The sequence below is a fragment of the Mesorhizobium sp. M0207 genome, from assembly GCF_040321995.1.
GTDB lineage: Bacteria > Pseudomonadota > Alphaproteobacteria > Rhizobiales > Rhizobiaceae > Mesorhizobium.
Window position 1 is genome coordinate 1 of sequence record NZ_JAMYSQ010000002.1, and the last position, 113,113, is coordinate 113,113.

At 61.9% G+C, this 113,113-nt stretch carries 108 protein-coding genes (1 of these 108 cut by a window edge); 55 read left to right on the forward strand and 53 right to left on the reverse strand.

The features are described from left to right. Positions 1-115: 115 nt before the first annotated feature. The 3 genes from NKJ15_RS03795 to NKJ15_RS03805 are packed head-to-tail and all read left to right on the forward strand — an operon-like array spanning position 116 to position 1,673. Positions 116-571 (forward strand): GspH/FimT family pseudopilin, encoded by a 456-nt coding sequence (locus NKJ15_RS03795; protein ID WP_352814579.1) that lies wholly within the window; start codon positions 116-118, stop codon positions 569-571. Continuing rightward, a complete protein-coding gene (locus NKJ15_RS03800) occupies positions 568-951 on the forward strand; it encodes a prepilin-type N-terminal cleavage/methylation domain-containing protein (RefSeq protein ID WP_352814138.1) in 384 nt (127 codons plus the stop codon). Before NKJ15_RS03795 ends, NKJ15_RS03800 begins: the two co-directional genes overlap by 4 nt. Continuing rightward, complete coding sequence (locus tag NKJ15_RS03805) at positions 948-1,673, forward strand: PulJ/GspJ family protein (RefSeq protein ID WP_352814140.1); 726 nt, start codon at positions 948-950, stop codon at positions 1,671-1,673. The genes NKJ15_RS03800 and NKJ15_RS03805 overlap by 4 nt, the downstream gene beginning before the upstream one ends. Before the next feature lie 23 nt (positions 1,674-1,696). Here NKJ15_RS03805 and gspG read toward each other — a convergent pair whose 3' ends face one another. The 16 genes from gspG to NKJ15_RS03895 form a co-directional block, all read right to left on the reverse strand. Beyond that, the gene (gspG, locus tag NKJ15_RS03810; RefSeq protein ID WP_352814141.1) at positions 1,697-2,155 is read right to left on the reverse strand and encodes a type II secretion system major pseudopilin GspG; all 459 of its coding nucleotides are present in this window, start codon (positions 2,153-2,155) and stop codon (positions 1,697-1,699) included. Further along, positions 2,152-2,649, reverse strand: a complete 498-nt coding sequence (locus NKJ15_RS03815; protein WP_352542873.1) for a prepilin peptidase — start codon at positions 2,647-2,649, stop codon at positions 2,152-2,154. The genes gspG and NKJ15_RS03815 overlap by 4 nt, the downstream gene beginning before the upstream one ends. Beyond that, on the reverse strand, positions 2,649-4,775 hold the full coding sequence (gene gspD / locus NKJ15_RS03820) for a type II secretion system secretin GspD (RefSeq protein WP_352814143.1): 2,127 nt from the start codon (positions 4,773-4,775) through the stop codon (positions 2,649-2,651). The genes NKJ15_RS03815 and gspD overlap by 1 nt, the downstream gene beginning before the upstream one ends. Before the next feature lie 740 nt (positions 4,776-5,515). After that, on the reverse strand, positions 5,516-6,193 hold the full coding sequence (locus NKJ15_RS03825; RefSeq protein WP_352814145.1) for a hypothetical protein: 678 nt from the start codon (positions 6,191-6,193) through the stop codon (positions 5,516-5,518). A gap of 17 nt (positions 6,194-6,210) precedes the next feature. Continuing rightward, positions 6,211-8,769 (reverse strand): RHS repeat-associated core domain-containing protein, encoded by a 2,559-nt coding sequence (locus NKJ15_RS03830; protein WP_352814147.1) that lies wholly within the window; start codon positions 8,767-8,769, stop codon positions 6,211-6,213. A 223-nt stretch (positions 8,770-8,992) separates the two neighbouring features. After that, a complete protein-coding gene (locus tag NKJ15_RS03835; protein WP_352814148.1) occupies positions 8,993-9,415 on the reverse strand; it encodes a hypothetical protein in 423 nt (140 codons plus the stop codon). 13 nt (positions 9,416-9,428) lie between these two features. Next, the gene (locus NKJ15_RS03840; RefSeq protein ID WP_352814150.1) at positions 9,429-11,093 is read right to left on the reverse strand and encodes an RHS repeat-associated core domain-containing protein; all 1,665 of its coding nucleotides are present in this window, start codon (positions 11,091-11,093) and stop codon (positions 9,429-9,431) included. Between the two features lie 155 nt (positions 11,094-11,248). Next, positions 11,249-11,719 carry a hypothetical protein gene (locus NKJ15_RS03845; RefSeq protein WP_352814153.1) on the reverse strand — a complete coding sequence of 157 codons (471 nt, stop codon included), beginning with the start codon at positions 11,717-11,719 and terminating at the stop codon, positions 11,249-11,251. Continuing rightward, entirely contained in the window at positions 11,694-13,406 is a 1,713-nt protein-coding gene (locus NKJ15_RS03850; RefSeq protein WP_352814155.1) for an endonuclease toxin domain-containing protein, read from the reverse strand. Before NKJ15_RS03850 ends, NKJ15_RS03845 begins: the two co-directional genes overlap by 26 nt. Before the next feature lie 273 nt (positions 13,407-13,679). Next, the gene (locus NKJ15_RS03860) at positions 13,680-14,042 is read right to left on the reverse strand and encodes an Imm8 family immunity protein (protein ID WP_352814158.1); all 363 of its coding nucleotides are present in this window, start codon (positions 14,040-14,042) and stop codon (positions 13,680-13,682) included. Further along, positions 14,039-15,688: an RHS repeat domain-containing protein gene (locus NKJ15_RS03865; RefSeq protein WP_352814159.1), complete on the reverse strand. Its 1,650-nt coding sequence runs from the start codon at positions 15,686-15,688 to the stop codon at positions 14,039-14,041. The genes NKJ15_RS03860 and NKJ15_RS03865 overlap by 4 nt, the downstream gene beginning before the upstream one ends. Before the next feature lie 262 nt (positions 15,689-15,950). Further along, positions 15,951-16,286: a hypothetical protein gene (locus tag NKJ15_RS03875; protein ID WP_352814161.1), complete on the reverse strand. Its 336-nt coding sequence runs from the start codon at positions 16,284-16,286 to the stop codon at positions 15,951-15,953. Positions 16,287-16,418: 132 nt separating this feature from the next. Next, a complete protein-coding gene (locus NKJ15_RS03880; RefSeq protein ID WP_352814162.1) occupies positions 16,419-16,931 on the reverse strand; it encodes a hypothetical protein in 513 nt (170 codons plus the stop codon). Further along, complete coding sequence (locus tag NKJ15_RS03885) at positions 16,928-20,158, reverse strand: RHS repeat-associated core domain-containing protein (RefSeq protein ID WP_352814163.1); 3,231 nt, start codon at positions 20,156-20,158, stop codon at positions 16,928-16,930. Before NKJ15_RS03885 ends, NKJ15_RS03880 begins: the two co-directional genes overlap by 4 nt. Next, positions 20,155-22,896, reverse strand: coding sequence for an FG-GAP-like repeat-containing protein (locus NKJ15_RS03890; protein ID WP_352814165.1), 2,742 nt, complete (start codon positions 22,894-22,896; stop codon positions 20,155-20,157). The genes NKJ15_RS03885 and NKJ15_RS03890 overlap by 4 nt, the downstream gene beginning before the upstream one ends. A 339-nt stretch (positions 22,897-23,235) precedes the next feature. Beyond that, on the reverse strand, positions 23,236-23,385 hold the full coding sequence (locus NKJ15_RS03895; protein WP_352814167.1) for a hypothetical protein: 150 nt from the start codon (positions 23,383-23,385) through the stop codon (positions 23,236-23,238). Positions 23,386-23,482: 97 nt separating this feature from the next. Here NKJ15_RS03895 and nadA point away from each other — a divergent pair, with 97 nt between their 5' ends. After that, positions 23,483-24,037 (forward strand): quinolinate synthase NadA, encoded by a 555-nt coding sequence (nadA, locus tag NKJ15_RS03900; protein WP_352814168.1) that lies wholly within the window; start codon positions 23,483-23,485, stop codon positions 24,035-24,037. 107 nt (positions 24,038-24,144) lie between these two features. Here nadA and NKJ15_RS03905 read toward each other — a convergent pair whose 3' ends face one another. From NKJ15_RS03905 to NKJ15_RS03920, 4 genes are all read right to left on the reverse strand, one after another. After that, positions 24,145-24,867 carry a CE1759 family FMN reductase gene (locus NKJ15_RS03905; RefSeq protein WP_352814170.1) on the reverse strand — a complete coding sequence of 241 codons (723 nt, stop codon included), beginning with the start codon at positions 24,865-24,867 and terminating at the stop codon, positions 24,145-24,147. Positions 24,868-24,904: 37 nt separating this feature from the next. Continuing rightward, positions 24,905-26,143 (reverse strand): CE1758 family FMN-dependent luciferase-like monooxygenase, encoded by a 1,239-nt coding sequence (locus NKJ15_RS03910; protein WP_352814172.1) that lies wholly within the window; start codon positions 26,141-26,143, stop codon positions 24,905-24,907. Positions 26,144-26,241: 98 nt separating this feature from the next. Further along, positions 26,242-26,667 (reverse strand): DoxX family protein, encoded by a 426-nt coding sequence (locus NKJ15_RS03915; RefSeq protein WP_352767280.1) that lies wholly within the window; start codon positions 26,665-26,667, stop codon positions 26,242-26,244. Positions 26,668-26,812: 145 nt separating this feature from the next. Further along, entirely contained in the window at positions 26,813-27,433 is a 621-nt protein-coding gene (locus tag NKJ15_RS03920; protein WP_352767278.1) for an isochorismatase family protein, read from the reverse strand. A 126-nt stretch (positions 27,434-27,559) separates the two neighbouring features. On the opposite strand from NKJ15_RS03920, the gene NKJ15_RS03925 reads away from it, so the two are divergent. From NKJ15_RS03925 to NKJ15_RS03935, 3 genes are all read left to right on the forward strand, one after another. Next, positions 27,560-28,426 carry a LysR family transcriptional regulator gene (locus tag NKJ15_RS03925; RefSeq protein ID WP_352685390.1) on the forward strand — a complete coding sequence of 289 codons (867 nt, stop codon included), beginning with the start codon at positions 27,560-27,562 and terminating at the stop codon, positions 28,424-28,426. Between the two features lie 417 nt (positions 28,427-28,843). Next, a complete protein-coding gene (locus NKJ15_RS03930; protein WP_352685389.1) occupies positions 28,844-29,824 on the forward strand; it encodes an NADP-dependent oxidoreductase in 981 nt (326 codons plus the stop codon). A 32-nt stretch (positions 29,825-29,856) separates the two neighbouring features. Continuing rightward, the gene (locus tag NKJ15_RS03935; protein ID WP_352469672.1) at positions 29,857-30,918 is read left to right on the forward strand and encodes an alkene reductase; all 1,062 of its coding nucleotides are present in this window, start codon (positions 29,857-29,859) and stop codon (positions 30,916-30,918) included. A gap of 128 nt (positions 30,919-31,046) precedes the next feature. Here NKJ15_RS03935 and NKJ15_RS03940 read toward each other — a convergent pair whose 3' ends face one another. Then, the gene (locus tag NKJ15_RS03940; RefSeq protein WP_352814176.1) at positions 31,047-31,940 is read right to left on the reverse strand and encodes a LysR family transcriptional regulator; all 894 of its coding nucleotides are present in this window, start codon (positions 31,938-31,940) and stop codon (positions 31,047-31,049) included. Between the two features lie 101 nt (positions 31,941-32,041). Between NKJ15_RS03940 and NKJ15_RS03945 the strand changes: the two genes are divergently transcribed. Next, positions 32,042-32,911, forward strand: coding sequence for an NmrA/HSCARG family protein (locus NKJ15_RS03945; RefSeq protein ID WP_352469670.1), 870 nt, complete (start codon positions 32,042-32,044; stop codon positions 32,909-32,911). A gap of 138 nt (positions 32,912-33,049) precedes the next feature. After that, positions 33,050-33,424 carry a glutathione S-transferase N-terminal domain-containing protein gene (locus NKJ15_RS03950; RefSeq protein ID WP_352767487.1) on the forward strand — a complete coding sequence of 125 codons (375 nt, stop codon included), beginning with the start codon at positions 33,050-33,052 and terminating at the stop codon, positions 33,422-33,424. Between the two features lie 493 nt (positions 33,425-33,917). Here NKJ15_RS03950 and NKJ15_RS03955 read toward each other — a convergent pair whose 3' ends face one another. From NKJ15_RS03955 to NKJ15_RS03965, 3 genes are read right to left on the reverse strand one after another with little or no spacing between them, the layout of a single operon-like run. After that, entirely contained in the window at positions 33,918-34,691 is a 774-nt protein-coding gene (locus NKJ15_RS03955; protein WP_352814178.1) for an SDR family NAD(P)-dependent oxidoreductase, read from the reverse strand. Further along, positions 34,688-35,485: an SDR family oxidoreductase gene (locus tag NKJ15_RS03960; protein ID WP_352814180.1), complete on the reverse strand. Its 798-nt coding sequence runs from the start codon at positions 35,483-35,485 to the stop codon at positions 34,688-34,690. Before NKJ15_RS03960 ends, NKJ15_RS03955 begins: the two co-directional genes overlap by 4 nt. Before the next feature lie 3 nt (positions 35,486-35,488). After that, entirely contained in the window at positions 35,489-36,880 is a 1,392-nt protein-coding gene (locus NKJ15_RS03965; protein ID WP_352767491.1) for a transaminase, read from the reverse strand. Positions 36,881-37,036: 156 nt separating this feature from the next. Between NKJ15_RS03965 and NKJ15_RS03970 the strand changes: the two genes are divergently transcribed. Then, complete coding sequence (locus NKJ15_RS03970) at positions 37,037-37,783, forward strand: IclR family transcriptional regulator (RefSeq protein WP_352767493.1); 747 nt, start codon at positions 37,037-37,039, stop codon at positions 37,781-37,783. A gap of 293 nt (positions 37,784-38,076) precedes the next feature. On the opposite strand, the gene NKJ15_RS03975 is transcribed toward NKJ15_RS03970, so the two are convergent. Further along, complete coding sequence (locus tag NKJ15_RS03975) at positions 38,077-38,994, reverse strand: LysR family transcriptional regulator (protein ID WP_352469662.1); 918 nt, start codon at positions 38,992-38,994, stop codon at positions 38,077-38,079. Positions 38,995-39,497: 503 nt separating this feature from the next. On the opposite strand from NKJ15_RS03975, the gene NKJ15_RS03980 reads away from it, so the two are divergent. Together NKJ15_RS03980 and NKJ15_RS03985 are read left to right on the forward strand one after the other, a co-directional pair. Continuing rightward, positions 39,498-40,397 carry an MBL fold metallo-hydrolase gene (locus NKJ15_RS03980; protein WP_352814184.1) on the forward strand — a complete coding sequence of 300 codons (900 nt, stop codon included), beginning with the start codon at positions 39,498-39,500 and terminating at the stop codon, positions 40,395-40,397. Positions 40,398-40,853: 456 nt separating this feature from the next. Further along, positions 40,854-41,801 (forward strand): helix-turn-helix domain-containing protein, encoded by a 948-nt coding sequence (locus NKJ15_RS03985; RefSeq protein ID WP_352814187.1) that lies wholly within the window; start codon positions 40,854-40,856, stop codon positions 41,799-41,801. 37 nt (positions 41,802-41,838) lie between these two features. On the opposite strand, the gene NKJ15_RS03990 is transcribed toward NKJ15_RS03985, so the two are convergent. From NKJ15_RS03990 to NKJ15_RS04040, 11 genes are all read right to left on the reverse strand, one after another. After that, positions 41,839-42,825, reverse strand: a complete 987-nt coding sequence (locus NKJ15_RS03990; protein ID WP_352814189.1) for a branched-chain amino acid ABC transporter permease — start codon at positions 42,823-42,825, stop codon at positions 41,839-41,841. A 5-nt stretch (positions 42,826-42,830) separates the two neighbouring features. Further along, positions 42,831-43,415 carry a branched-chain amino acid ABC transporter permease gene (locus NKJ15_RS03995; RefSeq protein ID WP_352814191.1) on the reverse strand — a complete coding sequence of 195 codons (585 nt, stop codon included), beginning with the start codon at positions 43,413-43,415 and terminating at the stop codon, positions 42,831-42,833. Further along, positions 43,412-43,726: an ABC transporter permease subunit gene (locus NKJ15_RS04000; protein WP_352814193.1), complete on the reverse strand. Its 315-nt coding sequence runs from the start codon at positions 43,724-43,726 to the stop codon at positions 43,412-43,414. Before NKJ15_RS04000 ends, NKJ15_RS03995 begins: the two co-directional genes overlap by 4 nt. Further along, positions 43,723-44,451 carry an ABC transporter ATP-binding protein gene (locus NKJ15_RS04005; protein ID WP_502906860.1) on the reverse strand — a complete coding sequence of 243 codons (729 nt, stop codon included), beginning with the start codon at positions 44,449-44,451 and terminating at the stop codon, positions 43,723-43,725. The genes NKJ15_RS04000 and NKJ15_RS04005 overlap by 4 nt, the downstream gene beginning before the upstream one ends. After that, positions 44,432-45,169 (reverse strand): ABC transporter ATP-binding protein, encoded by a 738-nt coding sequence (locus tag NKJ15_RS04010; protein WP_027027454.1) that lies wholly within the window; start codon positions 45,167-45,169, stop codon positions 44,432-44,434. Before NKJ15_RS04010 ends, NKJ15_RS04005 begins: the two co-directional genes overlap by 20 nt. A 140-nt stretch (positions 45,170-45,309) precedes the next feature. Continuing rightward, positions 45,310-46,518 carry an amino acid ABC transporter substrate-binding protein gene (locus NKJ15_RS04015; protein WP_352539272.1) on the reverse strand — a complete coding sequence of 403 codons (1,209 nt, stop codon included), beginning with the start codon at positions 46,516-46,518 and terminating at the stop codon, positions 45,310-45,312. 55 nt (positions 46,519-46,573) lie between these two features. Continuing rightward, entirely contained in the window at positions 46,574-46,963 is a 390-nt protein-coding gene (locus NKJ15_RS04020) for a nuclear transport factor 2 family protein (RefSeq protein ID WP_352469655.1), read from the reverse strand. Between the two features lie 17 nt (positions 46,964-46,980). Then, the gene (locus NKJ15_RS04025; RefSeq protein WP_352469654.1) at positions 46,981-47,775 is read right to left on the reverse strand and encodes a MoaF C-terminal domain-containing protein; all 795 of its coding nucleotides are present in this window, start codon (positions 47,773-47,775) and stop codon (positions 46,981-46,983) included. 13 nt (positions 47,776-47,788) lie between these two features. Further along, positions 47,789-48,577 (reverse strand): SDR family NAD(P)-dependent oxidoreductase, encoded by a 789-nt coding sequence (locus NKJ15_RS04030; RefSeq protein WP_352469653.1) that lies wholly within the window; start codon positions 48,575-48,577, stop codon positions 47,789-47,791. Between the two features lie 175 nt (positions 48,578-48,752). Beyond that, the gene (locus tag NKJ15_RS04035; protein WP_352539477.1) at positions 48,753-49,334 is read right to left on the reverse strand and encodes a YceI family protein; all 582 of its coding nucleotides are present in this window, start codon (positions 49,332-49,334) and stop codon (positions 48,753-48,755) included. Positions 49,335-49,375: 41 nt separating this feature from the next. Next, positions 49,376-50,269 (reverse strand): hypothetical protein, encoded by an 894-nt coding sequence (locus tag NKJ15_RS04040; RefSeq protein ID WP_352814194.1) that lies wholly within the window; start codon positions 50,267-50,269, stop codon positions 49,376-49,378. A gap of 209 nt (positions 50,270-50,478) precedes the next feature. On the opposite strand from NKJ15_RS04040, the gene NKJ15_RS04045 reads away from it, so the two are divergent. Next, positions 50,479-51,981, forward strand: coding sequence for an aldehyde dehydrogenase family protein (locus NKJ15_RS04045; protein ID WP_352814195.1), 1,503 nt, complete (start codon positions 50,479-50,481; stop codon positions 51,979-51,981). Positions 51,982-51,985: 4 nt separating this feature from the next. Then, positions 51,986-53,575: a GMC family oxidoreductase gene (locus NKJ15_RS04050; RefSeq protein WP_352469649.1), complete on the forward strand. Its 1,590-nt coding sequence runs from the start codon at positions 51,986-51,988 to the stop codon at positions 53,573-53,575. A gap of 10 nt (positions 53,576-53,585) precedes the next feature. Here NKJ15_RS04050 and NKJ15_RS04055 read toward each other — a convergent pair whose 3' ends face one another. From NKJ15_RS04055 to NKJ15_RS04065, 3 genes are read right to left on the reverse strand one after another with little or no spacing between them, the layout of a single operon-like run. Then, positions 53,586-55,076 (reverse strand): aldehyde dehydrogenase, encoded by a 1,491-nt coding sequence (locus NKJ15_RS04055; protein ID WP_352814198.1) that lies wholly within the window; start codon positions 55,074-55,076, stop codon positions 53,586-53,588. Further along, on the reverse strand, positions 55,073-56,266 hold the full coding sequence (locus NKJ15_RS04060; protein ID WP_352469647.1) for a cytochrome P450: 1,194 nt from the start codon (positions 56,264-56,266) through the stop codon (positions 55,073-55,075). The genes NKJ15_RS04055 and NKJ15_RS04060 overlap by 4 nt, the downstream gene beginning before the upstream one ends. 58 nt (positions 56,267-56,324) lie before the next feature. Further along, positions 56,325-57,770: an APC family permease gene (locus NKJ15_RS04065; protein ID WP_352469646.1), complete on the reverse strand. Its 1,446-nt coding sequence runs from the start codon at positions 57,768-57,770 to the stop codon at positions 56,325-56,327. Between the two features lie 177 nt (positions 57,771-57,947). Between NKJ15_RS04065 and NKJ15_RS04070 the strand changes: the two genes are divergently transcribed. From NKJ15_RS04070 to NKJ15_RS04085, 4 genes are read left to right on the forward strand one after another with little or no spacing between them, the layout of a single operon-like run. Further along, positions 57,948-58,718 (forward strand): IclR family transcriptional regulator, encoded by a 771-nt coding sequence (locus NKJ15_RS04070; RefSeq protein WP_352685376.1) that lies wholly within the window; start codon positions 57,948-57,950, stop codon positions 58,716-58,718. Beyond that, entirely contained in the window at positions 58,715-60,010 is a 1,296-nt protein-coding gene (locus tag NKJ15_RS04075) for a Tm-1-like ATP-binding domain-containing protein (RefSeq protein WP_352814201.1), read from the forward strand. The genes NKJ15_RS04070 and NKJ15_RS04075 overlap by 4 nt, the downstream gene beginning before the upstream one ends. Next, positions 60,007-60,669, forward strand: a complete 663-nt coding sequence (locus NKJ15_RS04080; RefSeq protein ID WP_352814203.1) for an HAD family hydrolase — start codon at positions 60,007-60,009, stop codon at positions 60,667-60,669. Before NKJ15_RS04075 ends, NKJ15_RS04080 begins: the two co-directional genes overlap by 4 nt. Positions 60,670-60,695: 26 nt before the next feature. After that, positions 60,696-62,048: an aminotransferase class III-fold pyridoxal phosphate-dependent enzyme gene (locus tag NKJ15_RS04085; protein WP_352814206.1), complete on the forward strand. Its 1,353-nt coding sequence runs from the start codon at positions 60,696-60,698 to the stop codon at positions 62,046-62,048. A 13-nt stretch (positions 62,049-62,061) separates the two neighbouring features. Here NKJ15_RS04085 and NKJ15_RS04090 read toward each other — a convergent pair whose 3' ends face one another. Beyond that, the gene (locus NKJ15_RS04090; RefSeq protein ID WP_352469641.1) at positions 62,062-62,931 is read right to left on the reverse strand and encodes a helix-turn-helix domain-containing protein; all 870 of its coding nucleotides are present in this window, start codon (positions 62,929-62,931) and stop codon (positions 62,062-62,064) included. A gap of 91 nt (positions 62,932-63,022) precedes the next feature. Here NKJ15_RS04090 and NKJ15_RS04095 point away from each other — a divergent pair, with 91 nt between their 5' ends. Further along, positions 63,023-64,567: a 4-hydroxyphenylacetate 3-hydroxylase N-terminal domain-containing protein gene (locus NKJ15_RS04095; protein ID WP_352814583.1), complete on the forward strand. Its 1,545-nt coding sequence runs from the start codon at positions 63,023-63,025 to the stop codon at positions 64,565-64,567. A gap of 10 nt (positions 64,568-64,577) precedes the next feature. After that, entirely contained in the window at positions 64,578-65,087 is a 510-nt protein-coding gene (locus NKJ15_RS04100) for a flavin reductase (protein ID WP_027027471.1), read from the forward strand. Positions 65,088-65,093: 6 nt separating this feature from the next. On the opposite strand, the gene hpaR is transcribed toward NKJ15_RS04100, so the two are convergent. Beyond that, entirely contained in the window at positions 65,094-65,504 is a 411-nt protein-coding gene (hpaR, locus tag NKJ15_RS04105) for a homoprotocatechuate degradation operon regulator HpaR (RefSeq protein WP_352685406.1), read from the reverse strand. 224 nt (positions 65,505-65,728) lie between these two features. Between hpaR and NKJ15_RS04110 the strand changes: the two genes are divergently transcribed. Genes NKJ15_RS04110 through hpaH form a run of 5 tightly spaced genes read left to right on the forward strand, consistent with a single transcriptional unit; the run spans position 65,729 to position 70,347 of the window. Further along, the gene (locus NKJ15_RS04110; protein WP_352503132.1) at positions 65,729-66,115 is read left to right on the forward strand and encodes a 5-carboxymethyl-2-hydroxymuconate Delta-isomerase; all 387 of its coding nucleotides are present in this window, start codon (positions 65,729-65,731) and stop codon (positions 66,113-66,115) included. 14 nt (positions 66,116-66,129) lie between these two features. Further along, a complete protein-coding gene (gene hpaE / locus NKJ15_RS04115; RefSeq protein ID WP_352539281.1) occupies positions 66,130-67,647 on the forward strand; it encodes a 5-carboxymethyl-2-hydroxymuconate semialdehyde dehydrogenase in 1,518 nt (505 codons plus the stop codon). A gap of 15 nt (positions 67,648-67,662) precedes the next feature. After that, the gene (gene hpaD, locus NKJ15_RS04120) at positions 67,663-68,643 is read left to right on the forward strand and encodes a 3,4-dihydroxyphenylacetate 2,3-dioxygenase (protein WP_352469637.1); all 981 of its coding nucleotides are present in this window, start codon (positions 67,663-67,665) and stop codon (positions 68,641-68,643) included. Between the two features lie 25 nt (positions 68,644-68,668). After that, positions 68,669-69,544, forward strand: coding sequence for a fumarylacetoacetate hydrolase family protein (locus NKJ15_RS04125; protein WP_352814210.1), 876 nt, complete (start codon positions 68,669-68,671; stop codon positions 69,542-69,544). Beyond that, the gene (hpaH, locus tag NKJ15_RS04130) at positions 69,541-70,347 is read left to right on the forward strand and encodes a 2-oxo-hept-4-ene-1,7-dioate hydratase (RefSeq protein WP_352539282.1); all 807 of its coding nucleotides are present in this window, start codon (positions 69,541-69,543) and stop codon (positions 70,345-70,347) included. Before NKJ15_RS04125 ends, hpaH begins: the two co-directional genes overlap by 4 nt. Before the next feature lie 357 nt (positions 70,348-70,704). Here hpaH and NKJ15_RS04135 read toward each other — a convergent pair whose 3' ends face one another. Further along, positions 70,705-71,238, reverse strand: coding sequence for an ABC transporter permease (locus NKJ15_RS04135; RefSeq protein WP_352814213.1), 534 nt, complete (start codon positions 71,236-71,238; stop codon positions 70,705-70,707). Between NKJ15_RS04135 and NKJ15_RS04140 the strand changes: the two genes are divergently transcribed. The 8 genes from NKJ15_RS04140 to NKJ15_RS04175 all read left to right on the forward strand — a co-directional run bounded on the left by NKJ15_RS04140 (position 71,237) and on the right by NKJ15_RS04175 (position 79,157). Continuing rightward, a complete protein-coding gene (locus tag NKJ15_RS04140; protein WP_352814216.1) occupies positions 71,237-71,383 on the forward strand; it encodes a hypothetical protein in 147 nt (48 codons plus the stop codon). The genes NKJ15_RS04135 and NKJ15_RS04140 overlap by 2 nt on opposite strands. 296 nt (positions 71,384-71,679) lie before the next feature. Further along, positions 71,680-71,994, forward strand: a complete 315-nt coding sequence (locus tag NKJ15_RS04145) for a helix-turn-helix domain-containing protein (protein ID WP_023675522.1) — start codon at positions 71,680-71,682, stop codon at positions 71,992-71,994. Beyond that, positions 71,991-74,012: a hydrogenase 4 subunit B gene (gene hyfB, locus NKJ15_RS04150; protein ID WP_502906861.1), complete on the forward strand. Its 2,022-nt coding sequence runs from the start codon at positions 71,991-71,993 to the stop codon at positions 74,010-74,012. Before NKJ15_RS04145 ends, hyfB begins: the two co-directional genes overlap by 4 nt. Continuing rightward, positions 74,003-74,959, forward strand: a complete 957-nt coding sequence (locus NKJ15_RS04155; RefSeq protein WP_023675520.1) for a respiratory chain complex I subunit 1 family protein — start codon at positions 74,003-74,005, stop codon at positions 74,957-74,959. The genes hyfB and NKJ15_RS04155 overlap by 10 nt, the downstream gene beginning before the upstream one ends. Next, entirely contained in the window at positions 74,959-75,621 is a 663-nt protein-coding gene (locus NKJ15_RS04160; RefSeq protein WP_023675519.1) for a hydrogenase-4 component E, read from the forward strand. Before NKJ15_RS04155 ends, NKJ15_RS04160 begins: the two co-directional genes overlap by 1 nt. Next, a complete protein-coding gene (locus tag NKJ15_RS04165; RefSeq protein WP_352685371.1) occupies positions 75,618-77,069 on the forward strand; it encodes a hydrogenase 4 subunit F in 1,452 nt (483 codons plus the stop codon). Before NKJ15_RS04160 ends, NKJ15_RS04165 begins: the two co-directional genes overlap by 4 nt. 18 nt (positions 77,070-77,087) lie before the next feature. Continuing rightward, positions 77,088-78,605: a hydrogenase large subunit gene (locus tag NKJ15_RS04170; protein ID WP_352814218.1), complete on the forward strand. Its 1,518-nt coding sequence runs from the start codon at positions 77,088-77,090 to the stop codon at positions 78,603-78,605. Positions 78,606-78,617: 12 nt separating this feature from the next. Then, positions 78,618-79,157 carry an NADH-quinone oxidoreductase subunit B family protein gene (locus tag NKJ15_RS04175; protein WP_352452927.1) on the forward strand — a complete coding sequence of 180 codons (540 nt, stop codon included), beginning with the start codon at positions 78,618-78,620 and terminating at the stop codon, positions 79,155-79,157. On the opposite strand, the gene NKJ15_RS04180 is transcribed toward NKJ15_RS04175, so the two are convergent. From NKJ15_RS04180 to NKJ15_RS04200, 5 genes are all read right to left on the reverse strand, one after another. After that, positions 79,158-79,691, reverse strand: a complete 534-nt coding sequence (locus tag NKJ15_RS04180; protein ID WP_352814221.1) for a hypothetical protein — start codon at positions 79,689-79,691, stop codon at positions 79,158-79,160. It lies immediately after the preceding gene. Between the two features lie 232 nt (positions 79,692-79,923). Then, positions 79,924-81,228 carry an NAD(P)/FAD-dependent oxidoreductase gene (locus NKJ15_RS04185; protein ID WP_352814223.1) on the reverse strand — a complete coding sequence of 435 codons (1,305 nt, stop codon included), beginning with the start codon at positions 81,226-81,228 and terminating at the stop codon, positions 79,924-79,926. Next, positions 81,228-82,613 (reverse strand): glutamine synthetase family protein, encoded by a 1,386-nt coding sequence (locus NKJ15_RS04190; protein ID WP_352814225.1) that lies wholly within the window; start codon positions 82,611-82,613, stop codon positions 81,228-81,230. The genes NKJ15_RS04185 and NKJ15_RS04190 overlap by 1 nt, the downstream gene beginning before the upstream one ends. Further along, a complete protein-coding gene (locus NKJ15_RS04195) occupies positions 82,606-83,901 on the reverse strand; it encodes a nucleotide disphospho-sugar-binding domain-containing protein (protein ID WP_352767900.1) in 1,296 nt (431 codons plus the stop codon). Before NKJ15_RS04195 ends, NKJ15_RS04190 begins: the two co-directional genes overlap by 8 nt. Positions 83,902-83,906: 5 nt before the next feature. Continuing rightward, positions 83,907-84,845 carry a GntR family transcriptional regulator gene (locus NKJ15_RS04200; protein ID WP_352767542.1) on the reverse strand — a complete coding sequence of 313 codons (939 nt, stop codon included), beginning with the start codon at positions 84,843-84,845 and terminating at the stop codon, positions 83,907-83,909. 231 nt (positions 84,846-85,076) lie between these two features. Here NKJ15_RS04200 and NKJ15_RS04205 point away from each other — a divergent pair, with 231 nt between their 5' ends. From NKJ15_RS04205 to NKJ15_RS04240, 8 genes are all read left to right on the forward strand, one after another. Next, the gene (locus NKJ15_RS04205; RefSeq protein ID WP_352767544.1) at positions 85,077-86,141 is read left to right on the forward strand and encodes a polyamine ABC transporter substrate-binding protein; all 1,065 of its coding nucleotides are present in this window, start codon (positions 85,077-85,079) and stop codon (positions 86,139-86,141) included. A 106-nt stretch (positions 86,142-86,247) separates the two neighbouring features. Then, positions 86,248-87,090, forward strand: coding sequence for an ABC transporter permease (locus NKJ15_RS04210; protein ID WP_352767546.1), 843 nt, complete (start codon positions 86,248-86,250; stop codon positions 87,088-87,090). Then, the gene (locus tag NKJ15_RS04215) at positions 87,083-87,877 is read left to right on the forward strand and encodes an ABC transporter permease (protein ID WP_352452932.1); all 795 of its coding nucleotides are present in this window, start codon (positions 87,083-87,085) and stop codon (positions 87,875-87,877) included. Before NKJ15_RS04210 ends, NKJ15_RS04215 begins: the two co-directional genes overlap by 8 nt. Then, the gene (locus NKJ15_RS04220; RefSeq protein ID WP_352452933.1) at positions 87,874-88,947 is read left to right on the forward strand and encodes an ABC transporter ATP-binding protein; all 1,074 of its coding nucleotides are present in this window, start codon (positions 87,874-87,876) and stop codon (positions 88,945-88,947) included. The genes NKJ15_RS04215 and NKJ15_RS04220 overlap by 4 nt, the downstream gene beginning before the upstream one ends. Positions 88,948-88,964: 17 nt before the next feature. Beyond that, positions 88,965-90,239 (forward strand): glycosyltransferase, encoded by a 1,275-nt coding sequence (locus NKJ15_RS04225; RefSeq protein ID WP_352814230.1) that lies wholly within the window; start codon positions 88,965-88,967, stop codon positions 90,237-90,239. Next, positions 90,236-90,583 (forward strand): cupin domain-containing protein, encoded by a 348-nt coding sequence (locus NKJ15_RS04230; protein ID WP_352767552.1) that lies wholly within the window; start codon positions 90,236-90,238, stop codon positions 90,581-90,583. Before NKJ15_RS04225 ends, NKJ15_RS04230 begins: the two co-directional genes overlap by 4 nt. A gap of 23 nt (positions 90,584-90,606) precedes the next feature. Further along, entirely contained in the window at positions 90,607-90,951 is a 345-nt protein-coding gene (locus tag NKJ15_RS04235; protein ID WP_352469622.1) for a cupin domain-containing protein, read from the forward strand. 161 nt (positions 90,952-91,112) lie between these two features. Beyond that, positions 91,113-92,621 (forward strand): aldehyde dehydrogenase family protein, encoded by a 1,509-nt coding sequence (locus NKJ15_RS04240; RefSeq protein ID WP_352814231.1) that lies wholly within the window; start codon positions 91,113-91,115, stop codon positions 92,619-92,621. Positions 92,622-92,748: 127 nt separating this feature from the next. Here the strand turns inward: NKJ15_RS04240 and NKJ15_RS04245 are convergent, their stop codons facing one another. After that, positions 92,749-94,080 (reverse strand): PQQ-dependent sugar dehydrogenase, encoded by a 1,332-nt coding sequence (locus NKJ15_RS04245; RefSeq protein ID WP_352814234.1) that lies wholly within the window; start codon positions 94,078-94,080, stop codon positions 92,749-92,751. 399 nt (positions 94,081-94,479) lie between these two features. On the opposite strand from NKJ15_RS04245, the gene NKJ15_RS04250 reads away from it, so the two are divergent. Continuing rightward, entirely contained in the window at positions 94,480-95,439 is a 960-nt protein-coding gene (locus NKJ15_RS04250) for a DMT family transporter (protein ID WP_352814587.1), read from the forward strand. Between the two features lie 68 nt (positions 95,440-95,507). On the opposite strand, the gene NKJ15_RS04255 is transcribed toward NKJ15_RS04250, so the two are convergent. Beyond that, positions 95,508-96,746 (reverse strand): ROK family transcriptional regulator, encoded by a 1,239-nt coding sequence (locus NKJ15_RS04255; protein ID WP_352814236.1) that lies wholly within the window; start codon positions 96,744-96,746, stop codon positions 95,508-95,510. 101 nt (positions 96,747-96,847) lie between these two features. Between NKJ15_RS04255 and NKJ15_RS04260 the strand changes: the two genes are divergently transcribed. From NKJ15_RS04260 to NKJ15_RS04315, 12 genes are all read left to right on the forward strand, one after another. Then, a complete protein-coding gene (locus tag NKJ15_RS04260) occupies positions 96,848-98,113 on the forward strand; it encodes an ABC transporter substrate-binding protein (protein ID WP_023675509.1) in 1,266 nt (421 codons plus the stop codon). A 57-nt stretch (positions 98,114-98,170) separates the two neighbouring features. Further along, entirely contained in the window at positions 98,171-99,109 is a 939-nt protein-coding gene (locus NKJ15_RS04265; RefSeq protein ID WP_352466746.1) for a carbohydrate ABC transporter permease, read from the forward strand. Further along, a complete protein-coding gene (locus NKJ15_RS04270) occupies positions 99,102-100,004 on the forward strand; it encodes a carbohydrate ABC transporter permease (protein WP_292660005.1) in 903 nt (300 codons plus the stop codon). Before NKJ15_RS04265 ends, NKJ15_RS04270 begins: the two co-directional genes overlap by 8 nt. Before the next feature lie 10 nt (positions 100,005-100,014). Then, positions 100,015-101,112, forward strand: a complete 1,098-nt coding sequence (locus NKJ15_RS04275; RefSeq protein WP_352814239.1) for an ABC transporter ATP-binding protein — start codon at positions 100,015-100,017, stop codon at positions 101,110-101,112. Positions 101,113-101,116: 4 nt separating this feature from the next. Further along, positions 101,117-101,890 carry an SDR family NAD(P)-dependent oxidoreductase gene (locus NKJ15_RS04280; protein WP_352814241.1) on the forward strand — a complete coding sequence of 258 codons (774 nt, stop codon included), beginning with the start codon at positions 101,117-101,119 and terminating at the stop codon, positions 101,888-101,890. Positions 101,891-101,927: 37 nt separating this feature from the next. Then, the gene (locus NKJ15_RS04285; RefSeq protein WP_352814243.1) at positions 101,928-102,929 is read left to right on the forward strand and encodes a sugar phosphate isomerase/epimerase family protein; all 1,002 of its coding nucleotides are present in this window, start codon (positions 101,928-101,930) and stop codon (positions 102,927-102,929) included. Beyond that, entirely contained in the window at positions 102,926-103,738 is an 813-nt protein-coding gene (locus tag NKJ15_RS04290) for an SDR family NAD(P)-dependent oxidoreductase (protein WP_352448128.1), read from the forward strand. The genes NKJ15_RS04285 and NKJ15_RS04290 overlap by 4 nt, the downstream gene beginning before the upstream one ends. A 188-nt stretch (positions 103,739-103,926) precedes the next feature. Next, a complete protein-coding gene (locus NKJ15_RS04295; protein WP_352539302.1) occupies positions 103,927-105,174 on the forward strand; it encodes an ABC transporter substrate-binding protein in 1,248 nt (415 codons plus the stop codon). A 4-nt stretch (positions 105,175-105,178) separates the two neighbouring features. After that, positions 105,179-106,132 (forward strand): carbohydrate ABC transporter permease, encoded by a 954-nt coding sequence (locus NKJ15_RS04300; protein WP_023675501.1) that lies wholly within the window; start codon positions 105,179-105,181, stop codon positions 106,130-106,132. Positions 106,133-106,139: 7 nt separating this feature from the next. Beyond that, positions 106,140-106,955 carry a carbohydrate ABC transporter permease gene (locus tag NKJ15_RS04305; protein WP_352539303.1) on the forward strand — a complete coding sequence of 272 codons (816 nt, stop codon included), beginning with the start codon at positions 106,140-106,142 and terminating at the stop codon, positions 106,953-106,955. Positions 106,956-106,977: 22 nt separating this feature from the next. Further along, a complete protein-coding gene (locus NKJ15_RS04310; RefSeq protein ID WP_352814246.1) occupies positions 106,978-108,312 on the forward strand; it encodes a sulfatase family protein in 1,335 nt (444 codons plus the stop codon). A 68-nt stretch (positions 108,313-108,380) separates the two neighbouring features. Then, complete coding sequence (locus NKJ15_RS04315) at positions 108,381-109,376, forward strand: LacI family DNA-binding transcriptional regulator (protein ID WP_352682613.1); 996 nt, start codon at positions 108,381-108,383, stop codon at positions 109,374-109,376. 12 nt (positions 109,377-109,388) lie between these two features. Here the strand turns inward: NKJ15_RS04315 and NKJ15_RS04320 are convergent, their stop codons facing one another. Then, on the reverse strand, positions 109,389-109,829 hold the full coding sequence (locus NKJ15_RS04320; RefSeq protein WP_352448133.1) for a DUF2267 domain-containing protein: 441 nt from the start codon (positions 109,827-109,829) through the stop codon (positions 109,389-109,391). 692 nt (positions 109,830-110,521) lie between these two features. Here NKJ15_RS04320 and NKJ15_RS04325 point away from each other — a divergent pair. After that, on the forward strand, positions 110,522-110,947 hold the full coding sequence (locus tag NKJ15_RS04325; RefSeq protein ID WP_352814249.1) for a VOC family protein: 426 nt from the start codon (positions 110,522-110,524) through the stop codon (positions 110,945-110,947). A 76-nt stretch (positions 110,948-111,023) separates the two neighbouring features. On the opposite strand, the gene NKJ15_RS04330 is transcribed toward NKJ15_RS04325, so the two are convergent. The 3 genes in view from NKJ15_RS04330 to NKJ15_RS04340 are tightly spaced (at most 24 nt apart) and all read right to left on the reverse strand, a layout consistent with a single transcriptional unit that may run on beyond the window. Continuing rightward, a complete protein-coding gene (locus NKJ15_RS04330; protein ID WP_352814251.1) occupies positions 111,024-112,220 on the reverse strand; it encodes a glycoside hydrolase family 172 protein in 1,197 nt (398 codons plus the stop codon). Positions 112,221-112,244: 24 nt separating this feature from the next. Beyond that, complete coding sequence (locus NKJ15_RS04335; RefSeq protein WP_352814254.1) at positions 112,245-113,087, reverse strand: carbohydrate ABC transporter permease; 843 nt, start codon at positions 113,085-113,087, stop codon at positions 112,245-112,247. Further along, positions 113,080-113,113, reverse strand: partial view of a carbohydrate ABC transporter permease gene (locus NKJ15_RS04340; RefSeq protein ID WP_352767192.1) — the 3' end only. The gene runs 902 nt beyond the window's last position; the window shows 34 of its 936 coding nt (coding positions 903-936); its start codon lies beyond the right edge, outside the window; the stop codon is at positions 113,080-113,082. The genes NKJ15_RS04335 and NKJ15_RS04340 overlap by 8 nt, the downstream gene beginning before the upstream one ends.

The following is a 113,113-nucleotide window of genomic DNA, read 5'->3' on the forward strand; positions in this document are numbered from 1 at the left end:
ATATCATCGCGTCTCCCCAAAGAAAGCTTGACCCCAGCACTCCGGTGCTCAGGTTCTCCTGGCTGCCGGATGCGCACGTCTGCGGTCTTCACCGGATGCGTACGCCGCGCCTCCTATCTGTCAACGAGAGAACACGAGGGCCGGGTTCACTCTGGTCGAGATGCTGGTGGTGCTGGCGATCATGGCTGTCGTCGCGGCCATTGCAGCTCCGGGCATCGCCAGAAATTATCGAACCAGGAACCTGGAGACCTTGACGAGCGAGATCGCCACCCGACTGCGCCTGTCACGCACGTCTGCAATCGCCACCGCTCGGCCGAAACAGATCGTCATCAATCCTCGTGCCGGCACGATCCGTTTCGATGAGCGAGACACACTCGTCCTGCCCGAGGACATCGAGATGACTGTCACGACCGGGCTGGAAACTGTGGCTGCGGATCGGCAGGCGACTTTGACATTTCTCCCGGATGGCAGCGCGTCCGGGGTGGACATCGGTCTGCAGCGAAAAGGCCAGACGGTACGCATCGAGGTGAACTGGCTGACCGGGCTGGTGACTTGGCGAAAACTGCCATGATCTCGCAGCCAGCCCCCGTGTCTGAAGAAGATGGGTTTTCGATCCTGGAGATGATCGTCGCGATGACGATCCTGGCGCTTGTGCTTGGCATAGCGAGCCAGTCGATCGTGATGGCGAGCCGCAGCATCGCGGTTGCCAAAACGCAGGTCGAGGCTGCTCGGGCAGTACGCGCGATGCTGGCCGATTACCAAGCCAATGCCGGGTTGAACTCAATTCCCTCCGATGCCGCGCAGCCCGGTTGGAGCCTGAAAACCCGCACGATTGAGATATCGAACGCGAAACTAACAGCGATTATCATTGAGAGAACCGGCGCCGCTGGTGCCGGGCGCGGCGAGCCGTTTCTGACGTTTGTTCCCGTCCAGGATACGAACTCTCAATGAGCCGCCCCTCAGATGTTTGCGGGCAGTGGCTCCCAGAGTTTCCCGTCCTCAAGCCCAGCTTCGAATGGTTCCGCCTGGGTGGAACTCGCGCGCCATCGGCGTCGGTCGAGGGATTTGCACTGATCGACGTGCTGGTTGGGCTTGCCCTGGTCGGCGTGATTTCGTCGCTGATGATTGTCTTTCTCGGACAAGCCCGCACGATGATGCGCATCGAGAAGGCAACCGAGATGCAGATGGAGGTCGATGCTGCCTCGCGGTTTCTCGAAAGGGCAATCAGCCGTGCGGAACCGCTGCCGTTGTCAAAATCGTCGCCGGAGAGTGTGATCTATCTTAGCGGTGAGTCGGCCCGGATTGAATTCAGCGGCATTCAGGCGATCGGCTTCAGATCCTCGGCACTGCGGGAGATCACCGTTTTCCTTGGAAGCGACGACCAAGTTGAAGACATCCTGACCATCGACCAAAAACCACGCCGCGGCAGCGAAAACAGCAATTCATCCGACAGCCAATCAGTTCGACTGATTGCTGGTGTGACCGCCATAAAATTCGAATATCTCGATGGCTCGCCAGGAGCATCTCTGTGGTCGGACAGCTGGAGCGCCCAGCGGCGCCTGCCGGCCGCTGTGCGGTTCACAATCTCGGTCGATCGGGACGGCGCAGCCTACTCATCCGCAGGCTTTGCGCGCCTCGAGTTGGCAGATCGCCAAGCACAGCCCAGGAACTGACGATCTCCCATCCTAACGCTTGATCAGTTGGTAATGTCCTGATCTTCGCCGCTGCCGTCCGGCTTGCTGTCGCGGCCGAAGGTGCGGATCAACACACCGCTCGCATCGGCCTTCACCTCGTAGGCATAAGGTTTCCCCCAGGGATCGTTCAGCCCGGTGGTCTCCTTGAGGTACGGCCCGTTCCAGCGCTCTTCACCGGCAGGCGCCGTCACCAGCGCAGAGAGGCCTTCCTCCGAAGTCGGATACTTGGCGTTATCAACATAGTAGAGTTCGAGGGCGCTTTCGATGTTGCGAATTTGCGCCTTGGCCGCATTGGTCCTGGCCGAGCCGAGATAGCGCAGAACCTGCGGGGCAGCGAGCGTAGCGATCAGCGCGATGATGGCAAGCACGACCAGAAGCTCGACCAGCGTAAAGCCGCTTTCATGATTTTCGCTTTCACGGCGGTGTTTTCTGCTTGGTCGAATGAAACGGAGAGAAGTCATTGGAGTGATCCCATGTTCCAACCTGCAAATTGTTCCAGCACCCAGGTGCAGCCAAGGCCCGTTGCGATGAACGGACCGAAGGCGACGCGCGCCCGCGCGGCCGCCGGACCCACCGCGACCACCTGACCACCGATGAATAACAGCGCGCTTGCGCTTGCTATGAACAGCAAGACCGGCAGCAGCAGCGGGTTGATCCAGCATGCGGCGGCGCCAAGCATTTTGACGTCACCGAGCCCGAGACCGACCCGGCCGGTCATTGCGAAATGACCGCGACGGACGAGCCAGACAGCGGACAAGGTTCCAGCAGCGAACAGGATTTGGCTAGGGACCTGATCTAGTTGTGTCGCAGCTTGGAAGCCAAGGCCCGTGCCAGCCAACGCCAGATTGAGTTCATCGGGAATTATCAGCCTTCGGAAATCCGCAACTGAAATGGCGACAAGGATTGCCGCCAGCGCGATCGTCGCAATCAGCACGAGAGACAAGTGGGCGCCCATCAGTATTTCAGTCGTTTGAGATTCTGTTGCAGAGGGGTTCCGCCGCGGCGCTGCTGGATCGGCGTCTGCAGGCTGATCTTGCCGCGGAATTCATCGGTGACCTGCCGCGCCTCGCTGATGTCGCGGATAACGCGCGGACGAATGAAAATGATCAGCTCGGTCCGCCCGACGCTGTCGCTCTTGTGCTTGAAGGCGTTGCCGATGATCGGGATGTCGCCGAGGATCGGCACCTGGCCGCGATCGACATTGTTGCGTTCCTGGATAAGGCCGCCGAGCGCCAGGCTCTCGCCGTCATTGACCAGCACGCGCGTCTGGATCTTCCGCTGCTGGATGGTTGGCGAATCAATGCCGGAGCTGGTCGTCTTGGTAACGTTGCTGACCTCTTGGCTGATATCGAGCATGACACGGCCGGCGTTGTTGATGCGCGGCGTCACCGTGAGAATAACGCCTGTGTCCTTCATCTCGACCGAATTGACGATCGGCGCGTCAGCGGTCGATGTTCCCACAGCCTGCTGCGTGATGATCGGCACCTGGTCGCCAACCTGCAGGATCGCCTTTTGATTGTTGAGCGCCATGATGGTCGGCGCCGATATCACATTGACGTCGGTGATGCTGGCGAGTGCGTTCAGCGTAACCTGAATGTTGTCGGTCGCGTAGGTCCAGCCAAAACCGGGGAAGGTTGCGCCGGTGAAACCGCTGGCCACGTCGGACAGCGAGATCTTCATACCATTGTTTTCGAAGAACCAGCGAAGCCCGAACTTCAGTTCGTCGTTCAGCGTCACTTCGGCGATCACCGCCTCCAGCATGACTTGCGTCGGCAAGATGTCGAGCTTCGCCAATATGTGCTGGATGCGATCATAGTCCCGTGCCGTGGTCTGTATCAGCAGCGCATTGTTCTCGACATCAGCCACGACCTTGGCGTGGGTGGGTGACTGTTCGTCTGGCGCCAAGGCCAGCGACGGGGATGGGCCGGTCAATGGCACAGGCGTCACGCCATCGGATTGCAAGGCGATCGGCGTCATGTCGGGCGACACGTTCGCGCCGGCCATCTCGCCCTCGGTCTTGACCGAAGTGCCGAGCACGGAGCTCAGCACCGCAGCCAGTTCCTTGGCCGGGCGGTTCTGGATTTCATAAACGAAAAGCTGGTCCTCGTTGGTCTCGGCCAGCTTGTCGAGCTTGCCGATCCATACCGCGGCGCGGCTGAGATAGGCCGGCCGCGAGGTGATCACCAGCACCGAATTCAGCCTATCGTTGGGAATGAATTGGATGATCTTGGCGCCAGGGCCGTTCTTGGTGCCGAAGATCGAATCGAGTTCCGAGGCAACGGCCTCCGGCTTTGAGGTCTTCAGGGGATGAAGGGCGACCGACATGCCGCGCATCCAGTCGACGTCGAACACCGAAACCGCTTCGCGAATGGCGTCGAGGTCGCTGTTGTTGCCGGCGACCGTGATCAGGTTGCGGGTGGAATCGACCCTGAGCACCGATCCTTGCCGGGTGATCGGCTCGAGAATCGTCTTCATTTCGTCAGCCGCGATGTATTGCAGCTGCAGCACCTGCACCTTGATGCCAGGGCCGGAAGGCGAAACCGACGGCACGCTGACCGACGGGGTGCTGGACATGATGTCGGACAGCGGAACGATCTGGTAGGTGCCGGCGCGTTTGGTGATGCCGGCATTGTTTACGGCAAGTGCGGACTCCAGGATATCGACCAGCGCGTCCTGCGATACAGGTTGTGACGTTTGCAGCGTCACCGTCCCCTGCACGCGCGGGTCGACGATGTAGTTCAGGTGAAGCGCGTCGCCAAGCACGGCTTTCGCCGCTTGTGCGACAGGTGCGTTGACCAGATTGAGCTCGAATTGACCAGAACCATCGGCCGTCACTTGGGCGATTGGCGCGCCAGAGGAGACGAAATTACCGGAGCCCTGATACTGCGCACCGGAGAAGCGCTGGGCTTCACCTGCCGCAGTTAAGGGATGGGAAGCGTTATATCCCGCCCGCAGCGGCGAGTTCTTTGCATGCAGACTATCAACGGTTTCGGTGAAAAAATCCTTGCCCGACGGAGACGTGCAACCTGCGCATGCGAGCAGCATGCACAACACCACGCAATTACTCAGATTGATCGACATCCGCCCGATTCCCCTAAGGTTTTAGTCTAGGGGTTCTTGGGGATGGGCGCTGGAATTGCTGGCGTTATTTCGCGTCTGTCCACAGGTGGATAGAAGAGGGCAGTAAGCTGGCGTCAGGCGAAGACCGCGTGCGATTTTGGAGAGCAAAGGACGTTTGCTCCATGAGGAAGCGGTGCTGAAAGCGATAGCCGCGCGAACATGGCAAAAAGTGCACTGTCACCGCATTTGCCTGTCACCGCATTTCCCGCGCCTGTTACCACATCCTGAAGGAGGGCGGGCCGTTCGATGTGACGCGCGGCTTCGCCTGAAGGAAGACGGCGGTCCGGCAAGCCACGTGCGGTGACTGGGACACTGGGACTGCAACCAGCTGCACTGAATTGGATGCCGGATCGCCGTCGCCAGCGGTAATGTGAAGCGGATCGCCCGCGCCGGGAGCCAGGCGGAGATTGGCGTCGAGAACCCGACAGCCGTGGAAACTCAAAGACCCATTTGAACGCGGCGCGGAACCAACGTTCTTCTGTGGCTGAGCCGCCAGGGTTGAGAGCAAGCCGCAAGGCCTGACCAATACTTGATCCTCATAGGTGTCTGGCGCGATCCTTCTCGCAGCCAATCTTGAAGAAACGGGTGCGGTTCAAAACCCCAAGAGAGAAAAATAATTGGTTCAAATTTCCTGCTGACGCCGCCAAAATGTTCCGCGCGTCCTTGACGGGAGGCGAGCTACATGGGTGCCACGTACTTCATCATCTTTTGCCATTCTGTATAGCGCTCACGAGTTGTGTAGAAAACTCGATGATATCGAAGGTGAAACTATCCTCTCCTACCACGCTCCTTCTGATAAGTCCTATTTCCTCTCCGGAGCGGAAACGACGAACAATCTCAAGTCCACGGGATGCACGATTTTGGCTCGAGTTATTCCAAAATTCATTGCTTAGCGGGTCGGAGAATTCTGGCTTCAGTCCGCCAGCGCCGGACTCTACCCGCTTCGCGAAATCCTGAAATACTTTTTGAGGGGAACGGATCGCCCATTCTATGGTTGCCACCCGAACATAAAGGTCTAGGTCGAGAAGACATTTCGCTAGGGGTTGAGCAACCTCTTCATCGTAATAGCCGGACGTAGTCATGTACACAACAAAAGCGCGGCGGCATGCCGAAAGAGTGTCATTTGCAAGTTCTGTTGCAGCCGTCTTCAATACGTGAAATTTTTTACTAACCTCGTTAAGATAATAGGAACCAAGGATTCGATCGTTGGATCTTTCTGATTCAAGGAGTTTTACAAGAACTTCAAGTTCCTCCCCGTTCCTCCATCTTCGAATAGCCTGTCCTGTCGCCTTATAGCTTAGAGCATCGTCATTTTCTGCAACGCCTCGAGCCAATGCTATCAGTTCTTCTGTTGAGTACTTCGATAAGTCTTCACTCATTTATACACCTATCTGCTTTAATTTCCAGACCCGTCATCGCCTTGGCCGTCGCTACTGTCACCAGGTTCACCTTTTTCATTTTTCGCCTTTTCAGCCTTAGCCTTTTCGGCAGATCTCCGTTCACGCTCTGCAGTCAACATATCACGGTATTTTTTTTCTACATTTATTCTATCGGCGTGAACCTTCTGCGTATAGCGATCTTGCCTTTCATAAAGTTGATCCAGTTCACGTTGTTTTATGCTGCCGTTAGCTCTGTCGATTGTTTCATCCAACTTTTTGTCGTTTATGTGCGGACCGACGACATGGTCGAGGAGATCCTCGTCACGATCCTTCAGCCTTCCCTTTGGGTCGTACGGCTCCCCGAGGTGGCCATAATCCCATTCATCGTATGCTTTGTTTTCTAAAACAGCAGGAGCTTTTGTCGGCGAACTCTCCGCAACGGCAGGCTTGTTTAAGTCCCATAATTTCTGAGTATTTGTTATCGGAGAGTTGTTTACTTTACCATCATCGATAGTATCTGCGCTGACGTAGCTGAGTATAGCGGCCCCAATAGTCCAGCCAATTAGTGCCTCCCCGATGCAGGCGTCTTCGAGGCAATGTCCATTGTTATCAGCTTTGTTGACCGGATCGTTCTGAGCATAGGCATATCGGTTGGTGCCGACGCCTGGTTTAGTTGGATCCCAATCGTCGGGCGAGATGAACCTGCCCAGCACCGGATCCATATATCTGGCGTTGAGATACAGCAGCCCTGTCTCGGGATCGAAGCGTTCGCCGATGTAGCTCTTCTGCGTCTGGAAGCCGGTGTTGAGGCGTTCTCCGTAAGTGGCGTAGTTGGTGGCCTCGACGATGGCGCCGGCGGCGTCGGTGACCATGCGCACCGAGGCTAGGTGATCGCGGTGCAAGAAGGCTTTTGTGGTGCCGGTGACCTTGATGTCGGGATGGGGATAACGGGTGTAGATCTCCGCTCCGGGTGTCGCCGGATTGATCTCGACGGAGGCGTCGGGATAGAGCGTGGTGGCGACGGATGAGCTTTTTTTGCTGCGTGCGCCGTCGGGACCATAGAACAGCGAGACGGTGCTGGCGGCTTGCGTGACGGTCTTCAGCCGGTTGGCCTCGTCCCAGGCGAGCGTCCTGGTGCCGTCGGTGGTCATGTTGCCGTTGGCGTCATAGCTGAGCGTCTTGACGCCGACCGCGGTCGGCGCATGCGGACGCGGCGCTGTCGCCGCGGGATAGACGTACGTGCCTGCAACGCGCGTGCGCGAGGTCAGATTGTCGTTGGCGGCATAGACGAATGTTTCGTCGAGCGTGTTGGTGCCGAGATTGTCGCTCGAGGTCAGCCGGTCGGCCTTGTCGTAGCCATAGGTCCAGCTGTCGGAAGCGGTCAGCCCGGTCGTGCCGGTGATGCGGCCGAGGAGGTCGCGGGCATACTGGTCGTCGAGCAGGATCGTGGCGCCCTTGGCCGTGGTGACGCGAGTCAGCCAGCGGCGGGTCGGCGAATAGATGAAGCTTGTCGTGACCCCGTTCGCATAGGTGATCGACTTGGTCGAACCGTCGGCCTCGTAGATGGTGGAGGTGATGAAGCCGGAAGCCGAGAGTAGCTTGTTGCCGGCGGTATATTGCAGCGGTGCGGCAGAAGTGCCGAAGTCGAGCTGCACCGGCAGGTATTGCGTGCGCAGCGTCTGGCCGGAGGCATCGCGCACGCTGGTCGTGGTGTGGGTCAGCGTGCCGATGGTGACGTCCTGGCGGGCGGCCTTGCCAAAGCCGTCATATTTGTTGCCTTGAGTTGCGGCAGGGTTTGTCGAGGTGGTGAGCTGGCCGACATTGTAGTAGCCGGCCGCCGCCTGGTCGTAGGTGTTCTGGGTCAGCGTCACCGCACTGCCGCCGGACGCCGTCGCCGTCTTCAAGGTCAGCCGGTCCATCTGGTCGTAGGCCAGGCTGGTGACGGTGCCGCGGGCATCGGTCTGGCTGGTCAGCCGGTTGGCGCCGTCATAGACGTAGGACCAGCTGCCGAGATCGGGATCCGTTGCCGAAAGCCGGTTGCCGACCATGTCATAGGCGTAACTCCAGTTCGAGCCGCCGGGATCGCTGACCCCGATCAGCCGGCCAAGGACGTCGTAAGTACGGCCCTCCGTCAGAGCGAGGCCGCCGAGATCGCGCACGATCTGCACGACATCGCCGTGCGTCGAGGCCACGCTCTTCGACTGGCGCGTGGTCGTCGCATTGATCTGGTCGGTCTGGGTGACCGCGTAAAGCCGCGGATTGGTCCCGGTACCGCTATCGAGGCTGTGGGCGAAAATCGTCTGGCTGGCATCGGCATAGACGGTCTTCACCGGCCGGTCGTTCCAGTCGTAGGAATTGGTCGTCCACTGCGCGGTGTCGCCGACAAAGCGCGGGAAGGCGGTGCGCAGCACATTGCCGCGCAGATCAAAATCGGTGTCGGCAATGCGCTTTGCTCCCGCCGCCGTCTCGCCGGGCGTTTCCACCCGGTAGACCCGGCCGAGCCCGTCATAATAGGAGCGGACAAAATCCTCGCCGGCGCCATTGGGCAACGGCGTCAGGGCATGGGAAAGCCGCAAGGCCTGACCAATGCTTGATCCCTATGGGTGTCTGGCGCGATCGTTCATCGCAGCCAAGCGTGAAGAAACGGGTGCGGTTCAAAGCCTGCCGCTGAGGGAACGAAAAGAAAAGGATGCAAATTGGCGGCTGACACCGCCAAAAAAGTTCCGCGCGACCTTGACGAGAGGCCGGCTAATGGGTGTCACCGTAATTCGTAATTCACCGTAATTCCGCAATTCTAATTCAGATGAAGACGATCGGGTTACCTTCTTTAATTGCCGCCTTCACAAGGCTCCGCACCTGAGTAGAAAAATCTCTCACCTCTATAATTTCTGAATCGCGTAGCATATTTAGCTCTTCTAGAATTTTATCGAAATAAGAATTTTCAATCATATCGCCAAAATGGCCTCCAGAATACAAGAAAAGCTTCTCCAATATTGATTCTCTATCACCAAATTTCTCTGCGATTGTGTCACTAAGGAACTTGATATGGGCAATATTACCAAAATCCACGCGTATTGCGATCGAATCCGCATAGTCAAAATTTTGATTCAATGCTTTAGATGCAATTACCTCACCAGTGTCAGCGTCAATCTCGCAATCGGATAGATTGAACTGCTTCTCCAAAGACTTCTTACTTTTATAGACAGCTGCTGAGAGAGACATATTTTACCTTTTCCTAATATCTAACCAACCCATCTGCGATAGTTGATACTGTAACTCTTCCCTTAATATAATAACCTATATTACCCTCTACCCTCTGAATTTCATGAAGAACCCGAGATCTTGTTATTTCAGTTTTTCTTGCATCAACAAATACATTTCTATCACTCTGTTTGACGGCTTCTTGAATTCCATTTTTAAGTGTATTGTTGCCATTGACGGTAAGCTCTTTGAATTCTGTTTGAATACCATTAATCTTGAAATCCGGAGTCTTCATTGTTGCCCTAGGCACGGCTTCAACATCATTCCCCATGTCCAATTGTTCTTTTGCAAACGCCTTCTCCTCAGGCCGAAGCGAATTCCAATTTCCAGTGAACTTGCCGGCCTTTTTATTGCTGTCGACCTTTTTATTGCCATTGTCCGGATCATACGGATTCGGTGTTGCCGGATTCCCCGAAACATCCGGACCCGTCTTGTTAGCGCCGTCGCTACTTTCATTATCATCGGCAGACGAGTTGGCAACGTTGTGACCGAAGAGACCTCCGAAGAGACCTCCAAAAAAACTGTCGTCATCGTTGCTATTGTCCCCAGAATAGTCACATGACCGAGGACTTTGCACTTGATGCCCATTCTGATCACCCTTATTGACCGGATCGTTCTGGGCATAGGCGTATCGATTGGTCCCCACACCCGGCAGCGTCGGATCCCAGTCATCGGGCGAAATAAACCGCCCCAGCACCGGATCCATGTATCGCGCATTGAGGTATAGCAGTCCGGTCTCGGGATCGAAGCGCTCGCCGATGTAACCCTTTTGCGTCTGGAAGCCGGTGTTGAGCTGTTCGCCATAAGTGGCGTAGTTGGTAGCCTCAACAATGGCACCCGACATATCGGTGACCATGCGGACAGATGCCAGATGATCGCGGTGCAGGAAGGTTTTTGTCGTGCCCACCACCTTGATATCAGGGTGGGGATAGCGCGTGTAGATCTCCGCCCCCGGTATCGCCGGATTGATCTCGACGGAGGCGTCGGGATAGAGCGTGGTGGCGAAGCTTGAGGATTTCTTGGCTCGCGCGCCGTCCGGCCCGTAGAACAGCGACACGGTGCTCGCGGCCTGGGTGACTGTCTTCAGCCGGTTGGCCTCGTCCCAGACCAGTGTCCTGGTGCCGTCGGAGGTCATGTTGCCATTGGCGTCATAGCCAAGTGTCTTGACGCCGACCGCTGTTGGCGCGTGCGGACGAGCGGCACTCGCCGCGGGATAGACATAGGTGCCTGTAACTCGGCTACGCGAAGTCAGATTGTCGTTGGCGGCATAGACGAACGTCTCGTCGAGCGCGTTGTTGCCAAGATTGTCGCTCGATGTCAGCCGGTCGGCCTTGTCGTAGCCATAGGTCCAGCTGTCGGAAGTCGTCAGCCCCGTCGTGCCGGTGATGCGGCCGAGGAGATCGCGGGCATACTGATCGTCGAGCAGGGTCGTGGCGCCCTTTGCCGTGGTGACGCGGGTGACCCAGCGGCGGGTCGGCGAATAAATGAAGCTTGTCGTGACCCCGTTCGAATAGGTGATCGACTTGGTCTGGCCGTCGGCTTCATACACGGTCGAGGTTATGAAGCCTGAAGCCGAGAGCAGCTTGTTGCCGGCGGTATATTGCAGCGGGGCGGCCAGCGTGCCGAAGTCGAGCTGCACCGGCAGATACTGGGTGCGCAGCGTCTGGCCGGAGGCATCGCGTACGCTGGTCGTGGTATGGGTCAGCGTGCCCAGCGTGGCGTCCTGGCGGGCGGGTTTGCCAAAAAGCGCACTATCGCCGCAATTCGTAATTCCAGAGCAATGGATTTACGCCATTAGCGACAGTATGATATACATTTTCTAACGGCACAGCCTAACTCTTCGGGTTGTCCATTGGAAAATAGAATAGTGTCTAATTCTTCAGCTCCTACTGTTCCTTTGTTCTTAGACCGAGCATATGGAGTGAGTTTATATTTGTCTTCCGCCTCCTTCTCAACAGACATTTGTAGACATTTCTGAAAGAGAGAATTAACTGAATTCAGCCCATAGCGCGACACAGATCTTATAAGCAAATCCGGATTGATAACTCCATCCGGAACACCTTCGACGTGGGCCTCAACCATCTCGCGTGTAGCAATGCCAATTTCCAAATCTTTGGTGGACGACAATTCTCCGATCAAGGTCGCCGGCCCTACAAATTTCTCCCACCCTGTTTTGGTCGTAACCATAGGCACACCAAATATTTTTCCTTCAAAAATTAACAGAAAGCATCGTTTCATCTTATGGAACCACAGTTGTCTTGACATCAACGCCTGATGTTTTTCCCTCAGCCTTTATTGAATCGATGACTGCCTGCTGTGCCTTGGTCGGTGCTCCCGGAATGGCAATCTCGAGTTCCCTTTTCTTAATGGAGGAACTTGTAATTTGTACTGGTTCTCCTGCTCTTGTCTTTCCAACCGCGCCTTTGAAATTGGCAATGTCCCTCAAATAGCTTCTAAGAGTAGACCCTAGTTTCTTCGGATCTTGATATGTACGAGCTGTTAAATCAACAGATTTGATACTGCGAGCTATCCCCGCTAAGGGGTTCCAACCATCTATAGTAGGAAAATTCGGAGCAAGATTGGCACCTAATCTAGTTTCCATTATGAAGCCCCGGACAACCGGTTGTTCCATAACCCATACGCTAGCTCGTGAAGCTAGCCTACCAATCGTCGCTCCTGCAAACTTATTTACGGCCTCGCCAGGAATCGCTCCCAAGGCCATGTTGGCCACGGCCATAGATTCGCTTGTTTGTGTAACGTCGTCCGGCGTCTCAGGAGTGTTGGCTTCTGTGGTGCCGCTCAGAAGCGCCATACCTGCTTCGACAATGACTCCTATGCAGGTAGGACAGTGCCCATTCTGATCGCTTTTATTGACCGGATCGTTCTGGGCATACGCATACCGGTTTGTTCCGACGCCCGGCAGTGTCGGATCCCAGTCATCCGGCGAGATGAACCGTCCTAGCAGCGGGTCCATGTAGCGTGCATTGAGGTAGTACAGCCCCGTCTCGGGATCGAAGCGTTCGCCGATGTAGCTCTTCTGCGTCTGGAAACCGGTGTTGAGGCGCTCGCCGTAGGTTGCGTAGTTGGTCTGCTCGACGATGGCGCCTGTCGCATCGGTGACCATGCGCACCGAGGCCAGGTGATCGCGGTGCAGGAAGGCCTTTGTCGCGCCGGTCACCTTGACGTCGGGATGGGGGTAGCGGGTGTAGATCTCCGCCCCCGGGGTCGCCGGATCGATCTCGACGGAGGCGTCGGGATAGAGCGTGGTGGCAAAGGATGAGCTTTTTTTGGCTCGCGCGCCGTCCGGGCCGTAGGAGAGAGAAACGGTGTTGGCGGCGATTGTGACGGTCTTCAGCCGGTTGGCCTCGTCCCAGGTCAGCGTCCGGGTGCCGTCGGCGGTCATGTTGCCATTGGCATCATAGGTGAGCGCCTTGGCGCCGACCGCTGTTGGCGCATGCGGACGAGCAGCGTTCGCCGCGGGATAGACATAGGTGCCGGCAACACGGGTGCGCGAGGTCAGATTGTCATTGGCGGCATAGACAAACGTCTCGTCGAGCGTGTTGTTGCCGAGATTGTCGCTCGAGGTTAGCCGGTCGGCCTTGTCGTAGCCATAGGTCCAGCTGTCGGAAGCCGTCAGCCCGGTCGTGCCGGTGATGCGGCCGATGAGATCGCGGGCATACTGGTCATCGAGCAGGACTGTGGCGCCCCTGGCCGTGGTGACACGGGTCAGCCAGCGGCGGCTCGGCGAATAGGTGAAGGAGGTCTTTACGCCATTGGCATAGGTGATCTCCTTCGTCTGACTGTCGGCCTCGTAGATGGTCGAGGTGATGAAGCCGGAGGCCGAGAGCAGCTTGTTGCCGGCCGTATATTGCAGCGGGGCAGCCAGCGTGCCGAAGTCGAGCTGCACCGGCAGGTATTGCGTGCGCAGCGTCTGGCCGGAGGCATCGCGCACGTTTGTCGTGGTGTGGGTCAGCGTGCCCAGCGTGACGTCCTGGCGGGCGAGCTTGCCAAAGCCGTCATACTTGTTGCCTTGAGTGGCCGCAGGGTTGGTGGAGGTGGTGAGCTGGCCGATGTTGTAATAGCCGGCCGCCGCTGCCTATGGGGTGAGCCGAGCTATGCCGTCAAATCTACACATAACGACGGCCATGCGACTACGATAAAAGTGCACTGTCACCGTAATTCAACGTAATTCCCGTAATCCCCAGTTTTCAACCTCAATGTTTATTTACATCCCCTCAAAATCCCATTCCATAATCTTTGATAGCTCAGAAATACTCTCGCGGAAATCTTCCCGGTTACATCCATATATCTTTTTGTGTAAATCAGCCTTGACAAAAGCCGGGTCAAATTCGTCGTATTTAAAGACTTTCCCGCCGTATGGAATAGAGCTGGGGTTCTCGGCAAACTTTTCAGCAGCACTTCCCGTGATTATTGCCGAATCAAAGACCTCCTCAAATTCGTTTTCCGAAAATCCAATAGTTACCCTAATATTAATAGATACGCTCGACTGCTTTGGCAGGTCCCACAAGTCAAATATTTTCCCGTCGACAAGCAGGTCTCGGCTGTAAATATGTTTTATGACTATCATGGATCTACCTGAACGTGGACATTCGATATTCTTCTCTGTGTTAGCCGATCATAAACCTCGAAATTTGCCTGAAATCCTGTAGTTGCCATTGGGCTCGATTTTGGAGCTATATCTCGGAATCCTCTTAGTCCATCAGCCGAAATCCACTCTCCTGGTTTTACCTCGGTAGCGTTCGGGCCAAGCCACCTGTCCTTTAAATCAGGGATGTCTCTAGCGTTAACAACGGACCTAATTTCTGTATTCCATTTGCCATCTTTTATCGATTTCCGAGCTGCTTGGCCAATTTCCTTAAAGGTCTGTGCTTTCCTTACAGCGGCCAGGCTTTCGAATTTGCTAGCCCGCATAACCCGCTCAAGCGGGAGAAGATTGCGCTGTTTGGCCGCCTCGATGGGATCTGTTGGGAATAGGGCATCAAAGAAATCATTCGTCGCAACTTTCTTGCAGCTACCGTCGCATTTCTTATCATTGAAGTTATCTGGAAATTCTTTCGCCGCTTTATCACCGGTGGCTTGGGGACCGCTCTCGTCATCGGAGGAGCCGTTGTTGGTGCCGCCGCCTTCCTTGTCATCGTCATCGGCGCGCAGCGTATGCCCATTGTTATCCGCCTTGTTGACGGGATCATTCTGAGCATAGGCATACCGATTCGTTCCAACTCCAGGCAGCGTCGGATCCCAATCGTCCGGCGAGATGAACCTCCCTAGCAGCGGGTCCATGTACCGTGCATTGAGGTAAAGCAGCCCGGTCTCGGGATCGAAGCGTTCGCCGATGTAGCTCTTCTGCGTCTGGAAGCCGGTATTGAGGCGTTCTCCGTAGGTCGCGTAGTTGGTTTGTTCGACGATGGCGCCGGCGGCGTCGGTGACCATGCGGACAGAGGCCAGGTGATCGCGATGCAGGAAGGCTTTTGTCGCGCCGGTCACCTTGACGTCGGGATGGGGGTAGCGGGTGTAGATTTCTGCTCCAGGTGTCGCCGGATCAATCTCGACGGAGGCGTCGGGATAGAGCGTGGTGGCAAAGGATGAGCTTTTTTTGGCTCGCGCGCCGTCCGGGCCGTAGGAGAGAGAAACGGTGTTGGCGGCCTGGGTGACGGTCTTCAGCCGGTTGGCCTCGTCCCAGGCGAGCGTCCTGGTGCCGTCGGTGGTCATGTTGCCGTTGGCATCATAGGTGAGCGTCTTGGCGCCGACCGCTGTTGGCGCATGCGGACGAGCAGCACTCGCCGAGGGATAGACATAGGTTCCGGCAACACGGGTGCGCGAGGTCAGATTGTCGTTGGCGGCATAGACAAAAGTCTCGTCGAGCGTGTTGTTGCCGAGATTGTCGCTCGAGGTCAGCCGGTCGGCCTTGTCGTAGCCATAGGTCCAGCTGTCGGAAGCCGTCAGCCCGGTCGTGCCGGTGATGCGGCCGAGGAGATCGCGGGCATATAGATCGTCGAGCAGCACAGTGGCGCCTTTTGCCGTGGTGACACGGGTCAGCCAGCGGCGGGTCGACGAATAAATGAAGCTTGTCGTGACCCCGTTCGCATAGGCGATCGACTTGGTCTGGCCGTCGGCCTCGTAGATCGTCGAGGTGATGAAGCCGGAGGCGGAGAGCAGCTTGTTGCCGGCCGTATATTGCAGCGGGGCGGCAGAAGTGCCGAAGTCGAGCTGCACCGGCAGGTATGGGTGCGCAGCGTCTGGCCGGAGGCATCGCGCACGCTGGCCGTGGTGTGGGTCAGCGTGCCGATGGTGACGTCCTGGCGGGCGGCCTTGCCAAAGCCATCATATTTGTTGCCTTGAGTGGCCGCAGGGTTGGTGGAGGTGGTGAGCTGGCCGATGTTGTAGTAGCCGGCCGCCGCTGCCTATGGGGTGAGCCGAGCCATGCCGTCAAAGCTGCACATAACGACGGCCATGCGACCACGATAAAAGTGCACTGTCACCGTAATTCCTCATAGAGGAAGGCGCGGAGCGCCTTCATCTTCTCCATGCTGGTGGGAGCCGCGTCAGGAGGCAGACTGCGGAGCATCTTGTTGACAGTGACGACCATTGCGTCGATCTCGCCGAGAGCGGCCTCTTCGTTGATCGATGGATCAACGAACCTGTCGACCGCGAGCTTTGCGCGGGCAAAATCCGCCTGCCCGTTGGCTGCATTGACCAAGGTTCGGGCGAAGGCAGCCGGGTTCACTCCGTCGGCGTTCTCCGCGTTGCACAGGCTGCTTGTGGCCAGCACAAAAAGCAGGATCGAAGCGAGCTTGATTGCCATACGGGTCATTGCGCCCTCCTGACGAGTTGTTGTTCTTGACAGCCTCTCCGGTAGCCGTCGGAGCACCGCCATTGCCGGCCAACCGCGGCGAGAATGCTCCTCGCAAGATAATGATTACACCGGGATCTCCAGTGCCTCCATCTATAATAATCTAAAATCCATAGTCTTATTTTCGAACTCAACCAGCATTTCATCACCTAGGTAAATTATGCTTCCATACCTATTTTTAACTTTATTTAGCCTTGACTTAGATGACCTGAATATCAAGCTAAAGTATGCTTCGTAAGTTTTCCTCCTATTTTCTTGTATCAAATCCAAATTATAGTACATTCTACCAGGCAGCATTACATCTCCATCTAATAAATTTATGTCATACTCAATTACAGGAGACGACCTCGAATTAACTTTGGCCAATTTTTCTCCACTATCGTGCTCGATAACCAAGTCGCTCAAAAATTCCTCTGACGATACGAGAACTCTTCTATTTTTGAAAGACCTTACTCCTCCTCGGATAGGCTTACCTAAAATTAGGATATCACCTTCTTTGAAAGAAGAATTAATAAATACTATGTTCTCTACAACATTGCACAACCAATCGTTGAAGATATTTTCATCTCTGTACGATAGAAAAAGACTAAATTGCTTGCCTATCATTGATCAACCGACACGTAAGATTTGGCATTGTAATCGTAGAAATCGACATCTTGCCCGGTGGCACGGCCTATTTGTTCCATCGCAGCACGCTCTCGCGCAACAGGGTCTCCTCGAGATGGGTTGGTTCGACCAACTTGGACATCGATGTGCTCCCCCGTTGAAGTTCGGACGCCCCGGACATCAACATAACGAGTATTCTTCGTTCCGTTCGTGACGTCAACTTTCACCTCGGTGGTGATTTCGTCAAAGCCTCTCGCTTTTAAGTCTGCAATTACGTCCGCAACACCTTCCCGGTGTGCTGGCCCCCCAAGCTTTCCGCCAGGATTTGGCATTGCTCTGGCGCGCGCCGCAGCCTGCGGAGTGCAAGCATTTTCAGGCTCCAGCTCGCCACTCTTGTATGCGTTGAGCGTTCTTTGCGCATAACTCAGACGTGCGCGGGAGACTTCGATCGAGTTCGGAGTGGTGACAACAAATTCAGTCTTGAAGTTAGGATCATATTCGGTTTTAATTTCCCCCTCAATAGTATCGGCTCTCGCGTTATTGATCTCACTTTCAGCTGTCACCTCAGGCGGTTCGCCTCTTATTTCTTCCTCTTTAACTTCAACCTGATGCCCATTCTGATCACTCTTGTTGACGGGGTCGTTTTGGGCATATGCATACCGGTTTGTCCCGACACCCGGCAGCGTCGGGTCCCAGTCATCCGGCGAGATGAACCGTCCTAGCAGCGGGTCCATGTACCGTGCATTGAGGTAGAGCAGGCCGGTCTCGGGATCGAAGCGCTCGCCGATGTAGCTCTTTTGCGTCTGGAAGCCGGTGTTGAGCCGCTCGCCATAGGTGGCGTAGTTTGTGGCCTCGACGATGGCGCCGGTGGCGTCGGTGACCATGCGCACGGACGCCAGGTGATCGCGGTGCAGGAAGGCTTTGGTCGTGCCCGTCACCTTGATGTCGGGATGGGGATAGCGGGTGTAGATCTCCGCTCCCGGTGTCGCCGGATCGATCTCGACGGAAGCATCGGGATAGAGCGTGGTGGCGAAAGACGAGGCTTTTTTGGCTCGCGCACCGTCCGGGCCGTAGAACAGCGACACGGTATTGGCGGCCTGGGTGACCGTCTTCAGCCGGTTGGCCTCGTCCCAGGAGAGCGTCCTGGTGCCGTCGGCGGTCATGTTGCCGTTGGCATCATAGGTGAGCGTCTTGGCGCCGACCGCGGTCGGGGCATGCGGACGAGCAGCACTCGCCGAGGGATAGACATAGGTTCCGGCAACACGGGTGCGCGAGGTCAGATTGTCGTTGGCGGCATAGACGAAGGTCTCGTCGAGCGTGTTGTTGCCGAGATTGTCGCTTGAAGTCAGCCGGTCGGCCTTGTCGTAGGCATAGGTCCAGCTGTCGGAAGCCGTCAGCCCGGTCGTGCCGGTGATGCGGCCGAGGAGATCGCGGGCATATAGATCGTCGAGCAGCACAGTGGCGCCTTTTGCCGTGGTGACACGGGTCAGCCAGCGGCGGGTCGACGAGTAGGTGAAGGACGTTTTTACACCATTGGCATAGGTGATCTCCTTCGTCTGGCCATCGGCCTCGTAGATCGTCGAGGTGATGAAGCCTGAAGCCGAGAGCAGCTTGTTGCCGGCGGTGTATTGCAGCGGGGCGGCCAGCGTGCCGAAGTCGAGCTGCACCGGCAGATACTGGGTGCGCAGCGTCTGGCCGGAGGCATCGCGCAGATTGGTCGTGGTGTGGGTCAGCGTGCCGATGGTGACGTCCTGGCGGGCGACCTTGCCGAAGCCGTCATACTTGTTGGCCTGGGTTGCCGCAGGGTTGGTCGAGGTCGTCAGCTGGCCGATGTTGTAATAGCCCGCCGCCGCCTGGTCGTAGGTGTTTTGGGTCAGCGTCACCGCACTGCCGCCGGACGCCGTTGCCGTCTTCAGGGTCAGCCGGTCCATCTGGTCATAGGTCAAGGTAGTGACGGTGCCGCGGGCATCGGTCTGGCTGGTCAGCCGGTTGGCGCCGTCATAAACATAGGACCAGCTGCCGAGGTCGGGATCTGTTGCGGAAAGCCGGTTGCCGACCATGTCATAGCTGTAGCTCCAGCTCGAGCCGCCGGGATCGCTGACCCCGACCAGCCTGCCAAGCACATCGTAGCTGCGGCCCTCCGTCAGATTAAGCCCGCCGAGATCGCGCACGATCTGCACGACATCGCCGCGCGTCGAGGACACGCTCTTCGACTGGCGCGTGGTCGTCGCATTGATCTGGTCGGTCTCAGTGACCGCGTAAAGCCGCGGATTGGTGCCGGTGACGCTGTCGAGGCTGTGGGCGAAAATCGCCTGGCTGGCATCGGCATAGACGGTCTTCACCAGCCGGTCGTTCCAGTCGTAGCTGTTGGTGGACCACTGTGCCGTGTCGCCGACAAAGCGTGGGAAGGCTGTGCGCAGGACATTGCTGCGCAGATCATAATCGGTGTCGGCAATGCGCTTTGCTCCGGCCACCGTTTCTCCGGGCGTTTCCACCCGGTAGACCCGGCCGAGCCCGTCATAATAGGAGCGGACAAAGTCCTCACCGGCGCCATTGGGCAGTGGCGTCAGCTTGGCCAGCCCCTGCGTCGCCGGATTGCCCTCGTTCTCGAAGCGCGTCTTGGCATAGGCGCCGGTGACGCTCTGCGAGACTTGGTAGGGCCGGCAGAACGGATCGTAGGTGAAGGTCTTCACCAGGCCGTTGACGTCGGTCTTCGTCGCCGGCTGGCCGCAAACGGCATTATAGGTGGCGCTCGAGACGAAGCGTGTGTCGGCTACCTGGCCGCCGGTGGCAAAATAGCGGGGCGCCCGCTCGGTTATAGGATAGAGGTGATAGGTCGCATCATAATCCCATTCGGTCTTGTGGCCGAGGCCGTTGGTGGCCGAGAGCTTGTTGCCAAAGCTGTCATAGGCAAAATACTGGTTCACCTCCTTTTGCGGCGCCGAGTAGTAATCGGAGAAGCCGCGCTTGCGGGTGACGTTGCCTTTGGCCGGCGATGTCGAATTGGCGCCGCCGTCATAATAGGTCTCGTCGTAGCCGATATAGGGGAAGCTGGTGTCCAGCCCGGCGCGCACCGTCTGGCTGCTCGGCAGCGAGACGATGTAGGCGCTCGTGTTGGGCGCAAAGCTCGCCACCGTCCACGTCTCGTCGCCGCTGACGTCGGTGCGGCCATAGTCCTTCACGCCGGTGACGTTGTTGTAGGCATCGAACGCCCGCTCGACCCTCAAGGTGAGTGCAATGTCTCGGTCAGCGTCGTGTCGGTCGCAGTGTTCTGCACGGTGTATGGCTTGATCGCGGTGTTGACCGCATAGGTCTCGGTGACCTGCTTGTGCACGGTGCCCGCGCCATCCTTCCATACCGTCAGCGACGGCAGGCCGTAGCTTGCCAGGTCCTGGCGGTAGATGGTCTCGATCTTCGAGGCCGCCGTCTCGCCATTGGCCAGCGGTTTGGTCTCGACGATCGAGGCAAAGCCCAGAAACTTGCGTGCCGCCGGATCGTATTTGCCGCCGGCATAGGCGTAGGTGCTCACCGCCGTCTGGCCGCGGCCGTCGCCGACCGACAGTTTTGTCACCGCATGCACAACCTGCGGCAGATAGGTGTTCACCCAAGTCGACGACGGCGCATACTCCACCGCGACCGTGCCGCCGAGCTCCGTCACCACCGAGCGCAGCAGGTTCGGATTGCCGGCGCCAGGCGCGGAGATGAACATGTGGTCTTTGTAGTCGGTAAAATCCGGCAGGCCATCGCCGTTGAAGTCGCCTATGGCAACGCCGGCATTCATCCTGGCCGGAAGTGTGAATTCCACCGGCGCCATCGCCGTCGACGACGGACGCAGCGAGAAGACGCGGATCGTGTCGGCCCTCCGCGCCGTCAGTGTGCCACCGATGGTAATGACGTCCATGCGGCCGTCATTGTCGAAATCGCGAAGAACGGCGGACGTTCCTGGTATCGAGGAAACCGTGTACTCCTTGAAGCCGACACCGGTCGACAGCCAGAGTCTGACGCTGTCATCACTGCCCTTGTAGTGGAAAATGTCGGTCGCGCCGTCGCCATTCACATCGGCCAGAACACAGGTGCCCAACTCTCCAAACGTCGAGCAGCTGGGGGAAAATGAGGGATCGACCGATTCCCACGTGCCGTTTGACAGGATAGCCTTCTTTACGTTTCCGCCCAGTAGCGGCGCGAATAATGGCTGCTGATGCCCATTGCCGAGGAAATCGCCGACACCGATCACGGTGCCGAACCCGCCCCCGTTGACGGTATCGATGCCGTCAGCGTCCGCGTCGGCGACAATAGCCGGGCCAGCCGAGAGCACATCGCACGCGGCTTCATAGCCAGGCGGCGGCGTGACCGGGGGGCCTATGATCGGGATTGGCCTGCAATTGGCATTGGTCAACGCCAGCTGGCTGTTTGTGAGGACAATCGCGCCGCGTGTCCCCGTCGTCACCGTGTGGCCGTCATCCGAAGTCGTTGTCACCGTGTCGGCAAAGTCCATCGTGCTTTTGCCGGCCAAGAGCCTGCCAGGCTGAGAAGAATATTTGCCGTCATACGCTGCGTTAAGGCCTGCCGAGATAATATCAATGAGTGCGCCATTCGAATTGAATTTGTATCGGTACTTTGTTCTGCTGGCAGTTCTTTGCCCAGTTGGCGATTCCCCTTGCGTGGGGTAGTCGCCAAAGATCTCGTCGCGGCCGTCAAAGTCCAAATCGCCGACCTCGTTTGGTGCTCCCACGCTGGACGGAAAGAGAGGACCATCTGTGAGGAGCGCACTATTAACGGTCGTGTAGACCCCATCGGTATTCTGGTAAGTCATCTGGCCGAGCGGTTTTGCGGTGCCGCCGGTGATGGTGCCGTCGGCGGCGATGGCTGCATCGGTGCCATAGCGGGTGACGGCGGTCAGGCGCGAGGCGTTTGAGAACGGCGCCTGGTCGTAGGTCAGCTTGTAGGCGCCGCGCAGCGCGGTGCCGACGGTGACGCCGATCGCCTTGATGCGCTGGCTGGTCTCGGAGATGTCGCGGCCATTGCCCATCAGGATCGGGTCGGGCCGTGTCTCCAGATAGAATTTTACCACCGTGCCGTTGTAGTTGATCGTGTCGGGATAACAGACCGGGCTTGCCGGGCAGGTGTAGCTATAGGCGACGCTGTTGCCATTGGGGTCGGTGACCGAGGTCAGCAGCCAGCGATAGTTTTGGGCCAGATCATAGGCCGGTGTGCCGGCGGTCGGCGTCAGGTTCGCGACCGCAGCGACCGAGCGGAAGGTCGAGACGGTGCCGTCGCGATCCGTCACCTTCCATTCGTTGGTGGTGCCGTTCAGCGCAATGCGGCGATAGGATTCATTCTCCGTCGCATGCGTGCCGCCGGTCGAACACGACGGCGACACCGTGCCGGCGACGCAGGCAACCAGCTGTTGGCCGTCGAGCAGATAGATGTCGGTGCCATCGAAGGCCGGCATGCCATAGCCGGGGCTTGCCCGCTCGATGACGTCGAAACCGCCAAGGCCCCAGGCATAGCCCAGCCAACCCTGGTAGAGGGCACCTAGCTTGGTTCTGCGCGAAGAGTCATAGTTGAGCGCGATCGACGGCTCGATGCCATGGAAGTCCGAGACGTCGATGCCGATGGCATAGCCCAGATTGCCGTTGCCTGAGCTCTTCGGCAGATCCACCTTCGGCGTGCCGATCGCTTCCGGATCGCCGCTTGTCGTGGTCGTGGTCGCGGTGGCAGCCGCCGCGGCCGGCTCCTCGGGTGCAGCCTCGCTGTCGGTCGACTGATCCGCCGTGCCGACCGCGGCCGCTGCATCTGGGGCCTCGGTCGCCGGTGCACTGCCGGAAGCGGGCTCATCCGCCGCACTCGGCTGATCCGATGAGCCGCCGCTGCCCATAGCTGCCCCGCCATTGCCAAGGCCACCATTTGCGGGCGCGCCAGGGTCGGACGAAGTTCCTTGCGCCTCCTGCGCAAAAGCCGCCATCCCTGCGGAGCTTCTAATATAAGAAACGAAAGATGTATCCGCGCCGAAGACACCAGCGGCAAGCAATGCCGCACCAACAAGCAACTTGTTCATGATTCCCCCGAGCCCAAGTTGCTTACTTCTACTCAGCCGCGACCAAACGAATACGACACCGCATCGTCATAGTGAGAATATCCACAGGGAAATTTTAAAAGGTGCGAGCGGCACTCATCAATCGTACGCTGCTCAGCTGAGTTAGGCAGCCTGAACCAAAACTTTGCGAATGGCTGCGAATTAATAGCTACCGCAGACTCCTCCACCGTCGTGTTTCAGGAGCGGCAGCAGCAGCCCACCTGCCGCCTAGGAGCGCCGCTCGCCGTGAAAGACTTTTTCGAGCTTCCCGAAGCGCACCAGATCGTTGAGCGCCGAACGGATTTGCGGCCAAGGAAACTCAGAGCACTCTTCCCACGCCTCGCCCTCGCGTAACACGGCATCGAGCTTGTCAGCCACGCCGGTGAGAGCCGTGGCGGCGATGGTTGAGAACGCATGAACGGGCCCGCAGTGCCGTACTCTATAACCGTGTACGCAGCGTCATCCCGGCCATCGAATGGCCGATGTTCGCGGACGATATCGACGCCATTCTCGATCTGAGCGGCAACGCAACGCCGTCATCCTGGCGCACAATTGCCAGACGCCCGAGATCTTCCACTGCGTCGCCGACATTGTCGGTGAAAGCCTGGCGCTCGCCCTCATGGCAATGACGGTCGAGGCCGATGTACTCGTGCTTGCCGGCGTGCATCATGGCCGAGACGGCGAAGCTGCTCAACCCGGACAAAACAGTGCTCATTCCCGATCTGCGCGAGCAGGCTGTTCGCCGGCGGACTCTATCACTGCGGAAGATGTCCGCCCTGCTGCGACAGCGGTATCCGGCATTCCAATTGTCACCTACGTCAACATTTCCGCCGCCGTGACGGCTGAGTCCGACATCTGCTGCACCTCGGGCAATGCCAAAGCCGTCGTCGAGACTCTCAGTGTTCCCCGATCGAGGAGACGGCCCATCCCGCCGTCAGTCATGGTTCAAGGTCCGTTGAGCATCTGTGATCGAGAGGTTAGGCGGCCCGGTAACCACAGCCGAGTTTCACTTCAAGCCGATGCTGGATGAGATCTAGCCCAATCGAGAGGAACCAATAGAGCACGGCTGCATGAACAGCATTTCCATATGATGGTGGATTGCCAGGCCAAAGGATTGGGCAAGGAAATTCAGCTCCCTCAGCCTCTGACGATCATCCGCTCTACAGCCGTCCCTCCTGCGGCCAGCTTCATCAGATCGGTGTCGAAATTGACATCGGCAGCGCTGCGCTCCGCGCGCGCCGCATTGCCTGCGAACTGGTGTTGATAGCCTTTCCATGCCGCGTCCGCGATGGATCGGCTGGTGCCACTCAACAGGAACTGGGTGAGCTCGGTAGCAGCTCGATCGATGCGACCGCCGAGCTCCGGCGACCCCCAATCCTCCGGGGCAGCAAAGATCGACGTCGGCACGGGAAAAGTGCGCAGGAAGGCAAACAGCGGGCGCATCTGCGCGTCCGCGACCATTGCATGGCGGGCGGTGCCGGCCGTCGCGGCGAGGATCACCGGTTTGGCAATGAGCAAGTCGTTGTCGAGGATATCGATGAACGACTTGAACAGCCCGCTGACACCGGCCTTGTAGACTGGCGTGGCGGCAACGACGGCATCCGCGCCGGCAAGCGTTTCGATGACGGACTGCACCTTGGCCTCGGGAAATCCGGCCACCACGGCACGCGCAATATCGACTGCAAGCGGAGCCAGGTCGATGACGCTAAGGACGGCGGTCTTTCCCGTACCAGTGATACGTTCGATGCTCTTCTGTGCGATGCGGTCAGCCAGCATCCGCGTTGTCGAGGGATCGTTTACGCCTGCGTTCACCACGACGAGCCGTATGGGCTCGTTAACGCACTCGATCGCCTTCGTCATCACTCGAATCCTTTCCTGAATGTACCCGCCAGTCGACCTACAGCTCCGCGGGTGGAACGTCGGCTTTGCCGGACGGCGCGACCTGCCCCGCGACCAGCGGGGCGCGCGCTGTAACGTTTTCGTCAGTATCGTGATACGGCCGGCCGTCCGTCAGGTTGTCTCCGCGATTGGCATTCGGGCGCGGCTGGCGCGGCGGCTGGTCTCCATACTTGACTTCCACCAGGCTCCGGTGCGTCGGGGCTATGGCGGCGCCCGGCGAGCGTCGCGCCGCCATCTCCTTGCGGAGCACGGGCACCACCTCAGTGCCCAGCAGCTCGACCTGCTCGAGAGCCATCTCCAGCGGCAGCCCCATGGCGTCGAGAACCCACAGCTGCCGCTGATAGTCGCCGAAGGCTTCCCGGAAGCTCAGCGTCCTGTCGATGACCTCCTGCGGGCTGCCAACACTGAGCGGCGTATCGCGCGAATATTCTTCCAGCCGATAGGTCTTTCCGTAGATGGGGCTGCCTACGAAATAGGGCCGGAATCGGTCGTATGCGTCCTGCGAGCGCTTCGCGATGAAGGCATAGCCACCAAGCCCGACGACGGCCTGCTCCTTGGTGCCATGTCCGTAATGCTCGAACCGCTCGCGGTAGAAGTTCACCAGCGGCAGGAAGTGCAGGTTGGGCGCAAGGATGTTGTTGGCGAAATAGCCGTTCCCGTAAAAAGCCGCCTGCTCGGCGATCTCCGGAGTGCGGATCGAGCCGTGCCAGACAAAGGGAGGAACGTCGTCGAGCGGACGCGGGATCGACGTGAAGCCTTGCAGCGGGGTCCGGAATTTGCCTTGCCAATCGACAACGTCCTCGCGCCACAGCTTGTGGAGCAGATTGTAGTTCTCGAGCGCCAGTGCGACGCCGTCACGCATGTCCTTCCCAAACCAGGGATAGACCGGCACTGTATTCCCGCGGCCGAGCATCAGGTCCGTCCGCCCCTTCGAGAGATGCTGCAGCATCGCGTAGTCTTCCGCGATCTTCACCGGGTCGTTGGTCGTGATGAGCGTCACGGCGGTGCTGAGGATGATGCGCTGCGTCTGCGCGGCGATATGGGCGAGCAGAGTCGTCGGCGAGGACGAGAAAAAGGGTGGGTTGTGGTGCTCGCCGATGGCGAAGACATCGAGCCCGACCTCGTCCGCCCGCTTCGCGATCTTGACGATCGCATCGATCCGCTGCGCCTCGCTCGGCGTGACGCCTGTGATCGGGTTGCGCGTTACGTCGCTGACAGAGAAGATTCCGAACTGCATTTTGAAGCTCCAGGGGCTCGATGTCGGTAGATGTCTGCGTCAACGGGTCGTGATCCGCGAGTGGCGGGCCGGCCTACCCTCTTCGTGACTCGCCATGCTCAGCGAGCCGGGATCTTGGCTTTCCGCAGCCGGGCCCAAGCAATGAACAAGGACAAGGCGAGCAGCGTCAGGTTGATGGGCAGCATCTTGGCCGTCTCGCCGAGCAGCGCATGCGTGATGATCGCCCCCACCTGTATGAGTGAAAGCCCGACAGCCGCCAGCGGCGTCAGCCAAGGCTTGATCCGCGTCGCGGCCGGCAGGATGAGACCGACAGCGCCCAGCACTTCGAGAGTGCCTATCAGCCGTGTGACGGCTTCCGGTACATGGGTGACGAAGCTCATGCTCGCGGCGAGCGCGTCGATGGGCTGTGTCAGTTTCGCGCCACCGGCTGCCAGATAGAGGAGAGCCAGGAGCGCCTGTGCGATCCACAGCGCCAGGCTCCAACGATTGATGGGGCCGCGAACGGCGCCGGTTTGAGTTTTCATTTTGATCGTCCTTTTCGAAAATAGGGAAATTGGCGGCGGGAGAGCCGACTATGCGGGGCTCGCCGGTGCTGCCGGTAGAACAGGCGGGAAAAATCGGCCCTGTCAGAGGCTTCCCCGCCGCTCCAACCGTGCTCGGCCTGGCGCTTCAGGCGGCCTTTGCGGCCGGACCCTGCAGCTTCGCAAGCTCCTCGTAATACCAGTACACCAGCGTGCGGGCCTTGTCGGCCACCGGCCCCGCCCAGTCGCGGAAGAGTTCGGTAACGACAGCCAAGGCCGTACTGGGGACCGCCCCGGCATGAGTGAGCCGCTGGATCGCCGTGCTGTGGGCAAGCTGCGACCGACCGCCGACGGCGTCGACCGGGAAAGCCACGTCATGGCCGTCCTTGAGCGCATCGATGACCGGGAAAGCAAGACAGATCTCGGTCCAGAGGGCGCCGATGATCAGCCGTTTGCGGCCGGTCTTCTCGACCGCGGCGCGAAAGGCCGGATCTTCCCACGAGTTCATTGTCGAGCGATCGATCACCTCGATGCCGGGCAGTTCGGCGAGGATCGCCGGAACCGTGGGGCCGTTGACACCCATGTTTGCACCGACCGTCGAGAGAATAATGGGCATGTCGAAAGCCCGTGCAGCCCTGATCAGTAGCCGCACGTTGAGCTCGACCAGGTTGGCCGGCGTTTCGGATCGGATCTGGCTGAACATTTCCGGCTGGTAGTCGATCAGCACCAGCGCAGATTCTTCGTATTTCCACACGTCTTGCACGCTCATCTATTTCTCCATGGGGTTGGTCCGGCGCGGCTATGCCGGATGAACTGACCCACAAAGGATGGCGTTCCTTGTCGGCTTAAGATAGCCTCCGGTTTTGCGATTGATTGTTGCTGAAAGCGGAACGCTATGGAGATTGAGGACGTCAGGACTTTCGTGGAGATCGCGGAGGGGCGAGGCATATCGCCTGCCGCGCGGCGGCTGGGCGTCGCAAAATCCGTCGTCAGCCGCCGACTGGCTCGGCTGGAGGAAACGCTCGGAAGCCAGTTGCTCTCTCGCACGACTCGCGGCGCCGCCTTGACGGAGGCCGGCGCGACGTTCCGCGACCACGCCACTCGCATCCTCGGCGAGTTCGAGGCGGCACAGGATGCGATAGCACCCGATGGCGCGGTGCGCGGGCTTCTGCGTATCGCCGCGCCCCTGTCTGGCGGGCCGAGGCTTGTCGCCCCGGTTCTTGCCGAACTCGCTCGACGCCATCCCTTGCTGCATGTTCATGCAGCCTACAGCGATCGTTTCGTGGATCTGATTTCCGAGGGCTTCGACGCGGGAATCAGGGCGGGATTTCTGCCTGACTCGAGCCTGATCGCCAGACGCATTCGGCCCATATCCGGGATGCTTGTCGCCAGCCCCGCCTATATCGCCGGGCATGGGGCACCGCAAACGCTTGGCCAACTGGCGGATCACGAGTGCCTGTTGCAGGGGACCGAAGCATGGCGGTTCGTCGAAGGAGGCAAAACGATCGCGGTCCATCCTCACGGTCGTTTCAAGGCGGATAACGGCGAAGCGCTCCTTTCGGCGGCGCTGGCCGGACTCGGCGTGGCGGCCCTGCCGGATTTCCTGATCGAGCCCCACATCGCCTCCGGTGCGCTCATCCCCCTGCTTGCCGACCACACGGTGGTCGCGGCAGGGCTTTATGTGGTGCGTCCTCCCGGCGACTTCCCGCCACGCAAAGTCAGAGCGCTGATCGACATCATGCTCGAATATCACGCCGGCTGAGGACGGGCGCCCGACGGCCAATGGAGATCGGCGGCTGTGCACTCTGCGGACCCGGCCGAAGGCTATGGTTAGTATTCGATCGAGACACTGGCAGAACTCGCCTTCAAGCGGCTCAAGAGCGGCATGGGCACCCATAAGCTTCCTGCACGCGATGAGCGGCTCGTCCGAAGCTGGCTCATGGCCCATCTGATCCTGGCGCTGATGATCGACGAGCCCGATCACGCGCCGCTACAAGGTCGCCGTCGGCCGACCGCTTTTCCGCCTGGCCGAAAAGCACCGTACGGATAAGGCCACAAATACGAAATTGGAGACGCCGGAAGGCCATTAGGTGTCTCTCCAGCGAGACAGACTGTCTTATTTCGATGACTTATGGCGCGGATTTCGAACGCATACCTTCTGCCAAGAAGGAGAACCTACATGATCCAATCCGCTGATCTCAAGCGCGGGGCCTCCACATCCGAACCGCTTGCCCCCGGCCGAGCCTTACGTCTTCAAGCCTATGGCGGCCCCGAATCGCTGACAGTCGATAGCGTATCCGCGCCCGAGCCGGGTCCGGGCGAGGTCTTGGTGTCGGTCAAGGCCGCCGCGGTAAACGGTATCGACTGGAAAATCCGTGAAGGCTACCTCCGCGAGCGCTTCAAGCTGACCCTGCCCGCGACGCTTGGCATCGAAATGGCCGGCGTCGTGCTTCGGACCGGCCCCGGCGTCACAGGCGTGAAGCCCGGGGATCGGGTTATGGCCGCCATCGGTGGCGTCGGAGCCTACGCCGACCATCTGGTCATCAACGCCGAGAAGCTCGTCCTGACGCCGGCATCACTGTCCGACGTGGAGGCCGCGGCCATTCCGGTCGCGGCGATGACAGCCTGGCATGTCATTCAGGCGGCGGATTTCGACCTCTCCGGACGGCGGGTGCTGATCCATGGCGCAGCCGGCGGCGTGGGCGGCTTTGCCGTCCAGTTCGCCAAGGCGGCCAGAGCGACGGTCTTTGCCACGGCCTCGACCAATAGCCTGCCACATGTCCGGGCGCTCGGCGCGGACGAGGTGATCGACTATCGGCAGCAGAACTTCGAGCTGCTTGCGCGCGACATCGATTTCGTCGTCGACCTCGTCGGTGGTGAGGTCGTGAACCGCTCCTGGGCAGTCCTGTCGCCCGATGGCCTTCTCGTAAGCATCGCCGCCACGGACCTCGCATCACGTACGCCGCCAGGCCGCCGCGGCGTCTTTTTATCGAACAAACCTGATACCGCGCGCCTGACCGCGATCGCCCAGCAGGTCGCCGTCGGCGCCCTGCGATCGACGATCGCCGACGTGGTGGGCTTCGATGATTTGGCTTCCGCAATCGAGCGCAATCGCACCGGCCACGCACCCGGCAAGATCGTCGCTGATTTCACCCGCTGATCACCAAGTTTTCAACTTTCAAGGAGTTTATCATGACGACTATCTGGAGTCCGGTCCGCGTGGGCCAAATGGACCTGCCCCACCGCCTGGCCTTGGCCCCGATGACTCGCAGCCGTGCCGAGTTCAACGGCGTACCGGGCGAGCACGCCGCTGAATACTACGCCCAGCGCGCCTCCCTTGGCCTGCTGATAACCGAGGGTGTGCAACCCTCGGCCGATGGCCAGGGCTATTTCGCGACGCCGGGGATCCACGCACCCGAACATGTCGCCGGCTGGCGCAAGGTCACCGATGCGGTTCACGCAAAAGGCGCGAAGATCTTCCTGCAGCTCATGCATGTCGGCCGCATGTCGCACCCGGACAACACGCCGCATCACCGTCAGCCCGTCGCCCCATCGGCCGTCGCGCCCGGTGAGCAGATGTTCACTGCGAGCGGCATGCAGCCCATCCCCGAGCCGCGCGCGCTGACGACCGAGGAAGTCGCCGCCACGGTGCAGGACTTCCGGCGGGCCGCGCGGCTGGCTATCGATGCCGGCGCCGACGGCGTCGAGATTCACGGCGCCAACGGCTATATCGTCCATCAGTTCTTTGCGCCGAACGCCAATCACCGGACCGACGCCTATGGCGGGCCGATCGCTAACCGCATTCGGTTCGCCGTCGAAGTGGCGCAGGCTGTCGCCGATGAGATCGGCGCCGATCGCACCGCTATCCGCCTTTCGCCAGGCCTGCCTTTGGGCGGGCTTGATGAAGGTCCGGAGAGTCCTGCGCTCTATCGCGAACTGGTCGCCGCGCTGGCACCACTGAAGCTGGCCTATCTCCATCTGATGTATGGCGGGGGCGACGAGTTCCTCGCCGACATCCGCCGTGCGTGGCCCACGACCCTGATGGTGCTGCGGCTTGGCCGCACACGCGAAGCCCTGGACCAGGACATCGTCTCGGGCCAGGCAGACATGACCTCGATCGGCCGTTGGGCTTTGGCCAATCCCGACTTCGTCGAGCGTCTACGGTTGGGCGCGCCCGTCAACGAGCCCGATCCATCCACCTTCTATGGCGGTGGCGCGGCCGGCTACACGGACTATCCGCGGCTTGCGGGCTGATGCGTCGGCTGCTGTAGTTCATCGGACTGCAGCAGCCACCTTCTGGCGGTCGTCGCTTGCGTTATTGGATCAAGCTGGCCCGCGACGTGGGTGATGGCGTTGGCCGACAGAAGGTAACCGTGGCGGCTTCAAATCCGAATGAACGCTGCCAATTCGTCGGGAGTTCCTTTTGGGAACGCTCCTCTCAGATGGTCGAGAAAGGCGGAAACGCGGGCATTCAACAGGCGCCGCGACGGGTAGAGCGTCCACAGGGCCGTATCCGGACCATCCACGTCCCCCCAATGCACCAATGTGCCGGCGGCCAGATCATGACTCACGAGCGATACCGGCAACCGTGCCGCACCCACGCCCATGACGACCGCATCGCGAACCATGATGAGCGACGACAGGCTGAGCACCGGGGTGAACGCGATCGTCGTCGGCCCCGTGTCCGGTTTGATATTCCACACCGAGAGTCCTCTGTCCGAGCTCCGCACGACAGCGGGAGCGGCGTCTCCGTCTCGCGGTCTCGCCACTTGCGGGCTCGCCACGATCACAAGCCGATCACGCATGAAGACCCGTCCCACCAGGCTTTCATCGGAACGCGGATTGACGCGAATGGCCAGGTCATACCCTTCTTCGACCATGTCGACTGCACGGTCTTCGGTCGTGACTTCAAGGATAACGTCGGGATATTTGAGCGAGAAGCCTGCCGCCAGCTTACCCATCGCAAGTTGAGAGAAGAGCAACGGTGCACTGATCCGCAAATTTCCACGCGGTTCCCGGTCTCCCGACGCAATCGCTGCGGCCGTCTCCTCCACTTCCGTCAGCAAGCGACTGGTTCGCTCATGCAGGTCCTTTCCCTCCTGCGTGAGCTTCAGGGTACGCGCCCCGCGCTCGAACAAGCGTAGGCCCAAGCTATTCTCCAGTTCTGCGGCGCGCCGCGAGAGCGTCGCCTTGGGGCGCCCTGTGGCGCGCGCGGCTCGCCCGAATCCACCATGACGTGCAACCAGATTGAAGTCGGCTAGGGCGAGCAGGTCCATGTGTTCCACCAGTGAGACAGGGTGTCTACAAATGGCAGCTTCCGGTGCGTTTGTGGACTCCTAAATAGCGCTAACGATCTGATAAAAGCAGGAGTGACCACATGACTATCCTCGTCACCGGTGCAACCGGAACCGTCGGCCGCAATGTCGTCGATCAGCTCATCAAGCGCGGCGCTAATGTGCGCGCGCTCGTCCGCGATCCCTCGAAGGCCAATTTACCAGCCGCCGTTGCCCTCGCCGAAGGCGATCTGCTTGACGTCGATGCGCTGCGCACGGCCTTCTCGGGCGTGTCCACCCTGTTCTTGCTCAACGCCGTGGTGCCCGACGAGTTTACCCAGGCGCTGATCGCCCTCAATCTGGCCCATGAGGCCGGGATCAAGCGGATCGTCTATCTGTCCGTGCTTCACAGCGACATCTACGTGAACGTGCCGCATTTCGCCGGTAAGTTCAGTGTCGAACGCATGCTGGAGCAGCTGGGCTTCAACGCCACCATCCTGCGGCCTGCATACTTCATCAACAACGACTATTCGGTGAAGGACGTGGTGCTCGGTCACGGTGTCTATCCGATGCCGATCGGTGACAAAGGCATCGCGATGGTCGACGCGCGCGATCTCGGTGAGATCGCAGCCATCGAGCTGGTTCGCCGTGAGCAGGCAAGCGAGCCGCTTCCTCTCAAGCGGATCAATGTCGTTGGTCCCGACACGCTGACCGGTGCCGATGTCGCCGCCATCTGGTCGAATGTTCTTGGCCGGACGATCCACTATGGCGGCGACGATACCGCTGGGTTCGAGCAAAACCTCCGAAATTACGCACCGAGCTGGATGGCGCTCGACATGCGTCTCATGGCCGAGCGCTTCCTTGTGGTTGGCATGGTCCCTGAGGCAGGGGATGTTGATCGATTGACCGGCATGCTGGGTCGCCCGCTGCGCTCCTATCGCGACTTCGCAGCGGAAATCGCTGTTTTGGCTTGATCATTCCGCATGTCTGAATATCGGCCTGCCGGTGCGCTTGCAACGCCGGCGGCCGAACGGGGTCATGCGGCGGCATATTCGAGCGCGCATAGCCGCCCCACGGCCAACCCGCAGTGCATCCGGCAAAAGGCATTTGCCATGACCAATACCGTGTTCAAGCCCATCGTCTACCTGCTCCATGGCTGCCCGTTCTGCATGAAGGTTCGCGTGTTCCTGCTTGAGGCGAGACTGCTCGACCAGGTCGACATCCGGCTGGTCGAACAGGGCAGCAAAGAGAAGTGCCAGATCACAGAGAAGCTCGCCGCGCACCTGCCCAAGGTCGGCTTTCCAACTGTCGAGCTAACGCCGGGACAGTATATGACGGAATCCGACGAGATCATCGCCTGGTTTGCCAAGGGCGCCGCCATCGACATCGCGACGCTGCCGACCTTCCAGGATTATGTCGGCGGTATTTTCAAGGACCACATCAGCCTGTACCGCGAGAACATGCGGCTCAAGCAGCAGGCGGTCTGAGAGCCGGTTCGAAACTGGGTGTTTGACACCGGACCTTGATGGTGCAGTCTCTTCGCCAGTGGGAGAAGCGCTTTGGGTCGGGTTCACCACGGGAGCGTACTTGTTCACCTATGTGGGCGTCCGGAAGGCAGTCCGCGGCAATATTGTCGGATATGCTTTCTGTTCAGATGCCTCGATTACCGCGGAAGGCAAAGCGAAACGCGCGTTGTGCATGTATTCGCACGGCAATCCGCGCGACCATATCGACCATTCCTGCCATCGCCGCGCGTTCTGAGTGTTTATGAACGCGGGTGTAAAGCAAGTCCTGGCCTGTTCGACCGTTGGCGCCATCGTGGCTGCCTGAATTGCAGCCAAAAGCGCGGCGGGGCAAATCAACGCGGTCTTCCCTATCTGAATGTCGGTAGAGGCAGCAGCGTGAGACAAGTGGCGCCGCTTATCAGAGCGCCGGTATCCTGGCCATTCGCCTGTGACAAGCCTCACTGGTCAGGTCGCATCACACTGCCCTGTTTTGCGTTGGTGCACGGCCGCCGCCGTCGGCGACGAGCACAGCACCGGTGACGAAGGAGGCGGCATCGGAAGCCAGGAACAGACAGCAGTTGGCGATCTCAGACGGTTCGGCGACACGCCTGAGCGCAATACGGCCAGTGAGCGCGGTGAACTCCTCGTCGGGCGTCGAGCCGTTGGCCGCTGCCGCCACTTCCATTTCGTAGACGCTCATCGGCGTCCGCACCCAGCCAGGCGCCAACGCGTTGGCGCGGATGCCGTCGGGGCCATGTACAAAGGCGAGCGAGCGGGTGTAGGAGACGAGTGCTGCCTTGCTGGCCGAATAGGCGGCATTTTGGCCGCTGGCGTTGAAGGCGCCGACGGAGGCGATGTTGACGATCGCGCCGCCGCGCTTTTTCATGAGCGGCAGTGCGGCGCGGCAGACCATCATGGCGCCCGTCACATTGACCGCAAAGCTGCGCGCCCAGGTCTCATCGCTCAGGCTCTCCGGCTCGTCGAGGATCATCACTCCGGCGGCGTTTACGACGATATCAAGACACCCGCCGCAGGCGTCGATAGCACGTGCGACATCGCCTGCGCTGGTGATGTCGCCGAGCACGGCGGCAACGTCGCTCGCCTTGACGGCGCCGTCCAGTCCCTCACCGCCGAGGCCGAAGGCGATGACTTCGGCGCCGTGCCGGCCGAACAATTCGGCAGTGGCGCGGCCCATTCCGGTGGCAGCACCGGTGATCAGCGCCTTGCGGTCTTCGAGGCATCGGCTCATGTCAGCCCCCAATGGCGCTCGACGGCGAAGCCGGTTTCCGGCAACGTTGAGCCGCCGTCGACGACGATCGTCTGGCCGGTGGTGTATTTGGCCTGCTCCGAGGCGAGATAGAGCATGGCATAGGCAATGTCGTCCGCCTCGCCGAGATGGCCAACGGGTATGTGTTGGCCGAGGCGCCCGGCAACTTCCGGCGCGCTCATCGTGCCCCTACCCGGCTTGGTTATGAAGCCCGGCTCGACACCGTTGACGGTAATGCCGTCGCGCGCGAATTCGAAGGCGGCACCCCGAATGAAGGCGTTGACGCCGGCCTTGGCAGCCGAGTAATGCGCGCCGCCGGCCATCGCCAAGCGCGCCGACACTGAAGAGGTGACAAGGATGCGGCCGAAGCCGTTCTTGCGCATCACCGGAACTGCTGCCTGCGCCAGCCAGAAGCAAGGCTTGAGATTAAGCGCCAGCGCTTCATCGAGCTTGTCCTCGTCAAGATCCTCAATCGAGGCCCAGGGACAGCCGCCGGCATTGTGGACGACGATGTCGAGCCGGCTCGCCTGACGTACGATGTCGCCGACCAGTGCGTGCAGCCTGGCGCGGTCGAGCCCAGCAAGCGGAACCGCACGCACATCCAGCTTGCGGGCGGACAATTCGGCGGTCAGCGCTTTTGCCATATCGAACGTTCGATTGGCGATGACGACACTAGCACCGGCCACGGCGAAGCGGGTGACGATCGCAGCACCGATGCCGCGTCCGCCGCCGGTCACCAGCGCCACCTTGCCGCTGAGATCGAATGGTTTCGCCATCGCTCAGACGACTCCGGCGCCACGCACGAGATCAATGAAACGGGTGAAGACCTCGGCGTGGCGGTCGACATCGGCCTCGGTCGTCGCCGGACACATCAGGAACATGGTGTGGAAGGGCGTCACCAATATGCCCTCGTTCATGTAGAAGGCGTGCAGCAGCGTCTCGAGATCGCCGCGCCGGCCGGCGATGACGTCGGCGCCGTTCCGCGGCGGATCGGGCATGAACATGATCTCGGCGCGGGCGCCGATCTGCGTCACATGCCACGGCAACTTATTGGCGTTTATGATGCCACGTGCCATCTCCGCCAGCCGCGAGGCTCTGCCGATCATGATTTCGAAGTTGGCGGGCGTGAGCACCTCTTCCAGCACAGCGCGCATCGTGGCTACGGTGAGTGCGTTGCCGGCCAGCGTGCCGCCGATGCCGAGATGCGCCGACTGGCGCACGCGCGGATTGACCATCGGCACGATGGCCCACAACCGCTCGGCGATCGCCTGCGAGACGCCGAAGATGCCGGCCGGAATGCCGCCGGCGATGGCCTTCCCGGCGACCAGAATGTCCGGCTCCAGCCCATGCTCGGACGAATAACCGCCGGGTCCGCTGGAGATCGTATGCGTCTCGTCAATGATCAAGACCGTGCCGGTGCGGCGGGTGATCTCGCGCAGGGCGTCATGAAAGCCGTCGGCGACCGGGATCATGCCGAAATTGGTCATCAGCGGCTCGGTCAGCACGCAGGCGACGTCGCCAGCCGAGAGTGCCGTTTCGAGCGCAGCGACATCGTTGAACTCGACCACCCTCGATACGGCCGAATGGTCGACACCGTTGGGATGGATCATGTTACGCAGGCCGACACGGCCGTCGCGGATCTCGACATGCGCTTCCTCGACGCTGCCGTGATAGCAGCCGGAAAAAACCAGCACCTTGTCGCGGCCGGTGATCATGCGGGCGATGCGGATGGCGCCGCGATTGGCGTCGGTGGCCGAGGTGGTCAGCGTCCAGTAGGGCAGTCCGAAGCGACGATGCAGCTCAGTGCCAACCCACAGGCTGTCCTCCGTGGGCAGCATCATCGTTGTGCCGTTCTGCAACTGGCGCAGTGCGGCGCAAGTCACCGCCTCCGGCGCGTGGCCGCACATGCCGCCAGTGTCGCCAAGGGCGAAGTCGACATAGTCGTGACCGTCGATGTCTCTTATATGGGCGCCGCTGGCCGACGCGGCATAAACCGGGAAGCCGCCGGCCCAGCGCCGCATCCAGTGCGAGGGTCCGCCATAGAGGAAACGCTGCTTGCCCTCTTCCCAGGCCGCCGCTGAGCGCGGATGCGTGTCACTGAAGCGCGCCTGCTCGCGGTCGAGCAGCTCACCAATGGTCGTTGAATGCGAATCGCTTCTGCTGGCAGCCATCACAGCGCTTAACTCTCCCTGCCGCGCGATTATTTTGGGGCGCGCGCGTTCCAATCTGGTTCACTATTTGAACCAGCATTTTGTATGTTATAGACTGCAAGGCGGGTCGGCTGCTGTCAAGTTAATTCACACGCGAAGTATCTCGGAGAATCGATAATGAGCACAGTCGGCAAGGCGGTTTCGCTGCTGGAGCTGTTCACGGTGGGTGAACCGGAGATCGGCCTCTCCGACCTCGCCCGCAAGGCCGGTCTCGACAAAGCCACCGCAAGGCGCCTGCTGCTAGCGCTTTCCAACCACCGGCTGATCGAGCAGGAGCCGAAGAGTCGCCGCTACCGGCTGGGCGCCGGCCTGTCGCGGCTGGCCCGCATTCGCGACGCACATTTCCCCTTCGTCCGCGTCGCGGCGCCTGTGGCGCGAGAGCTTTCGCTCGAAACCGGCGAGACCGTGCATCTGTCGGAATTCAGCGCCGGGGCGCTGCTGACCGTCCATGTTGAGCTTTCCACCAAGGCCAACCGCGTCAATGTCGATGTTGGCCAGGTGCTGCCGCTGCACGGCACAGCGTCCGGCGTCGCCTTCCTGGCCGCTTCAAGCCCGGATGTGGTCGGCGCCTATTTCAAAAAGCCGCTGCAGGTGTTCACCCGGCATACGGTGACGCGGCCGGACAAGGTTGTGGAGGCGATACGGCTTGCCGCCACGCGCGGTTACTCTCGCAGCGCACAGGGCTATGAGGAAGGCGTGCACAGCATCGCCGCGGCGATCCTCGGCGCTGACGGCCAGCCGATCGGCACCTTGGCGGTGGCTTCGCCCGTCTCACGCGTCGACGACGCGACCGCAGCCACACAGGGCAGGGCAGCAATCAAGGCAGCACGGTTGATCACGGCGCGTCTCACCGGCGAACCTTAGCCTTGCATCTCCGCGACGGATGCATCGGGCATGCCCTTGCGCCATAATCTCGCAAAATCGGGCGGAACGAGCGGCTGCCCTCCGCCGGGATATCCGCAGAGCGAAGACGCTCGCGCAATGCCGCGAGCGGCTCATATAGCCGGCGGTCAGATTTCTGCTGCCCAAAGATCAGTTTCCGATCGGTTCGACCGGCTGGTCGGAACACGCTCAGGGCGTTGGACGGACTTTCTCGAAAGAGGAACTCGGGGCGACTTCGCTGTACACGGTGGCGAGACGACGCCCGCGAGCAGACATCAGCCGTTGCGGAAGAGGTTTCGAGGCCGCTGCCTGCCGTTCTGAGAAAGCATCTCGACGAACCGTGCAACCTTGGGCGGGCGGAACCGGCCGGCCGGATACACGGCGTGGATGCCGCCGGTAGGCAGCGTCCAGGCAGGCAGAATCGGCACCAGCCGGCCAGCCGCCATATGATCGCCGACAAGAAAATCGGGAAGGATCGACATACCGGCGCCCGCTAGGGTTGCCTCCAGCACGGCCGGAGTGCTGTTGATCGTCATGCCGGGCTTCATGCGGACTGTCCGCAGTTCATGATCCCCCCGGGTAAACCGCCACACCAGCGGCTCCTTCAGCGCGACATTCGCGACAAAGGGGAGGCCGGACAGTTCCTCGGGCTCGCTCGGGGACAAGTCTCCGGCTATGTCGGGCGCGGCGACCAGAAATTGCCGGAATGAGCTGATCCGGCGCGCCTGCAGGCTGGAGTCGGTAAGCCAACCTACGCGAATCGAAAGGTCGATCTGGTTGGCGACCAGATCCATCCTGGCGTCCGAGAGGATGAGATCGACCCGGCATGCCGGATAGATTCGACAGAACTCGGCTGCCAGTGGCGCGACGGTGATCGCGCCGTAATCGTTGGACGCGGTGATCCGCAGTACGCCCAACGGCTGAGCATTGGTCTGGGCAAGTTCGGCGAAGGCCTCTTCTGCCTCGCTCAGGATCATCACGCATCGCGCGTGAAGCTGCCGGCCTGCCTCGGTCGGCTCGACCCTGCGCGTCGTGCGCAGCAGCAGGCTTGTCTTCAATTCCGCTTCAAGCCGCGCAACCTGTTGACTGACGACTGTCTTGTTGACGCCTAGCCGATCGGCCGCGCGAGTGAACGAGCCCATGTCCACCACGGCCGCGAAGTACGCCAGTCTGTTGAGGTTGATTGCTTCCATGCTCGCCTGCTCCGATTGTGCGCTTATACCTCACATTGAATCCAATTCATCGATATTTATCGTCCAATCGAAACGGTCCATCCTTCTGTGCGTCGGGCAACCGGGTCCGCGCAGGAGGAAAAGCAGAGTGACGATCGAGGCTTTTCCCGCAATGGGCCACGTCTACGAGGCTCGCTTCGGCGACCTCGCCTTCCATCTGCAGTTCGATACCGAGGTGCCTTCATGCGCTTGCCCCCGCGGAGGCGGTCAAATTCGCCAAGGTAAAGGCCGTCCGCGACCGGGCGCTGGAAGTTCGGCCAGGGATGTTCATGGTCTGGACCGAGGTTGCCGGTACGACCGTGGGTCCATGTCGGGGACTGCGAGAACGGTATCGTCCACACCACGATCACTCGGCCCTATCTGAGCTTCCTGAATTTATCCGGCGGCTGGACCCGGCCGACTCGATCTCAATATCGCGCGCAGCCCGATTTCTTCAGCGCCATCCAATCCGAGAGGACACCCACATGATTACGAGGAGACAAGTCATGAAAACCACATTTGCCATCAGCGCCGCTGCCGTCTTCGCCCCTGCCGATATCGGCCGTGCGGCTGGAACCGGACTTGCCTGGAAGCATTTCCCGGCCGGCCCAAACGGTTTTTTCCGCGCCCCCGTCCTGCTTTCCGGCGCCACCGAGGCGCTGCTGATCGACGGCGGCTTCACCTATCCGGGCGGCCGCGCGCTGGCCGAAGAGATCAAGGCCAGCGGCAAGAAACTGACCACGATCTATGTCAGCCAGTCGGACCCGGACTACTATTTCGGCCTGAAGCCGGTGCGTGAGGCATTCCCCGAGGCCAAGGTCGTCGCCGCCTCGGACACGGTTGCCGCGATCAAGGCGTCGGTCAAGAAGAAGCTCGATGTATGGGGACCCCAACTGAAGGAGAACGGTCCGCAGACGCTGGCCGACATCGTCCTGCCCGATGCGTTTGACGGTCCGTCACTGACTGTGGATGGTGAGACGGTGGAGTTCGTCGCCGCCGAGGGCCTCGCTAATCGCCGCTATCTCTGGGCGCCCTCGCTGAACGCGGTGTTTGGCGGCGTCCTGGTCTTCGCCGGCGTTCATGTTTGGACCGCCGACACCCCGACCAGGGAATCACGCGCGGTCTGGATTGCCAATCTCGACAAGATCGCAGCGCGCAAACCGACCGTCGTCGTGCCGGGGCACATGACGCCTGAGTCGCCGCTCGACATCTCCGCTGTCGAATACACCAAGACCTATCTTCTGGCCTTCGAGCAGGAACTCGCCAAGGCCGCGGACGCCGCGGCGCTGAAGAGCGCGATGGAGGCCCGCTTCCCAGGCCTCGGCATGGGCGTCGCCCTCGACATCGGCTCGAAGGTCGCGAAGGGCGAGATGAAGTGGGGCTGAGATGAGCGCCAATTCGATCTGATCCGGAGGACCTATGAAGGGTCCTCCGAGGAGAACGGCGGCGATCTGCTCGCCGTGCTCGCGCGTCCGAAGTCGAATAGACCGAGGCGGAACGCCTTCCCTGTGCCGGCATGGACGCCCTGATGAAATGTGTCTTCCAGTGCTTGGCCACCGAGCAGACCGGCTATCGCGCCGACGTGCACGGCTATCTCGCCGACGGCGACCGGGTACCGGCCTTTGAAACGGCTCGACCGCAAGATCGGGCCTTTCCGCACGGCAGCGGCATGCGGCCCTTCAGTAACGCGGACACCAGGATGCCGGCCGACTTCGTCCGGCGCGGCGTGAAGCACCTCCGCCGTTGCGGCAAAGATGCTTATCATGTTAAGGATGACGTGGCGCTGCCGCTGCGTCACAATCCCGCGACAAGACGGGAACAACGAGAATGTGGAGGAGACTATGATCGCCCACCACGTGAGCGTCGCCGACGGCGAGGCTTTCCTATCTGCGTCGCGGATGCTGTTCGGCCCGATCACCCAGCGTTTCTCGCGCGGCGAGGCGCCGTCGCTGCCGAAGCTCGTTTCCGTGCATCTCGGCTCCTGCCGGCTCTCCGAGATCAAGGCCAAGTCGCATCTGGTCGTCAGCGACCGTACCTTCTGGCGCAGCTTCGATCCCGACGCGATCAAGATCCTGATGCAGCTCAGCGGTCACAGCCGCTTCGAGCAGCAGGAGGTCGCGGTCGATCTCGGCCCACGCGCTGCGATCATCTATGATCCAATGCGCAGCTATTCGCTGCAAAACCTGTCGGATGTCGACCAGCTCATCCTGCAGGTGCCGCGCTCGACCTTCGGCGACGGGACGCTGGCGCGGCTCTCGGCGCCGGTGCCGTTGCCCGGCAACGACGACAGCCTCACCCATATCGTTTCCGGTCTGATGCAGATGGCGATCGGCACCGCGCACAAGCTCGACGAGGCCGGCTGCCGCCGTGTCGGAGAAAGCTTGATACAACTCGTCAACGGACTGATCCAGGCAAAGCCGACGGCGCCGGACTTCCGCCGCTCGCCGCTGGAAGCGCTGCGCGAACGCATCGTCGCCTATATCGACGCCAACCTGGCGCGCTCAAACCTGTCGGCCGAGGACATAGCCCGCCACATGGGCTGCTCCCGCCGCTATCTGCACCGCGCCTTCGAAGGCGAAGGCACCACACTGGAGCGGTTCGTGTGGGATAGACGGCTGGAGCGCAGCAAGGAGGAGCTGCTGTCGCCCGCCCGCGCCTCAGCCTCCATCTCGGAAATCGCGTTTGCCTGCGGGTTCAATTCGAGCGCACATTTTTCGCGGGCGTTCAGAAGCAAGTATGACGTGGCGCCGAGAGATTTGCGGGAGCGAGTGCGTGTGGTGGTGCATTAGGAAGGTGCTGACGCTTCAACAGGGCTGTACCCAGACCTCAAGCCGTCCGCGCCCTGCCCGCAAAACTCCGCATCAGCCCCTTCGGCAAGAACAGCATCGCCAAGATGATGGTCAGCCCCGAAATCACCGGGTGGTAATCCGGCACCACTATGCGCGCCAGGTCGAACACCGCGTACATGACGAAGGCGCCGAGGATCGGGCCGAGCAGGGTGCCGGTGCCGCCGACCACCGTCATCATCAGCGGCAAAAGCATCCAGTCGAGGTCGAAGACGGAGTCCGGGCCGACATGGAAGATGTAGTAGGTATAGAGGCTGCCGGAGACGCCGGCGATGAAGGCGCTGCCAGCAAAGGCGGCGACCTTGACCCTCAGCGTGTCGATGCCGTTGGCCGAAGCCGCCATCTCGTCGTCGCGCACGGCGATCAGCGCCAGGCCGTAGCGCGAGCGCATCAGCAAGCGGACGGCAAGCGCTGTGCCCACCATCAGGCCGAGCCCGACCAGATAGTGCGGCAAGAGCGTATCGAAGGTGCCGGCGGGCGCCACGACGCCGAAGGCGCCGCCGGTGAAATCACCGCCATTGATGAACATCACCTTGATGATCTCGCCGAACCCGAGCGTGCCGAGCGCGAAATAGTCGCCGCGCAGCTTTGACAGCAGCGGCAGGCCGATGATGATGGCGGCGACGGCCGCGACCAGCCCGCCCAGCATCATCGTCACCGGATCGAAATAGTAGATCCGCGGATAGGCGTCATAGAACGTGCCCCAGAGATAATTGCCGCTCCACAGAATGGCGGTGGTGTAGGCGCCGAGCCCGAAGAAGGCATGGTTGCCGAGGCTGATCTGGCCGCCGAGGCCGGCAACGAGGTTCCAGCCTTGCGCCATAGTGGCGTAGATGAAAACGAAGAACAGGAACGAGAAGGCATAAGAATCGATCGCGCCGGGCAGGAGCGGCACCAGCGCGAGGGCAGCGACCACGGCAATTGCGATCCCAATCCAGAATTGTTCCGGCAAGGCTTTCATCATCATGACGCTCAAGCCTTCTTGTAGGGCCGGCTGAACAGGCCTTCCGGCTTGAACATCAGCACCGCCAGGAACACGCCGTAGGCGATAGCGTTGGTCCAGCCGCCCGAGATGAAATACTGCACATAGGCTTCGATCAGGCCGAGGATGATGCCGCCGGCAAGTGCGCCCGCGACATTGCCGATCCCGCCCAGCGCCAGCGCCACCAGCGCCTTGAGGCTGAAGATGAAGCCGGCGAACGGGTTGAACGGGAAAGTCGTCGCCACCGCGACGCCGGCCGCTCCGGCGAGTCCGATGCCGATCGCGAAGGCGACGGCGTTGACGCGGTGCGGGCTGATGCCCATCAGCGTCGCCGCCTCCATGTCCTCGGAGGCCGCGCGCACCGCCTTACCGACCAATGTCTTGCGCAGGAATAGCACCACCAGGCCGGTACCGGCGAGCGCAATCACGAAGCCCATCGAGCGGGTGAAGGAGGTGCGCACGCCCAAAATCTCGATGCCGCTCGCCGTGTAGGAGGTGACGATGGCCGCGGTGTTGCCGCCCCAGATAACCGTCATCAGGTTCTGGATCAGGAACATCAGACCGACCGCGATCAAGAGTGAGATGTTGCGGTCCTCCGCTGCCGCCGCGCGGCGAAACAGGCCTTGGTGACCAGCCAGCCGACGACGAGCCCGACGGGCACGACGATCAGAAGCGACGCGAAAGGGTCGATGCCGACGCCGTAGAACAGCGCCCGTACGAAATAGGCGGACAGGATGATCATCGCGCCCTGCGCCAGAAAGATCAGCCGCATGGTGCCGAAGATGAGGCTGAGGCCCACCGCCGCAACGCCGTACATGGCGCCGCCCAGCGCGCCGTTGAGCGACAGCTGCAGCAGGATTTCGGGAGGCGGAATGTTCTGCATCATTGCACCTCCAAGACGCCCATATAGGCCTTCTGGATTTCGGGATCGGCGATGAGCTCGGCACCGGTGCCTTGCATGGCAAGCTCGCCGGTTTTCAGCACGAAGGCATAGTCGGCGACCTTCAGTGCCTGATGGATGTTCTGCTCGACCAGGAGGATGGTGACGCCCTGCTTGTGCAAGGTCTCGATCAGCGCGAACATCTGCTGCACCACGATCGGGCTGAGCCCCAGCGACGGCTCATCGAGGATGAGCAGCGACGGGTCCGACATGGTGGCGCGCGCGATCGCCAGCATCTGCTGCTCGCCGCCGGAGAGCGAACCGGCCTTCTGCCCTGCCCGCTCCTTTAGCCGCGGAAACAGCGTGTAGGCTTTCTCCAGCGACTGCTTGAAGCGCTTCCGCACCTTGGGTTGGAAGGCGCCGAGCTCGAGGTTTTCCAGCACGGTCATCTGCCGGAACAGGCCGCGCCCTTCCGGTACATGCGCGATGCCCATCGCCGCGATCTCCTCCGGCGCCTTGCCGGCCAGCGGCGCGCCGGAGAGGAAGATCTCGCCGCGCTTCGGCTTCAGCAGACCGGAGATGGTCTTCAGCAGCGTCGTCTTGCCCGCGCCGTTGGCGCCGACAATGGCGACGATGCTGCCGGCGTTGACGTGGATCGACACGCCCCACAGCGCTCCGACGTCGCCATAGGCGACTTCCAGATTGGTGACGTCAAGCAGCCGGTTCGCCAAGATAGGCCTCTATCACTTTGCGGTTGGCGACGATCTCGCGCGGCGTGCCGTCGGCGATCTTCTCGCCATGGTCCAGCACGATCACCCGGCTGCATACCTTCATGATGGCATCGACCTTGTGCTCTACCCACAGGATCGAGACCCCCTTGTCTGTGCGCACGCGGCGGATGACATCGACCGTGCGCTGGATCTCGGTCGGGTTCAGCCCCGCCATCGGTTCGTCCAGCAACAGCAGCCCCGGGCTGGAGGCAACGGCTCGCGCGATCTCCAGCAGCCGCCGGTCGGACAACGTCATATGCGCGGTGCGGACATCGCGCTTGGCGGTCAACCCGACCAGTTCAAGTGCCTCCTCGGCGGCTGCCGTCGCATGCTTGACGCGGCCGCCCGAGCCATAGACGGCACCGACCATGATGTTCTCGAAGGCCGTCATGGTCAGGAACGTGCGCACCAGCTGGAAGGTGCGGGCAATGCCGAGCCGGCAGATGCGATGCGGGGCCGTGCCGGTGATGTCCTCGCCACGGAAGCGGATACGGCCCTGGGTTGGGGTGTAGAGCGCGGTAATTACGTTGAACAGTGTCGACTTGCCGGCGCCGTTGGGACCGATCAGCCCGATCAGCTCATTGGCTCCGACGGCGATGTCGATGTTGTTGAGCACGACAAGCCCGCCGAACCGCTTCTGGATCGCCTCGAGGCGAAGCAAGGTTTCGTCAGGCTGCATCGTGTGTTTCCGTTTCTCGAGGGGAAGCTATCCGCGCAATCTATCGAGGTCAGCGCCGCCCTCATCGCCCTGCCGGCCTTCTCCCCGAGTAGGACGGGGAGAAGGGCAGGCGGCAACGTCGGAGCCCGTGCCCTCGCCGCTCAGCGCTTGTCCCAGGCCGGCGCCGGCTTGTAGGTCCAGTTGCCATTCGGGAAGATCAGCTGGTGCTTGCCTTGCCACCATTGCGTGGCAACGCTGGGGATCAGCGCAAAGCCGGTCTGGTCGAATTTGAGATCGCCGACGACGGTGTCCTTGAATTCCTGGTTGAAGACCGCGTCATGCAGCGCGGCGGCATCGGTGGTTCCCGCCTTTTCGATCGCCTGCGCCAGCACCTGCGCATTAGCGTAGAAGGCGCCGACTGTGACGGAGTCCTTCTTGAATTCGGCCTCGTAGCGATCGCCGAGTTCCTTGGCGCCGCGATAGGGATAGCTCGACGACCAGAAACCGTCGGTCATGATGTAGTCCGAATCCGCTCCGAGCGCTTCGTGAAACTCGCCCGTCCAGGTGCCCTTCCAGCCATGCAGATAAGGCACGGAGAAGCCGAGCTCCTTCATCTGGCGCAGCAGCGTCACCGTGTCGGCCGGCGAGCCGAACACCAGCATGGCGTCGACATTGGCGGCCTTGAGCTTGGTGATCAGCGCCGAATAGTCGGTGGCCCCGATCGCCCAGGGATCGTCGACCGCGAAAGTGTAGCCATATTTCTTGGCCGCCGCCTCGAAGGCGCCGCCAAAGCCCTTGCCGTCGGGCGAATCCTCGGTGACAAGTGCCGGGTTCTTCGGCTTCTCATTGGCCGGCAGCTTGTTCCAGATCTCGAATGGCACCTCGGCGCCCGGCCCCGGGTGGAAGAAGAAGAGGGCCGAGTATTTGAGCTTCAACGGCTGCCACTCGAACGGGAACGCCGTCGTGATCATGTAGAACTTCTTGTATTTCTCGGCGACGATGGCACCGGCGATGTTCATCGGCCCGGAATGGGTCGATAGCAGCGCGTCGACCTTCTGCACCTTGATGAGGTTTTCCAGCGCCGAGGCGACCTTGCCTTCCGAGCTTTCGTCGTCGGCGACGACGAGGCGCACCGGCAGCTTCTTGCCGGCCGACTTGAGCATGATGCCGCCGGCCTTGTTGATGTCGGCCACCGCTTGCTCATAGGCCCATTTCTGCTCCTTGCCGTCGCCGGCCAGCGGCCCGGTCAAGGAGATCGGAGCGCCGATGACGATCTCGTCGCCGGCGGCATTCGCGACCCCTGTGCCGCCGGCCGCAAGTGCGGTCGACAGCACCAGGCCCGCCAGCATTGCCTTCAGATTGTTTCCCATTGCATCCTCCCAGGTTGTTTCATCGGCCGGACGCATCGGCGCCCGCCCGCATGCCTCAGACCGTCGCTGCCGCGACCAGCCTGGTATCGGTGAACTGCTCGAAACTCACGGCTTTACCGTCGTCCATCTCCCAGACATGGACGACGCGCGCCGACATTTGCTTGCCGGTCTTCCTGTAGGTGCCCGAATAGGTGCCGATGCCGACGATGGTGGCGCCGCCGTCGACCAGTCTTTCGAGCTTCAGCGTGTAGCCGTCCCACTCCTCGCCGATGCGCTTGAAGACCCCCGCTATGATGGCGTCGGGGCCGACATAGGTGCCGGCATAGGGGAAGCCCGCCATTTCGGTCCAGGCGGTGCGGCTGGTGATTGGCGCCATCATCGCAGATAGGTCCTTGGCATCGGAACCGGCGTAATGGGCCTTGATCGCTTCGTAGTTCTTGTTCATCGCGTTCTCCCGCGCGGTCAGACCGGCGCCTTGCCTTCGTCGTAGACGGTTCTGGATTTCTTCTCGATGTGAGCGCCGGCCGGCTTGTTCTCGACCTTGCCCAGGCTGGTCACGCCGAGGAATTTCCCGGTCGAGCGCATGACGTCCCAATTGTAGAAGAACAGCGAGGCGACCGGGATGATGAACTCGCGGAAGCCGAACACATATTGGTTGTCGGCAAACTTCCAGGTGGTCGCCAGGTCGACGTCGCCATGGCCACGCTGGATGCCGACGAGGTTCTGCCAGGCATAGCGCTCGGAGCTCAGATAGATGTGCTCGTAGACGTGGTTGGGGCTGTATGTGTAGTGCGCGGTGAGCCCGATCAGGTCCCGGGTCGGCGCCGGCTTGATACCGGTCGGCGCGTTGCTGGGATCCCCGAGCACGCCGGCCGACCAGGTCTGCGCGACGCGCGGCTCGCCGGGCGCTTCGCCTGCTTCACGCACCCGTTCGCGCACCGACAGCACGCGGCGCGTGCTGGTGTTGACGATGTAGGCCTCATCCTCGGTCGGCCGGGCGGCGAAAGTCATGTTGATGAAGAACACGTTGGCGGCGACTTCGAGCGCCTCGTACCAGTCCGCGCCGGCCTCGCTGCCCTCGCTCCACGCCACCGTGTCGGGCGACGTGAAGGCAAGGTCGATTGTGCGCCCCGTGTCGAGCGTGATCTTGAAGGTCTGGCCGCGCAACGCTGATGTCGTCGCCAGCCGGTTGGTGGCGATGCCGGCGGCGAAATCGTCGAAATGCTTCCAGTCCGCCGGCCTGTTCTGGTCGTTCATCGCACTCTCCCAATCAATCGACAAAAGCTAATGTCGGCAGGTCGACGACGGTGGCGCCGCCATCGACGGTCAGGATCGAACCGTTCATCATGGCCGCCTCGCTCGAAGCGACGAAGCAGACGACGTTGGAAACCTCTTCCGGTGTCGCCGGCCGGCCGAGCGGGACGTCCCTGGTCACCAGCCGGTAGGCATCGTCGATCGAGCCAAGTCCGTGCTTCTCGACGATCACCGCCATCTGTTCGTCGGCCATGTCGGTCGAGACCCAACCCGGGCAGATGATGTTGGTGCGCACGCCCTTGCGGCCATAGTCGCGCGCCAGCGATTTGCCGAAGCCGATGCAGGCATGCTTCATGGTGACGTAGCCGGCGGCGTCCGGGCCGGCAAACAGGCCGGCGATCGAGGCAACGACGACGATGTTGCCCTTCCGCGCGATCAGGTCCGGCAGGCATTCGCGGGCGCAGACGAAAGCGGTGTCGAGATTGGTGCGCGTCGCCAGGCTCCAGGTTTCGTCGCTCATCGAAATCGTCGGGCCGACACCATGGCCGCCGGCATTGGCGACGAGGATGTCGACCGGTCCGATTTTTTCATGCACTTCGGCAAGCGCCGCACGCACCGCCTTCGGATCGGCGGCATCGCCCTGCACCACCAGACCGCCAATATCCTTGGTCACAGCTTCCAGCGGCTCGCGCCGCCGGCCCATCAGGACCACCTTGGCGCCGTCGGCCGCCATGCGCCTGGCCACCGCCGCGCCGATCCCGGTGCCGCCGCCGGTAATGAAAGCCGTCTTTCCCGAAAATCGCATTGTTCCATCCCGATTGGTAAGCGCGCCGGCTATGTGCCGATCTTCGCTGGGAATAATGCGGCACCGGCCAATCTGCGTCTTGTCCGAGCGAGAACTTTGTTTTGACTGAGTGCGCACTTTGCGCCCTGTCCGATGAAGTGCCGCGCGACCTTGCGCGCGGCACTCGCTCGCCGGATTACTTTTTCACCGCTTCCAAATCCATGACGATGTCGACATCCGGTCCAAGGCCGAAGCCGGCCGCGGCCTTGGCCATCGGGAAGTCGGCCGTACTGACCTTGCCTGTGGCGCTGAACGCCGCCTTGGTCAGCGTCGCATCCCACGGCGCCGGCGCCTCGTTGATCAGCGTCACGTCGAGGGTGATCTCTTTGGACACACCGCTGATGGTGAGATTGCCGGTGACCTTGCCGGTCTTGTCGCTGACCTTCTCTACCTTGGTGCTTTCGAAGGAGATCGCCGGGAATTCGGCGGCGTTGAAGAAGTCGGGGCCTTTCAAATCGCTGTCGCGCTGGTCATAGGCGGTGTGCACCGAGCCGACATCGATCTCGGCCTTGACGCTGCTTTTCGATGGATCGGCCTTGTCCATCACGATGGCGCCCTTCACCGCATCGAACTGGCCATGCGCGATGCCGTAGATGCCGTGCTTTATGGTGAAGGTGATCCAGGCGTGCTGGCCGTCGATCTCGTAAGTGTCGGCATGTGCTGCCGATGCGAATGCGCACACCGAGGCAAAGGCCAACGCGGCCGTCAGTTTTCTCATCGTCACGTAACTCTCCCCATTGTTGGTTGTCGTTCTTTGGCTCAGGAAAAGCCGAGGGCGGCTCCATGCGGCGCCCATAGGATCGCCGTCAGGATGGCCAATATCGCCGGTGTGGCGATCAGCAGACCGGCAATCGGCGGCCGCAACGGCCGGACGCCGGGAACAAGGCCCCGCAGCGGACCGGGCATCAGCATGGCCACGATCAGCGGCAAGGATGAAAGCACCAGCGCGACCGGATTAGCCTTCGGCGCCAGCAGCGCGACCTGGATCTGCACGGTGGCTGCGGCGTAGATAAGCAGCAGTTCAGTGCCCTTGCTCCAGGCAACGGCGGAGCCTCCGCGCAGCACTGTGATGTACTGGACAAGACACCAGCCGCCGGCGAGCGCGGCAAGCGATCCCAGCAATTGCCCGGTGACGATCGAGGCGCCAAGCACCGAGATGATGGCGCCGGCCAGGCAAAAAGCGAGCATCGCCGCCGGCACCAGGAACGGCGCTTCGGCGGACGACGATGGCGAGGACCGCGCCGACAGCAGCATCGCGGCGCCGACGATCGCCAACAGGCCGGCGATGAGGGCGGCGACCATCTGCAGGTCGAGCGCACCGCCGGCCAGGCGGCGCCAGCCAAGCCACAGCAAGGCTACCGCAAGCGCGGCGGCGACAAGCTTGCCCGCAACGGCAGCGCTCAACAGGCGTTCGGGCAACAGGCCCACGACGATGCCGCCAAAGGCGAGATAGATCAGCTTCTGGCTGGCGGCGACCGGCGGCACCACAGGCGGCCCGAGCGTGTCCCAATAGAAGAACAAAATCAAAGCGGCCCACAGCAGAGAAAGCACTGATCCCGGCAGTGCGACCCTTGCCAACAGCGCCATCACCGTGCCGAGCGCGAGTGGCAGCGCAGCAGTGGTGACCATCGGATTGCCCAGCAACGCACTCAATCGTCGACACCTCTTTGACAACCGGGAAGCCTGCGCAAAACACGCTGCTCGATGCGACTTTGGTCTAGGCCAGTCGACTGCGGGGCGTCTTGTCCAAGCGGGAACTTTGTTTTGACTGAGCGTGCACTGGCACCATCAGCCGCTTGAAGCCAGCCGACACGCTCCATAACCCTGATGCAACGTGTTCACCAGCAATCGAGGAGGATGGCGTGAACGAGAGAACCGTGCCGCCGATCAGCACTGCTGCCGCCGCTTTCCTGGCGCGTCCGCACCGGCCCTTCATCAATGGACGCTTTGTTGACGGCTTGGCGGGAAATGGCCTCGCTGTCGATGATTCCGCCTCCGGCGAGATCGTCGCGCATGTGCCCGAGAGCGGTCCCGAACTGGTCGACCAGGCGGTGCGTGCTGCGCGTGCAGCCCTTGAAGGCCCGTGGGCCTCAATGCGGCCGGTCGACCGCCAGAACCTGATGCTGAAGCTCGCCGACGCCATCGAGGCCGATGCCGATCTCTTGGCCGAGATCGAAAGCATCGAGAACGGCAAGTCGCTAGGTGTCGCCCGCATGCTTAGCGCCGGCGGCAGCGTCGACTGGCTGCGCTATTATGCCGGGTGGGCGACCAAGATCGAGGGCTCGACCTTCCAGGTGTCCATTCCGGTGCCGCCTGGCGCCAGGCATCAAGCGATGACCATAATGGAACCGGTCGGCGTCGTCGGCGCCATCGTGCCGTGGAATTTCCCGTTGCTGATCGGCATGTGGAAGATCGCGCCGGCGCTCGCCTGCGGCTGCACCGTGGTGTTGAAGCCGCCGCAGGAGACGCCGCTCGGCCTGCTCAGGCTCGCAGAACTGATCAAGGCGTCAGGCTTCCCGCCCGGCGTCATCAACATCGTGACCGGCAGCGGCAGCGTCACCGGCGAGGCGCTGATCCGTCATCCCGGCATCGACAAATTGACCTTCACCGGTTCGACGGAAGTGGGAAAACGCGTCGGCCACGCGGCCGTCGACCATGTCGCCCGCTTCACGCTGGAGCTCGGGTCGAAATCGCCGATGATCCTGCTTGCCGACATGGAAGAGGGCATTGAGCCCCTGGTCGCCGGGCTCGGCATGTTTTTCAACCAGGGCCAGGTCTGCACCTCGGCCTCGCGGCTGCTGATCGAAAAGTCTATCTATGACCGCACGCTGACGCGGCTGGCCGAGATCGCCGATGGCATGACACTGGGCGCCGGCCGCGATGCCGAAGCCCAGATCAACCCACTGGTCTCGGCCAAGCATCGAAGGAGCGTCGAGGGCTTTGTCGAGCGCAGCCTGGCGGCCGGCGGCGAACGCGTCAGCGGCGCGCGGTCGGTACCGGCCAGGGGCCATTATGTCGCGCCGACCATCCTGCACAATATCAGGCCCGACATGGAGATCGCGCGTGAGGAGGTGTTCGGTCCGGTGGTAGCGGCGATGCCGGTCGCCGATCTCGACGAGGCGATCCATATCGCCAACGACACGCGCTATGGCCTGTCGGCCTCGATCTGGACCCGCGACATGGGCAAGGCGATGACCGCCGTCCACGGCCTCAAGGCCGGCACGGTGTGGGTCAATTCGCATAACACGCTGGACCCTGCGGCACCCTTCGGCGGCTTCAAGCAGTCCGGCATCGGCCGCGAACACGGCCGCGCGGCGATCGACGGCTATCTCGAGACCAAGACCGTCATCATGCGCTACGCCTGACGCCATGAACGCTGCGTACGACTACATCATCGCCGGCGCCGGCTCGGCCGGCTGCACGCTGGCCAACCGCTTGGTCAATACCGGCCAGCGCGTGTTGATCGTCGAAGCCGGGCCGGCCGACAATTCGCGCTTCATCGACATGCCCGCCACCTTCGCCAAGGTGATCGGCACGGCGCGCAGCTGGATCTACGAATCCGATCCCGAACCCAGCGTCGGCGGCCGCCGGCTACCGGTGCCGCAGGGCCGCACGCTGGGCGGCGGGTCGTCGATCAATGCCATGCTCTATGTCAGGGGCCAGCCGCAGGACTATGATGACTGGCGCGACCTTGGCTGTCCCGGCTGGGGCTGGGACGAGGTGCTGCCGGTGTTCAGGCGGCTGGAGCGCAACGAGCGGCTGGCCGGCGATCGCCACGGCACCACCGGACCGCTGCCCGTCTCCGATCCCCGCCATCGCCATCCGCTGTCTCTGGCCTATGTCAGGGCCGCGCAACAGGCCGGCTATCCCTTCAATGACGACTTCAACGGGGACAGGCAGGAAGGCGTCGGCTTTTACCAGACGACGACCGCGAATGGCGAAAGACAATCGGCGGCAAAGGTGTTCCTGAAGCCGTTGGCAGGCAATGCCAACCTCACCGTCGTCACCGATGCGCTTGTCACCGGCGTGACATTGGAAAACGGCGCGGCAAGCGGCCTCGCCTACACCACATCGGACGGACAGACCCATACAGCGACGGCGGAAGCCGAAGTGATCCTCACATCAGGCGCGCTGGCGACGCCGAAGCTGATGATGCTGTCGGGACTGGGGCCAGCCGAACATCTGACCGCGCTGGGCATTCCCGTCATCCGCGACATGCCCGCGGTCGGCCGCGACCTGCAGGATCACGTCGCGGCTCCCGTCTATGCGCTGACGCGCCAGCCGATCTCGCTGCTTGGTGAGGACCGTGGCCTGCGGGCGCTGCGCCACGGCCTGCAGTACCTCATGTTCCGCACCGGCCTGCTCACCTCGAATGTGGTCGAGAGCGGCGGCTTCTTCGACGCCGATGGCGATGGCCGTCCCGATATCCAGTTCCACGTCCTGCCGGTGATGATCGAGAGCGCCGAACACGGCTCGATCGAGCGGCACGGCATGGAGATCAATCCTTGTGTGCTCAGGCCGAAGTCGCGCGGCACGGTCAGGCTGCGCTCGCGCGATGCGGCCGATCCGATCCGCTTCACCACCGGCTTCCTGTCCGATCCGGACGATCTCGCCTTGCTGCTGGCCGGCATGAAGATCGCCCGCACCATCCTGCGCCAGCCGGCGCTGCAGGCCATGGTGGCGGAGGAGCTTTCGCCGGGCGCGGCCGCGGATCTTCCTGACCAGGCGATCGTCGGCCACATCCTCGAACACGCCAAGACAGTCTACCACCCATCGGGAACCTGCCGGATGGGCAATGACGACAGTGCCGTGGTCGATCCGCGGTTGCGCGTCCGCGGCGTGCCGCGCCTGCGGATCTGCGATGCCTCGGTCATGCCCAGGCTCATCAGTGGCAACACCAACGCGCCGGTGATCATGATCGCCGACCGCTGTGCCGATTTCATCCTCGGCAGCGCTTAGCGAGAAACGGTCAGCCGAGAGAAATCCAGGCCGTTTTGAGATCGGTGTATTTGTCCAGCGCATGCATCGACTTGTCGCGACCGAAGCCGGACTGCTTGACGCCGCCGAGCGGCACGGTGATGTCGGCGCCGCCATAGGTGTTGACGTGGACGACGCCGGCATTGATGTTGCGCACCATACGATGCGCCGTGGAGAGGTTGGCGGTCCACACCGCCGAGGCAAGGCCATAGACCGTCGAATTGGCAAGCCGCACCGCCTCTTCCTCGGTCTCGAAGCGCATCACGCCGAGCACCGGCCCAAACACCTCCTCGCGGGCGAGTTGCATCTCTTGCGTCACGTTCTCGAAGATCGTCGGCGCCATGTAGCTGCCGCCGGTTTCGGCCAGGATCCGTCCGCCGCCGGTGACCAGACGGGCGCCTTCAGCTGTCGCCCGTTCGACGAAGCCGAGATTCTTGTCCAGCTGCTCGGCGCTTGATACCGCACCGACGTCGCTCGTCAGATTGAGCGGATCGCCGACCTTCAGCCGCGTGGTCGCTGCGAGGAGCTCGTCCATGAAGCGGTCGTAGACCGACGCCTGGACGAGCAGGCGCGAGCCGGCAACGCAGACCTGGCCGGAATTGCGAAAAATGCCGTTGGCCGAGACGACTGCGGCCTGTTTCAGGTCCGGGGCGTCGGCAAAGACGATGTTGGGCGACTTGCCGCCGAGTTCGAGGAAGACGCGCTTCAGATTGGAACGCGCCGCATACTCAAGCAGATGCCGGCCGACCGGCCCCGAGCCGGTGAAGGCTATGGCGTCGACATCCATGTGCAGGCCGAGCGCCTCGCCGGCAACCGCGCCACGGCCGGTAACGACGTTAAACACACCGGCGGGAAGCCCGGCTTCGGCAGCGAGCTCAGCCAGCCGCAGAAGCGTCAGCGAAGCGACCTCGGGCGGCTTGACGACGATGGAATTGCCGGCAGCCAGCGCCGGCGCGATCTTCCAGGCGCCGATCATCAATGGGAAATTCCAGGGTACGATGACGCCGACAACGCCGAGCGGCTCCTTGTGGATCAGCCCGAGCACATTCTCGGCCGTCGGCGCGATCTCGCCATAGACCTTGTCGATAGCCTCCGCGTAGTAGCGGATGGTGCCCGCGGCCGATAACGGCTCGGCCTTGTAGGCCATGCCGATCTCGGTGCCGTTGTCGCGGACGCCAAGCACCGCCAGTTCATCGACATGCTTTTCGACCAGCTCGGCTAACTTCGTCAGAATCTTCTTGCGGAAGGCGGGGGCGGCGCGCGACCACGAGCCCTTCTCAAACGCCTTGCGCGCCGACGCCACGGCGCGATCGACATCGACGGCGTTGCCGTCGGCGATGCTGGCGAACGGGCGGCCATCGATCGGCGAGATCACGGGCAGCGTGGCGCCACTTGCACCTGCGGTCTGCGCACCATCGATGAAGAGGTTTCGCACGCCGACCTCGGCCTTGCGCAGCATATCGATGGTGTTCTGGTTGATCATTGGGTACCGGCTCCGAAGGCGACATGCAGGGTGGTTGGCGCGCGAAATTCCCAGCCCCGGAACACCGGTTCCTTGCCTGGCACCAGCCGCAGATCCGGAAACCGTTCCAGCAGAAGCCTTACCGCGAGGCACATCTGCTCGCGCGCAAAAAACCGACCCGAACAGAAGTGATGGCCAAAGCCGAAGGCAGCGTGGTTGCCTTCATCACGAAGGATGTCGAAACGGTCGGGATCGGAGAACCGGATTTCGTCGCGGCTGGCCGAGGAGACGAGCGCGGCGACTGGCGCGCCCGCCGGGATGGTCACGCCGCCGAGCTCGACCGCGCGCGTCGTCTGGCGCGTCTGCGTGCCGATCGGCGCGACCCATCGCAGACCCTCGTCGACCGCCTTCGGCACCAAGGTTTCCAGATCGTCCAGCACCTGCCGCATCTGCTCGGGATGCGAAAGCAGGCCGGCAAGTATGGAGCCGGCGCCATGGCCGGGCTCCTGCATGCCACCGAGCAGGATGACCTTGATGCTCGGCATCACGAAGTCGATGGCGCGGGTCGCACCCTGCGGCATGCCGTCATGCAGTATGTGCGACAGGGCGGAGTCGTCAGGCGCGTGGACAAGCCTCTCCAGCGTCGGCAGGATGGCGGCGCCAACCTCGGCGCTGATCGCATCGGCGATTTCCTGGCGCTTCGGATCGTTCTCGAAATTGATGGCGCCCTGGGCAAGGCCATAGAACCAGCGCCGCAAGGTCGGCATGTCGATGTCGGCCAGCCCGAGCGAGCGCGCCAGGCTGAGCGTCGACACCGGCTCGAAATACTCGGCCATCAGTTCCGCCGCACCCTGCTCGGCGATCCGGTCGAGATAGGGTCCGGCGATCGAGCGCACGAGATCCCCGGCATAGGAAGCGACGGTGCGCGGCCGGTATTTCGGGTCGACGCCCTGGCGCAGATCCTTGTGGACGTCTCCGTCGGTGGTCAGGATGGTCGGCTTGCCGAAGGAGCGTTCGACCGGGGATGTCCCGACAACCGCGGAGAAGATGTCGGGCGACTTCGCGACCGTTTCGACATCCTTCCAGCGGGTGACGAACCAGAGGTTGACCGCCGGCACGAAAGCGACCGGCGCGTTGCGCCTCAGTTCAGCATAGATCGGATACGGATCGGCTTCCAGCGCCTCAACGGTGATGCTCTCGGCAAAGCTCAACGCCGCTACTCCCCTAGGGTGAAGAAGGGGGCGGCGTCATGCGCCGCCCCTCTTGATCTCAGTCCTTCAAAGGCTGTCCAAGCTCGGCGAAGGCCACCGGATCCCGGCTCTTCAACGCGCTCGCCAGCACAAGGCCAACCACGGCCGCGATCAGCACCAGCGCCGGCAGGAACACGCCGAGGAACCCGCCAGCACCGGACAGGCCGCCGAAATTGATGACGATCAGGTAGATGATGATGACGAAGGCGATGAAGGTCAGCCCCGGCAGGATTGTGGTCTTCACCGCGTTCTCCTGACTGGACGGGTTGGCACGGAAGAACATCACGACGGCGAGCGAGGCCACCGCCATCATCACGATGACGCCGAGAGTGGCAACGTTGGTCAGCCACGAAAACAGCGCCAGCACCGGGTCAAGGCCAAGCACGGCGAAGAGCCCGACGACGACAGCGGCAAGCACGCTCTGGATGACCGAGGCGACATGCGGGCTCTGGTGCGTCGAATGGGTCACGCCGATGGTCCGCGGCAGGAGCTTCTCGCGGCCGGAAACATAGATGTAGCGGGCGACCGCATTGTGGAACGCCAGTACGCCGGCAAACAGGCTCGACACGAACAGGATGCTCATGGCGTGCGAGAGCATCGTTCCGGCGTAGCGGTCGGACAGGCCGAACAGGAACGTGGTCGGATCCTGAAGCCCCTGCAGCGCCGGCAGCAGCTTGTCAACGCCGGCACCGACCGCCATCAGCCATGCGGTGACCATGTAGAAGACGCCGATCAGGATGACGGAGAAATATGTCGCCCGCGGAATGGTGACCTTGGGGTCGCGCGCCTCCTCGGCATAGATCGTCGTTGCCTCGAAGCCGATGAACGCGGCAAAGCAGAACAGGATGGCGATCGCCGGCGCGCCGCTGGTGATCTGGCTCCAACTGAACGGCGCCGCTGACAGTCCACTATCGCCTCCGGTCTTGACGATCGCCATGTCGAGGATCAGCACCACGACGTATTCGGCAAGCACCAGAACGGTCAGGATCTTGGCCGACAGGTCGACCTGCCTGTAGCCGAGCACGGCGACGATGGCGATGGCGACGAAACTCCACGCCCACCAGGGCAAGTTGATGCCCCAGCCGGCGAACAGCCCGGCGGTCGCGGCACCGAGAAGGCCCATGACGCCGATCTGCATGGCATTGTAGGACAGGATTGCGATCAGCGCCGTGGCGCCGCCGGCGAGACCGCCGAGCCCGCGCGCCGCATACGCATAGAAGGCGCCTGCATTGCCGACATGGCGCGACATGGCGACATAGCCGACCGCGAACAACAGCAGCAGCAGCGTCACGATCAGATAGGTGCCGGCAAAGCCCGCGCCATTGCCCATCAGCATGCCGAGCGGCGTGCCGCCAGCCACAGCCGTCAGAGGCGCCGCTGCCGAGATCACCATGAAGGTGATGGCGCCAACGCCAAGGCTGTTCTTCCTCAGCCGGTTCGCTTCGCCGGCTTCAATTGTCGTCATCTTTCCCTCCAATTCCGCGCTGCGGAAGCCAAGTGTCCCTGAAATGTCGAGGCCCTGTTTCGGGCCGCCTTGTCGTTTCATTATTTGCAACGACATTTCGAATATAGACTTGCAAAGGAACCGGCTTCCTGTCAAGTTAATTCGCACGTTAAGTATCGGATGGAGGATCAGATACGCATGGGTACGGTGAGCAAGGCCATCACGCTGCTGGAAATGCTCGGTCGCGGCGAGCCCGAGACGGCGTTGGCTGACCTCGCCCGGCGCGCCGGCCATGACAAGGCAACAACGCGCCGGCTGCTGGTCTCCCTGATAGCGCATGGGCTGGTCGAGCAGGATGAAGCCACGCGTCTTTACCGGCTGGGCGCCGGTGTCGCGCGGCTGGCGCTGATGCGCGAAGCCCAGTTCCCCTTCCTGCGCATGGCGGTGCCGGTGGTCGAGGCGCTGGCGGCGGAAACCGATGAGACGGTGCACCTGTCGGAATATTCGAAGCGCGGCCTGATCACAGTCCATGTCGTCGAATCGACCAGGGCCAATCGCGTCAGCGTGCAACTCGGCGAGGTGCTGCCGATGCATGCGACGGCTTCTGGCATTGCGTTCCTGGCGTTCACGGAAGAGCGTATCCGAGACGCTGTTCTGGCCGGACCGCTGCCGGCCTTCACGCCCCACACAATAGGCGACGCGAAAACACTTGCCGAGCATGTCGCCGCCGCCCGCGCGCGCGGGCACTCGACCGGCTCGCAAGGCTTCGAGGAGGGCGTGCTCAGCGTCGCGGCGCCGATCCTCGGCGCCGACGGTTTTGCCATTGGCATCATCGCCGTCGCGGCGCCTAAGGTGCGGGTCCAGAAGGGCGAGATCGAGCGCTATGGCGCCAGTGTGGCGGCGGCTGCGCGCGTTATCAGCGAGCGGCTTTTCGGACGGCAGGGCCAGCCGGGCCTCAAGCGAGCATGACAACAAATACCCCTGCAAGGAGATTGACTGTGGAGGAGACACGCCGAATCCTGGTTATAGGCACCGGTGACACCAAGGCCGACGAATTGCTCTTCATGCGCGAGCGCATCGAGGCGGTCGGCGGTGTCGCCGTGATGATGGATGTGAGCGTGCTCGGCGATCCGCCCTACCAGCCGGCGCATGACAAGCATGCGGTGGCTCAAGCTGCCGACACGACCATCGAGGCGATCATCGCCAGCGGCGACGAGAATTCGGCGATGACGCTGATGGCGCTCGGCGCCTCGCGGCTTGCCCGCGCACTCTGCGACAAGGGCGAAATCCACGGTTTCATCGCGCTCGGTGGCTCGATGGGCACCGACCTTGCGCTTGACGTCGCGCTGGCGCTGCCGCTCGGCGTGCCGAAATTCGTCATCTCGACCATTGCCTATTCACATCTGCTGCCACCAGAACGGATCGCCACAGACCTGATGATGATCCTGTGGGCGGGCGGTCTCTATGGCCTCAACAGTGCCTGCAAGGCGGTGCTGTCGCAGGCCTGCGGAGCGGTGGTGGGTGCCGCGCGCGCCGTCGTTAAGCCGGACGCGACGCGGCCCAGGATAGGCATGAGTTCGCTGGGAAAAAGCTGCCTGCACTATATGGTGACGCTGAAGCCGGAGCTGGAGAAGCGCGGCTATGAAGTCATCGTCTTCCACACCACCGGCATGGGCGGCCGGGCGCTTGAGGCGATCGCCGCGCAACGCGGCTTCGTCGCGGTGATGGATTTCAGCCTTCAGGAACTCGCCAACCAGCTGACCGGCTCGGTGGTGAATTCGGGCTCCGACCGGCTGGAAAGTGCTGGTCGGCAAGGCATCCCTCAGATCGTGGCACCTGGCGCCGTCGACATGGTGGATTTTCCGACCTGGCAAGCAGTGCCTGCCCGTTTCTTCGAACGGCCGTACCATGCGCACAACCGCCTGCTCGCCTCGGTGACATCAGACGGCGAAACCCGCAAGGAGATCGCGCGCGCCATCGGCGAGAAGCTCGCCGCCGCAACCGGGCCGACCGCCTTCATCCTGCCGGCAGGCGGCATCCAGCAATGGGACCAGGAGGGCGAGCCGCTGCACGAACCGGAGGCGCTGTCGGCCTTTGTCGAGGAGATGCGCTCGAGCGTGCCCGGCAATGCCGAGTTGCACGAGATATCAGGGCACATCAACGACGCCGCCTTCAGCGCCAAGGCACTGGAGATCTTCGACCGCTGGGTCGCCGAAGGCATTGTGCCGCTGGGCGCGCCGGAAGGAACTCAAGCTGCATGAGCGGGCCATCGCCAAAGGCGCTGGTGCTTGATTTCGGCGGCGTCGTCACCCGCACGCTGTTCGAAACGCACGCGTTGACCGAACGCGCATTGGACTTGACGCCCGGCATGCTCGGCTGGCGCGGGCCGTTCGATCCGGCATCCGACCCGCTGTGGTGTTCCATGCAAGCCGACGAGATCAGCGAGCGCGACTACTGGAAGACGCGCACGCGTGAAGTCGGCCGTCTCGTCGGCGAGGACTGGGACGACATGTCGACTTTCGTGCAGCGGGCGCGCGGCGCCGACCCGCAAGCGGTGGTGCGGCCAGAGGCGGAACGAGCGATCCGTGCGGCGCATGAAGCTGGCATCCGGCTCGCCATCCTCTCCAACGAGCTCGACTTGTTCTACGGCAACAGCTTTCGCGAGCGCCTGCCGCTGCTGTCGCTGTTCGAGACCATCATCGACGCCACCTACACGCACATCCTGAAACCCGATCCGCGCGCTTATGCGATGGTGAGCGAAGCACTGCACTTGCCGCCCGCGGCTTGCGTCTTCGTCGACGACCAGAAGCGTAACGTCGACGGCGCGGTCGCCGCCGGCATGCTGGCCGTGCATTTCGACGTCGCCCAACCGGGGCAAGGCTATGCAGCGGCGCTCGGCCATTTCGGCGTTGCGGCCTAAGAATTCAAGAAACGGAGTTCCCACCGATGCGCGACATCAACTTCCTCACCGAGAACAACGCCAAGCCGATCTGGCATCCGATGGCGCATCCGGCCGAGATGCGCGCGACGCCGCCAAAGATCATCATGAAGGGCGAAGGCGTCTCGGTCACCGATGCCGAAGGCCGCACCGTCCTCGATGCAGTCGGGGGCCTGTGGAACGTCAACCTCGGCTACAGCTGCGATCCGATCAAGAAGGCGATCGCAGCACAACTCGACGCCCTGCCCTATTATTCCGGCTTTCGCGGCACCTCGACCGGACCGTCGATCGAGCTTGCCTATGAGCTGTGCGACTGGTTCGCTCCCGAGGGCATGGTACGGACCTTCTTCACCTCCGGCGGCTCGGACTCGGTCGAGACGGCACTGCGGCTGTCGCGGCAATACTGGAAGATCAGGGGCCAGGGCGACCGGACGAAGTTCCTGGCGCTGAAGAAGGGCTATCACGGAACGCATTTCGGCGGCGCCTCGGTCAACGGCAATGCCAATTTCCGGCGCAACTACGAGCCGCTTTTGCCCGGCGTCTTCCACACACCGGCGCCATGGACCTACCGCAATCCGTTCGACGAGACCGATCCGGCGAAGCTGGCGAAACTCTGCGCGCGGGCGATCGAAGACGAGATCGCCTTCCAGGGCGCCGACACCATCGCCGCCTTCATCATGGAGCCGGTGCTCGGCGCCGGCGGTGTGATCGTTCCGCATGAGAGCTTCATGCCGATGGTGCGGGCGATCTGCGACCGTCACGACATCCTGCTCGTCGCCGACGAGGTGGTGACCGGTTTCGGTCGCACCGGCGCCTGGTCGGGCTCGCGGCTCTCCGGAGTGAAGCCGGATTTCATGAGCATCGCCAAGGCGATCACCTCGGGCTACTTCCCGCTCGGCGCCACGCTGATCAGCGCCAAGGTTGCCGACGTCTTCGAGGCCGACAAGACCAGCTTCGGCTCGATCGGGCACGGCTACACCTATTCCGGCCATCCGGTCGGCTGCGCGGCGGGGCTGGCCACACTCGCCGAGACCAAGCGGCTTGCCGTCAACGAGAATGCGGCGGCGCGCGGTGTCGAGCTCGGCAAGGCGCTGGAGGCGCTGAGGGCGAAGCACGCTCTGGTCGGCGATGTGCGCTACCAAGGGCTGATGGCGGCGCTCGAACTGGTTTCCGACCGTGCCGCCAAGAAGCCGGCCGACAAGAAGACGATGAATGCCGCCGCAGAGGCCGCCTACAAGGCCGGCGTCATGCTGCGCGTCTCCGGCAACACCATCATCCTGTCGCCGCCGCTGGTGATCTCGTCCGCCGATGTGGCAAAGATCGCCGAGGCTCTCGACGCCGGACTGACGGCAGCCGCCTGAGCGACGGTGACGCTCAGTCCTGACCGAGCCGCAGGCGTCGCCACGCCGCCGGCGAGAGGCCGACGGCGGCGCGGAAGAAGCGCGAGAAATAAGCCGGGTCGTTGAACCCGGTCTCATAGGCGATGTCCTCGACCGGGCGCACGGTGAACAGCAGCAGGCGCTTGGCCTCGACCAGCCGCCGCTCACCAACCGCCTGGCGTACGCCCGCGCCGAGCACCTGCCGCGCTGCCTTGTCGAGCAGATGGCGCGTGGTGCCGAGCGCGGCGGCATAGCGCTCGACCGGCCAGTCGTCGCGAAAGTGTCGGTCGATCAGACGCCGCAGCCGGCCGCCCAGCGCCACCGTCGCCGGCACCGCGACAGCATGCGACTGCGCATCGAGGCGGGCGATGCCCGACAATGCCACGGCGATCAGCGGCGGCAGGATTTTCTCCATACCGGGCAACCTGTCGGCATATTCCGCCTGGATCATCGTAACCGTATCACCCAACCTTTCCCAGAGGGCCGTTTCACCGCGTCCGGTGACGAAGACCGGCTGGTCGAGCGGCAGCGCGGACTGCTCAGCGATCGCCGCAAGGGCAGCATCGGCGACCGAGACAACGATGGCGTCGGCGCCCGTCTCGATGCTGAATCCGTGGACCACGCCGCTCGGCATGAAGCTCACCGTCGGCGCCGAAAAACTCCAGGTCTCGTCTTCGATCCGATAAATGCCGCTGCCGCCGGTCCAGAAGGTGATCTGCGCCATTTGCGGGTGCTTGTGCGCGAGAACCTGGCCGCGATGCACGGAGGCACGCGCAAGAACAGTCTCGACATGCAGGAATCCGACGTCGAGCGCACGCGCCGGTTCGCCGTAGACGAAGAATTCGGGAATGGCAGTCTGGCTCATCACGGCGAAAAAATCCAAGTGGTTCTATACTTTCGTCCATAAACCTTTGTCACGACGATCGCTACAGTTGACGCGTTAAAGGAGGATCATGATGCGATCGGAAGATTTCCGGGCCGACACGAAACGGCCGTTTACCGGTGCCGAATATTTGCAGAGCCTGCGCGACGGGCGCGAGGTCTATATCAATGGCGAGCGGATTGCCGACGTCACCACCCATCCGGCGATGCGCAACTCGGCGCGCTCGCTGGCCCGCCTCTACGATGCCTTGCACGATCCGGCGCGGCAGGCGGTGCTGACCTCGCCGACCGACACCGGTTCTGGCGGCTACACGCACAAATATTTCCGCGTCGCCCATTCCGCCGCGGATCTCGCCGCACAGCAGACCGCCATCGCCGACTGGTCGCGCATGTCCTACGGCTGGATGGGGCGCACGCCCGATTACAAGGCAGCACTTATGAACACGCTCGGCGCCAATGCCGAGTGGTACGGCCCGTTCAGGGACAATGCACTCGCCTGGCACAAACGCGCCCAGGAAGCGGCCCTGTTCATGAACCATGCCATCGTCAACCCGCCGATCGACCGCCACAAGCCGGCCGAGCAGGTGAAGGACGTGTTCGTGCACATCACGAAGGAGAACGACGCCGGCATCTGGGTGTCCGGCGCCAAGGTGGTGGCGACGTCGTCAGCGCTCACCCATTACAATTTCCTGGCGCAGAGCTCGGCGACGGTCACCGAGGACCCGTCATTGTCGGTGATGTTCATCGTGCCTATGAACGCGCCGGGGATAAAGATGTTCTGCCGCGTCTCTTACGAGCAGACGGCCAACACGGTCGGCCATCCCTTCGACTATCCGCTGTCGTCTCGTTTCGACGAGAACGATGCGATCCTGGTGCTGGACAATGTCTTCATCCCCTGGGAGGACGTGCTGGTGCTGCGCGATGCGCAGAAGATCCTCTCCTTCCACCCGGCGTCGGGCTTCATGCACGGCTATTGTTTTCAGGGCTGCACGCGCTTCGCCGTCAAGCTCGACTTCCTCGCAGGCCTGCTGGCGAAGGCGCTGCGCGCGACGGGCGGGGATGCCTTCCGCGGCAACCAGGCGGCCCTCGGCGAAGTAATTGCGCTGCGCCACATGTTCTGGAGCTTTTCCAACGCCATGGCGCACAACCCGATCCCATGGGCGAACGGCGCCGTGCTGCCCAATCTCGAAGCGGCGCTCGCCTATCGCACTTTCATGTCGGAGGCCTATCCGCGCGTTATCGATACGGTGCGCCGAGTCATCGCTTCGGGGCTGATCTACCTGCCGTCCTCGGCAAAGGATTTCGACAATCCGGAGATCGACAAGTACCTTGCCCAGTACGTGCGCGGCTCCAATGACATGGGCCATGTCGAACGCATCAAGATCATGAAGCTGCTGTGGGATGCGACCGGCACCGAGTTCGGCGGCCGCCACGCGCTCTATGAGCTCAACTATGCCGGTGCGCCGGAAGAGGTGCGGCTGCAGGTGCTGAAGGGCGCTGAGCGCGGCGGGCGCCTGAGGGCGATGGAGGAACTGGTCGACACCTGCATGGCCGACTACGACGAAAAGGGCTGGACCGGCGACACCTGGCTGCCGCCGCTGCCGGCTGGCGCAAGCTGAGGTCCCGGCCATGGAGCCACAAGTTGCAAGGCTGGAGTTCCGTGAGGCGATGGCGCGGGTCTGTGCGCCGGTCAACATCGTCACGACTGATGGTCCGGCCGGCCGCGGCGGCTTCACTGCGACCGCCATGTGCAGCGTTTCCGACGATCCGCCGACGCTGCTTGTGTGCATGAACGAGCGCTCGGCGCAGACCGGCCTGTTCCTCGCCAACCAGCGTTTCTGCGTCAACGTGCTGACGCAGTTACACACCCATCTGGCGGCAAAGTTCGCCGGTACGATCCGCGACATGGGCGAGCGCTACAATGCGGCAAGATGGCAGACCATGCCGTCCGGCATGCCGGCGCTGCTCGACGCCATCGTCAGCTTCGATTGCGAGATCGGCGACGTGAACAAGGTTGGCACGCACAATGTGATGTTCGGCCGCGTCGTCGACATCCGCCACGGCAGCGACGAGGCGGCGCTGCTCTATGTCGGCCGCAACTACATGCAGCCGAGTGCACTCGGCAGTTTTGGCGGGTAGAGGCTGTCAAGTCTGGTTTTCGGATGATTCCGACTGGATCAGGTTTTCGAGCAGGTCGAGCAGGTGCTCATGCTGTTCGGCGCCGTAGCGCTGCTCGATCGCATCGTAGATGGCGATGCGCTCGGGCGACAAATCCTCGATCAGCGCCAGCCCGGCCGGGCTGATTGCGAGCAGCGCCCGGCGACCGTCATCCTTGACCTTGTTGCGGGTGATGAACTGCCGTTCCTCCATCGCCTTGATGATGCGGGTCAGGCTGGGCGGAAGGATCGAGGCGCGATGGGCAAGTTCGGTTGCCTCGAGCGGCCCGGCTTCGGCAAGCACACGCAGCACGCGCCACTGCTGCTCAGTGATGTCGTGGCGGGCAAGCATCGGCCGGAAATGCGCCATGATCACTTCGCGGGCGCGAAGCAGAGCCATGGGCAGGGAGCGGCGGGTGCTGGGCGGTAGCAACGTCAGGTCTCCAAAAAATTCCAATTCCGGTACGACTCGCACCACACAATGAGACTCGGATCGCAGCTATATCCGCGATTTCGCCGGGGGCGGCAATCCCACCATCGAGAGCTGTATCTGCATAGAGAACGACACTTGACATTCCGCCGTCAAGATGTAATTCACATGTTAATTACAAGGTGGAGGAAACCTTGCCACATATGGCGATCGAATATTCGGCGAATCTCGACGCCAAGGTCGACATCAGCGCGCTTTGCACGCTGGTCGCTCGCACCATCCTCGAAACCGGCCTGTTCGAACATGGCGCGGTGAGGGTACGCGCTTTTCGCGCCGAGGCATACGCGATCGCCGATCGCCTCCCGGAGAACGGGTTCATCGACATGAACTTCCGCATCGGCAAGGGCCGCAGCGCCGAGGAAAAGAAACGCACCGGCGAGGCGATCTTCACTACTGTTTCGGATCATCTCGCATCTCTGTTCACGACGCCGCATTTCGCGCTGTCGCTGGAGATCCGCGAGATCGATGCCGAACTAAGCTGGAAGAAGAATGCCATCCACCCGCGCCTGCGCGGCAAGTGACAGGAACCCATATCATGGCGGCATTGGACGACAATCTGAGAAAGGCCGAGGCCTATCTCGAGCGCTTCAGAAGCGCTGGCGTGCTCAACCAGATCGGCGGCGAAACCGTGCCGGCCGCCGACGGCTCGACATACGAGACGCTGTCGCCAATCGACCTGAAGCCGATCGCCAAGGTGGCACGCGGCAAGGCCGCCGACATCGACCGCGCCGCCAAGGCGGCGAAGGCTGCCTTCCGCGACTGGGCGGCGATATCAGGCGACGCCCGCAAGAAGCAGTTGCACAAAATAGCCGACGCCATCGTCGCGCGGGCCGAGGAAATCGCTTTCGTCGAATGCATGGACACCGGCCAGTCATTGAAGTTCATGGCCAAGGCAGCGCTGCGCGGCGCGGAGAACTTCCGCTTCTACGCCGACCGCGCGCCGGAGGCCCGCGACGGCCACACGATCCGCGCACCGAACCAGGTCAACATGACGACGCGCGTGCCGGTCGGCCCGGTCGGCGTGATCACGCCGTGGAACACACCTTTCATGCTGTCGACCTGGAAGATCGCGCCGGCGCTCGCCGCCGGCTGTACGATCGTCCACAAGCCAGCCGAGTTCTCGCCGCTGACCGCGCGGCTTTTGGTCGAGATCGCCGAGGAGGCCGGCCTGCCGAAGGGCGTGTGGAACCTCGTCAACGGCTTTGGCGAGGACGCCGGCAGAGCGCTGACCGAACACCCCGACATCAAGGCGATCGGCTTCGTCGGCGAAAGCCGCACCGGCTCGATGATCATGAAGCAGGGTGCCGACACGCTGAAGCGCGTGCATTTCGAACTCGGCGGCAAGAACCCGGTCATCGTCTTTGCCGATGCCGATCTGGAGCGGGCGGCCGACGCTGCCGTCTTCATGATCTATTCGCTGAACGGCGAGCGCTGCACCTCGTCCTCACGCCTGCTGGTCGAGGAAAGCATCTACGACAAGTTCACCGCGCTGGTGGCGGAGAAGGCCAAGCGCATCAGGATAGGCCATCCGCTCGACCCCGAAACCGTGGTTGGCCCACTGATCCATCCGGTGCATGAGGAAAAGGTGCTGTCCTATATCGAGATCGGCAAGTCGGAAGGCGCTGTCGTCGCCGCCGGCGGCGGCAAGTTCGCCGGTCCGGGCGGCGGCTGCTATGTCAGCCCGACGCTGTTCGTCGGCGCCACCAACAAGATGCGCATCGCCCAGGAAGAGATATTCGGACCCGTGCTGACCGCCATCTCGTTCAAGGACGAGGCCGAGGCGCTGGCGCTGGCCAACGACACGCAATACGGCCTGACCGGCTATCTCTGGACCTCGGACGTCACCCGCGCCTTCCGCTTCACCGACGCGCTCGACGCCGGCATGATCTGGGTCAATTCGGAGAATGTGCGCCACCTGCCGACGCCGTTCGGCGGCGCCAAGAACTCAGGCATCGGCCGCGACGGCGGCGACTGGTCGTTCGATTTCTACATGGAAACCAAGAACATCGCGTTCGCCACGGCGCCGCATTCCATCCAGAAGCTCGGCGGCTGACCGGAGACCCCAACGATGCCCTTGCCCACACCCAATCTCTACCCGGCATTCAACATCGTGCGGCTCAGCCACGTCGAGCTGGCTGTTACGGACCTCGGTAAGTCGCGCGCGTTCTATGTCGACACGCTCGGCCTGCAGGTGACCGACGAGACCAAGGACGCCATCTATCTGCGCGCCATGGAAGAGCGCGGCCACCATTGCATCGTGCTCAGGAAAGGTGCCGCGCCGGAAGCCCGCGACCTCGGCTTCAAGCTGTTTTCCGACGACGATCTCGACAAGGCCGAGCACTTCTTCAAAGCCAGGGGTCTGCCTGTGAAATGGGTCGAGCGGCCCTACCAGTCGCGTACCTTCCGCACCCGCGACCCGCACGGCATTCCGCTCGAATTCTATTCCAGAATGGAGCGGCTGCCGCCGATCCATCAGAAGTATGCGCTGTACAAAGGCGTCAAGCCGCTGCGCATCGACCACTTCAACTGCTTCTCGCCCAATGTCGATGAATCGGTGGCGTTCTACAACGAACTCGGCTTCCGCGTGACCGAGTACACGGAGGATGCCGCGACCGGAAGACTTTGGGCGGCATGGACGCACCGCAAGGGCGGCGTCCACGACATCGCCTTCACCAATGGCATCGGCCCACGTCTGCACCACGTCGCCTTCTGGGTGCCGACGCCGCTCAACATCATCGATCTGCTCGACCTGATGGCGACCACCGGCTGGCTGCCGAACATCGAGCGCGGTCCCGGCCGGCACGGCATTTCCAACGCCTTCTTCCTCTATATCCGTGATCCCGACAATCACCGCATCGAGATCTATTGTTCGGACTACCAGACGGTAGATCCCGACCTAGAGCCGATCAAATGGGACCTCAAGGACCCGCAGCGCCAGACGCTGTGGGGCGCACCGGCGCCGAAGAGCTGGTTCGAGGAAGGCAGCACCTTTGCCGGCGTCGAGCCGCGCAAGTCCGATCTGGCGGCCTCGCCGATCGTCGCGCCGTGACGTCGGCTAACTGCAGGGGAAACAAATGAGCGCGGCACGTCTCGCCACCTTCACCGTTGGCGGCAAAACGCGCTACGGCGCAATCACCGACAAGGGCGTCGTCGACCTGTCGGCGCGACACGCACAGTGGCCGAGTTTGCGCGAGGTGATAGAGGCCGGCGCACTGCGACGGCTGACGGAAGAGGCGGACGCTGTCGCCGCCGATTTCCCGCTCGACGCCATCGCCTACGAGATACCCGTCCCCTCGCCCGAAAAGATCATCTGCGTCGGCGTCAACTATCCGGACCGCAACGAGGAGTACAAGGACGGACAGGCCGCACCCTCGAACCCGTCGCTGTTCATCCGCTTCCCGCGCTCCTTCGTCGGCCATGGCACGCCCCTCGTGCGGCCGTCGGAATCGCCGCAGCTCGATTATGAGGGCGAGATCGTCATCGTCATCGGCAAGGGCGGCCGCAGGATCGCCGAGGCGGATGCGCTGGGCCATATCGCAGCACTTTCGCTCTGCAACGAAGGGACCATCCGCGACTGGGTGCGGCATGCCAAGTTCAACGTCACGCAGGGCAAGAACTTCGACCGGACCGGCTCTATCGGCCCCTGGCTTGTGCCGTTCACCGACGAGGCACAGATCGCTGACATCGCGCTGACCACGCGCGTCAATGGCGAGGTTCGCCAGCAGGACCGCACCGGCCGCATGATCTTTTCCTTCCGCAAGATCATCAACTACATCTCGACCTTCACCACGCTGGCGCCGGGCGACGTCATCGTCACCGGCACGCCGACCGGCGCTGGCGCCCGGTTCGACCCGCCAATCTGGCTGAAGCCGGGCGACGTGATCGAGGTCGAGGCCGACGGCATTGGCATGCTCAGCAACGGCGTCGTCGACGAAGGGACCGGCCGATGATGACGCCGGAACAGGTCGAAGACGCGGCCGCGAGGCTGTTCGAGGCCGAGCGCGACCGCCGCCAGATCAGGCTGCTCAGCCTTGATTTCCCCGGGGCGACGATGGATGACGCCTATCTCGTCCAGGCGGCGCTGGTGAAACGAAAAGTGGCCTCGGGCCTGACGATCAAAGGCTGGAAGATCGGCCTGACCTCCAAGGCGATGCAGTCGGCGCTCGCCATCGACATTCCGGATTCCGGTGTGCTGTTCGACGACATGTTCTTCGATGACGGCGGCACCGTTCCAGCCGGCCGCTTCATCCAGCCGCGCATCGAGGCCGAGATCGCCTTCGTAATGAAGGCGTCGCTGGCCGGTCCGGACGTGTCGATCGACGACGTGCTCGACGCCACCGACTACATCACGCCGGCGCTGGAGATCCTCGACACCCGTATCGAGCGCGTCAACAAGGAGAGCGGCAGGATACGGACCTTCTTCGACACCATCTCCGACAATGCCGCCAATGCCGGCGTCGTCGTCGGCGGCCGTCGTGCCGGACCGCGCGAGGCCGACCTGCGCTGGATCGGCGCCATCCTGTCGCGCAATGGCGAGGTCGAAGAGACCGGGCTCGGCGCCGGGGTGCTCGATCATCCGGCGAAGGGCATCGCCTGGCTGGCCAACCGGCTGCATCAGTACGGCATGCAGATATCCGCCGGACAGGCCGTGCTGTCGGGCTCGTTCATCCGGCCCGTGGAGTGTCGCCACAGTGACACTATCGCTGCCGATTTCGGACCCTATGGAGCGATCCGCATCACCTTTGCCCGCTAGCGGCAATTCCTCCATAGCCCGCTGACCCGACTTGCCGGCGGCGTGCTGAAACAGAACCCGGAAGAGCCCGAAAGGGTGTCGGCACTCCTTGCCAGCCTTCAAAGTATCGGCGCCGAAATCCGGGTGCCGCGCGAACAACCGTTCGATGCCATCGCTTTGCTGGACGATCAGGATTAACTCGACTTCCATCGCTGGCCGCGTTCCTGAAAGGCTTTATTACGCGATAGACCACGATCCGCTGACGCGCTTTTGCGCTCCTGTTTCAATCCGAGCCGCTGTCCCGAGCCGCTGTGCAGTTTTGGGCAACATGCGTTTGATCGACAAACCCGTGGCCAGAAGCCGTCGGGACGGCCGGCGCTATCGATTCGAGCGGCCGAGCGCTGTGGACGCAATCAGCAAAACGATCGAGGCGGCGATCAGCACTGTGGCAGCAGCCGCGATGGTCGGCGTCAGCGTGTCGCGCGCGATGGTGAACATCTCGCGCGGCAAGGTGCGTTGTCCGGGACCGGCGAGGAACATCGTCACCACGACTTCGTCGAGCGAGGTGGCGAAGGCAAACAGCGCGCCCGACGCGATGCCCGGCAGAATGACCGGAAGCGTGACTTTGCGGAAGGTGAGGAAGGATGGCGCCCCCATGCTGGCGGCCGCCCAGAGCAGCCGCCTGTCGAGACCGGTGAGAACGGCCGAGACGGTCACCACGACGAAGGGAACGGCGAGCGAGGTATGGCCGAGGATGAGGCCGGGAAGGGTCGCGGTCAGGCCGGCCATCGAGAAGACGAAATACATGCCGACGCCGACGATGACCACCGGCGCGATCATCGGCACCAGCAGCAAGGCGGAGATCGTGCGCCGACCTGGCAGATTAGGCGCCGCGAGGCCGAGCGCGGCCATGGTGCCTAGCGGCGTCGCCAGCACATTCGCGAAGGCGCTGTTCCTGGATTTCGGCAGCTATCTGTTTTGGCCGATCCTGAAGCACGAACACGATGAGATCGGCCCAACGACAAGAGCAAGCGAACTCAGCCATACCCACTCATAGCGTAGAGTGAGGTCGAAGAGATAGCCGACGCGCCCGCGGCGGCTCCAATCGAGTGGCCGGCCGAGATAAGGGCCCATTGCCAGCCCCATCACGCGCAAATCCGAGATGGCTGGCGACAAGACTGGCCGTGACGGGAATGGCCGCATGGCTTTGGTTCGAGGCAGGGCGTATCGCCCGGTTTTCTACAGCCTCAAGACAGATGCGTCACGCATCACTAATTGAATGCGCCGCATTTTAATATATGCTGCAAGACGTAGAGATAATATCTCAAAGCTGATCAAAAGGGGGACGCGACCGTGATAACTGCTCCACAGTTGCGTGCCGCGAGGGCGCTCCTTGGCATCGACCAGCGCAGGCTTGCCGAATTGTCCGGTCTTTCCGTGCCGACAATTCAACGCATGGAAGCCAGCGAGTCGATTATTCGGGGTAACGTCGATTCTCTCATGAAGCTGATCGGGGCACTTGACCTCGCCGGTGTGGAATTGATCGCTGAAGGCGCCTCCAGCCAAATCGGTGGGCGCGGCGTGCGACTGAAAGCGGATTTTGACCCCGCCAAAATCCTTGGCGGAGTCGATACGGATGCCAAACTCCCCGTGAGGAGCGTGGCGTGATTTCGGGGGCCGCGGTCCTCCTGTGGGGCGTCGCTGCGCTCCTGGGGACTGCGGTGCTTGCGATTGCGGAAAGCCGCAGATCCGACTCGGGAACACGCCTGATCTACGGCTTGACGCTAGGTATATCGGCGGCCGTGCTCATGGTTCTCGCGAGCCGCATCGCCTACAATCCCGTCACCCCGTCGACTGTGGTGTTGCCTCTTGGATTGCCATGGATTGGCGCTCATTTCCGTTTGGATGCGCTGTCGACTTTCTTCCTCATCGTCGTCAACTTCGGCGGCTCCATGGCCAGTCTTTATGGCCTCGGCTACGGCAGGCATGAGTCTGCGCCGCATCGGGTGCTGCCGTTCTTCCCGGCTTTCCTAGCCGGAATGAACCTTGTCGTGGTGGCCGACGACGCCTTCACTTTCCTGCTTTCCTGGGAATTCATGTCGCTCGCCTCCTGGGCGCTCGTCATGGCGCACCATCGCAAGCAGGACAATGCGCGGGCGGGCTACATCTATCTCGTGATGGCGAGCTTCGGCACACTCGCGCTGCTGCTTGCGTTCGGCCTGCTCGCCGGATCCGATGGAACCTACACATTCGACGCGATGCGAGCCGCCGATCCCACCCCGTTCGCCGCTGCTTTCGTCCTGGTTCTCATGCTGCTGGGCGCCGGCTCCAAGGCCGGACTCGTCCCGCTGCACGTCTGGCTGCCACTCGCCCATCCGGCCGCGCCAAGCCACGTCTCGGCTCTGATGAGCGGCGTGATGACCAAGGTCGCAGTCTATGGCTTCATACGCGTTATTTTCGATCTGCTCGGTGAGCCGGCATGGTGGTCGGGCGTTGCCGTGCTTTTCCTTGGCGGGCTGACGGCGGTTCTCGGCATCCTCTACGCGCTGATGGAAAAGGACCTGAAGCGACTGCTTGCCTATAGCACCATTGAAAACATCGGCGTCATCTTCGTAAGCCTTGGTCTCGCGCTCGCTTTCAAGGCGAACGCCATGCCATCGGCTGCAGCGCTGGCGCTCACCGCCGCGCTGTTCCACGTCCTCAACCATTCCTTTTTCAAGAGCCTGCTGTTTTTCGGCGCGGGCGCCGTGCTGACGGCAACCGGAGAGCGGGATATGGAGAAGCTGGGCGGTCTCATCCACCGCATGCCCTTTACAAGTTTTGCCTTTCTCGTCGGTTGCGTCGCGATCTCGGCACTTCCACCCTTCAACGGCTTCGTCTCCGAATGGCTGGCCTTTCAGGCCATATTGCAGAGCCCCGATCTGCCACAATGGGGACTGAAGGTCATGGTGCCCGCCGTTGGCGGTCTGCTGGCGCTGTCAGCGGCACTGGCCGCGGCCTGCTTTGTAAAGGCGTTCGGGATTGCATTCCTCGGCCGGCCACGCTCGGCCGCGGTGGAACTGGCGCATGAGGTCGACCGCTACTCGCTGGCGGCAATGTTCATTCTCGCTGCCCTTTGTCTCCTGGCCGGCATTCTGCCCGGTCTTGTGATAGACGGCCTCTCATCGGTGACACTGCCACTGATCGGCAGTCGGATGCCTGTGCAGGTGGCCCAGCCCTGGCTGTCTATCGTGCCGATTGCAGCGAGCCGCAGTTCCTACAACGGCCTGTTGGTGTTCCTGTTCATCGCCTTTTCCGCATCCGCTGCGGCATATGTGATCCATCGCTTTGCATCACATGCACTCCGTCGGGGTCCCGCCTGGGGTTGTGGCTTCCCGGATGTGGTCCCGAGCTCGCAGTACACGGCCGTCAGCTTCGCGCAGCCTATCCGCCGCGTCTTCGGCACGTTCGTATTCCGTGCAAGGGAAACCGTCGAAATGCCGGCACCTGGCGAGACCGGTCCGGCTCGTCTGAATGTCGAAATGCATGATGTGATCTGGGAGACGCTGTACCTGCCTATCGGCCGGGCCCTCGACTTTGCGACCGACCACCTCAACCATCTGCAGTTCCTGACGATCAGGCGCTACCTGACCCTCGTCTTTCTCTTTCTCATTGTCCTGCTCCTGGTGCTCGCACTATGGCCGTGATTCTCGAGTTGGCCGTTCAAGGCGCGCAGATGGCGCTGGTGCTTTTGCTGGCGCCGCTCCTGACCGGATTCGTGCGCAAGGTGAAGGCACGGCTCTTGCGCCGCCAGGGTCCTTCCCTGATCCAACCTTACCGCGATCTCTTGCGGCTGATGCGCAAGGAAGTCGTTCTGGCGGACAACGCATCCTGGCTGTTTCGCGTGACGCCCTATCTGATCTTTGCCACCACCTGGGTCGGCGCGGCGCTCATCCCGACATTCGCCGCCGGCCTCACATTCAGTTGGACCGCCGATCTCATAGCCATTGTCGCACTGCTGGGAAGCGCCCGGTTCTTCCTGGCGCTGGCAGGCATGGACGTCGGCACGAGCTTCGGCGGCATCGGCTCGAGCCGCGAGGTGATGATCGCTTCGCTGGCCGAACCCGCCATGCTGCTCATCGTGTTCAGCCTGGCGCTCGTCGCGGGTGCTACGCAACTCTCAACGGTCGCCGCCTTCATGGGGTCACCGGAGGTTGGCTTGCGGGTGTCGCTCGGGATGTCGCTCATCGCCCTCGTGATGGTGGCGATCGCCGAAAACGCCCGCATACCCGTGGACAACCCATCGACCCATCTGGAACTCACCATGGTTCATGAGGCGATGGTGCTGGAATATTCCGGTCGCCATCTGGCGATGATCGAGTTTGCCGCCTTCCTCAAGCTTCTGCTCTATGTGTCGCTGATTTCCTGCGTCTTCCTACCTTGGGGACTGGCGAGCGCCGGTGCAGGACTGGAATCCCTTGCTCCGGGTGTCGTCGCCTATGTCGGCAAGCTTGCCGTCTGTGGCGTTCTCCTCGCCGTGTTTGAGACTGCCATCGCCAAGATGCGCGTCTTCCGCGTCCCGGATTTCCTCGGGGCAGCGCTGATGCTGGCCCTGCTCGGCACGCTCCTGCTGTTCGTCTCGCGGAGCCTCTGATGAACGGCCTCACCTTCGACATCGCTCACCTGCTCGCCGGCGGCCTGGTGCTGGTCAGTTTCATGATGCTGTATCAGGATCGCCTCTTTGCTCTGATCAACGTTTTTGCGCTTCATGCAATCGTGCTGGCCCTGTCCGTAGCTTGGCAGGCATACATTCAGGACGCGCATCATCTCTACGTCACGGCGGCAATCGCCCTCGTCTTCAAGGCGATCGTCATTCCTGTCGGGCTTCATCGCATCATTCAGCGGCTCGGCATCCATCGTGACGTCGAGACCGCCGTCGGCATCGGTACGACGATGCTTGCGGGGATAGGCCTGGTGACCCTGTCCATGGTCCTGATGCTGCGCGTCACTCCCGAGGCTGATCCCCTCGCCCGCGAGGACCTGGCTTTCGCGCTGTCCATCATTTTGCTGGGGCTGCTGGTGATGGTCACCCGCCGCAACGCCGTCAGCCAAGTTGTCGGATTCATGTCGCTCGAGAACGGTCTGGTCCTCGCCGCCACGGGGGCCAAGGGCATGCCTCTGGTCGTCGAGATCAGTGTCGCCTTCTCGATCCTTATCGCCTTCATCGTCATCGGAGTCTTCCTGTTCCGCATCCGCGAGAGGTTCGACTCGGTGGATGTCGGCGCGCTCGACGACTACAGGGGAGAACACCGTTGACCGCGTTTTCCCTCGATGCGGTGGCCGCCATTTTGCTGATACCGGTCTTCGCGGCCGCACTTCTGGCGGCGCTGCCGAAATACCGGATATCGGCGGGCGTCAATGTCGCTGCGAGCTTGCTGACCTTGCTCGCCGCACTGTCGCTTCTTGTCACCGACCGCCCGCAGCCTGGGCAGTATCTGCTCGTCGACGATCTCAATATCGTCTTCATCGTGCTCAACACATTCGTCGGCTTCACCACCAGCGTCTTCAGCGCTTCCTACATTGCCCACGAACTGGAGACCGGGCGGCTGACAGTCCCGAACTTGCGGTTTTATCACGCAATGTACCAGGTCATGATGTTCGGCATGAACCTGGCGTTCGTGTCCAACAATATTGGCTTGATGTGGGTGGCGGTGGAGCTTGCCACGCTGACCACCGTGCTCATGGTCGGCATCTACCGCACGCACGAAGCGCTGGAGGCAGCCTGGAAATATTTCATTCTGGGCAGCGTCGGCATCGCGCTCGCACTGTTCGGCACCATCCTCGTCTACATGGCTGCACAGCCGGTTGTTGGCGAGGGGACGAATGCGATGGTCTGGACGGTGCTCATCGCTCACGCCGCGCGCTTCGATCCGGCTCTGCTCAATGTCGCCTTCATCTTTCTGCTGCTCGGCTACGGGACGAAGGTCGGCCTTGCGCCCTTACATGCCTGGCTGCCAGACGCGCATGCTGAGGGTCCAACGCCGATTTCCGCAGTGCTGTCGGGCTTGCTGTTAAACGTCGCACTCTATGCCGTGCTGCGCTTCAAGCTATTGCTCGCGGCAAGCCCGGAAGCGATCGCACCTGGGCCATTGATGATCACGATGGGACTGACGTCGCTTGTCTTCGCGGCCTTCATGCTCTACCGCCGCCGCGACATCAAACGCCTGTTCGCGTACTCCTCGATCGAGCACATGGGCATCATCGTGTTCGCCTTCGGCATAGGAGGCCCGCTCGCCAATTTTGCCGGGCTGCTGCACATGGTCATGCACAGCCTGACCAAGTCGGCGATCTTTTTCACGGTCGGCCACATTGCCCAGGTCAAGGGGACACAGAACATCGCCGAAATCCGGGGACTGACGGAAACACATCCTGCCCTTGGCTGGGCGCTCGTCATCGGCGTCGTTGCCATTGCCGGCCTCCCTCCGCTCGGTATCTTCATGAGCGAATTCCTGGTCGTAAGTTCGACATTTGCAAGACACCCTCTTTTGGCCATGCCCTTGGTTTTCGGGATTCTGCTGGCTTTCGGCGCCCTGCTGCTTCGACTGACCGGCGTCGCCTTCGGCGAACCGCGCGGCAGCACTGCACCCGCCGAGGCGTCCTACATTCCGATGTATTCCCACTTGGCGTTGGTGTTTGCCGCCGGCATCTATCTGCCGCCACCGCTGGTCACATGGTTCCAGCACGTCGCAAGTATCCTGGGGTGAGCAGGGGAGAGAAAGAGCATGCCCGCGCTGATCGACCTCATCCTTGCTGGCCAACGTGTCGAAAATCATTTCCCGTGGTCGCGCGCCGTGGTGACTCCGAAAAAATGGGGCTTTGCCGTCGAGCAATTGGCCGAGGGCCACTGGAGCTTGCTCGGCCTATGGGGTGAGCCAGGCGCCGTCCACATGGCACTTCTCGACGAAAGCGCCGGGGACATCGGCGTCGTCAGCCTGGAATGCCCCAGTGGCCGCTACCCATCGGTCGGCCGGCTGCATCCGCCCGCATTGCGGCTCGAACGTGCGGCTGCTGACCTGTTCGGGCTCCTGCCACAAGGCGCGCCTGATACGAGACGGTGGCTTGATCATGGCCACTGGGGTGTCAGCTATCCGTTGAGTACCCGCGTCCGGACGTCTGCTGCGACTGCCTTCCCGTACAGTTTCCTGCCTGCCGAGGGGGAGAGCCTGCATCAGATCCCGGTCGGGCCCGTGCATGCCGGCATCATCGAGCCGGGCCATTTCCGGTTCACGGCAAGCGGTGAAACGGTCGTCCGGCTGGAGCAGCGCCTCGGTTACGCGCACAAGGGTATAGAAGGCCTGATGGCGGGGTCCGATATCGACCGTGCAGCCAAATTGGCGGGCAGAACCTCTGGCGACAGTACCGTGGCATACTCCCTCGCTTTTGCCCGCGCGGTCGAGGCGGCGCTGGGTGTCCAGGTTCCCCCACGCGCGGTCTGGCTGCGAGCGCTCATGGCCGAGTTGGAGCGCCTGGCCAATCATCTGGGCGACATAGGCGCTATCTGCAATGATGCCGCCTTCGCGCTTATGCATGCCCACTGTGGGGTGCTGCGTGAGCGCGTATTGCGGGCAAGCGATGCGGCCTTCGGTCATCGTTTGATGCGCGACTGCATCGTGCCCGGAGGCGTGGCAAGCTTCCCGAGCGATGAGGGCATGACAGCACTCAGGTCCCTGATCAAAGAGATCAGGCAGCGGTTTCCCGCGCTGGTCGAGCTCTACGACAACACGGCGTCGCTGCAGGATCGGACTGTCGCGACTGGCCGGCTGAAGGTGGAACTCGCTCGTCAATATCGCGCCGGAGGCTACGTTGGCCGGGCCTCCGGTCGGGACTTCGATGCCCGACGCAATCTCGCTTATCCACCCTATGGGGAACTCGCCTTCGATGTACCTCTCCTCCAGGAAGGCGATGTGAACGCCCGTGTATGGATTCGTATCCACGAGGTCGAACAGAGCCTGTCCCTGATCGAACAAGTCCTGCGACAACTGCCAGACGGACCGATCCGCGTCGATTTCGCGCAGACAAACCGATCGCATGAAGGCATGGCGCTCGTCGAAGGTTTCCGCGGCGACATTCTGGCCTGGCTGCGCATTGGCAAGGGCGGCTTGGTCGAGCGCTGTCACCTCCGTGATGCGTCATGGTTTCAGTGGCCGCTCCTTGAAGCGGCGATCGAAGGAAACATCGTTGCCGACTTTCCGCTGTGCAACAAATCGTTCAACTGCTCTTATTCGGGCCATGATCTCTGAAGGCACGCTGTCATGCGCAAGCTTCTTTTTGAAAGCCTGATACGCCCCCCTCTCACCGAGCGTCCGCCGTTGGCAAGCAGCACGGCAGTCGACGAACTCGCACGCGCGCTCGATGGGGCTGCTCACAAACGATTGGGGCGAAGCCTGTCGATCCGGGCGGTCGATGCTGGTTCCTGCAACGGCTGCGAACTTGAGATGCACGCGCTGAACAACGCCTTCTATGACATCGAGCGTTTTGGGATCCGGTTCGTCGCATCACCGCGCCATGCCGATGTACTGCTCGTCACCGGGCCGGTCACAAAAAACATGCGCGAGGCATTGAAGCGGACCTACGACGCAACACCCAACCCAAAATGGGTGGTCGCACTGGGAGATTGCGCAGGCAATGGCGGCTGTTTCGCCGGCAGCTATGCGGTGGTGCGCGGAGTGTCCGAGGCCTTGCCTGTCGATCTGCACATTCCAGGTTGTCCGCCGCCGCCAATCGAAATTCTGAAAGGCCTGCTCGCCTTGCTTGAGGGCGTGAATTCCAAGACTGGTGCTGCCCGAAGGTGACTATGTAGAGGCTTTGCCACGGTTGGCCTTGTCGCTGCATAGATCTAACCAATGCGTAGCCGTGAGTTTAAGGGCATCAGCCAACCTCTGTCCCAAAATTGGAAGGCGCTCGGCGGCGAGAACGGCTAAAACGCCTGCTTTTTCGCCGGCAGCCCAGCGCTTTCGATCGAAGGGGAACCCGTTCCCTAGTCCGAAATGGTTACTTGCGCTGCAGCTAATGTAGTTACAATCTTGTGCAGTCGGAAGCTGCATGGGCCGGCCAGGCGCGAATACCGCCTTCGCCGGCGTCTCAAGGCAGTCGACCACATTTTTGCGGTGCTCTAAGGGGGAAACAATGAGATTGACGATTGTTTGCGCGGCAATTGTGATGGCCGTATCCACCGCCGCCATTGCGCACGAGAAAAAGAGAGTGGTCAGTACAGAAGTAACGTCGGCCGGCGCCGACCTGTCGGGCAGCACGATCAAGAAAAACAGGGAAACAAAATTGGATTGCAGGTCAACCGGAACTGTCTCCAGCGCGATTTCGAAAGACAAATCGGAGCCGCGCCTGGGCTATGAAACAGTTAATCCTGCAATCATATCGATCTATTAGCTGAGGAAATAGCAGGCAGGTCTATCGGCGCTCAGGCTTCGGGAGCAGGGCACGAACCGACTCGCGACCATTGCCTGCGGACCATGTTCAAGCATCGATCAAGTCGGACGCCGCCGCGAAATCAGCCGTTAATCGCTTGGTGGCGGCGCTCGGCCTCATTGCGCATGCCTGCGCTCAATGTTTGATGCGGTCACGCATTGCGTACCAAAGCATGCCGAGCACATAGAGCGGGCCGCGCAGCGCCGTGCCGCCGGGGAACGGCAGCGGGCTTAGGGTCGAAAACAGATCGAGCCGCGAAGCATCACCGGTGATCGCCTCAGCGAGCAGCTTGCCCGACAGCGTCGACAGGATCACCCCCTTGCCCGAATAGCCATGCGCAAAATAGACGTCGCCATAGCGACCGACATGCGGCAGGCGCGATGTCGTCACCGAGACCAGCCCGCCCCAGGCGTGATCGATGCGGCGGCCGCGCAATTGCGGAAAGGTGTTTTCCATGTGCGGCCGCACGAAGCCGGCAATGTCGGCGGGCGGCGACGGCGTATAGCGCTCGCCGCCGCCGAACAGCAGGCGTCCATCCGCCGACAGCCGGTAGTAATTGACGACGAAGCGCGTGTCGGAGACGGCCACATTGCTTGGGATGACGTTGCTCGTGTCGCCCAGCGGCTCGGTGGCGATGATGTAGTTGCCGACCGGCATGATGCGGCTGTTGACGCGCGGCTCAAGCCCGTGGAGCAGCGCATCGCCGGCCAGTACGACATGCCTGGCCCGGACCGAGCCTTTGGCCGTCGAAACCCGGGGGGAAGCTTCCCGCTCCAGCCGCAGCGCCACCGAATTCTCGTGGATGGTGACGCCCGCCGCAGCCGCGGCGCGAGCAAGACCGAGCGTGTAGTTCAGCGGATGCATATGGCCACCGAGCTTCTCGTACATCGCGCCGTGATAAGGTGTGTTCACCATTCCGCGCGCCTGCGCTGCCGACAGCATCTCGACATCATGAAAGTTCATCACCGTAGAAAGGCACTCGGCCTCTTCTTCGAGGTCGCGCAGGTCGGAACCGTTGACCGCACCAGCCAGATGGCCGGTGAGCCTGAGGTCGCAATCGATGGCATGGCGCTCGATCAGACCGAGCACGAGGGCCCGCGCCTCGAAGGCGAGATCGAACAGCGCCCTCCCCCGTTCCGGCCCATATAGCTTGACCAGCCCCTTGGCGCCCTTGCGCAGGCCGGGGATCATCTGGCCGCCATTGCGCCCCGACGCCCCCCAGCCGATCTTGCCGCCTTCGAGCAGCACCACCTTCAGGCCGCGTTCGGCTGCATGAAAGGCTGCGGAGAGGCCGGTACAACCGCCGCCGACCACCACCAGATCGGCGTCGACGTCGCCCTGCAGCGCCGGATGGTCCGGAGCCGGATTGGCCGTCGCGACATAGTAGGATTTGCCGATATCCAGGCCGGAGTTGAAGCCCCCAGAATTGAAGCCCATCATCACACCTTGAGCAGCAGATGGTCGCGTTCCCAAGAGGTGACGACGCTCTGGAACAGGTCGAGCTCAACGCTCTTGACGCGCAAATAGGTCTGGAAGAAATCCTCGCCGAGCACCGCCCGAACCGGATCGCACGCAGCGAAGCGGTCGAGCGCCTCTTCCATGGTTTTGGGCAGCGTGCTCCTGCTGCGATAGGCATTGCCCGACGCTTCCGTCGAACGAGCGATCTTCTCCTCGACGCCGAGATAACCGCAAAGCAGCGAGCCGGCTATCGCCAGATAGGGATTGGCATCGGCGCCGGGCAGCCGATTTTCCACGCGCCGCGCGGTGCGCCCGCCGGCCGGCACACGCAGGCCGCAGGAGCGGTTGTCGTGCGACCACTCGATGTTGGCGGGTGCACTGTGGTTCGGCCGGATGCGGCGGAACGAATTCACGTTCGGCGCAAACAGCGGCATCACCTCGGGAATGTATTTCTGCAGGCCGCCGATGAAATGCCGGAACATCTCGGTGTCGGCGCCGTCACGCCCGGCAAACAGCGTGTTGCCGGCCTCGTCGACGACAGACATGTGGAGATGCATTGAGCTGCCGGCTTGTGCAGCTATCGGTTTGGCCATGAAGGTCGCCTGCATGCCACATTCCTGCGCGGCCTGGCGCGTCATTCGCTTGAACAGCAACACCTTGTCTGCCAGCGGCAGCGCGTCGCCATGCAGGAAATTGATCTCCAGTTGGGCCGTGCCCGATTCATGGATGAGCGTGTCGAGCGGCAGTCCGGCTGCCGCAGCATAGTCATAGAGGCGCCGGATCACCGGCTCGAATTGCTCCAGTGCCGCCATGTCATAGGGATGCTGCACGCTTTCGGAGCGGCCATTGCGCCCGACCGGCGCCGTCACCGGCCTGTCGGGATCGGGATTGGGCGCGGTGAGATAAAATTCAAGCTCCGGCGCCACCACCGCCCGCCAGCCGCGCTGGCGATATAAATCGAGCACGGCCCGCAACACGTGCCGCGGCGAAGCCATCCACGGCCGGTCGTCCATGTGGAACGCATCGGCGAAGACATAGGCCTTGCCTGGCCCGCCACCGGGCGCCAGACAGAGTGTTGCGACATCCGGCACCATCCGCATGTCGGGGTCCTGGTAGGCGAACCCCTCGTCGACGGAACCGGAATAGCGGCCGTCGATGCTGACCAGGAACGCGCTGCTCGGCAGATAGAGTGCTCGGTCCTCGATCGCCTTGAGGAACTTGGCCGCTGGCAGGGCCTTGCCGCGCAGCACGCCGTTCATGTCGGGCACCAGGCACTCGACCTCGCTGACAGCGTGAGCGGCCAACCAGTCTTTCGGGTCGTTGGTGCCGTTCATGGTCGAGGCATCCGTTGTTGTGGTGTCAAGCATCAGGTCGGGTCCTTGCGAGAGCGAGAATGGCTTCGGCAGCCACGTCCGTTCCGGGTGTCAGCGCCATATGCACTGCATTCTCCCGGAGGCGTGCGCGCATTGCAGCATCGGCCATCAGGCCGAGAATGCTTCGCTCCAATTCGTCTTCCGTCCAGCCATCGCGGCTGATGTGGCGCCCGACGCCGGTTTCCTCGGCACGTTGCGCATTGTCATGCCCGTCCCAGCAATAGGGCATGACCAGCGACGGCACACCGAAACGCAGTGCTTCGCAAAAGCTGTTGTTGCCACCATGATGAATGAAGAGGTCGCATTTCGCCACGACCGAAGGCTGTGGAAACCAGGCATCGAGATAGACATTGTCCGGAACGGCGCGATAGCTGTCGCGCAGACCTCCGGCGTTGACAATGAAGCGGGCCGGCAGCCTGTCGAAAACGGCGAGCATCCGCTGGATCAGGCCGACATCCATGGCGCCAAGACTACCGAAACTGACATAAACCAGCGGTCCGCCATCGCGCGGAAAAACCGGCACGTCGAACGGCCCTTCCGAGCGAACGCAGCCTTCGAGATAGACGAAGCTGGCAGGGTCGAGCGGCTCGGCGCGCTGCCTTCGCACAATCGTTGGGGTCAGCAGCAGATTGAGGGCGGGCGAAGGTTCCAGAAAAAGACCCGTCGGCAAGGGCGCAAGACCGGCGTCGGTCCGAAGCCGATTGAAGCGGTCATGGGCTGGAGCGACCGCTGCCAGGTAGCGCGCCTCGAACGCCGCGCGGCTCGGGTCGTCGGCGGCGAGACCGGACAGATAGGGTGGCACATTGGCATCGGGAAGCTCAGTTTCGGCGCAGGAGACGACGCGCACCCACGGGCAGCCGGCGGTCGCCAATGCCGGGAACATGACGACGTTGTCGAGCACCACGGCGTCCGGCTTCAGCCGCGCCAGCAATTGGCGCAGTGGCGCCTCGGCGTTGACCGCAGTGTCTACAATTGCTTGCCAGGTCGGGGCAACGTAGGTTTCGAGCTGATCGATGGGGCTCAGCCTGAAATGCGGCAGATGACGGCGCACGAAGGCCTGCCAGTAGCTCTGGCGTTCGCTGTCGGTCAACGGGTCGTCAGTCGGCAACTGGTATTCCTGAAACCCATAGTCGGCGAACACGCCAGAAAAGCCGGCATGGCAGATGAACACCGGGCGGGCGCCACGAGCGCGCAGGGCCTGCGCTATGCCAACGCAATTCAGCGCAGCGCCGAAGCTCGCTTCCGGAAACAGTGCGATGGTCGGGCTGCCTTTGCGCATGATCCTCGTTATTCCGGCCGGCTGATCATGCCGAACAGCGCGGGCGCCCCGCGACTGGCCGCCTGCGGTCGCTGGCTGCGTGAAAGCCGCAGATGGACCCGAAGCAGATCGGCTGCAACCTCGTACTGCTGGCTCTCCAGATGGTCGAGTATGGTCAGATGCTCGCGCAATGATTGCTTCAGCCGGAAGACATTGACGCCGGCATACGTTCCCGGCAGCCGGCGCAGCCTGAGATGATCGGCCAACGCCTCGCCGACGAAGCGGTTGGCGGAGCCACCGGCAATCATCCCGTGAAAATCGATGTCCAGCCGTTGGAACTCTCTGGAATCGAATGCCGCGTCGGGCAGAGCCAGCAGCATTTCCATGCCCTGTCGCAAGGCTGCCGCGCGCGTCCCATCCAGCCGGAATCCAGGCGCCAGAAGGGCGGCGGGTTCCAGCAACAGCCGGAATTCATAGCTCTCCCCTTGTGCGCCAGGATCGTCCGGCACTCTCCTGAAAAGCCAGGACTGCCCCGGCGCGCGGTCCAGAAGATTTTCCTCGGCCAGTTTCTTCAGCGATTTTAGTACCGTCTTGCGCTCGGCATTATACCGTCGCATCAGCGCGCCGACGGTGACCGTCCGGTCCAGCCGGCGCGCCGAGCGGTCTCGCAGGATCACGTCGGCAAGTTCATCCTCCTCGGCGCTCGGCAGGTCGGCGGCGACGGTCGCCTGGCTTGTGAGGTCTACGGCCAAGCGATAGCCGGACTCAGCCTCCCATTGAACTACGCCTTTTTCAGTGAGCAGACGCAGCGCGGCCCGCACCGGAGTTCGGGATACATTGCAGAGCGAAGCGATCTGCTGCTCCGGGAGATGAGCGCCGGGTTCAAAGCCGCGTTTCCGGGCCACATCGAGAATGCGCTGTGCGAGGTCGAGATGGTTGGTGCGGGGACGTCGGGCTGCAACTTGCATGGCAATTCTCATGAAGGACGGGCGGCGGAGGTTTGGCCGATTGCCCTTGCGGATGCGATCGGCCGGGATTCACCGTAGTTTGACAAATTATGGATTGACGTACTTTTTTCTGCAATAGTACTGTGAGATCAATCGGCAATAAAAAGACCGGGGAACAGGATCAAAGCGGCTACGGCTGCAAGTGCCGGTCCGACGACTAAGTTCGATGATCAACCAGAATGGGAGTCTGTCATGACCACCACCACCCTGCGGCACCGTCCGTTAAGGAAATCCTTGATCGCACTTGGCCTTGGCCTGGCGCTGTCAGCGCCGGCGGCTGCCTCCGACCTCGTTATCTCCAACTGGGACGGCTACATGGCGCCGGATGCCATGAAAGCTTTCAAGGCGGCGACCGGTGTCTCCGGTGAAGTCGTGGTTCACGCCACTAACGAGGAGATCATGGGCAAGCTCGTCGCGTCCGGCGGCAAGGGCTATGACGTGGTCTTCGTCTCCTCGCCCTTCGCCGAAGTGCTGAACAAGCTCGGCCTGATCGAGGCGATCGACCATGCCAAGATCCCTAACCTCGCCAATCTCTATCCCGAGGCGGCGAAGCTGCCGCACGACGCCGGCAACAATTTTTCCGTGCCCTACACTTGGGGCACCACCGGCCTTTGCTACCGTTCGGATCTGGTGAAGGCGGAGCCGGTGAGCTGGAACGACCTTCTCGCCCCGTCCGATGCGCTCAAGGGCAAGACGACGATGCTGGCGACCGACCGCTGGCTGCTTGCCGCCGGCCAACTCGCCAAGGGCTATTCGGTGAACGAGACCGATCGGGCAAAGCTCGGCGAAGTCAAGGACCTGCTGATCTCGGCCAAGAAGACCTTGCTGGCCTATGACGACACGACCTTTTATTCAAAGCTGGTCTCGGGCGAGGCGCTGATGGTTCAGGCCTGGGATGGCTGGTGCAATTACGGGATCGCCGAGAATCCACAAATTAAATACACCATACCGAAAGAAGGCTCGGATCTCTGGGTCGATACGATGGTCGTGATGAAGGCATCGGCCAACAAGGACGCCGCCTTCCAGTTCATCAACTTCATGCTGGACGCCAAGAACCACGCCTGGGCGGCCCAGAACATCGACTACAAGGTACCGAACAAGCCGGCTATGGAAAGCCTGCCGGCGGATTTTCTCGCCAAATTTCCCAATATGAGCATGCCGGTGGCAGAGTTGGTCAAGTTCGAGCAGTTGCGCGATGTCGGCGATGTCCAACGCGATTACTCGAAGATCGTCAGCGAAATCAAGGCCGCGCAATAACCGACATCAAAATCAGAGATCCCGGTCGACGGCGGGGTTTTCGCCGCCGACCGTTGAATGCGGTACCGCAATCTTGTCCCAAACAAGACTTCGCTCATCCTTGCTGATGACGCCGGCGCTGGCCTGGCTCACCGCCTTGATGGTCGTGCCATGCGCGCTGGTGCTGGCGCTCGCCTTCTTCCGGCGCGGCATCTATGGCGGCATCGATTACACTTTCACCCTGGAGAATTTCGGACTGGTGTTCGACCCGCTCTATGCCGGCATCTTCCTCAATTCGGCGCGCATTGCCGGCACGGCAACCCTGGTCGCGGTGGTGATCGGTTATGCCGCCGCCTATGCGATCGCGGCAGCACCCCGGCAACTGCAGCCGATGTTTCTGTTCTTTGCCGTCTTGCCCTTCTGGTCCAACTACCTGATCCGTACCTATGCCTGGATCGTGCTGCTCAACCGCGAAGGGCTGATCACACAACTGCTGCGCTGGTTCGGCTACACCGGCGAGCCGCCGTCGATGCTTTATACCGAAGGCGCCGTCATCGCCGGTCTGGTCTACAACTATCTGCCCTTCGTCATCCTGGCCTGCTACGCGCCGCTGTCGCGGCTCAATCCGGAGCTCGCAGAGGCCTCGCGCGATCTCGGCGCGTCGGCCGTGACCACATTTCGCCGGGTCATCCTGCCACTGACCGTGCCGGGTATCGCCGCCGGTGCTGTTTTCGTCTTCGTGCTGTCGATCGGCAATTTCGTGACCCCTGCTCTGCTCGGCGGTGGGCGCTTCCAGATGATCGGCAATGTCGTCTACGAGCAGTTCCTGACCGCCAATGACTGGCCCTTCGGTGCGGCACTGGCAATGGTGCTGATCGCCATCATGCTGCTGGTGCTGACGGCGCAGGCCCTGGCTGCTGATCGCGCCTCGGGCCGTGCCGCCGAAGCGAGAGGAGGCGCCGATGGCTGAGCGCTCCCTCGCCACGAGGCGCGCGCTCTGGCTCGTGCTTTCACTGGTCCTGGCCTTCCTCTACATCCCGATCGCCGTGCTGGTGGCGCTGTCGTTCAACCAAGGCGGGCTGCCGACCGTCTGGTCGGGCTTTTCGCTGAAATGGTATGTCTCGCTAATCGGAAACGCCGCAATCCTTTCTGCCGCGCTCAACACACTGATCGTGGCGCTTGTCTCGACCGCCATCGCCACGCTGCTCGGCACGCTGCTGGCGATCGGCGTCGAAATACGCCGGCAATACGGCAAAGGTCTCGAGGCGCTGATCTTTGCGCCGATGATCATTCCCGACATCGTGCTGGCGATCGCGCTGCTCAGCTTCTTCTCGATGCTTGATCTCACCTTGGGCCTGCACACCATCATCCTCGCCCATGTCGTCTTCAATCTCGCCTTCGTCTGCTCCGTGGTGCGCGCGCGGCTGAAAAGCTTCGACTGGTCGATCGTCGAGGCCTCTGCCGATCTCGGTGCTTCCGCCCTCACGACATTTCGGCGGGTGACGTTGCCGGTGATCCTGCCTGCCGTTGTCGCCGGCGCGCTGCTCGCCTTCACCCTTTCGGTCGACGAATTCATCATCGCCTTCTTCACCGCCGGCGCCGGCCGCGCCTCGACCACGCTGCCGATGCAGATCTATTCGATGATTCGCTTCGGCATCACGCCGGAGATCAATGCCTTGGCGACTATCGTCATGGCGGTCTCAATCACCGCGCTGACCCTGTCGCAGCGGTTCAACCGTGGGGTGATCGGCCAATGAACGAGCCCCGCACGCTGCTGGCGATCGACAACGTGTCGAAGAAGTTCGGCCGGGTGACGGCGGTCGACGGCATTTCGCTGGATATCCGCGAGAACGAGTTCTTCGCCTTGCTTGGACCTTCGGGCTGCGGCAAGACAACGCTGCTGCGCATGTTGGCCGGCTTTGAGACGCCCAATGACGGGCGCATCCTGCTCGACGGCCGCGACATCGCCAGGACCCCGCCCAATAAGCGGCCGGTCAATCTGATGTTCCAGTCCTATGCGCTGTTTCCGCATATGAGCGTCAGGGCCAATGTTTCCTACGGCCTCGAAATGGAACGCTTGCCTGCAAAGGAAATCCGCTCCCGTGTCGACGCCATTTTGGCGACGACCGAACTCGTTGCCTTCGCCGACCGCAAGCCGGAGCAATTGTCCGGCGGCCAGAAACAGCGCGTCGCGCTTGCCCGAGCGCTGGTCAAGCGACCACGGCTGCTTCTGCTCGACGAACCGCTTGGCGCGCTCGACAAGAAATTGCGCGGGGCCATGCAACTGGAGCTGAAGCGGCTGCAGCACGAGGTCGGCATCACCTTCGTCATCGTCACCCATGATCAGGAGGAATCGCTCGTCATGGCCGACCGTATGGCAGTGCTCAGGGACGGCAAGCTGCTGCAATGCGATACACCCCATGCGGTCTACGAGCATCCGGGGGACCGTTTCGTCGCCGACTTCATCGGCGTCATGAATTTCGTGCCGGGCAAAGCCGCCGGCGACGGCGTGCTGGCAAGCAACGGCGTGCGGATCGCCGGCGATGTTCCCGCAACAATTTCGCCCGGCGCTGCGGCGGTAGCTTCAGTGCGGCCCGAACGCATCCGGCTGTTCCCGTCGGCAGAAACGGCCAACCGTATCTTCGGCGCGGTCGAGGCGCTGGCCTATCAGGGACTCGATCTGCAGCTGCACGTCCGCACCGCCCTGTCGCCAAAGCCGTTCCTGGTGCGCGTCACCGCCGACGCCGCCGACCGCCGCCCGGTCTCGTCGGGCGATACAGTCGAGCTCGGCTGGGATGCGGCTGACGTCAGAATTTTCGCAGATTGATCGAAGGAGAACCTCTCATGGCGCAGAAGACGATCGCGTTCTTTCCGGAGGCCGCCTATGGCCCCGCGCTCAATTCCGTCGGCATAGCCCAGGCGATCGAGGCGCGCGGCCACAGAGCGGTGTTCCTGTCGGACCCCGGTTTCGTCGACGTCTACAAGGGCTACGGCTTCGAGGCTCATCCGGTGAACCTGTCCGAGCCGATGCCGCCGGAACAGATGGCCAAGTTCTGGGAAGACTTCATCAACGGCCACATCCCGAACTTCCGCAAATCGCCCTACGACCAGGTCGACAATTACGTGAAGGATTGCTGGACGGCGATCGTCGACAGCGCCAAATGGGCTGAGAAGGATCTGCCTGGCGTGCTTGCGACGATCAAGCCTGATGTCATCTGCGTCGACAATGTCATCCTGTTCCCGGCAATCAAGCAGTATGGCAAGCCCTGGGTGCGCGTCATCTCCTGCTCGGAAAACGAGATCGAGGACGAGGACATCCCGCCACATCTGTCCGGCTGCGGCGAGAACGACCACGCCTGCCATCGGCGTTACCGCGACCATTTCAACGCCGTCATCAAGCCGATCCATGACGACTTCAATGCGTTTTTGAAAGCGAACAACGAAGCGCCGTATCCGATCGGCCAGTTCTTCGAGGCCTCGCCGTACCTCAATCTGCTGCTCTATCCCGAGGCGGCGAAGTTCAAGCGCCGCTATCCGCTCGACCCGGCAAAATTCCAATATCTGGAAGGCTGCGTGCGGCAGGAGAAGCCCTACACCGTGCCGGTTTTTGCGAAGAATAATGACGGGCCGCTGCTCTATGTTTCCTTCGGCAGCCTTGGCGCCGGCGATGTCGATCTGCTGAAGCGCATCGTCGCAACGTTGGGCAAGACGCGCTACCGGGCGCTGGTCAATGTCGGCGGCTACAAGGAGCAGTACGCGCAAGTGCCCGAAAACGTCATCGTCGAGAGCTGGTTCCCGCAGCCCTCGGTCATCCCGCAGGTCGATGCGGTGATCCATCATGGCGGCAACAACTCGTTCACCGAGTGCCTGTATTTCGGCAAGCCGGCGATCATCATGCCCTACGTCTGGGACGGCCACGACAATGCGACGCGGGTCGAGGAAACCGGCCACGGCTTCGGCATGCCGCGCTACGACTGGAGCGACGCCGAGCTCATCGCCAGGATCGAAACCTGCCTGACCGACCCGGCAATCAGGGCCAAGCTGGCCAAGACGTCGGCCCAGATGCAGTCGCAGAACGGCCCGGAGAAAGCGGCTGCTTTGCTGGAGAAATTGCTGTGATCTCTGCCCCACACCTCCACCAAGCCTCGACCCGCACCGACCTCGTCGACTGGGGCACCCAGCCCGACGCGCTGGAAGGCGCTTCGCACTCCACCGGCAGGCTGGTGCACAAAGGGCCGAACAACCAGCCGGAATCCGGCATCTGGGTCTGCACGCCCGGTCGCTGGCGGCTGGCGATTCCGCGCGACGAATTGTGCCATTTCGTTGCCGGCCGTGCGACCTACAGATCGGTCGACGGCGAGGTGATCGAGGTATCCGCCGCCACGGTTGTCATGTTCCCGGCCGGTTGGACCGGCGAATGCACCGTCCACGAGACCATCCGCAACGTTTACATGCTGGCCTAAAGCCGGCCACTGGAGCTCCCGACATGCCGACACCGATCATGAAATCGCCGCTCGCCCTCACCGACCTGGTCGACTGGGGCGTCATCCCCACCCTGATCGACGGCGAATCCCGCACTTCCGGCAAGCTGCTGCACAAGGGGCCGGAGGGCCGCTCCGAATGCGGACTGTGGGTCTGCACGCCGGGCAAATGGCACTGCCACGTCACCCGCGATGAGTTCTGCCATTTCCTCGAGGGACGCTGCACCTATGTCCACGAATCCGGCGAGGTGATCGAGATCGAACCGGACACCGCAGCGTTCTTTCCGCAGGACTGGAAAGGCGTCTGCACCGTCCACGAGACCATCAAGAAAGTCTACATGATCCGCTGAACCTTCTCGATAATTCTACCCTACCGGACACCTGACGCCGTTTTCTCCGCTTCCGATGCTCATGGACTTTAATCTCCGCTCCGCTTCGGTTCTCGAAAACCACGCCGCCTGTCTCGGCAGGGTGAATTCTCAAAAAGGTTCCGTGCACACGGGAGGACAGAATGGACTTTTCACCTGACCGGCCGACCTTCTTCGTCAATCCGGATTATCGGCCAATGACCGGTGCGGCAAAACCGGTGATCGATCCGGCGACGCTCGAAACCGTCGGCGCGATCACCGCAGCCAGCGACGGCGAGATCGACGCCGTGCTCACCGCAGCGACCAAGGCGCAAACGGCCTGGAAAAAGCTCGACGCCAAGAGCCGTGCCCGGCATCTGCACGCCGTCGCCAACGCCATCGAGGCGGCCGACTTCACGCACTGCGCCGAGCTGATGGTGCGCGAGATGGGCAAACCCTATCCGGAGGCGATCGGCGAGATCGCCAATTGCGCGCCGATCTTCCGCTATTACGCCGAAATGGCGCGTGACGACGCCGGCAAGATCGCCGGCACGACGCAGGCCGGTTCGTTCCAGTATGCCCGCTACGAGCCCTACGGCACGTCGGTGCACATCATGCCTTACAATTTTCCGATCTTGTTGATGTGCTGGACCGTCACCGCCTCGCTTGCCGCCGGCAATGCCTGCGTGATCAAGCCCGCCGAAGCGACAACATTGTCGACGCTGGATTACATGACCGTGTTCCGCTCCCTGCCGGAGGGCCTGGTTTCCTGCATGCCAGGCGGAGCAGCAACGGCGCAGGCGCTGATCGCCTCGGACCGCACGCATGCGGTTGCTTTCACCGGTTCGATCGCCGCCGGCAAGGCTGTCGCCGTCGCATGTGCAGAGCGCATGAAGCCTTGCGTTATCGAGGCCGGCGGCAGCGATCCCCTGATCATCAGCCAACACGCCCCACTGGACGTGGCGGCTGCCGGCAGCGTCACGGCTGCCTTCCATCTCACTGGCCAGGTCTGCACTTCGGCCGAACGGTTCTTCGTGGTTGATGCCGTTCACGACCGCTTCGTCGATCTGTTTGCCGAGAAAACGCGCGCGCTGCGTATCGGCAACGGCCTCGACAAAACCGAGATCGGACCGCTGGTCAGCGAGGCCGCGCGTGCGAAGGTCATCCGGCTGGTCGACGATGCGATCCGCAGCGGTGCCAAAGCGGTCACCGGCGGACGCATTCCGCCGGCACATAATGTAGGCTGGTTCTACGAGCCGACCATCCTGACCGGCATCACCGCCGATATGGCAATCGTGCGCGAAGAGTGTTTCGGGCCGGTCGCCGCAATCTGCCGGGTCAAGGATTTCAACCAGGCGATAGAGCTTGCCAACGACAGCCCCTTCGGTCTCGGCGCCTCGGTCTTCACCACCGATCTAGCCGAAGCGCATGAGGCCGCGGAGCGGCTCGAGGCCGGCATGGTCTGGGTCAACAATCCGCTGATAGACAATGACGCGTTGCCGTTCGGGGGCTGGAAGGCTTCGGGCCTCGGCCGCGAGCTCGGCCGCCAGGGTCTGGATGCATTCCGCCGCTCGAAGATGGTCATCATCGACCACAGACCGGAGATTCAGGGCTGGTGGTATCCCTATCCTGACAGCTGGTTCCGCGAGGCAGGCGGGCGCAAGCATGTTTGACACGACTATCTTCGGGCGTGCTGCTAGCTAAGTGTTTAGGATATCCGCCTCCGCCGAATGCAGCCATATCGGGCGTGGCGCTGTAGCCGAAGGCTGGTGAGATCGGAATCAGAAAGGCCACCTGCGCTCAACGGCCATTCGCCCGGCGGACCCGCCAGATGACATTACCGACGTCGTCGGCGACGAGCAGTGCGCCAGTCTGATCGATAGCGACGCCGACCGGCCTGCCCATCGCCTCGTCATTACGCCCGATGAAGCCAGTGAGCACATCTTCCGGAGGACCGCTCGGTTTGCCACCATGGAACGGCACGAAGATGACCTTGTAACCGCTGCGCACACTCCTGTTCCACGAGCCGTGCTGGCCGACGAAGGCGCCGTTGCCGTAGGCCGGACCGAGTTGCGCGCCTTTGGAGAAGGTCAGTCCGAGCGAGGCGGTATGAGAGCCCAGGGCGTAATCGGGCTTGATCGCTGCCGCCACGAGATCGGGGCGCTGCGGCTTGACGCGTTCGTCGACGTTCTGTCCGTAGTAGCTGTAGGGCCAACCGTAGAAAGCGCCGTCACGAACCGAGGTCATATAATCCGGCACAAGGTCGTCGCCGATCTCGTCACGCTCGTTCACAGCGACCCAAAGCTGGCCAGTCTCAGGATTCCAGGAGAGCCCGTTCGGGTTGCGCAGGCCCGAGGCGAAGACCCGAGTGCGGCGGGTAGACCGATCCACTTCAAGGACAGCGGCGCGGTTCTTCTCGGCGGCTATGCCGTTTTCTCCAACGTTGCTGTTGGACCCAACGGTGACATAGAGCTTGCGTCCATCCGGAGTTGCGATCACGTCCTTGGTCCAATGATGGTTGAGGTCCCCGGCCGGCAAGTCGATGATCTTTTCCGGCGACGTGCTGACTCGGGTCTGGCCATTGGAGTAGGGGAAAGCGACGAGCGCGTCGGTATTCGCGACAAAGAGTTTGCCTTTGGACAGCGTCATGCCGAAGGGCGAATTGAGGCCTTCCGCGAACGTCGTGCGCACATCCGCAATGCCGTCGCCATCGGTGTCGCGCAGGAGCGTGATGCGGTTGGCGCTTTTGGTCGCGGCGCCAGCCCGCTTCATAGCCAGGTCCATGAAGACCTTTCTAAGACTGAAGCCTTCATCATGCTTGGCAGGGGCATTGGTTTCAGCAACCAGCACGTCGCCGTTCGGAAGCACATGTAGCCAGCGCGGATGGTCGAGGCCGATGGCGAAGGCGTTCACCGTCAGCCCCTTCGCCGGGGTCGGCATACCTACTTTCTGCCAGCCTTTCGCCTCGGCGATGTTAACAGTCGGGATCAGCGTCGGTCTTGGTTTCGGTAAAGTGGGGTTGGGGCCATAGCCGGTTATTGCCCTGGTTTTTTGCGCCGGAATGCCAGCGCAGCTTGCCATGACGGTGCCCAACACCGCTACGAGTACGCTTCCTCGGAAGCCGGCATGCATCGGACGTCCTCCGCATGGATCTGTGTCGCGCTCTTTGTGTAAACGGAAGTCAGTGGCTTATTCTTCCAATTGCTTCGAAACAGCGGCGCTCGTGATCCTAGGAACCAGGAATTCGCGACAGATCTGCTCTCGGTAGAAATATGGCGCGAGAAGATTGTGGCAACCGCGCGAATATCTGTCGCGCGATATGAATCTCACATTCGTGTCGCGCGAAATCGATACGGCTTGCGCTGTTCGGTATCGAGTTGCTCATGGGCCAACATGCGTTCGAATGGAAGGAGACCGTGAACGGCGGGACCCACAATGACCCACCGATTGCGCCATCTGGTGAAACAGCTGTTGTTGCTGCTTAGCAAGACGCTGCCAATCTGCTAAAGTCTGCGGTGGGAGGAGACGGATATCCAATCGCTGCCGATAGCACATCCAAGTGTAGCGAAGGCGACACCCGGCGCATCACTTCCGCTCGCCTATTCCCTCGCGACGCTCTGCTGGCTCCTGTCGGCCGGCGTCTATATCGCCGCCAAGTGGGTTGCCCCCGAGATGCCGCCTTGGGCGCTCTGCTTCTGGCGGCTGACGCTCGCGTGCGCGATCCTGCTGCCTATCGTCCATCGTCATCACGGGGCGATGCTCGTGCTGATCCAATCCCGGGTGATCGAGGTGCTGGTCATCGGCACTATCGGGCTAACCTTGTGTCAGGGCATGATCTACACGGGCCTCAACTACACCAACGCGACGACCGCCGGCATCATCATGGCGCTGTCGCCGATCATGACCATGGTGCTTGCCCGCTTCGCGCTCGGCGAGCCCCTTGGTGTCTGGAAAGCGCTTGGAGCGCTGGTCGCTCTGGCTGGGATGGTGGTGATCGTGGCGCGCGGCGACCTTGCCGCGCTGATGCAGCTGCAGTTCAATCCCGGCGAGTTGTGGATCGTCGGCAGCGCGTTTTGTTGGGGCCTCTACACCGTGCTGCTGCGTCGCGCCAAATTCGCTATCGAGCTTCTGCCGATGGTGGTCCTGCTGCTGGGAGCCGGCGCGCTGGCCGCACTGCCCTTCTATCTCTGGGAACTGTTTTCCGGGGATCGTTCGGCGCTGCATGCGAACGGCCTTCTGGCTCTCGCCTATGTTGCCGGCCCCGGCGGCGCTCTGATGTACTATCTCTACAACCGCAGCGTCGAGAGGCTTGGTGCGGGGCGCGCCAGCATGCTGCTCTATCTCCAGACCGCCTTCGTCGCCGTTCTCGCTAATCTGGTCCTTGGCGAAAGCTTGCACGACTACGATCTCGCCGGCGCCGCCTTCATCATCGCCGGCCTGCTGCTCGCCACCGCGATCAAGCCGAGGCAGCGCACGGTGCGTGTCGCGTAGGCAAACATCAGTTCCGCTGCTTCGGCGAGCAGCTCGCAAAATCAGAGCGCCACCCGAAGCAAGCCGGGTCACTGAAGTCGGCTGTTGTGACGCAGCACGAGGCCGACCGCGCCGAGCAATGCGTCGTTCTCCGTGTGCTTGCCAACGATTATCCGCGTGCGCAGCGCAGGCGCCACATCGCGGGACTTGATGAGCGTGTGGCGTTCATATGATGCGATCAGTGGCGCCAGGAGAGTGTCGCCCGCCAAGGCCATGCGGCCGCCGATGATGATGAGCGGCGGATTGAGAACCGAACCGATCAGGCCAAGGCCACGGCCGGCGAACTCGGCGGTGTCCTCGATCATCCGCAGCGCCCTCACGTCGCCCTGCTCGGCCATCATGATCACGTCGTCCATCGTGACCGGCCGCCGCACGATGCGCGAAATCTGCTCGAGCGGTCGGGCAAAGCTGGCATAGAGCTCCAGGCATCCTCGATTACCGCACCGGCAAAGGTCGCCGCCGGGATCGATGCTGATGTGCCCGAATTCGCCGGCGCCGCCGGCGATGCCGCTCACCAGCCGACCGTGCTGGACAATGGCCCCGCCGACGCCCAGATCGACCTTGAACAGCACGAAGTCGTCCTGGCCGACGGCCGCACCCCACATCAGCTCCGCAATGGCCGAGCAGTTGCTCTCATTGTCGGCGAAGATCGGCTGTTCGAGGACCGGCCCGAACACATCGCGGATGTTGACCCCGGCCCAGGTCGGAACGATACTCGCGCGCAGCACCACTCCTTCGCGGCTGACTGGGCCCGAGACGGAGACCCCAACCCCCAGGAGCCCCGCCATCGGCAGACCGTTCTCTTCATAGCATCGGGCAATTACTGACTTGGCGAGCTGGGCCGCTTGTTGCGGCTGGTAGTCCAGGCCCATGGGGATGGTTTGTTCGGCAACGAAAGAATGCGAGACGTCAGCGACGACACACCGCATCTCGTCGAGGCCCAGATGGATGCCGACGCAGGTGCCCGCAGCGGGATTGAGCGTCAATGTCGTGGCAGGCCTGCCAATACCCCTCGCCGCGTCATGATGGGCCGGGGATTCGATTACCATCCCCGACTTTCTCAAGCCATTGAGCGCGGTTGAAACCGTCGACCGCGCCAAACCGGTAATGCGGGTAATTTGCGACGCAGAAAGCACGCCGCGCTCGCGCAGGCATCGGACGATCAGGCTCTCCGGCGACGCGGACGGCCTGTCGATTAGCCAATTTCTAAGCGAAGGTTTGTTCATGATGGGCACAAAGCACGTTGACTGATAGCCCAGATATGTCATCTTGGAAAGAACGGAGATTACTGCATCTCGCCGGCCACGACCTCAAATCGCGGGCCACAAGCGGTCGATACGAACCGTGCATCATATATGGGAGTGAAACGATGAAATACCTGAGGACGGCCTTTGCGGCCGCTACCGCCTTCACCTTGATTACCGGAACAGCCCTCGCGGAGCCGAAGACCAACCTCTTGCATCAATGGGCCACCGGATCGGACGCCCAGGCTATCGCCAAGCTCGGCGAGATGTTTACCGCCAAGGGTGGCACCTGGCAGCAGACCTCCATCGCGGGCCATACGGCCAATACCCTGGCCAAACTGCGTGCCGATGTGATCGCCGGCAACGCCCCTCCCGCTGTGCAGCTAAAGGGCCCCGAGATCGCCGAATGGAACGAGACGGGCATGACAGCCAATCTCGACGACCTGGCGAAAGCGGAAAATTGGGAGAAGGTCGTCGCTCCCGAATTGCTGCCGGTGATGAAGCCGACCGGGAATTGGGTGGCCGCGCCGATGAACATCCACCGCATCAACTGGCTGTGGGCATCGCCGAAGGTCATGAAGGACGCGGGCGTCACCGAGATGCCGAAGACATGGGCGGAATTCAATGCCGCCTGCGACAAGATCGTGGCCAGCGGCAAGATCTGCATTTCGCACTCGACCGCCGACTGGACCGACTCGACCGTCTTCGAAGTGGTCGTGTACGGTCAGGACCTCGATCTCTACAAGAAAGCCTTCGTCGAGGGCGACGTCGACGCCATGCGCAGCGACGGCATGGTCAAGGCCTTCGAGCAGTTCCGCACCATGACCTCGAAGTACATGGACCCCGGCATGAACGGGCGTGACTGGGATACCATGTCGCATCTGGTCGGCCGCGGCGAGGCCGCCTTTCACATCATGGGCGACTGGACGATCGGCCTGCTGACGGCCGGCGGCTTCAAGGAGGGCACCGACTATGTCTGCGCCCAGGCGCCGACCGATTGGGGCAAGCCGGGCTTCATCCTGAATTCAGATTCGGTCGTGTTCTTCAAGCAGAAGGACCCGGACTATATCGAGGGACAGAAGCTGCTTGCCAGCATCATCCTGTCGCCCGAATTCCAGACCATTTTCAATCAGACCAAAGGGTCCATTCCGGCGCGCCTCGATGTCGATCTTTCGAACGGCTTCAACCCCTGCCAGCAACTCTCGCAAAAGGATTTGCAAGCCTCGATCGCCGCCGGCACGCTCGTGCGTTCGATGGCGCACAACATGACGGTTCCGCAAAAGGTCCGCGGCGCAATAATGGATAGCATCACGGAGTTTGTAGCAACGCCGGATATGAGTGCGCAGGACGCGGCCAATGCGATGGCGGATGCGGCCGAAGCGCAGAAGTGACGCTGCCGATGATGGCCGGGGGCGAAGCTCCCGGCCAGACCTCGCCGGAGCAGCCCGATGTCCACCCATGATCTGATTGTACCAGCCGCAGCTGCCGCGGCCCGTCCGTGGCGCGAGCGCCTAGGCACGATGGTGCCCATTCTGGTGCTGGCGCCGTCGATAGCGGCGAGTTTCATCTATGTTTTCGTCTTCACGCTCTGGACGCTCTACATCTCGCTGTCCAATTCGTCGCTGTTGCCGACCTATGGGTTCGTCGGCCTGGACAATTACGCTTCGCTTTGGGCAAACCGGCGCTGGAACATCGCCTATACCAATCTCTTCCTTTTCAGCGGCTTCTATATCGTTGGCTCGATGGCCGTTGGCCTGCTGCTCGCGATCGCGATCGACCAGCGCGTCCGCGGCGAGGCGGTTTGGCGCACCATCTTCCTCTACCCGTTGGCGGTGTCCTTCATCGTCACCGGTACGGTGTGGAGTTGGCTCTATAATCCTGTCGATGGTATCCAGGCCTTCGTTCGCGGACTTGGCTGGACCGACTTCAGCTTCGCCCTGACGGCCAACCGCAACACTGCGATCTATGCGGTGATCATAACCGGTATCTGGCAGTCGTCCGGCTTCGCAATGGCACTTTTCCTGGCCGGTCTGCGGTCGGTCGATCCGGATCTCGTCAAGGCCGCGCAAATCGACGGCGCGTCGGTTTTCCGGACCTATCGGAGGGTCATCCTGCCAACCATCGCCCCGATATTCCTGGCGGTGGCGGTCATTCAGATACAATTCGCCATCAAGACCTTCGACCTGGTGGCGGCGTTGACGCGAGGCGGCCCAGGTGTGTCCACCACCTTCCCCGCCATCTATGTCTACGACCTGATGTTCCAGCGCGGCCAAATCGGCGAAGGTGCCGCCGCGGCGATGATGATGCTCGCTGCGGTCGCGGTTGTGCTGGTGCCGTATTCCTTGTGGATCGTCTGGCGCCGGCGAGCGGAGGGCCGCAATGGCTGAAATTGCCCCTAATGCCCGTTTTGATCCGGAAGAAGCCGCTGCCACGCGCCGGCATTTCTGGAGCCGCTTCCTTGTCTATGCCGTGCTGACGCTTTTCGCGGTCGTCTATCTCGTGCCGCTGCTGGTGGTGATCTTCAACTCATTGCGCGAGCAGTCGGAGATTGCCCGCAACGGCCTCATCTCCGTACCGCGCAGCTTCCGGTTCGATGCGTGGGCGCAGGCCTGGGGATCCTACTGCGTCAGCGGTACCTGCGAGGGAATGAAGCGCAATTTCTTCAACTCCCTGGCGATGACGATCCCCGCCACCATCATCTCGACCATTCTCGGCGCCATGAACGGCTACATCCTCTCCAAATGGCGCTTCAGGGGCTCTGAACTGATTTTCAATCTGATGCTGCTCGGCGTATTCATGCCCGGCCAGATTTCGCTGATGCCGTGGGCGTTCCTGCTCGGCAAGCTCGGCCTGACCAATTCCACATATGGGCTGGTGCTGATCCACGTCGTCCAGGGCATCTCGTTCACCACCCTGTTCTGCCGCAATTTCTACGTCAGCATACCGGACGACCTGATCAAGGCGGCACGCATCGACGGCGCCGGGTTCTGGCGGATCTTCCGCAAGATCATCCTGCCCCTGTCGCCGCCCATCCTGATCGTCACCGTCATCTGGCAGTTCACCGGCATCTGGAACGAGTATCTGTTCGGCGTCGTCTTCACATCGGGCCAGCAGCAGCCGATCACAGCGGCACTGGTCGCGCTCACGGCCGGCGGCACGACCGCGCGTGCTTACGATGTGATGAGCGCAGCCGTGCTGATCGGAGCGTTGCCTCCGCTGCTCATCTATCTGTTCGGTGGAAAATACTTCGTGCGCGGCCTCACCCAGGGCGCCATCAAATGAGGCGTCGCCCATGTCCGCGTTGATGATCCGCAACCTTCACAAGAGCTACGGCTCGCTCGAGATTCTTGCCGGCATCGATCTCGAGGCTAAGACCGGAGAATTCGTCGCCCTTGTCGGCCCGTCGGGTTGCGGCAAGTCAACCTTGCTCGCCATGATCGCCGGACTGGAAACCGTCACGTCGGGCGAGATATGGATCGGCGACCGGCTGGTGAACTCGGTGCAACCCAAGGACCGCGATATTGCGATGGTGTTCCAGTCATACGCCCTCTATCCCACCATGACGGTGCGCCAGAACATCACCTTCGGCATGGAGAGCCGCGGCGTGCCAAAAGCAGCGCAGGCGGAAGCTGTCCAGCGGGTTACCGCACTCCTGCAGATCGAACAGCTGCTTAAACGCAAGCCCGGCCAGCTCTCGGGAGGCCAGCGGCAGCGCGTTGCGATGGGGCGTGCCCTCGTGCGCGACCCGAAGCTGTTTCTGTTCGACGAGCCCTTGTCCAACCTCGACGCCAAGCTGCGCGTCGACATGCGTACCGAAATCAAGAAGCTTCACCATCGCGTCGGCAAGACCACGGTGTATGTCACCCACGATCAGGTCGAGGCGATGACGCTTGCATCCCGCATTGCGGTGATGAACCAGGGCTCGGTACAGCAGTTCGACACGCCGAAACGGATCTACGACCGGCCGACCAACATGTTCGTTGCCGGTTTCATGGGATCGCCGGCGATGAATTTCATTCCCGCCCGGCTTACGGGCTCGACCAGCATCTCGGTACGCGCCGCTGACGGCAGCGACGCCAGCCTCGCCCTTGCCGCGCCGATGCCCGCCGGTGCGCCAAAGGACGTCGTGCTCGGTATCCGGCCGGAACACATCTACCGTTTCACGACCGATCTGAAGTCGCGCAAACCTGCTGTGGCGTCCATGCAGGCGCCGGTCGAATTGGTCGAGCCTACCGGGGCCGAGACGCTTGCCGTGCTCAGGCTGGGTGACCTGGAGATCACCGGCCGTTTCGAGCCGGATGACGCTCCCGTCATGGGCGAGACGATAACGCTCGGCATCGACATGTCGCGCGCCTGTCTGTTCGATCCAACAACCAAGGCGCTTCTGTAGTTTGATGTCCGTACAATTCGCGACTTATCCGAGCTTGACCGGTCGGGTCGTGCTGATCTCCGGCGGCGCCTCCGGCATTGGCGCCGATATGGTCCGCGCCTTCGTGGCGAACGGCGCCCGGATAGCCTTTCTCGATGTGCAGGACGAACCAGCGGAGGCGTTGGTGCGCGAGCTCGCTGGTGCCGCCGGGCAGGCTCCGTTATATCTCCATTGCGATGTGACCGACGTCGATGCGCTAAAGGCGTCGGTAGCAGGCGTGCGCGCGCGGCTTGGTCCGGTCGCCGTCCTGGTGAATAACGCAGCCAATGATCAGCGCCATCCCATCGACGCGGTAACGGCCGACTATTGGGACCGCAGCTTCGATGTCAATCTGAGGCATCACTTCTTCGCCGCGCAGGCAGTGCATCCGCATATGAAGGAACTCGGCTTCGGCTCGATCATAAACTTCTCCTCCATTGCCTGGCGGTTCGGAGCGGACCAGATGGTGGCCTATGCCACCGCCAAGGGGGCCGTGGTGGCGCTGACGCGTGCGTTGGCGCGGTCGTTCGGACCGGATAACATCCGCGTCAATGCGATCGAACCCGGCGCCGTCATGACCGAGCGGCAGCGCGAGCTGTGGTTCAAGACGCAGGAGGCAGTCGACCAGACGGTGCAGCGGCAATTGATCCGCCGCGTCCTGCTGGGCGAGGAGATTGCACGCACCGTGCTCTTCCTGGCGGCCGACGACAGCCGCATGATCACCAAACAGTCCATAACCGTCGATGCCGGTCTGCGCTAGTGACGCCTCTCCGCTCTCCATTGGAATCGCCAAGCTGATGCTTCGTCTCGGCCTCAACCCCTACGGACTGACCTACTATCTCGGCCTGCAGGGCCGCGGCACGCCGCGGCACAATCCGGACGGCGTGGGGCTGGAAGGCTTCATCACGCTGGCGCAGGAACTGGGCGCACGCACGCTCGAGATCTACGAACCCTGGTTGACCGACTTGACTGACGCCGAAATCGTCGCCCTGCGCAGGCGTCTTGCCGCGCTAGACATCGTCCCGGTGGTGAGCGGCGGACTGCTGGTGGCAGGTCCGCTGGACAACGCCTTCCGGGCTGCGCGCCTGCTCGAGGCGACGACGATCCGTATCGCACTGACGCCTGTCCTGTGCGGCGACCGCAATGCGTGGGGTCCGAAATGGAGCGAGTTCAACGCAACGATTCGCGCTGCCTTGACGGAATGGGGGCCGCGTGCGGCGGCCGAGGGACGCGTGCTCGGCATCGAGAACCATCAGGACTTCGGCAGCGACGAACTGGCTGCGTTCTGCGAACTTGGCGGGCCGGGTGTCGGCATCACCTACGACACCGGCAACACCTTTCCTGTCGGCGAGGCGCCGCTTGCCTTCACGCGCCGGATCGCGCCCCATGTCCGCCACGTTCACCTCAAGGACTATCGCGTCCAGTTCACGGATGAGGGCTATCGCCTGGTCCGCTGCGCGATCGGCGACGGCGCCGTGCCTTTCGCCGAACTGGCAGCCATCCTTGGCGGGCACCACGACACGCTGACGGCGGTGCTTGAGCCCGGCGCGCTGGAGGCTCGTCACGTTCGCTGTCTCACCGACGACTGGTGGAACGGATATGCGCCGAAGACCGCCCGCGAATTCGCGGCCTGCCTGAGTGCCGCGCGCCTGAACCGCCTTGCGGACGACGCCGACTACCGCACGCCATGGGAGCGCAATGATGACGGTGCGCTCGTTTCGTACGAGCTCGACATGATCCGGCGCAGCGCCGCCAACATGATGAAATTCGATTTCATTGCAATGGAGAAATCAGCATGACTGCCCGAGAACTCAGCGGCCTGACCGCCTTCGTCACCGGCTCGGGACGCGGCCTCGGCCGCGTGATGGCCGACCGCTTGGCCGAACTTGGCGCAAACGTCGCGGTCCACGACCTCGATTGGGCCCGGCCATCTCAATATGGCGAATTCGCGGACCTCGGCGACTCTGCCAGGGGCTTGGAGAAGCACGGGACGCGCATCACCGCGGTCACCGGCAACATCGGCGACAAGCAAGCTGTCGCGGAAATGAAGAGGAAGATCGAGGCGGAGCTCGGCGACGTGCACGTCTTGGTAAACTGCGCCGGCGGCGACATCGGCGCCAAGGGCGTAAAGCCCAATCCCAACAACGCACTGGACATCGACTACGAAGACATCAAGGTTCTAACCGAGAACAACCTCATCGGCACGATGCTGGTCTGCCAGGCGTTCGTTCCGCCGATGGTCAAGCGTGGCTCGGGCTCGGTGATCAACATCGCCTCGGCGGCAGCGCATATCGGCTGCTCGCCCGAGGTGGTCTACTCGACGCTCAAGGCGGCTGTCGTCCATTATACGCGCTGCCTCGCCAAGGAACTGATCGACGATGGCGTACGCGTCAATGCGGTGAGCCCCGGCGCCACCAAGACCGCACGGTTCCAGGCGAGCCGCGTGGTCGATCCACAGCGCATGGATTCGAGCAAGAAATCGCTGAACCGGTATGCGGAGCCTGAAGAGATCGCCGAAGCGGTTGCCTTCCTCGCCGGTCCGCGCGCGCGCTTCATCAACGGGCAGGTAATCCGCGTCGATGGCGGTTTCACGATCTTTCCAGGTTAGGCCGCGATCGTCCAGACCAGCAACTTCGGCATCGCGCGCTGTAGATAGCTCCGCCCGAGTTCGGCCAGAACTATGCACTGCATTACAGTCGGAGCTTGACAAAAACGGCGGTATAGCGGGTATATTAATCGAATAATATGTCGCCATCCATTGTGAGGAAGGCGGTGGCAAACCTGGAGGAGACCAAGATGCGCCGCTACAAGTCAGTCGGGTTCCTGCACGGTGTGGTTTTAGGCGTGGCCCTGACGACCGCGAGTGCAGCCCATGCCGAGACCCTGACGCTCTATTGGAACGCCGGCCACGCGTATCAAGCTTATGCCGACGCAATAGCAAAGTTCGAGGCCGATCATCCCGGATGGTCGGTGCAGTGGGAGAAATTCCAGTGGCCGGATATGCGCACCAAGCTGGTGGCGGATTTTGCTGCGAAGAGCCCGCCCGATCTCGTCGCCGAACCCGGCGGCTGGGTGCAGGAATTCGGCCAGCGGAATCTGCTGCGGCCGCTGAACGACTTCATCGAACAAGACGGCAAGGCGATCGGCTATCCCGACGACTGGCAAGCCTATTCCGTGGAGCGCAACAAACTCGGCGGCCAGTACTATGGCATCCAGATCCACCTCACCTGCGCCACCCTCGTCTACAACGTCGATATGCTGAAGCAGGCGGGCTTCGACGCGCCGCCTGCGACCTGGGAGGAGTTCCTGAAGGTTGCCAAGGCGACGACGACCGGCGCCCGCTTCGGCTTCGCTCCCAACCCGAGCATCGGATATTATTCGTCGTGGCTGCTGCAGAACGGCGTAAGCTATTACGATCCCAAGACAAACAAGGTCAATCTCGACAGTCCTGAGGCGATCGAAGCGATCCAGTTCCTCGCCGACCTGATCCACAAGGAAAAAGCAGCGACCAAGCCGGCGGCGGGTGCTGACTATGAGGGTCCGCAAAAGCTGTTCACGGCCAACCGGGTCGCAATGATCATAACCGGTCCGTGGGACGTGAAGCCGATCCGCTCGGGCAACCCGAAGCTCAACTGGGCGGTTGCGCCATCACTCAAGCACAAGGTGCAGGCGACGTTCGCGGGCGGCGTCAGCGTGATGATCCCTAAGGACGCCAAGCACCCGAAGGAGGCCTGGGAGTTGTTGAAGCGGCTCGTCGCGCTCGACACGGAACTAGCGGCTACCAAGGAAGCGGGCATGACGATGCCGCGCAAATCCTGGGCCGAAAACGCCGAGGTTCAGGCCGATCCGGTCATCGGCAGCTTCAGCAAATGCCTGCCTTACGCGCAAGACGTCACCGCCGAGCTGCGCCTCACCGGCAAGCACGCGCGAATCGAGAAGCTTCTGCAAAGTGCGCTCGAGGATATCATCTACAATCAGAAGCCAGCAGCCGAGATCATGCCGAAATTCGCGGCCGAGGCCAACGTCATCCTGGCCAACAACTAGGCCGATGTTTATCAGCGGCAGCACCGATACGGCCGATACGGACATTCGCGTCGGCGCGATGCCGACCCGGCGAGCTGCCCGCTTCAGCCGGCGCACCAGACAAACGCTTCTCGCTTACCTGCTGCTGTCGCCAGCAATCCTCTATTTCTCGGTCTATTTCTTCTATCCGATAGGACTGGAGTTTTGGGCGAGCCTGTACAGCGGCCAGCCGCTGATCGGCGAGAGCCGATTCGCCGGACTGGACAACTACGTTGCTGCGCTCGGCGACGCGCGCGTTCGGCAGTCGCTCTTCGTGACGCTGGCCTTCGCGATAGGCGTCACTGCGGCCAGCATCGCCATTGGCCTCGGACTGGCGGTCGTGCTCAACCGGCCGATCCCGGGGCGCACTCTGATCCGCGCAATCATCTTCTTTCCCTACATCACCTCCTTCGTGATCGTCGCGTTGATGTGGCAGGCAATTCTCGATCCCTACACTGGCATCTTGAACAGCTTCCTTGCCGAGCTTGGGCTGCCGACCCAGAATTGGCTCGGCGACACCTCGACCGCGTTGCCGACCCTCATCGCCATCACGGTCTGGAAGGATGTCGGCTATGCCATGCTGATCTACCTCTCCGCGTTGCAGTCGATCCCGTCCGACTTCTATGATGCCGCATCCATCGACGGCGCCACGCCGACGCAGCAATTCCGCTATCTGACCTGGCCGTTGTTGACGCCGACCACGCTGTTCATCGCGGTCGTCAGCACGATCAGCCAACTGCAGGAGCTGGCGCCGGCCTACCTGATAACCAAGGGCGGACCGGCCGACGCGACGCGGTTCTTCAGCCTGCACGTGTTCGAGGCAGCCTTCTTCGAGCTCAACATCGGCTACGCCTCGGCGCTGTCTTTCCTGATGTTCCTGCTGATCCTGGCCATCACCTTCGTTCAGTTCCGCCTGCTCAACCGCGAAACCACCTATTGAGGTTGGCATGACATTGGCAAAAACGCTCCCGTCCTACCTACTGCTGCTCTTCTGCGTGGCGCTGTCGATCTTTCCGTTCCTCTACATGCTTTCGCTGTCGCTGCAGAGCGATGCCGACGTCTTCAGCGGCATTCCGATTCTGATCCCCGAGACGTGGCAATTCACGAATTACATCGACATCTGGCAGAAGGCGCCGTTCGCGCGTTTCACGCTCAACAGCTTCATCATCGCCGGCGGGATTACCTTCCTCCATCTGATCTTCGATCCGTTGATCGGCTACGTCTTCGCGAAGATGGAATTCGCCGGTAAGCGCGTCATGTTTGTCGCGGTGCTGTCTACGCTGATGATCCCATTCTTCATCCGCATGATCCCGCTCTATGTGCTCACCGCGCGGATGGGATGGCTCAACACCTATCAGGGCCTTATCCTTCCATTCGCCATGAGCGCCTATGGAATCTTCCTGATGCGGCAGTTCATCCGTCCGATTCCCGACGAGTTGCTTGACGCTGCACGGATGGACGGCTGCTCGGAACTCGGCCTTTACTGGCGCATCGTGCTGCCGCAGGTCCGTCCGGCACTGGCGACGCTGGCCCTCCTCACCTTCGTGTTCCAGTGGAACGAATTCCTCTGGCCGCTAGTCGCCGTCAACACCACCGAAATGCGGCCGATCACGACGGGACTGACGCTTTTCAACCAGGAATTCTTCACCCAGTGGAACCTGACGGCGACGGGCGGGATCATTCTCTTCATCCCGAGCCTGCTGCTGTTCCTCTTCACGCAGCGCTACTTCGTCCGCAGCGTGATGCTGGCAGGCATGAAATGACCATTCGGAGCCATTGCACCCTATGACGTCCCGCCGACCGAACGTAATCGTCTTCTTCACCGACCAGCAGCGTTGGGACACCGTTGGCGTCCATGGCAATCCGCTCGAGCTTACGCCAAATTTCGACCGCCTCGCCGGGACCGGCACGTTCGTGGCGAATTCGTTTACCTGCCAGCCCGTTTGCGGACCCGCCCGCTCCGTATTCCAGACGGGGCGGTACCCGACCATCACCGGCTGCTACCGCAACGACCTCCCACTGCCGAAGAGCGAGCGCACGCTCGCGCATCATTTCACCGCGGCAGGTTATGACACCGCCTACATCGGCAAGTGGCACCTGGGGTCCGCCGAGCCGGTCACCCAGGAACAACGCGGCGGCTATCGCTACTGGCTGGCCTCCAACATCCTGGAGTTCACTTCCGGCCCCTTCGACACCGTCGTCCACGACAATGACGGCAAGGCGGTGAAGCTGCCGGGATACCGCGTCGATGCCCTAACCGACGCTGCAATCCGCTATGTCGCATCGAGGGAAGACGAGCCGTTCTTTCTATTCCTGTCCTTCCTCGAGCCGCATCACCAGAACCAGACGGACAACTACCCTGCCCCGCTCGGATACGAGGACAGGATCCGCAAGAAGCTCGCCATTCCCGGCGATCTCGCCGCACTTGGCGGCACGACAGCGGAACATTTCCCCGGCTATCTGGGCATGGTCGCACGCCTCGACGAGGCGTTTGGACGGCTGATCGAGGCGCTCTACAGCCTTGGCCGGCTTGACGACACGATCATCCTCTTCACCTCCGACCACGGATGTCACTTCAAGACCCGCAACAACGAATACAAGCGTTCCTGTCATGAGGCGTCGATCCGCGTGCCGACGCTATTCCACGGCCCCGGCTTCCAGCGCATCGGCACATATGAAGGCCTGGTCAGCCTCGTCGATCTCGCGCCGACCCTGCTCGCCGCGGCCGGCCTGAAAGTGCCCAGTTCGATGCAGGGCGTCTCGCTGCTCGACGCACTGCAGGGCGAACGGCCGCCGCGCGACGAGATATTCGTTCAAATCAGCGAGCACCATGTCGGCCGCGCCTTGCGCACCAGACGGTGGAAATATGAGGTCGAGGCACCGGGAAAAGACGGCTGGCGGGATTCCGGCAGCGATTTCTATGTCGAGGCGAGGCTCTACGACCTCGATGCCGATCCAAACGAACTAACCAATCTCATAGCTTCGCCCGATCACGCAGAGACGCGTGCATGGCTGCGAGGCCGCATCGTTGCCCTGATGGAGGAGGCCGGCGAGGCAAGGCCCGAGATCCTTGCCGCCGGGCATGGAAGCTGGAATGAAATCCGGCTGAGCGACAGCTGATCATGTCACGTCGCGCAGCGGATCCAACAATGCACGAGAGAAGTCCCGATCGCAGAAAGGCGCCGACCATGGCCGATGTCGCCCGGCGCGCCAATGTATCGACCGCTGCCGTGTCGTACCTGCTCAGCGGCGACAGCACGCGCCTGAAGTTCGTCGGCAAGGAGGCGCGGCAGCGCATCCTCGAGGCCGTCGCTGAGCTCAACTATGTGCAAAACCGCACCGCGCGGCAGCTGCGCCGCCAGCAGGCCGAGCGAATCTGCCTTGTACTGCCTCGTCTCGGCGTGCCGTTCAGCGACCGGATCGCGCAGGATATCCAATCTGGAGCGGCTCTGAGGGGATTTTCGACAATTATCACCGCGGGAGACACCTTCGAACGAACCGACCGGATCGTGAGGGAAATCGAGAGCGGGCTGGCAGACGGCATTATCGCCGACTGGCAGCATCTCTCCGAGCCCGAGGTGATGCTCTTGGCCGCGCGCCTGGCGGCCGCGGGCCGGCCAGCGGTGATCTTCCATCCGACCATCGAGCCGGCAGGCTTCTCGGTTGTGCGCCAGCATACCGGCAGGGCCGTCTTCGAGGCACTCGACTACCTCTACCGAGCCGGCCATCGCTGCATCGCCTATATGGTGCATGAGCAAGCGGTGGACGGGAGCCGTCTCGCCGCCTATCGCAGCTTCCTGCAAGCACGCGGCCTTCCGCTGCGAGACGACCTGGTGATCGGCGGTGCAGAGGCGCGCAAGGCTGCGTTTGCCAATGCTACGGCGCTGGCCGCCCGCAAGGATCGGCCGACCGCGCTTTTCGTCGAATCCGATCTTGCCGCCGTGACCGCCCTGCACGCATTCGAGGAGGCCGGCCTCTCCGTGCCCGGCGACATTGCAGTCATCGGCTGCGGCAATATCGACGAGGGCGAATTCAGTCATCCGGCATTGACGACAATCGGCCCCGAAACTGCCCACTACGACCATCTTGCCGATCATCTGATCTCATTGATCTCGGCAACACCGGGCGCAATACCTACGCTTTTCAGCGTTTCGTGGCAGTTGGTCCGTCGCGCGTCCGCATGAGCAGGATCGCCGCTATTTGACGCCCACGCTTTCAGGCCAGAGGACCTGGATTTCCTTTGGCAGCGCATCCCGCACCTTTGCCGACTGGCCAAGGTCTATATGCCGTGCAAGCACACGCAGCACTGAGCGTGCCGCATCCTCGGGATCGACAGGACGGGTCGATTTCAATTCATCGGCGATGTGTTGCAGGAACTTCTCGAGCGAGCGTGTCTTGTCGGGCATGTCGGCGGGCCGATAGCGATCATAGTAGGCGCCGCGCACGAGCAGCGGCAGTTCCGCTCCCAATTTGGCCGCCAGTCCGATCTGCAGCCTGTCGCGAAGGGTTCGCAGAACGGCGCCCAATGTATGCCAGGCCACGTGTCGATCCGGACCAAGATCCGCCATGATCTCGTCAAGCCAGATGTTTGTTATTTGCAGCGTTTTGTCAAAAACGTCCAAGCCGGTTGCGCTCATCGTCGCCTCCTCGAAAGGTTCTGCGGGCGAAACGGCGACCGGAGATTATTGTTTCGTGGTCCTGTGAAAATCGTCCTGGCAAAGCGGCGGAAACCGGTTCGGTCGGAGAGCCTGTCGGCGTCAGGTCTGCTCGACACTCTGCATCTGCTGGATTTCGGCGATCTGTCGGAAGCGGCCGTTTTCACCCCGTTGAGTGCAGTCACAGCGGCCAGATTGTCGCCCTTTTCATCCCACCGCACCGGCTCGCGATAGGCGATTCCCCTGAAACGGATATCGCGCACCGCCGCCAGAACGTCGCGCCGGCTCGGATATCCCTTGGATGCAGTGCTGGCGTCTTTGATCGCGGCAAGGAGAAGGCAGGTCGAATCGTAGGCATTCACGGCATAATTGCGCTTCGGCTTCGCCGTCCGACGATCTCGCCAGCTTCGGCGAGCGTCGCTTCTAAGCAATCCCTTCGCGCGTCAACGACGCCCGTTCAACCTTCCCACAGTTGTATTCGGCGCCCTGCGTTCCGATCATTAAAGTCGTCCTTGCTGATCCGAAAGGTGGTTGTCCTCCGTCTAACTGAGCTTGTGCTCATCGGTTCCGAACGTCGTCTCAGCAATGAGACCGGTCCTCACGTTGCCCGAGCCCGGGTATCTCTTGACTGACTGAGCGGCCCGCGCCGACAATGGCATTGGGAAGACGGCGGGATGGCGCCCACGGTGTTCGGCACCACTTGGCGATCAAGCTGCGAAAGGGCTGTCATGGATTGGAAGCTGGAACTGGTCCCGGTCCCCGTATCGGACATCGATAGAGCAATTGCCTTTTATGTTGGGAAGGTCGGCTTTCATCTCGATCACGACCACACCGTAAGCGACGAGATACGTTTCGTGCAATTGACGCCGCCCGGTTCGGCCTGTTCGATTGCCATGGGCAAGGGCCTCGTTGACAGCCCCCCGGGATCCATAAGGGGCCTGCAACTGGTCGTGCCCGATATCGATGAGGCTCACCGGTACCTGGCCGCTCAAGGCATCGAGGTCAGCGATATCAAGGATTTTCCCTGGGGCAGATTTGTCTTCTTTGAGGATCCCGACGGCAACACCTGGTCTGTCCAGCAACTTCCACCTCGCAGCTGAGGCGGCACGCTGCGGCAGGGTCGTGCCCCGACACAGATAGCGCGGGATGCACGGTTCAATTCGAACGCATCCCGGCCTAACGCCTCTTCTCGTCGAAGGCGGCATTCCAATTGTGATAAGGCGCGCGATAGGTGGGGATGCGGTCCTCGACATCGACAAGCGCTTCGAACGGTTTGTGCGGTTCGGCCTGATACCAGAAGGCGACCGACGAAATGTCGTCCGAGCGGCGATTGGCGTGACCGTGCTCGATGGTCACCCGGATGCGTTTGTGGAAGATAACCGGGTCCTCTATGTGCCAGCGATAGAGCGTAACCGGCTCGGTCCAGTTCGGCCCGCCGGCGGCGATGATGCCGTGATAGGGCGCGCTGTAGTCCTGTGTCGGGCACCATGCCGTATTGAAATAATCTTCCGTGCCGGTGCCGTGCAGCGTCGGCGGCCAGGCATCGTTGGCGCCGGGGCCGGTCTCGCCGCGATCGTCGATCAGTTCGGCCTTCGGTCCGATGCGCGGATCGGGCTTGCGCACGGTATCCGGCACGGAAATGCCCGGCTCGCCATCGACGAAGATCATGTCGTCGCCCTCGCCATACCAGTCCCATAGTGCGGAACGCCGCCGCGAATAGACGGAATAGAGCACGCCGACATAGTGGCCATGACCTTCCGCCTTCAGGATGGTGTAGTTGCCGTTCCCGTCGGTGTTTTCCCCGCCAAACAGGACCTGCTCGTTGGCCAGCCCCGTCTCGTCTATGCCATCAGGTCGCTGCTGCCTGTATTGGGCGTGGAAGCGGCCCAGGCCTTCCTCGAGTTCCTCATGCAGTTCGAGATCGACATAGTAATAGAAAAGCAGGTCGTCCTCAGCCTCATTGGTGACGGTGAAGCGCATGTGGCTGGCAAACGGCATCGGAAAATAGCAGTTGAAGGCCTTGCCGTCCTCGGGGCTTGCCTGGACCGGCAGGCTGGCAAAATTGCGGGTGCGGGCATGCCCCATGCCGAAGAAATCGCCGATCGGCGTTTCGATGCTCGGATGTTCCTCGCCATCCCAGTACGCGCGCAGCACGATCTTGCGCAGGAAGTCCTCGCTCTTGCAGGCGAGCGTCGCCCAGATATGCGTGACGATGCCGGCACCGTCATGTTCGGCAATCACCACCGTCTGGCCGGGTTCAATGTGCAGCCGGTCGTCATTGCCGCCGGTGCGGTCGTAGCTCGAGAACCGGCGGGTTTTGGCGTCGCGCAATTTGGCGAGCCCGCGAAGCGGCGACAAGCCGGCATTATCCATGTGTTTCTCCTCTTGCTTCAGCGGTTATTTCAGGCCGCTTGTCTTGATCGATTCCATGATCTGGCGTTGGAAGATCACGAAAAGAACCAGCATCGGCACGGCGACGATGGTCGAGGCGGCCATGACGTAGTTCCAGGCGGCGGCGTACTGGCTCTTGAAGTTCGCAATGGCTACCTGCACCACCCAGAGATCGAGGTCCGATGTGATCGTCAACGGCCACAGGAAAGCATTCCAGTTGGCGAGGAAGAACAGGATCGCCAGTGCCGACAGGATCGGCCGGCTGAGCGGCAGGATGATGCTCCAATAGATGCGCCAGTAGCCGGCACCATCCATGATCGCGGCTTCTTCCAGTTCCCTGGGCAGCGACAGGTAGTATTGCCTGAGCAGAAAGATGCCGAACGCGTTGAAGATCGCCGGAATGATCAGCCCGGCATAGCTGTCCAACATGTGCAGCGTCCGCGTCAAAATGAACAGCGGCACGATGATTACTGGCAGCGACACCAGGAAGGTCGAGAACATGGCGAGGAACAGAATGTCGCGGCCCGGAAAACGCAGCCGTGCGAGCGAATAGCCGGCCATCGAATGGAAGAACAGCGCAGCGACGGTTACTGTGGCCGACACAAAGAACGAATTGAAGAGATAGCGCAGGAACGGCACCTCGGTCAGCACATAGAGGAAATTGCCGAGCGTCGGCCGTTCCGGAATGAGGCTCGGCGTGAAGACGTCGCTCGCCGGCTTGAGCGAGATGACCAGCATCCAGACAAGCGGGAACACCGTCATCAGGCCAAGCGCTGCGGTCGCCAGCATCCAGGCAAGCCTCGCCGCTCGTATCTGCGAACGGCCGGAATGAGTTCGGCCGTCAGTCATGCTCGAAACGTCCGCCGCGCGTCAGC

What these genes read in the sequence shown, in the direction of transcription:
- NKJ15_RS03890 (WP_352814165.1), bottom strand. Translation starts at nt 22,896, where the DNA reads ATGGCGGCTTTTGCGCAGGAGGCGCAAGGAACTTCGTCCGACCCTGGC.
- NKJ15_RS04100 (WP_027027471.1), top strand. Translation starts at nt 64,578, where the DNA reads ATGGAGCCACAAGTTGCAAGGCTGGAGTTCCGTGAGGCGATGGCGCGG.
- NKJ15_RS04215 (WP_352452932.1), top strand. Translation starts at nt 87,083, where the DNA reads ATGGCTGAGCGCTCCCTCGCCACGAGGCGCGCGCTCTGGCTCGTGCTT.
- NKJ15_RS04175 (WP_352452927.1), top strand. Translation starts at nt 78,618, where the DNA reads ATGCGCAAGCTTCTTTTTGAAAGCCTGATACGCCCCCCTCTCACCGAG.
- NKJ15_RS03815 (WP_352542873.1), bottom strand. Translation starts at nt 2,649, where the DNA reads ATGGGCGCCCACTTGTCTCTCGTGCTGATTGCGACGATCGCGCTGGCG.
- NKJ15_RS04055 (WP_352814198.1), bottom strand. Translation starts at nt 55,076, where the DNA reads ATGATCAACCAGAACACCATCGATATGCTGCGCAAGGCCGAGGTCGGC.
- NKJ15_RS04300 (WP_023675501.1), top strand. Translation starts at nt 105,179, where the DNA reads ATGTTTATCAGCGGCAGCACCGATACGGCCGATACGGACATTCGCGTC.
- NKJ15_RS04200 (WP_352767542.1), bottom strand. Translation starts at nt 84,845, where the DNA reads ATGCAAGTTGCAGCCCGACGTCCCCGCACCAACCATCTCGACCTCGCA.
- NKJ15_RS04305 (WP_352539303.1), top strand. Translation starts at nt 106,140, where the DNA reads ATGACATTGGCAAAAACGCTCCCGTCCTACCTACTGCTGCTCTTCTGC.
- NKJ15_RS04295 (WP_352539302.1), top strand. Translation starts at nt 103,927, where the DNA reads ATGCGCCGCTACAAGTCAGTCGGGTTCCTGCACGGTGTGGTTTTAGGC.
- NKJ15_RS04050 (WP_352469649.1), top strand. Translation starts at nt 51,986, where the DNA reads ATGAACGCTGCGTACGACTACATCATCGCCGGCGCCGGCTCGGCCGGC.
- NKJ15_RS03930 (WP_352685389.1), top strand. Translation starts at nt 28,844, where the DNA reads ATGATCCAATCCGCTGATCTCAAGCGCGGGGCCTCCACATCCGAACCG.
- NKJ15_RS04235 (WP_352469622.1), top strand. Translation starts at nt 90,607, where the DNA reads ATGCCGACACCGATCATGAAATCGCCGCTCGCCCTCACCGACCTGGTC.
- NKJ15_RS03965 (WP_352767491.1), bottom strand. Translation starts at nt 36,880, where the DNA reads ATGGCTGCCAGCAGAAGCGATTCGCATTCAACGACCATTGGTGAGCTG.
- NKJ15_RS04260 (WP_023675509.1), top strand. Translation starts at nt 96,848, where the DNA reads ATGAAATACCTGAGGACGGCCTTTGCGGCCGCTACCGCCTTCACCTTG.
- hpaD (WP_352469637.1), top strand. Translation starts at nt 67,663, where the DNA reads ATGCCCTTGCCCACACCCAATCTCTACCCGGCATTCAACATCGTGCGG.
- NKJ15_RS04070 (WP_352685376.1), top strand. Translation starts at nt 57,948, where the DNA reads ATGGGTACGGTGAGCAAGGCCATCACGCTGCTGGAAATGCTCGGTCGC.
- NKJ15_RS04265 (WP_352466746.1), top strand. Translation starts at nt 98,171, where the DNA reads ATGTCCACCCATGATCTGATTGTACCAGCCGCAGCTGCCGCGGCCCGT.
- NKJ15_RS03990 (WP_352814189.1), bottom strand. Translation starts at nt 42,825, where the DNA reads ATGATGATGAAAGCCTTGCCGGAACAATTCTGGATTGGGATCGCAATT.
- NKJ15_RS04125 (WP_352814210.1), top strand. Translation starts at nt 68,669, where the DNA reads ATGAGCGCGGCACGTCTCGCCACCTTCACCGTTGGCGGCAAAACGCGC.
- gspG (WP_352814141.1), bottom strand. Translation starts at nt 2,155, where the DNA reads ATGACTTCTCTCCGTTTCATTCGACCAAGCAGAAAACACCGCCGTGAA.
- NKJ15_RS04015 (WP_352539272.1), bottom strand. Translation starts at nt 46,518, where the DNA reads ATGGGAAACAATCTGAAGGCAATGCTGGCGGGCCTGGTGCTGTCGACC.
- NKJ15_RS04185 (WP_352814223.1), bottom strand. Translation starts at nt 81,228, where the DNA reads ATGATGGGCTTCAATTCTGGGGGCTTCAACTCCGGCCTGGATATCGGC.
- NKJ15_RS03940 (WP_352814176.1), bottom strand. Translation starts at nt 31,940, where the DNA reads ATGGACCTGCTCGCCCTAGCCGACTTCAATCTGGTTGCACGTCATGGT.
- NKJ15_RS03945 (WP_352469670.1), top strand. Translation starts at nt 32,042, where the DNA reads ATGACTATCCTCGTCACCGGTGCAACCGGAACCGTCGGCCGCAATGTC.
- NKJ15_RS03915 (WP_352767280.1), bottom strand. Translation starts at nt 26,667, where the DNA reads ATGAAAACTCAAACCGGCGCCGTTCGCGGCCCCATCAATCGTTGGAGC.
- NKJ15_RS04270 (WP_292660005.1), top strand. Translation starts at nt 99,102, where the DNA reads ATGGCTGAAATTGCCCCTAATGCCCGTTTTGATCCGGAAGAAGCCGCT.
- NKJ15_RS03845 (WP_352814153.1), bottom strand. Translation starts at nt 11,719, where the DNA reads ATGTCAAGACAACTGTGGTTCCATAAGATGAAACGATGCTTTCTGTTA.
- NKJ15_RS04090 (WP_352469641.1), bottom strand. Translation starts at nt 62,931, where the DNA reads ATGAGCCAGACTGCCATTCCCGAATTCTTCGTCTACGGCGAACCGGCG.
- NKJ15_RS04310 (WP_352814246.1), top strand. Translation starts at nt 106,978, where the DNA reads ATGACGTCCCGCCGACCGAACGTAATCGTCTTCTTCACCGACCAGCAG.
- NKJ15_RS04135 (WP_352814213.1), bottom strand. Translation starts at nt 71,238, where the DNA reads ATGGCCGCGCTCGGCCTCGCGGCGCCTAATCTGCCAGGTCGGCGCACG.
- NKJ15_RS04140 (WP_352814216.1), top strand. Translation starts at nt 71,237, where the DNA reads ATGGTGCCTAGCGGCGTCGCCAGCACATTCGCGAAGGCGCTGTTCCTG.
- gspD (WP_352814143.1), bottom strand. Translation starts at nt 4,775, where the DNA reads ATGTCGATCAATCTGAGTAATTGCGTGGTGTTGTGCATGCTGCTCGCA.
- hpaR (WP_352685406.1), bottom strand. Translation starts at nt 65,504, where the DNA reads ATGGCTCTGCTTCGCGCCCGCGAAGTGATCATGGCGCATTTCCGGCCG.
- NKJ15_RS04335 (WP_352814254.1), bottom strand. Translation starts at nt 113,087, where the DNA reads ATGACTGACGGCCGAACTCATTCCGGCCGTTCGCAGATACGAGCGGCG.
- NKJ15_RS04080 (WP_352814203.1), top strand. Translation starts at nt 60,007, where the DNA reads ATGAGCGGGCCATCGCCAAAGGCGCTGGTGCTTGATTTCGGCGGCGTC.
- NKJ15_RS03805 (WP_352814140.1), top strand. Translation starts at nt 948, where the DNA reads ATGAGCCGCCCCTCAGATGTTTGCGGGCAGTGGCTCCCAGAGTTTCCC.
- NKJ15_RS04025 (WP_352469654.1), bottom strand. Translation starts at nt 47,775, where the DNA reads ATGAACGACCAGAACAGGCCGGCGGACTGGAAGCATTTCGACGATTTC.
- NKJ15_RS04320 (WP_352448133.1), bottom strand. Translation starts at nt 109,829, where the DNA reads ATGAGCGCAACCGGCTTGGACGTTTTTGACAAAACGCTGCAAATAACA.
- NKJ15_RS04240 (WP_352814231.1), top strand. Translation starts at nt 91,113, where the DNA reads ATGGACTTTTCACCTGACCGGCCGACCTTCTTCGTCAATCCGGATTAT.
- NKJ15_RS03960 (WP_352814180.1), bottom strand. Translation starts at nt 35,485, where the DNA reads ATGGCGAAACCATTCGATCTCAGCGGCAAGGTGGCGCTGGTGACCGGC.
- NKJ15_RS04010 (WP_027027454.1), bottom strand. Translation starts at nt 45,169, where the DNA reads ATGCAGCCTGACGAAACCTTGCTTCGCCTCGAGGCGATCCAGAAGCGG.
- NKJ15_RS04065 (WP_352469646.1), bottom strand. Translation starts at nt 57,770, where the DNA reads ATGACGACAATTGAAGCCGGCGAAGCGAACCGGCTGAGGAAGAACAGC.
- NKJ15_RS04290 (WP_352448128.1), top strand. Translation starts at nt 102,926, where the DNA reads ATGACTGCCCGAGAACTCAGCGGCCTGACCGCCTTCGTCACCGGCTCG.
- NKJ15_RS03860 (WP_352814158.1), bottom strand. Translation starts at nt 14,042, where the DNA reads ATGATAGTCATAAAACATATTTACAGCCGAGACCTGCTTGTCGACGGG.
- NKJ15_RS03980 (WP_352814184.1), top strand. Translation starts at nt 39,498, where the DNA reads ATGATTACGAGGAGACAAGTCATGAAAACCACATTTGCCATCAGCGCC.
- NKJ15_RS04075 (WP_352814201.1), top strand. Translation starts at nt 58,715, where the DNA reads ATGACAACAAATACCCCTGCAAGGAGATTGACTGTGGAGGAGACACGC.
- NKJ15_RS03955 (WP_352814178.1), bottom strand. Translation starts at nt 34,691, where the DNA reads ATGAGCCGATGCCTCGAAGACCGCAAGGCGCTGATCACCGGTGCTGCC.
- NKJ15_RS03880 (WP_352814162.1), bottom strand. Translation starts at nt 16,931, where the DNA reads ATGATAGGCAAGCAATTTAGTCTTTTTCTATCGTACAGAGATGAAAAT.
- NKJ15_RS04285 (WP_352814243.1), top strand. Translation starts at nt 101,928, where the DNA reads ATGCTTCGTCTCGGCCTCAACCCCTACGGACTGACCTACTATCTCGGC.
- NKJ15_RS04095 (WP_352814583.1), top strand. Translation starts at nt 63,023, where the DNA reads ATGCGATCGGAAGATTTCCGGGCCGACACGAAACGGCCGTTTACCGGT.
- NKJ15_RS03920 (WP_352767278.1), bottom strand. Translation starts at nt 27,433, where the DNA reads ATGAGCGTGCAAGACGTGTGGAAATACGAAGAATCTGCGCTGGTGCTG.
- NKJ15_RS03925 (WP_352685390.1), top strand. Translation starts at nt 27,560, where the DNA reads ATGGAGATTGAGGACGTCAGGACTTTCGTGGAGATCGCGGAGGGGCGA.
- NKJ15_RS04170 (WP_352814218.1), top strand. Translation starts at nt 77,088, where the DNA reads ATGCCCGCGCTGATCGACCTCATCCTTGCTGGCCAACGTGTCGAAAAT.
- NKJ15_RS04225 (WP_352814230.1), top strand. Translation starts at nt 88,965, where the DNA reads ATGGCGCAGAAGACGATCGCGTTCTTTCCGGAGGCCGCCTATGGCCCC.
- NKJ15_RS03800 (WP_352814138.1), top strand. Translation starts at nt 568, where the DNA reads ATGATCTCGCAGCCAGCCCCCGTGTCTGAAGAAGATGGGTTTTCGATC.
- NKJ15_RS04035 (WP_352539477.1), bottom strand. Translation starts at nt 49,334, where the DNA reads ATGAGAAAACTGACGGCCGCGTTGGCCTTTGCCTCGGTGTGCGCATTC.
- NKJ15_RS03875 (WP_352814161.1), bottom strand. Translation starts at nt 16,286, where the DNA reads ATGACCCGTATGGCAATCAAGCTCGCTTCGATCCTGCTTTTTGTGCTG.
- NKJ15_RS03905 (WP_352814170.1), bottom strand. Translation starts at nt 24,867, where the DNA reads ATGACGAAGGCGATCGAGTGCGTTAACGAGCCCATACGGCTCGTCGTG.
- NKJ15_RS04280 (WP_352814241.1), top strand. Translation starts at nt 101,117, where the DNA reads ATGTCCGTACAATTCGCGACTTATCCGAGCTTGACCGGTCGGGTCGTG.
- NKJ15_RS04220 (WP_352452933.1), top strand. Translation starts at nt 87,874, where the DNA reads ATGAACGAGCCCCGCACGCTGCTGGCGATCGACAACGTGTCGAAGAAG.
- NKJ15_RS04190 (WP_352814225.1), bottom strand. Translation starts at nt 82,613, where the DNA reads ATGCTTGACACCACAACAACGGATGCCTCGACCATGAACGGCACCAAC.
- NKJ15_RS04325 (WP_352814249.1), top strand. Translation starts at nt 110,522, where the DNA reads ATGGCGCCCACGGTGTTCGGCACCACTTGGCGATCAAGCTGCGAAAGG.
- hpaE (WP_352539281.1), top strand. Translation starts at nt 66,130, where the DNA reads ATGGCGGCATTGGACGACAATCTGAGAAAGGCCGAGGCCTATCTCGAG.
- NKJ15_RS04020 (WP_352469655.1), bottom strand. Translation starts at nt 46,963, where the DNA reads ATGAACAAGAACTACGAAGCGATCAAGGCCCATTACGCCGGTTCCGAT.
- NKJ15_RS03910 (WP_352814172.1), bottom strand. Translation starts at nt 26,143, where the DNA reads ATGCAGTTCGGAATCTTCTCTGTCAGCGACGTAACGCGCAACCCGATC.
- NKJ15_RS04155 (WP_023675520.1), top strand. Translation starts at nt 74,003, where the DNA reads ATGGCCGTGATTCTCGAGTTGGCCGTTCAAGGCGCGCAGATGGCGCTG.
- NKJ15_RS04000 (WP_352814193.1), bottom strand. Translation starts at nt 43,726, where the DNA reads ATGATGCAGAACATTCCGCCTCCCGAAATCCTGCTGCAGCTGTCGCTC.
- NKJ15_RS04210 (WP_352767546.1), top strand. Translation starts at nt 86,248, where the DNA reads ATGACGCCGGCGCTGGCCTGGCTCACCGCCTTGATGGTCGTGCCATGC.
- NKJ15_RS03975 (WP_352469662.1), bottom strand. Translation starts at nt 38,994, where the DNA reads ATGGAAGCAATCAACCTCAACAGACTGGCGTACTTCGCGGCCGTGGTG.
- NKJ15_RS04205 (WP_352767544.1), top strand. Translation starts at nt 85,077, where the DNA reads ATGACCACCACCACCCTGCGGCACCGTCCGTTAAGGAAATCCTTGATC.
- NKJ15_RS04245 (WP_352814234.1), bottom strand. Translation starts at nt 94,080, where the DNA reads ATGCATGCCGGCTTCCGAGGAAGCGTACTCGTAGCGGTGTTGGGCACC.
- NKJ15_RS04330 (WP_352814251.1), bottom strand. Translation starts at nt 112,220, where the DNA reads ATGGATAATGCCGGCTTGTCGCCGCTTCGCGGGCTCGCCAAATTGCGC.
- NKJ15_RS04030 (WP_352469653.1), bottom strand. Translation starts at nt 48,577, where the DNA reads ATGCGATTTTCGGGAAAGACGGCTTTCATTACCGGCGGCGGCACCGGG.
- NKJ15_RS03970 (WP_352767493.1), top strand. Translation starts at nt 37,037, where the DNA reads ATGAGCACAGTCGGCAAGGCGGTTTCGCTGCTGGAGCTGTTCACGGTG.
- hpaH (WP_352539282.1), top strand. Translation starts at nt 69,541, where the DNA reads ATGATGACGCCGGAACAGGTCGAAGACGCGGCCGCGAGGCTGTTCGAG.
- NKJ15_RS03950 (WP_352767487.1), top strand. Translation starts at nt 33,050, where the DNA reads ATGACCAATACCGTGTTCAAGCCCATCGTCTACCTGCTCCATGGCTGC.
- NKJ15_RS04085 (WP_352814206.1), top strand. Translation starts at nt 60,696, where the DNA reads ATGCGCGACATCAACTTCCTCACCGAGAACAACGCCAAGCCGATCTGG.
- NKJ15_RS04160 (WP_023675519.1), top strand. Translation starts at nt 74,959, where the DNA reads ATGAACGGCCTCACCTTCGACATCGCTCACCTGCTCGCCGGCGGCCTG.
- NKJ15_RS03825 (WP_352814145.1), bottom strand. Translation starts at nt 6,193, where the DNA reads ATGAGTGAAGACTTATCGAAGTACTCAACAGAAGAACTGATAGCATTG.
- NKJ15_RS04315 (WP_352682613.1), top strand. Translation starts at nt 108,381, where the DNA reads ATGGCCGATGTCGCCCGGCGCGCCAATGTATCGACCGCTGCCGTGTCG.
- NKJ15_RS04275 (WP_352814239.1), top strand. Translation starts at nt 100,015, where the DNA reads ATGTCCGCGTTGATGATCCGCAACCTTCACAAGAGCTACGGCTCGCTC.
- NKJ15_RS03835 (WP_352814148.1), bottom strand. Translation starts at nt 9,415, where the DNA reads ATGTCTCTCTCAGCAGCTGTCTATAAAAGTAAGAAGTCTTTGGAGAAG.
- NKJ15_RS03985 (WP_352814187.1), top strand. Translation starts at nt 40,854, where the DNA reads ATGATCGCCCACCACGTGAGCGTCGCCGACGGCGAGGCTTTCCTATCT.
- nadA (WP_352814168.1), top strand. Translation starts at nt 23,483, where the DNA reads ATGGCCGATGTTCGCGGACGATATCGACGCCATTCTCGATCTGAGCGG.
- NKJ15_RS04255 (WP_352814236.1), bottom strand. Translation starts at nt 96,746, where the DNA reads ATGACATATCTGGGCTATCAGTCAACGTGCTTTGTGCCCATCATGAAC.
- NKJ15_RS03935 (WP_352469672.1), top strand. Translation starts at nt 29,857, where the DNA reads ATGACGACTATCTGGAGTCCGGTCCGCGTGGGCCAAATGGACCTGCCC.